This window comes from Anabaena sp. EIM26 (assembly GCF_057568715.1).
In genome coordinates this window covers 4,869,728-4,985,070 of the sequence record NZ_CM172472.1, presented here as the reverse complement: position 1 = coordinate 4,985,070, position 115,343 = coordinate 4,869,728, and the positions used below count along the sequence as shown (strand labels likewise).

The window sequence follows — 115,343 nt, the reverse complement described above, 5'->3', positions numbered from 1 at the left end:
GCTCCCTACTTCCGAACCCTATCACAGGCAGCTGGTAGAGATCATCATGCGGTAATGTTAAGCGATCGCCAAGGTATTCTACTAAATGTAGCCGGTGACAAGGAAACTATACAAGGTTCTGAATCATTTCCTCGTCAAGGTTCCCTGCTGTCCGAAGCGGTAGCTGGTGCTAATGGTATTGGTACTCCCTTGGCTGAAGAAAATTATGTAGAAATCGTGGCCGCAGAGCATTTTATTCAGGGATTTCATCCTTTTACTTGTCAAGGAATTCCGCTGCGGGACGAAAACCGAGAAATTCTTGGTGTATTAAGTATCTCCGTCCGTCGTCCTGATGCTGGACAAAGGTTAAAAGAGATCTTAATATGTGCATCTCACGGTATTGAAGCAGAATTATTGATAGGAAATTTAGAAAAACAGATTCACCGTGTGTTGGCATCGAATCCTGATGATTATCAGCCATTAGAAGAATTGCGTCAAGATATCATCCAAGGGCATCAAGCAGCACGATTAAAACTGGAAATTGGCTCTCGGATGGTAGCTGTTAACCGCTTAGATTATGCTATAAAATTATTGCAACAGGCAGAAAAATCAATCCAAATATTTCGTCATCGTGCTGCAATTTGGCGTAATCTAGCATCATTAGAGATCGGAGTAATTCAACATTTATCACTTACTGATATTTTGCAAGATTTGGTAGACATTTTAGCAACTGAGGCTGCGATCCGCAAGGTAGAAATTTTTACTGCCTGGACAGAGCAAATTATAGTAATGGCAGATATAATCATGCTGTCACGAAAATTACTGCGCTGTTTTTTAAACTCTTTTGAGAGAGCAGGTAAAAATGGCGCAGTAAAAGTTATAGTTGAGAAAATGCCATATTCTGAACTTGCACAAGTAAGTTTCACTTCTATTCCTGGGTTGAATACTTCTAAATTAGAACCAATAACTGAGATTTTTTCTCTACCCATAACTAAGCGAAATTGATGAATACTGAAAATTTTAAAAAGCGCAAAGTGCTGATTGCAGATGATGACAAAGATTGTCGAGAGATGCTTTCTTTTTTACTGGATGAAGAAGGCTGGGATGTATCAGAAGCAAAGGATGGTCAAGAAGCTTTAGAAAAAGTAGTTCAGTGTCAACCAGATTTATTAATCTTAGATAATAGAATGCCAGAACTCACAGGAATTGAGGTTTATCAACACCTTCAGATTCAGGGTATTAATTTAGCTATTGTATTCGCTACGGCTTATGGTTATCCAGAGGAATTAGTTTCAACTTTGGGTGTTTCCTATTGGGTAACTAAACCCTATGATATTCCCAAGTTACTGGACACTATAGAGTCAGCTTACAAAAACTCAATTACTTTAATGTAGGTACAGCAGATTGCAGATCAATAAGGTACAGAATCAAAATTTAAACCTAGACACCAAGCCAGTTTTACTCCTGACTCCTGACTCCTGACTCCTGACTCCTGACTCCTGAATTCTGCTGTATGTGAGCCAATGACACCTAAAACCCTTAAAATAGGTAAAGTGTATTAACTTCTGTAACAAATTCACAAACATTTATTATTTATGCCTCCTCGTTGGCCTCGCAAACCTGATCGCAAAGACCCCGATTTTCGCAAATTAGATGACCGGATGAATTTTGCTTTTCATGTAGCTGTTGCGGCTACAGTCAATTCTGGGTTGTGGTTTTTCCATATCTTGAAAGCCACATCCTGGGAGTGGTTAACACCTTTAACACTAGGCTGGGTAGGGGTAGTGCTGGTGCATCTAATTTATATTAGTGCGATCGCTAATTACAATCCAACACCACCCAAATCAACCTGAAGAGTTACTGCCCATGCTGGGGCAATTGTAACCTGTGGTAGTAGATATAGCCTAGCTAATTGCGCGATAATGGCAAATAAGCCGAGAGTTCGCGCTCTTTTTCCATCACGAGGTTATATTTATGGCTCCAACCAACACCACAGAACTACTAGAAGCCCTAGCATCAGAAATTGGTGAAAACGTCTACTTAGATATTGCTAAATGGCATCTTTATCTATCTAATGCCAAAATGCATACCATTCTTGCCGAACAATTGTATCCCTTAATCACTTCAAAAACCGTCAACGAAGACCGAGTTCTGCAACTATTAGCATCCATACCCGTAAAAATTGGCGGTGGTAGAAAAGAAGTACCATTAATTGATTTATTACCGCTGCAATGTCAAGTAACCCTAGTAGATATTCTCGAAAAATATCAGAGAGAAATCTAAACTCCCTCTTTACCTCTTCCTCTGTTTACCTCTGCGCTAACCTCCGCGTACCTCTGCGTTTAAAATTCACACATAATAATTAATGGAGAGTTTTGTATATGTTTTTACAACTCAAAAATAGCAGCGATTTAGTGAAAATAATGGATCTTCAAGAATTGATAGATCCCAATATTGACATTATTCATGCCAAAGACCAAGAAGGTGAAGAAGAACAAGAAACTGACACATATAAAAAGGAAAATTTAGTTTTTCCATCTGGTGAAGACCTACCACGTTGTTGGTTAGATGCCAACTTTAGAGTAGCCCACGCTGCATAATTGAATTAACTATAATCCTAAATATTGTAGGGGTTTAGCATTGCTAAACCCTGTTTTTGTGGAGTCTAGATTCCTCTCGTTCCCATAGAGAGTATGGGAATTGATTCTAGAAGGCTCTGCCTTCCATTAAAGTCGAGGCAGAACCTATGTGATAGAATTCCCAGTCAGAGACTAGGAACGAGATATAGTAACGATTTGAGTTTAATTTGACACTCATGAGCATTGCGCTTTACCCTTAAGGGATACTTAATGGTGAATTTAATTCACAGCAGCTTTTTCTTCTACTTTTACACCCTCAGAACCTTTATAAAAAGCTTTAGTAATCCAATAGGTGACAATATGAGAAAGCACACCTAAAGGGCCAGCAAATAAACACAAAGCCAAAGAGTGAATTGTCCAAATTCCAGTTTTTTGTCCTTCCCAATAAATCCATCTACCAACAAATAAATCCATTACTAAAAAGTGAATCCATCCTGTAGCAGCGGCTGTTTCACTACCGAAAAACTTAGCTATATCTGCTAATTGAGGATTTGATAAAGCTGCGGCGTTTTCTGGAGTAATGCTGACGACAAATAAATAGGAATATGTAGTAGCTAATACCACAAAAGGTAAATAAGATTCCATTACCTTGCGGGTGACATTCAAGTTGGGTAAAAGAATCATCAAAGCCCAAAAAGGCAAAACAAACAAATTGGCAACATTAAATAAATCAGTGATATTCATATTACAAAGCTACTAATTGAGATTCTATTTCTGAAGATTGTAAATTACGACCGATAAAAACTAAACTGGTTTGTTTAGCTTCTTCTAGTTTCCAAGGACGATCATAAAATTTATCAAATCTATTTCCTACACCTTGCATAACTAACCGCATGGGTTTATTAGCAACAGCCACAAAACCTTTAATGCGGTAAATTTCTTGTTCTTGTACCAGTTTTTCTAATCTTGCTTGTAGCTTTTCTGGGTCAAAAGTCCGGTCTAAAATGACGTGAGTTGAATTTATTTCATCATCATGATCATGATCTTCTTCTGTGTCATGATGACTAGGACGAGAATCTAAATTATCTTCTACTGCGGCTTCAAATCCTAATAATATAGATGGGTCTAATTTACCATAATCACTAAAGACAATTTTCACAACTCTAGGTAATTCATTTTTGACTAATTCTATTACTTGTGATTTTTGCTGATCATCAACTAAATCAGTTTTATTCAAAATTACTAAATCAGCACAAGCAAGTTGATCTTCAAACAATTCTTGCAATGGTGTTTCATGTTCTAGACTATCATCTTCTTGTCTTTGGGCGGCTATGGCTTCTAAATCACTAGCAAATGTTCCCGCAGCCACCGCAGCACAATCTACTACTGTAATTACTGCATCTACTGTAGCAGCGTTGCGGATTTCTTGCCAACGAAAGGCTTTAACTAAGGGTTTTGGTAATGCTAAACCAGAGGTTTCAATGATAATACAATCAATACTATCACGGCGTTTAATTAACTCCTGCATTGTGGGGTAAAATTCCTCTTGCACAGTGCAGCATAAACAGCCGTTTGTCAGTTCAAATATATTAGTTTCTGGATTTGCTTCTGTTTCATCTTCGGGGCAAATTTGGCAGGATTTTAATAATTCTCCATCTATCCCCAGTTCGCCAAATTCGTTGACTAATACTGCTATGCGTCGTCCTTGGTTGTTTTGCAGTAGGTGACGGATGAGGCTGGTTTTACCGCTTCCTAAAAAGCCGGTGATGACTGTAACGGGGATTTTTGTGGCCATGTTTTGTGTATTGTTTTGTTATTTGATTTTACACTATTTCTGTTATGATGGAAGAATTTCGATTAAATGAACTACGAAGAAGCGAAGTACACGAAGGAAGAAAGGAAGAAAAATTGATTTCAGAAGTCGGGGATCTTATGCCTTCCTCTAAAATATTACGCTTTTGGTCAAGTGTGAGAAATAAAGTGTACCCAGTTTAAAGATGATTTAACACTATTATATAAACGTTTATCTGCGGTGTAAAATTTCGCGTTTAATAACTGTGATAATGCTAAATAATGAGCATCATAAGCAGCAGATAATTTGAGAGTTTTGGCTAGAGTTAGTGCCATTTCGTGAAGTTGGGAAAATTGAGAACTTCCATAAAGAACTATTCCTAAATTTAACGCATCTTCCAAAGCCTTTTCTGTTTCTTCAATAGTTAATAAATTTGCTTTATTCATGCGATGTAAAGCATTAGTGATTTCATAATAAAATAATGTAGGAGCAATAATAGTAGCAAAATTTTGTTGCCAATTTTCCCATAGTTTGATAAATGATGAATCCATAGATTTACTATTAATTAAATTAATGGTAAAGCTGGCATCTACACAAATTAGATAATTATTCATGGATTTTGAATATATTGATTAATTCCTCACTTCTTTCTTCTCTCATTTCTGAGATCATGTTAGTGATTGTATCTTGTAAAGATTGATTGTTAAGTCTTTGATTAAGTATTTCTCCTCTTTGAAGGATGCTTTTTTTGATAATATTCCAGTCAGGTTTAATTTGTAATTCTGTTTCTAATAATTGTTTTTCTTCGGGGGATAAACAATGAATAATTTCAACTAATTTTTTGACTAATTCCCTGTTCATAGTTGTGGTTATTGGTAAGGAATGATTATTGATATTTATTTGATTATAACGTAAGTTGCTTTATTTATCCTACGTTACCCATAAAAGTTAGGGATATTAATGTTGATTGATTTTAAGAATATGGAGTAAATGAACCACGAAGCAGCGAAGTACACGAAGGAAGAAAGGAAGAAGTATTAAGAATATCCAATTTCTATCATTTTGAAAAATTCCTGCACTACTTCATCAGGATTGATATAACATCTTTCAGCATCAAATCTTTCTACTACTTTGATACCGTTTTTCTTGAAACTCTGGTCTCTTTCTTCGTCCTCAACTATATGTTCTGGGGTGTCGTGATGCGGTCCATCAACTTCCAAAATTCCCCATTGACCATTATAACAAATAAGAAAATCAGGTTCTTTATTTCCTCTTTTACCACTGAATGTATTAAGTCGGGCTAAACAATTGGGGAAAAATAAAACTCCACTCCGGTCTAATGCTTGAGCAATTTTAATTTCTGTTTTTGATTTGAATTTTAATCCTTGCCAATTGTAAATATTTTGGTTGAAAAATTGAACTCCTTGATTATTGATAGTATTATCGCCTTGGGGAATATTATATAAAATCGAATCATTTTGTTGGTATAATTTGGAAAACTCTCCAGGTTCAAAATCACGATTTTTAGGTATGCGCTTTTTAATTTTATCGTCATTAATAATATATATGTATTCACAAATTACTTTATCAATATCTATTAAACTTGGAAATTTCCAATCTTCTTGTATGCAAACACCTGTGAAATTTGCCTTATAACAACTGAAATAGATGTTTCGAATCAACATAAAACCGCGTGATAAATTAACCGATTCAAGGTTAGCACCACTCAGCGTTGTTCCTTCCAGTCCAGCCCATTCAAGGTTAGCACCACTTAGATTAGCACCACTTAGGTTAGCCGCTAGCAGTTCAGCGTAACGGAGGTTAGCCTCACTCAGGTTAGCGTTACTGAGGTTAGCAAATCTAAGGTCAGCGTCAAAGAGGTTAGCCTCACTCAGGTCAGCTTTACTGAGGTTAGCAAATCTAAGGTCAGCTTTACTCAGGTCAGCTTTACTGAGGTTAGCAAATCTAAGGTCAGCGTCACTCAGGTCAGCAAAGCCCAAATAAGCACCGCTCAGATCAGGTATTACCTCTGGATTTTCATTTCTCCACTTTTCCCAAGCGTATTTGTGTTCCCTCAGCATTGCCAAATGCTTATCATTTGCCATAATCTAGTTTTTATCCCTAAAATTGCCAATATTCGGATTTTAACCTAATTTCATTAATATCAAACTAAGCTCGTTAAAATTTACCGCCAAAAAATCAATTTCTGGCAAGCAATAGCTAAATATAGCTTTAACTGAATGTGGATTATATTATAATTGAAGGTAGTACCAATAATTTTAGTTTACTCCTATGAGTACCATTGCAAATCTTCGACAAGTAGTATTAGAAGAAATCAATCAAATTCCTGATGAACAACTTAGTCAGGTATTACAGTTTCTTCATGTTCTGATATCTAATTCTCAGACAAAGAAGGATGAAGACTTTATTAATGATCCACTAGCTGAGTTTATTGGTGCAGTTGAACATGGGAGTTTAGCGCAAAATATAGATCAAGAATTATATGAATAGTCAATTATTTATTGATACTTGGGGTTGGTTGACGCTTTATGATCGTCGAGAAACTTATCATCAAGAAGCAGTTGACTGTTATCAAAATATAATCAGTCAGCAAGGTTTTATTTATACAACTGATTATGTTCTGACCGAAACCTTTACTTTATTGTTTAAGCGATTAAATGTTTATCAAGCTAAGAAAGCAATGGAGTTATTATTAAAAAGTTTCGAGAATGAGCATTTTAAATTAATTTGGATGACTCCTGAAAGATTTACAGCAACCCAAAATCTGCGCTTAAAATATTTGGATAAGCCTTTAATTTCATTTACAGATTTATCATCAATGGCTGTAATGAAAGAATTAAAAATTAGTTTAATTCTAACTGGTGATGACCATTTTAATCAGGTTGGGATGGGATTTATTAAAGTTCCTAGTTTTTATACTTAAAATTACCAATATTCGGATTTTAACCTAATTTTATTATATTGTGTCTTTAGTGAGTGCTAAATAAAATTATGACTAAAGTAAACCTAGACTTACCCCCAGAAGTATTTTCTGCTCGTCGTCTTTCCCCAGATGATTTTGTCCGTGATATGCGCCTAGCAGCAGCTATATTTTGGTATCAAAAAAATGAAATTTCCCAGGAAAAAGCTGCACAAATAGCCGGGTTAAACCGACGTGATTTTATTGCTGCCCTTTCCCGTGAACAAATAGATGTGTTTTCTGTAGACTTTGATGATTTACAACAAGAGTTAAATCGTGTCTAACAAGTTACTAAATGAAGCTATTAAACCAGCAATAAATACCTCACCGTTGATATTTTTGTCAAAAGGCGGTTTCCTCAACTTGTTGCAAATAATCAGCCCTGAAATTATTGTTCCTCAAGCAGTGTCCAGTGAAATTCAAGCCTATGGAGAAACGGACATCACCGCCAACGCACTAGCTAACACCTCCTGGCTGGTAGTCACGGAAATACCACCTGTACCTGCAATTATTCAAAATTGGGATTTAGGCGCTGGAGAATCTGCGGTTTTGACGTGGGGTTATGTAAATTATGGTACTGAGGTAATTATTGATGATTTAGCAGGTCGTCGGTGTGCAGAGGCTTTGGGTATTCCTGTGAGGGGAACTTTGGGTATAGTTCTTACTGCTAAACAACGTGGCGTAATTCCATCTGCACGACCAATTTTAGAACAATTACGGCTCTCTGGAATGTATCTATCTCAAAAAGTTATCAATCAAGCACTGGCATTGGTAGGAGAATAAATAACAATATTATCTGTATGTCTGAGTTCAAGAAAGTTGGCGAACTTCTCGCACAATTTCACAAATTTCTTTTGTTGTTAAAGGATGAGTATCACTTAATTCTTCTCTTCTTTTCCTTAATTCCTACCAATCAAATTTAGGAGATTTTTTCTTGTTTGATAGCATCTGTAACGGTGTGGGTGGAAATAGTAAATTCTGCTTTAGTCATAAAATTATAATTCTTTGTAATTTTTCATTCTCAAAAAGCTTAATACTATTATAGGGCAGCGACTGTAGTTAATCACTGCCCCATAAATGTGTTCTCTATCTAAAGGCTTGCTTACGCAGGAATCAAGACTGTATCAATGACATGAATAACGCCGTTATCAGCAGCAACATCTGGTGTTGCAACATTAGCATCGTTTATTTTGACACCATGAGAAGCGTCAATTCTTACATCTGAACCCTCTACAGTAGTAGCTGACTTGAGTTTAACTACATCTGCTGCTAGAACCTTACCGGAAACAACATGATAAGTCAGGATTTTCTTGAGCTTGGGAATATCATTCAGTAAAGCATCTACCGTACCTGCTGGAAGTTTAGCAAATGCCTCATCAGTAGGTGCAAAAACTGTAAATGGTCCTGGACCTTTGAGAGTATCAACTAACCCAGCAGCTTGAACCGCAGTAACTAAGGTGTTAAAAGATCCAGCATTTGCAGCGGTATCAACAATGTCAGCCATGTTGTTTCACTAATTTCTTTACATTTCCAGACAAATCTAAACTTTTTTATAATGGATTGTATCTATCCTTAGATATGTGCCTAAACTCAATTTGTTGATGACTATACTAAGTTGATAAAATGTAACTTTTTATTCACCAAATAGTTGAGCTAAAAACTCAAAAAATAGTCTGTATCTGCTTTAGGAACACTTTAAATTCTAGCCGATGCGAAATTAACTAGGAGTTACGCAAGTGTCACGCTAAACATCTATTTTATGGTGCGTCAGTTATCAAATATCTGTTTATTTGCAGGCTTTATAAAGTCTGACGCACCCTACTGATATGCCAATTGCGTAAGTCCTGTTAACAATAAAAATGCATGAGAATATGTGATACTAAATACTTAGTAAAAATACTAAACATAGGACTCCTGCTAGTATCTTACAGTCAGAGTTTGGGATTTATTGAGAATAGATATAGCTTTTAGCTATGGTTAATAAAATCTATATGAGCAGCTACAAGCATCTGCGCTTGTCTTAAAACATTGCTAAATAAATAAGTGGGAATTTGCCAAGCTGCGACTGTTCTTTCTTTAGTAATATCCTGTACGCTAATTGCTATTAATTCATACTCTGATGGATCTTCTTCAACTGTACTAGACCAAGTAAAAGCTAATAAAAAATCGTCGTATCCAGGTAAGGACGCAACCAAGCACTCTTCTGGGGCTGCTTGACAATTAATCCCGTGTTCATTTGCAAGTGTTACTAATTCCTGGAACTTCTTTGAATTCATCATTTATTTTGTGCGTTGTATCAACAGCAGCTATAACAATCCAAATTCAGAGATGAGAAAATACGGAAGTTAAAAGTACTCATTTATAAGTGTTTCGCGTGTCTTCTCTCTTAAGAAGGATTTAAGATAAGCTATATTATCAAATTTTCTTGCGGAGTGTGCAAGAATTTCGTCTGCTGAATGACAAAATTTAGGGGTAACTTCCCTCCAGTTGCTTTCATGCACAGAAAACAATCACAGGGAAATTACCCCTATATAATTCGACAGTTTTTAATTAAAGCTGTGACAATGAAAGGCTTTTTATACTGTCACCTGTCACCTCATTACTCAGCAGTCACCAATTCAGTGCTACCTTTTGTGCGTTTGCGGGTTAAGGTGTTATAAACCATGATCCCGATCGCTTTAATTAAGTTACCTTCTAATTCCTGGAACATCTTCATGTTCACGCCAAAAGCGGCATTTGCTTCTTCTACAATGCGATCGCCTGTGGCATCATCAATAGGCATAGCATCCAAATTTTGACGATACTCAGCCTTAAATGCTTTTTCATCGGTAATATCTGCAAATTCATAAAAGGCAGTACCCTCGCCTTCACCCAACTTCATCGCTGTTTGGGCAATACCTTTGAGAATTTGTCCACCCGATAAATCACCTAAATAACGGGTATAAGAATGAGCAATTAATAACTCTGGTTCGGTAGCAGAAATTTCCCGAATCCGGTTTACATAAGCCTCACCTGCGGAGGATAATTTGATTTGCTCTCGCCAGTTGTAACCGTAGTAGTAAGTTAAGTCTTGCTCTAAAGTATGTTTGCGGTTGAGTTGGGGAAAATAAATTTTGCCGACAATGGGGTGATTGCGGTGCTTTTCCATCTCCTCTTCCATTGCCGAGTAGATGAAGTAAAAGTTAGCAACTAATTTGCGGTAGGAATTTTTCTCTACCACTCCTTTCAAAAAGCACTTGACAAAACCCACGTTTTCTGCCATTGTGTGGGCTTTTTTTGTACCTATACGTAATTTGCTGGCTAAATTGCTGCTCATACTAAAATTTATTAACCTTAATAAAGTCAACTGGCGAAGTTCTGATTTATCAATGGCTAAAAAATGCCATTAAAAGGTTACATTAAAACTATTTGATGAGAATTTACATTAAAATTCTTTAAGCTAGAAATATTTTGTGCTAAATAATACAGATATTCTTCGCATTCATAAACTTACAGCAGATTGCAGATTAATGAGGTACAGAATCAAAATTGAAACCTAGACACCAAGCTAGTTTTACTCCTGACTCCTGAATTCTGCTGTCAGCAACTATGATTTACGAAAGATTCATCATTAAACATCATAGCTTTATGTAAAATTACGCATAAAGAGAGTGTTATAATTAATTGTCATTAAGAAAACAATTACAGGCGTACTGTTTAAAAGCTATTTCGTCAGAATTGTTGAACAAAGTCTAACGTGTTATTCTCCGGTGTGATTGTGTGGAGTGTTTAAAAATATGGTTTCGTCTATAACTCGAACTCAAGGCTGGATTTCTGAGGGTTCTAATTCCAAATCAGAAGGATTAAGAACAGAAATTGAACAGAGTTGTGCGCTTAATTTAATTCCCCTACCTGCAAGTCCCCTATTTGGTACAGATGGTATTCGTGGCAAAGTTGGAGAATTACTAAATGGGCCTTTAGCGTTGCAAGTGGGTTTTTGGGCGGGTATTGTCTTGCATAATCATGCGGCTGAAGTTGGCCCTGTGATTGTGGGACAGGATTCTAGAAACTCTAGCGATATGTTAGCTATGGCTTTGAGTGCAGGTTTAACAGCAGCAGGGCTAGAAGTTTGGTATTTAGGGTTATGTCCTACTCCCTGTGTGGCCTATCTAGCCAGTATGAGTGATGCTATCGGTGGGATTATGATTTCTGCCAGCCACAACCCACCAGAAGATAATGGCATTAAAATTTTTGGTGCAAATGGTGCGAAGTTGTCTCCCAAATTACAGGCGGAAATTGAAAAAGGATTACGGGGGAAAATACCATCTGGGACGGTTGTGGATAAATGCGGACAGCATCATTCACGGAAAGAGTTAATAGGACAATATCGTCAGGCGTTGCAACAGCCTTTACAACCGACGATGAATCTTCAGGGGATGAAGATTGTTTTAGATTTGGCTTGGGGTGCGGCTGTTGGATTAGCACCATCTGTATTTGCGGAAATGGGTGCAGAGGTGATTTGTCTGCATAATGAAGCTGATGGCGATCGCATTAATGTTAATTGTGGCTCAACTCATTTAGATATTCTCCAAGCAACGGTTAAAGAACATCACGCCGATATAGGTTTTGCCTTTGATGGTGATGCAGACAGGGTTTTAGCTGTAGATAATACTGGTCGAGAAATTAATGGCGATTACATTCTCTATCTTTGGGGTCGCCACCTACAACAAAAGCAACAGTTACCAGATAATCTGATTATTTCTACTGTTATGGCTAACTTAGGCTTTGAAAAAGCTTGGCAGCAATTAGGTGGTAACTTAATTCGCACAGCCGTAGGTGATCAATATGTACAAGCCGAAATGCTGAAAACTGGGGGAATGCTAGGTGGTGAACAATCAGGCCACATTCTCTGTCGTCATTATGGTATTACTGGTGATGGCTTGTTAACAGCTTTGCATATAGCTGCTGTCGTCAAAGAAGCAGGTATTTCTCTGAGTGAAATGGTGGATCAAAGTTTTCAGACCTACCCCCAATTATTACGGAATGTGCGAGTATTAGATCGTGAGCGTCGTTTAGGATGGCAAGATTGTCAACCCGTACAAAATGCGATCGCTCAAGCCGAAGCCGCAATGGGTGATGATGGCAGAATTTTAGTCCGCGCATCCGGTACAGAACCAGTGATCCGCGTCATGGTTGAAGCAGCCAACGCTGAACTTGCCAACTATTGGACAAGTGAATTAGTCTCACAAGTCCAACAACATTTAGGATAAAGAGTACTGAGTGCGAAAGTACTGGGTACTCTCCTCGTTACTCGGTACTAAGTACTCGGTACTCGGTACTCAAATCTTATGGCAAAAACCAAAAAATCCCGCAAAGCAAAAAAGCAGTCGTCAGTTGACAAACCCCCTCTCAGTCTTAAAGAACAATTAGCCCAGAAACGACAAGCTACCCTAGCACGCAAAGAATTTATCAGCTTACTAACTACTGCTGGGGGTACTGGCTTATTCTTAGGATTAATGATTTTTTTTGTTGGGGGAATTAAACTAGCAATTCCCGCTGTATTAGGTATTTTAATACTGTCATTTTCTTATAAATACCCGCGTCACGCTCTATACGCCTTTATCATTTACTTACCTTTTGCAGGGACAATTATTTACTACATTGGCAATAATCCCGTCATGCAACTAGCTAAAGATGCTTTTTATGTTCCCGCTGCGATCGCACTTTGGCAAACTTGCCGCCGGAAAAAGCAACCCTTTATTGTTCCCCAAGCCATTAAAACCCCATTATGGATTCTTTTTGGCTGCTCTATGCTAACCCTGATATTCATCAATGGAGGAGAGCAGTTCAACCCACCTATCAGCAGTGGAGTTCTAAGCGCACCTTCTAGTGACATACCCCTAGGAGTGGGAATTCTCGGCTTAAAAGTATTTTTGGGCTATTTACCCTTAATTAGTTGTTCCTACTATTTAATTCGCGATCAAAAAGATTTTTTGCTGTTATCGCGGACTCAGATTGTGTTGATTCTAGTGTGCTGTCTCTTAGGAATCATGCAATATTTCCTACTCACAATAGGAGTATGCAAAGGGACTGTAGGGGTTGAAGGAGATGCCTTATTTAAAGCCACACTCGACGCTCGTTGTTATGTGGGTGGAGCATTATTATATACCCCTGAACAAGGGGTAATCCGATTACCAGGAACATTTGTAGCTCCTTGGCAGTGGGCATGGTTCTTAATTTCTAGTACATTTTTTACCTTTGCTACTAGTTTTAGCGATCGCTCTATTATTTGGCGGATCATTGGTTTAGTGACTCTCGCATTCGTCTTTATAAATGCGGTTGTTTCAGGGCAGAGAATTGCCTTAGCTTTAGTACCAGTCTGCTTCGTGCTTCTGTTATTCTTGACTGGTCAAATTGGCAACCTCAAACGATTTATCCCGATAGGAGGAGCGATCGTTTTAATTTTGGGAATTGCGATGGCAGCTAACCCCGTTATCGTCCAAGATAGAATAGACAGTTTTGTGGGGCGCTGGAATGCATCACCACCGCAGGCATTTATTGTAGATCAATTTGACGAGAATTGGAAAAGTGTCAAAACCCCTATTGGTTCTGGTTTAGGAAGAGCAACCAACTCTGCTCGCGCTTTGGGTTCAACCAAGTTGGTGGAAACTTACTACCCTAAAGTGTTGTATGAAGTGGGAATTGTGGGAGTACTAGCTTTTCTCGGTCTTGTTACCAGCATAACAATTGCTAGTTTTAAAACATATCGCTCAATAAAAGACCGTAACTTACGTACTTATGGTGCTAGTATGTGGGTATTTGTACTACTTATTAGCTATAATACTTATTACTATCCTCTAGATGTTGATCCAGTATGTGTTTATTATTGGTTGTGTGCGGGAATAGTATTCAAATTACCAGCACTCGATAAACAAGAAAGCCCAAACAATATGCTAGTTAATCAAAAAGGTCAGAAAAAACGCCCTTTTAAAAATAATCTGAATGGTCAACCATCTATCTAATCTAATATGAATACTCCAAATCAAACACAAAAAAATAGATTTCATTGGATTGATAGAACAAAAGGATTAGCAATATTAGGAATTATTTTATTCCATTTTTTTCAAAACTATCCAAAAGATATTCAAATTATTAATATTTTAGATAGAAATTTTGCCAGAGTGGGATATGCTGCTGTAGATATATTTTTTTTAATGGCAGGTTTCAACACTAGCTATGCCTTGATATCTCGGTCAATTACAGCAGGGAGCGATAAAATTGAAGTTAGATGGAAATCATGGTTAGGAACAAGATTATTTAGACTCTATCCGTCTTATTGGTTAGCTGTAATATTAACTTGTTTACTGTATTATTTTGCTGGAAAGTTTCAAATTGAATCTCTTCCAAACTTTATTTTATCAGTATTAGGTTTAGCAGGTGTACATCTACAGGTAATTAATCCAGGATTTTGGTTTTTCAAGGTGATTCTCGAAGTTTATATTTTGACACCTATAATATTTATACTTTGCAAAAATCGACCTAATAAGATTTTATGGTTAGGACTTATAGTAGCTGTTATTACCAAAATAGTTGCTTTTTATTTTTCATTAGAACATGATAGGTCTAACTACTTATTTTTTCTGCAAAATAATTTTTTTGGTAGTTATATATTTCAGTTTTGTTTAGGACTGTACTGGGGATTTATTTATGCTGAACATCAAAACTTTCGGAAAATAGATTTTCTCATATCCACTATTATTTTTACTCTAGGATTAGTTTTTTATGGACTGCTAGTATTGAAACGCATAAATATTGTATATATGCTAGGTTTTGATATCCTATTTACTCCTTTCTTCTTTTTAGCTATCAAAGCATTATTATTGCGATTAGAAAAAATGGTAATATTTAAATCGTTTCTCAGTTTTCTTTCAATCTTAGGAATTTATTCTTACCAAATTTATCTGATTCATCAACCTTTATACTTTGTAATCTTATCTCCGTTAACTAAAAATATCTCACTAAATATTAATTTAACAATATTGCTCTCTTTATTTATATCTCTGAGTTTATTAACGATATATGTTTTCATCTTTACTAAATTAGAAAAAATTGTTATAAAAAGATTAGAAAGTGTTTGGCAGTAATAATCAATTCTAATAAAAATTCTAATTTAGGATATGAAAAGGCTAAAAATATTCATAATAGGTCAATAAAACATCAGTACTCACAACTTACCCCGTAATTCTCGACATACTCTAATTTAGCCACAAACTTGGCAACCTTTACAATTTCAATAATCAAAACTTATGGATAATTACCCTTTAATTTCAGTTGTTATCCCTACCTATAGAAGGGAAAAACTTTTGCAAGACAGCATCGTTGATGTCTTAAGACAAGACTATCCGCATTTTGAAGTTTTAGTAGTAGACCAGACCCAAACTCACGAACCAGAAACGCAAGCTTTTTTGGAAGAAATGTCAGCAGCAGGTAAAATTAAATTGTTGCGTTTGGATTGGGCAAGTTTACCAGGGGCGCGAAATTATGCAGTCAGAAGATCACAGGGTGAAATCATCTTATTTATTGATGATGATGTAGAGTTAGAACCTGGATTTTTAAGCGCCCATGTCAAAAATTATGTGCAAAATCCAGAAATAGGGGCTGTTGCAGGGCGAGTATTTGACAGAATGAAATTAGGTGACTCTGGGGGAAAACTGGAGATTGAATATCTACCCCCAGAAGCAATGGACCCTGGAATTGCTTGGTATCACATTGATTTAGTTCATACTACTAAACCCCAACAGGTACTCACAGCACGGGGTTGTAATATGTCTTTTCGCAGCGAAATTTTTACTAAGTATGGGCTGAAGTTTGATGAAAGGTTTCGCGGTAGTGCGGTGCGGGAAGAGTCAGATTTCTGTTTGCGGGTGAGAAAGACTGGGTATAAAATTTGGTATGACCCGGAGGCGCATTTGGTGCATTTAGGAGAAGAGACGGGAGGCTGTCATGATATTAGTATGCGATCGCTCAATTATCAAGTCACTTTCTATCACAACCATTTTTTACTGGGTCTGAAAAACCTCACTTTTACCCAAGCTTTACGTCTCTACGGACGTTTGTTTGATTGTCACGTTCTGGGGAATCCACCTTGTTATAAAAGCGGTTCTCCGATTAAGGTTGCAACTCGCGGGGTTTTCTATGTTTTGGGTTTTCTGAAAGCTGTGGGTAGTATGATTCAATCAATCTGGAATGATGGGCAAGTTTACAGTCGTTTAGATCAACAAATTTAGATTTTTTATTCTGCAATTAGAATATCATTTTTTTGGGTGGGCATCTTGCCCGCCAGAAGAATATGGATTAAATGAACCGCAAAGGCGCGTTCGCGTAGCGTTCCGAAGGAAAGTGCGCGAAGGAAGAAAGGAAGAGGATGATGATGGGTTTTTATTAAGTTCAACAATGTAAATTATGTTCAGACATTATCATGAAAATCTTAGTTGCTAGTCATACCTATATTGTAGATTTGAATTGTGAGAAGTTACGCGCTTTATCAAAATTACAACCGGAAATTGAAGTTACTGTTGTAGTTCCTAAACTTTGGAAACCAGGAGGGGTACAAAATAAAATTATTGAATCTGAATATCGTGATGAAGGTGCATTTAAAATAGTACCCGTATCTAATTTTAGTCAAAATCATCAAGGGCTGCTGACTTTTGGTGCTGATTTAATAACTTTGTTGCGAAAATTCCGCCCCCAAATTATTCATGTAGAACAAGGTTCTAGGGGTTTGGCTTATACACAAATGATAATTTTAAATCAACTATTAGGACTTAAAGCTAAGAATATATTTTTCACTTGGTGGAATTTGCCTTATGAATTGAAGTTACCAATTGCTTTATTAGAAAAATTTAATCTGAATAATAGTGACGGAATTATTTCTGGTAATCAAGATGGTGCAGAAATTTTGCGCCAAAGAGGATATAACGGGAAAATTAAAGTTATGCCGCAATTAGGTGTAGATGAAACTCTTTTTACTCCTCAAATACAACCAGAATTAGCTGCTAAATTAGGCATTAATGAGGGCGATTTTGTTGTTGGTTTTGTCGGTCGATTTGTACCAGAAAAGGGATTATTAACTCTATTGCAAGCATTGATAACTTTGAAAAATAAATCTTGGAAATTATTACTATTAGGACGAGGAGAGTTAAAAGATGAATTAATTAAAATATCAGCAGAAAATAATATTCAAGATAGGCTAATTATGGTTGAAAGTGTTCCCCATGATGAAGTCGCTAAATATATCAATTTAATGAGTACTTTAGTTTTACCTTCCGAAACAACTTACAAGTTTAAAACCCTGACTGCTGTAGGTTGGAAGGAACAATTTGGCCATGTTTTAATTGAAGCTATGGCTTGCAAAGTTCCTGTAATTGGTTCTGACTCTGGAGAAATTCCTTATGTAATCGGTGATGCTGGTTTAATTTTTCCTGAAGGTGATATTCAAGCTTTAGCTAATTGTTTGTTGCAATTAATGGAAAAACCTGATTTAGCTGAAAATTTGGGTGAATTGGGTTATGAAAAAGCAATGTTTCAATATACAAATAAGGCTTTAGCACAGCAACAATTTAAATTTTATCAAGAATTAGTTAGATCTTAGTAAAAGATATTTTTTTCAAATGTAAGATTAGATATCTTCTTTCTTCTTTTCCTTCCTTCGCGCACTTTCCTTCGGAACGCTACGCGAACGCGTCTTCGCGGTTCATTTAATTGATAATATTTGATTTCAACTAACCACAGAGAAATAGAGGACGCAGAGAGAAGAAAAAAAGATTTGCACAAATAACTAGTATAGTGCGGCAGAAAATGAAAATATTACATATTGTTCCCTCGATTTCTTTAATTTATGGTGGCCCTAGTCAAATGGTATTGGGGTTAGCCCCAGCGTTAGTAAAGGCAGGTGAAGAGGTTACAATCATTACCACAGATAGTAATGGCGATTTTGGTCAAAAACCTCTTGATGTGCCTTTAAATTGTCCTATAAAGCAAGATGGTTATGAAATCATTTACTTTCGTTGTGCGCCATTTCGCAGATATAAGTTTTCTCTAGATTTATTAAAATGGTTAAAAACTCATTCTAAAGAGTTTGATATTGCCCATATTCATGCTTTATTTTCTCCTGTTAGTAGTGCCTCAGCATTAATTTGTCGGCAACAAAATTTACCTTATATTTTACGTCCTTTAGGAACTTTAGATCCGGCTGATTTACGGAAGAAGAAACTATTAAAACAGCTTTATGTAAAAATTTTAGAAGGTGGCAATTTAGCAGGTGCAGCAGCTATTCATTTTACTAGCGAACAAGAAGCGAAAATATCAGCAAGATTTGGCGTAAAAACAAAAGATTTAGTGATTCCTTTGGGTGTAATTCCCCCTGTGGAAGATGGAAAAAATTCAGTTATTAACCAATGGGGTATTCCTAGTGATAAACCTGTCGTTTTATTTATGTCCCGCATTGACCCTAAAAAGGGTTTAGATTTACTAATTCCCGCATTAGAAAAATTATTAAATGATGGTTTTAATTTTCACTTTATTTTAGCGGGAACAAATCCCCAAGATCCAGATTATGAACAAAAAATTAAATCTGAAATTGAAAATTCATCATTAAAATCTCACACAACAATTACTGGCTTTGTCACGGGTGAAGCGAAACGAAGTTTATTAAAAGCTGCTGATTTATTTGTGTTACCTTCTTATTACGAAAATTTTGGCATTGCGGTGGCTGAAGCAATGGTTGCAGGAAAACCAGTGGTTATTTCTGACCAAGTGCATATATATCAGCAGGTTGTAGATAGTGAGTCTGGTTGGGTGGGGAAAACTGATGTAAAATCACTGGTGGATTTATTAAAAGAGGCTTTGTCAAATCCCCAAGAATGCCAGCGACGGGGAGTAAATGCCGAAAAATATGCCTTAGAGAATTTTAGCTGGGATGCGATCGCACAACAAGTAATTCAAGCTTATCAGGAAATTGTGGCAGACCAAAAAGTTTAGAAATTTAAAATTTTGTTGCAACCTGTGGAATGTTGATGGGATAATTTACCGTTCTGTGTCATGATAACACAGTAAAAATATGCTTTCTTAATTACAGGGAATCTCGCATGACTCTCCGTCTTGGTGATACAGTACCCAACTTTACTCAAGCCTCAACACACGGTGATATTGATTTTTACGCATGGGCCGGTGATAGCTGGGTAGTGCTATTCTCCCACCCTGCTGACTTTACACCAGTTTGCACAACCGAATTAGGTACAGTAGCTAAACTGAAACCAGAATTTGATAAACGCAACGTAAAAGCGATCGCACTCAGCGTCGATGATGTAGACTCCCATAATGGCTGGGTCGGAGATATTGAAGAAACCCAAGGAACCGCCCTCAACTATCCCATTCTCGCAGACGCAGACAAAAAGGTTTCCGACCTTTATGACATGATTCACCCCAACGCAGCTGCAAACATCACAGTGCGTTCCGTCTTCGTTATCGACCCCAACAAAAAACTGCGTCTTAGCTTTACCTACCCCCCCAGCACAGGACGCAACTTTGATGAACTATTGCGAGTCATTGACTCTCTGCAATTAACTGATCATTACAGCGTTGCTACCCCCGCTGACTGGAAAGATGGAGAAGATTGCGTAATTGTTCCATCATTAAAAGATCCCGAAGTTCTCAAAGAGAAATTCCCCAAAGGTTACAAAGAAATCAAACCTTATTTACGCATGACACCCCAACCTAACAAGTAATTTCCAGTAACATAAATATTCTTCGTAGGGTGGGTTAGCGACAGCGTAACCCACCTTTTTTATATCTAATTGCAACCCTTTAATAGCGATATAATAAAATCATTTCGGTAGGCAAATATGGAGGAAATCACCATGCTATCATCCCCCTTAATGTTGCAAATGCCATCTTCAATGCCAATGACAGACGATCAATTTTTTGAATTCTGTCAGGTGAACCGTGATTTACGCATTGAAAGAAATAGATTTGGAGAAATATCAATCATATCCCCCGCAGGTTCAGAAACAGGAAATCGTAATTTCAACTTAGCTGTACAGCTAGGAGTTTGGACTGAAAAAGATGGTACAGGAATTGGTTTTGATTCCAGCACAGGTTTTAAACTTTCCACAGGTGCAGACCGTTCTCCTGATGCTTCCTGGATAAAATTAGAAAGATGGAACACCCTCACACCAGAACAACAGAAAAAATTCGCACCCATATGTCCTGATTTTGTTATCGAATTAAGGTCAGCTTCTGATAACCTGCAACCATTAAAAGACAAAATGACCGAATATATGCAGGAACCAGGCATACAATTAGGCTTATTAATTGACCGCAAAAATCGCCAAGTTTATATTTATCTTCCTGGAAAACCAGAAGAATGTTTAGAAAACCCTGATACTGTTAGCTGTGATCCTGTTTTACCTGGATTTGTTTTGAATATGAGTAAAATTTGGTAAGAGTAAGCCACAAAATAAATGATCCTGTTTTGTCATGCTGAGTGTAGCAAAGCGAAACGAAGCATCTCGGAGGATTCTTCACTACATTTCGTTCCGTATGGCTAACGTCACACTATGCCTACGGCACACTACGTGAACGTGAACAGAATGACATCGGGCATTTCTTTTTGTGGAGTTCTCTAAACAAAATAACTACAAGGAAATCACCATGCTTTCATCTCCCTTAATGTTACAAATGCCGTCATCAATGACAGACGATCAATTTTTTGAATTCTGTCAACTAAACCGTGACTTACGCATTGAAAGAAATAAATTTGGAGAAATATCAATTATGCCACCTACAGGTTCAGAAACAGGAAACCGAGAAGGTAATATATTTGGATAATTGTGGGTATGGTCGGAAAAAGATGGTACAGGTATCACATTTACTTCCAGCACAGGCTTTAAACTCTCCACAGGTGCAGACTGTTCTCCTGATGCTGCTTGGATAAAATTAGAAAGATGGAATACACTCACACTAGAACAACAGAAAAAATTTGCACCCATATGTCCTGATTTTGTCATCGAATTAAGGTCAGCTTCTGATAACCTGCAACCTTTAAAAGACAAAATGCAGGAATATATGCAAGAACCAGGAATACAATTAGGTTTATTAATTGACCGCAAAAATCGTCAAGTTTATATTTATCGTCCTGGACAAATAGAAGAATGTTTAGAAAATCCTAATACTGTTAATTGTGAACCTGTTTTACCGGGGTTTGTTTTGAATATGGAGAAAATTTGGTAGTTATAAACAGGAATATGCACGTTATTAGTTTTAAACTAATAAGAGAATATGCAGAAAATCATGCAGATTGTTAGGGAGCATCCCAAATGTGTAAGTTTACTGTCATGCTGAATGAAGCGAAGCGCAATGAAGCATCTCGCGAGATTCTAAAGCCTACGGCACGCTGCGCGAACGCTTCACTCCGTTCCGTATGGCTAACGCCACACTATGCCTACGGCACACTACGTGAACGTGAACAGAATGACAATTTGCAATGTTTTTGCAAAATTGGGATGCTCCCGATTGTTAGGAATCACTGAACAACTGGTATAAGATTTTTAGTAAAGCTAAATGGTCAAACTTCGTCGAAGTGCAGCAGGTTTTTCCGAAAGCTGAAGCTGTGGGGAATTTTACAGTTTTCAATATTAAGAGTAAGCCACAAAATAAATGATCCTGTCTTGTCATGCTGAGTGCAGCAAAGCGGAATGAAGCATCTCGGAGGATTCTTCACTACACACTTCGTGAACAGAATGACATTGGGCATTTCTTTCTGTGGAGTTCTCTAAAGGCAATAAATACCAATTAATTGTTAGCATAGATTACGAAGGTCAATTAATTTATATTAAATATATCCTCACTCACGCAGAATACGATAAGGATAATTGGAAAAATGACCCTTATTTTTAATCCAGAGAAATACAAGGAATTATTAACAGCTTATCTCCCCAAAATTATTAAAACTGAAGCAGAAAACGAACAAGCTTTAGCCATTGTGGAAGATTTAATGCACCGGGAACGCAGTCCTGAAGAAAATGAACTTTATCAATTGCTAATTACTTTAATAGAAAAATTTGAACAAGAACATTATCAGATTAATCAACAAAATAATCCTCAATCTATGTTATTATTCCTTTTGGATGAATCTGGTAAAAATAAAGTTGATTTACAAGTTTTTTTGGGTTCAGAAAGCTTGGTTGATGACATTTTAAATGGAACGCAGAAAATAACTTTAGAATTAGCAGAAAAGTTGGGAGATTTTTTTCATGTAGAAGCTAGTTTATTTCATGAGTAAAATTTATTCGTCCTGAATATCGGCAGTTTACAGATTTTTATGTAGCTTAACTTTGGATCTTCGCATTTTCAACTTTCTCAACTTGCTTGGGTGCTTCCATTTCGCTGAACAGTCGGATAGCTTCATCAAAATGGATGTGGCTTTTCTCGGTTTTACCCATTTTTTGATATGTTAGTGCAAGGTTATAAGCAGTATTAGCATGATAAAACTTAGCACCAATACTTTTATTTAATTGTATTGACGCATGATATAAACTAATAGCTTTTTCAAAATTATCATTTGTTTTAACAAGAAAGATTGCTTTAGTATTTAGTAATATTGTTTCTAGTTGAGGATCTAGAAACTTAACTTGCTTTGAAATTTTTTCAGCAGATTCTAAAGTTTCCCTTGCAAGATTATTCTTTCCGATGTACAAATAAAACTCGCAAAGCCAGCATCTGGCTATACATTCACTGATATAATCTTGAACTTCCTGGAATATTCTAACTGATTCATTGCAAAAATATATCGCTTCTTTATATTCACCAATCCCAGATTTACAGTAAGCTATATAAGCTAAAGCATCTCCTTTATGTCGTTTATAGAATGAATCTGAAAAATTAGATGCTTTTATAACATTTTCATGATTTTGTATAGCAATTTTATATTCTCCCAAATCAATATATATTGAGCCTATAGTATTTAATGTCATATATTTACATCCATCTTCTTCTCCATTCAAATTAATTAACTTTTCGCTGGTTGCTAATGCTTTTTTACAATAATCAATTGCTAAATCAAGTTTACCTAATTCTTGATGACTTTTTGCCAGCCACACCTGTGCATAACTACGATAATAATTTGAAATATTTTCATATAATTTCTCACATTTTTGAAGATATTTGATTGCTTTTTCATATTGGCTCATATAGTAAAAAGATACACCTATAGCTCCGACTCTTTGTCCTTCATCAGCAGGATTTAATAGTTTACCTTTTAGTTGATTTAAACTATCTATTAAATAGTGAGAGCAGCCATATCTACGGATTTGCTCTCTTAGTTTTACCCTACTTCCGCCTATATTTACTTGCTTCTCAAGAATTTTAAAGGCTTGATCCCAATCAAAAATACTACAGTAGTGATAAAAAGATTCAAAAGTTATAATGCAATTTTTAAATAAATCAATTTTTAATTTAGCTTCTAATTCATTTTTTATCCAAAATTCAGCAACTTTACGATTTACTTCTTCCCATTCTCCACTTGCTTTCAACTTTTCTATCCCCTGTTCCCTAATAATGGGATGTAACCAATATTCTCCTTTTTCAAACTCCACTAAACATCGATTTCGCAAAGACTTAATTACATCTCTCTGCTTATCTTCAGGAACATCCCACAGTAAAGCCAATAGTGCATCACAAGAAACTCTGGGTACATCTTGATAACGAAAACAACCCAACCGAAAAAGCAGTTTATAAACTTCAGTATCTAATGTTTGTAACCGATTAAATTGACTTTCAACTAAATTCTTTAATTCCGTTTCCACTAAAGTACAATTTTCTTGCCAATAAGCGGACATATCCCCATCATAATCTTCTCTCATTACCCCAAAGAGGATATCCATTGCTTTAGCATTACCCCCATAAATTTTGTACATTGCTTCCAGAGAGGGAGTATCAATCTTAATTTTGCGAGATGTAAAAAATTCTGCCCATGCGGTTACATCTAACACAGATAAAGGGTAATGAGAAATACCATTAACACGCTCATCACATAAACGTTCTCTACTGGTAATTAGGGTGACAGACTGCACATTTGAATCAGCTAAAATCCTCAACAATTCTACATAACAGCCATGTTTTTCAATAAACCTACCTTGTTTATCTAGTGCAGGTTCTAAGTTATCAATTAATATTCCTACTTTACGGGTTTGTAGTTGTCGTTGTAATCTTGTGAGGGTAATTCCAAATTCTCTTCCTGGTTCTTCTTGAAAGTATTGTTTCAGCCATTCTTCAACTACACTTTCAATAGCGGTGATGTTCTCTTTTTCCTTAGCCATTTCTAGCTGTAGCACCAACTCAAATCCTTGAGTTTTTAGATATTGCTTGGCTAAAGTTGACTTACCAACTCCCCCTGCTGCTTGAATAACAATGATTTTGTTAAGTTGACTAACGAGGGTTTTGATATCAGTAATGGCTGTGTCACGTCCGACAAAATTAGACTCGGATGAATAGCATAAAACATTCTCTACAGAAGATTCCGAAAGTTGTGGTGTCTGATTCTTTTCTCCCTCCGTCTCGTCAACCTTTGCTGTTACGGTGTCTGAAACTTTAGCTAATTCACGTTTTTGTAGTCTCTCTAGAACTACCTGTAGGTTTTTCACACCAACCTTTTTCTCTCCTGTTATTCTCTCCAATAACCTCCACAACTTGGGAGCATATTCACGCTGAATAGAACTATTTGCATAGCCTACAATTTCAATATCCTTCAGCTTCTTACCTTCCAATGTCTGTTGAATTATGGCCTTGTGGATATCTGAAAGGTTTTCTATTGTCTTCTCAGAAACCCAATTATCAACAAGTTCCAGCAGTTTCAATGCTTCTTCCGTAGTCATCTGTGAGTTAGGTATTAGTAATTACAGTTGCACCCAGAAATTTGATAATACTTGAATTTTATGAATTTTTAGGATATTTTCCTGAATTTTATGAAAAATTCATATTTATATCAACTTTTTTTTGTAAGTAAAAACACTGAATTTTATGAATTGCTATTAATTTGGATATGGATAAGAATTTATTTAGTTCAACTTTCAAAAGTTAGAGATTTATATAGGATGATTACTCATGAAAAACATAGTCAGCAAAATAACCTCAATTCTCTTCATAATAATTGGCTGCTTAATTACTAATAGTCAATCAGCTAAAGCATTAAATATCTATGGAACTGGACAGTATTTTGATGATTCACCTAATGATAGTCTTGATGGTAATGGAGGATCAACGAATGAGTTATATGGTATATATAGTATGGAGGATGCAAACTTCCTTTATATAGCATTTAATAGTCAATTTCCTTTAAATGGTCTTCCTAGCAATGGTGCTGCTGATGGTAATATTAATTATGGAGATATTTTTCTCAACTTTTCACCTGGGTTGAGCTTGAATGAAGCAGTTAATCAAGGTAGTGTGTATGGTATTCAATTTGCACCTGGAAATAATTCTGGTGTGTCTTCAGGTGTATGGGGTGATATAACTCTAGCCAGTGTAGCTGCACAAAATGATGGTTATTATCTGCAAGGTTACTATAATACCTTGAATAGTACACCTGGTAGAGATAAGGATGGAAGCCATATGTTTGGCTATATGTCCAAAGATGAATTTTCTAGTTATATGTCCTATGAACCTAAACCAGCAGGACAATATCAACCTACTCCCAATGTCATTGGTTCATCTAATAACAAGATAGCTGACGTTACTACTCTAAACAAACAGGAATTATTGGATCTTGGAGTTGATTTAAGTAAGTTTGCTGTGGTAGGTTCTGATCTAGTTGGTGTGAAGTTTGATAAAACAAAATTACCAATAGGTGATCTAATTATTAGCCTGTTACTAAACTGCAATAATGATGGAACCACAACTTATCACCAACGTTCTTATGAGCCTGTTGTAGAGGTTCCTGAACCTAGTACAATTTTAGGTTTGGTAGTTCTAATGGGTGCTGTATACTCTACGAAAAAAGGATCAAAAGTTAGTGTTAAAAGCCAAATAAGTTGAGGTATACAGAAAACATAATTAGTTCTTAGTCACGACTTAAATTATCAATAAAAATTGAATATTTACTTATAGCGATCGCCCTCTAGTCTCTAGCCACGTTGACTTCAAAAGAGCGATCGCTTTTCTTATTCATGGTATTTAGCGATTACTAGGTCGCGCTTCGCGATCGCTCTCTAGCATCTAGCCACGTTGATTATAATCTCTGAGATAGTTTGGATAGAAACTTTATATTACATTTTATCATATTTCCTGGAATTATTTTTACTGTATCATGTTATAATCAGATTAAAATTATATTCAAGTCCATTATTATGTCTTCCATAGAAATTACACAGGCAATTAACCAAATATCAGAATTATTTCACTTAGCATTAAATGGAGAAGAAATTATTATTACTGAAAACCAGCAACCTTTATTAAAATTAACAGCACTCAAATCTAAATCTAAACGTCCTCCTTTATTTGGTACAGATAAAGATATCATTTCTATTGCTGATAATTTTGATGACCCATTAGAAGAATTTGAAGATTAACCATGCAAGTTTTATTAGATACTCATACACTTTTGTGGTTTTTCTCAGGCAATGAAAATATTAGTATAACTGCTAGAGAATTAATTGAAGATACCAATAATATCAAATATATAAGTCTTGCTAGTATTTGGGAAATGGCAATTAAGCAAAGTAAAGGTAGGCTAAATTTATCTGTACCTATAGATGATTATATTCAGCAAAAAATCCAATTGGCTGATTTTAAAATCTTAGATATTCAACTGAGTCATTTACAAACAGTTTCCAGCTTACCTTTTCATCATAATGACCCCTTTGATAGATTATTAATAGCACAATCTATGGTCAAAAATATCCCTATTGTTAGTCGAGATTCTATGTTTGATTTATACAAAGTTGATCTTATATGGTGATCTCAATTATTAATGCGATCGCCCTCTAGCCACCTTCACATCAAAAGAGCGATACCTGCGGTAAGCTAATGCTAACGCTTTCCTGTATCTATGGAAAATAAAGGGCAATTACAGTATAATATAAATAGCTTTACACCTAATTTCTATGAAATTAACAGAAATTTTACCCTCACTGCAAAAATTATCTCATCAGGAAAAAATCAAAGCCATTCAATTTTTAGCTACAGAATTAGCTCAAGAAGAGCAAGATTTAGGAGCAGAATCACTTGATTATGGTCAAATAGATACAGAATTAAATTTTCAGTCTCTTAGTGAAAAAGACATGATTGAGCAAAGCAAATCTGCTTTAGAAAGCTACCTTAGTACAGGTTCAGGAGTCAAACATGAACAAGTTCAGAAATGGGCAAATAGTTTAATAGTTCAACAATAATAATGTCTGAGATAGTTTGGACAGAAACTGCTATTAGTGACTTAAATCGTCATTATTATTTTATAGCACTTAGTAATGCTGACGCAGCAGCCCGTGCAATACAAGCAATTGTTGCTTCTGGTGGAAGTCTACAACAAAATCCGCGTCGTGGTGCAATTCTAGATGAAATAGCAGGATTACGAAAACTTGTAGTTTCTTTTGGCAAGTATGGTTTTATAATTCACTACGTTATTATTGAGGATGATGTGATTATTTTACGTATATATTATGGACGAGAAAATAGACCTATTTAATAAGTAGCAAAATTGAAAGCGATTTTTATTTTAAAATCAAATTTATGTATTATAATTCTGCTAAAATATTATAAGCTTCATTTACCAACCGAATCTTTTCTTGTACCTGTTTTTGCATTTGTGGTTGATTCACAAATAAATCAGGATGCCATTTTTTCACCAATGACTTATAAGCTTGTTTCACTTCAGCAAAAGAAGCAGTAGGTTGTAAACCTAAAATTTTATAAGCGCGATCAATTTTCTCTTTCTCAGCTTGTGTTTTTGGTGGATTTTGTGATGTTTGATTTGCATTTGTTTGTTGCTGTTTCCTTGAAGATTTCATATTAGCTTTCATTTGCGCTATTTCTTGATCAAGTTCCCAAGCACGGAATTTCGCTTCTGTTTCTGCGGGATTTGGTGGAGGTGTATAAACCTGCTGACGTGGTGTTTCCACTTTGACTTGAGGAGTATTTGGTTCAGGTGGAGTATAAACCTGTTGAGGGGGTGGTTCTACTTTCTTTTCTGTGTATGTATACTTGGTACTATTTCCTTGAGGTGGTGTTTGAGTATTTACAGGTTTAGGAGTTTCTTTATAAGGTTGATATTTAGTTTGAATATTTACTTTCTCTAATTCTGTCAATAACTGATTAAATCCATTTTGTAATTGTTTTATCTCTTCACGTTTTTGACTAATTTCACGCGGTTCTTGACTAACTTGAAAGTTAATGACTTTCACAGCTTTTCGTTCATATTCAGCTAAAATAGATAAACCCTGACTACTAAAACTAGATAAATAATTTTCAGCCGCAGCTATACAAATTGTTGCTACCTGTTGATGATAAGATTCTTTAGCTGATTGTTCTTCAGCATTTTGAATATTTTGATTTAATAAATAAGAAATACTCCCAACCACCGCAGCACCTACAGGGCCACCTAATAGCCAACCAATACCACCACCTACAGCAATAGAACCAGGATCTGTTATATCATTGGTATTATTTTGTTTTGCAGGTAAGGTTATTTGGGGTGTATTGGGAAATGGTATTTTTAAATCTTCTGGTCTTTCTGATTTGAAGAATTCATAAGCTTGATATAGCCATTTTATCACCGCTAACTGCAATTCGGTTAAGTCTTTTTTTAAAGTTCCTGTTTGCCAAGATTGTAAATTGTTTTCTGCTAATGCAACAGCAATATCACTTTGGTATTTAGCCAATAAATTTGGTAAAGATAACCAATTACGTAATTCATAAACGCTAGCATTAAAACCTTGTTCAATTAGGTCTTTAGCTTTTTGTTTAATATCATTTTTAGCATTTTCTTTATCATCAAATGATTGAAGTTCACTAGCAATTTTATCAATTTTATCTGCTAATAAAGGTTGAATTTGCGAGGTAATACCCTCAATTCTTGGTAAACGTACACCACCAGTATTTTGCTGTAAAATTCCGACTATATTTTGTAAGGCTGTTTCAAAAGCTGCTAAACCACTACTATTCGCAAGCACAACATCACCTTTTAATCTAGCCCGTAAAGCTGGTAAAGCATCAACTCGATATAAATTACTAAAACCGGTAGGTAATTCGGAACGAAAACTTTCTGCTACAAATAACAAGCGATTTTGGACTTGTTTTTGTTCTTCTGGTTCTAGTAAATTAAGGAAATTAGCCACAAAAATAACTGTTTTAATTCCTCTATCTAATAACCAATCACGTAGGTTTTCTCTTTCACCCAAAGTCATTAGTTTACGCGCATCTAATAATTGTATAACTAAATCTGTACCTAATAACCTATCTCGGACTAAATCATCTTGCGCTTCTCTGTCATTTGTCCCCGGTAAATCAACAAATTCTACACCAGTTTCTAAGAAGGGATGAGGACAAAAAACTTCTACAGATGCAACATCTTTTCGCATCTGTCTATTACCATCAAGAATTGCAAATTTTTGTAAAATATCTGTACCACTGCGGTAGATTTCTGTACCATCTACTAACATTATCCGAGTTCTAACATCACTACCATATTTAACAGTAATTGCTGCACCTGTAGTCGGAATTAAATCAATTGGTAAAGTCCGATTTCCCAACATTGCATTTAACAAAGTTGATTTACCATGATTAAAGGGGCCAAATACCGCAATCTGAAAATTAGGATTAGCAAGATGATTGGAAATTGCAATGACATCTTGATAAAGTTTAGATTGATGATCTAAATTGATTAATTTACAGGTAGATTTAAGAGAATTTGTTATTTCTTGGTAACGTTCATATTGTTTTTGCATATTTGTCTAAAATAGTTCAATTCGCTTGGTGTGAAAATGAAAAATCTTTAGTTTTTGTGTAGGTTGGGTTAAGAGCATGTTTGAAAAGTTTAGGGACGTATAATTTGTCATTCTGAGTGGAGTCTTACGCAACGAAGAATCTGGAGTTTAGCCCACATACTGAGATGCTACGTTCCTCAGCATGACATGGAAGGAGACTTTTCAAATACCCTCTCAGCAACAGCGCAACAAAGTTTTAATCATGTTGGGTTTCCTTGCGTCAACCCAACCTACAATTGTCTATTTACTAGCTATAATAAGCTAACAAATTGCTGTATGCAGCTTCGATTTTTTGCAGTTGTTCTATGACACCTTCTTGTAGATTTTTCAGACGGTTGAACTCACTTTCACGGTTAATTTCTCGCGTTTCTTTTTGTTTGAGTAAATTATCTAATTCGGATTTGCGAGAAGTGATATCATCATTAATGCGTTGATTTACTTCTTTTTCGTAAGCATCAAAACACTCTTTAACTGCATCATAAACCAGTGGTGCTTGTTCTTGTGCTACTTGTGGTAAATATTTAACTAACTCTTTTTTGGCAGTTTTAACTAATTCTTTGCGTGCTTGATCTGCTTGTAAAATGCCTACTCCCAAACCTAATAATGCAAAGCCAATTGGCCCCAGAAAAATACCTGTGACTGCGGTAATTATTCCACCAACACCAATAACAGTGAAGTAGTTTAAAAGGATATTTTTCCAATCAAACCCTGCACCAGCTAAAGCTACACCAGCTAAGTTACCTCTCGATAAAGATAACAAACCCATTGCCCATTTTGCCCATCCAGGAGAGTTATCATCTTCTGTGGTACTATTGGGGTTTACTTTAACTGGTTGTCCTGTTAGTTTTTCAGTGATTTGATTGGTGACTTGACTGTAAGAAGCACCGTATTGAGCAGCAGAACGAGATAATTCTTTAAAGGCTGAATTCATGTCTTTTTCAGCAGTTAAAGTCCAAGCTGAAAACTTATCTGTGATGTATTGTTCAAATGCTTTTTGTAATGCGGTGTTGAAAGCATCTCGTTTACCACTACTCAAGAAATCAAACAAGTTTAATTCTGGTTGATAGCGCAGGAAATCATTTTCAAAGCTGTTACCTAAGTTTAAAACATAGCTACGAAATGACTCAGATACTGTTCTTGCTTGATTGTCTCTGGTGTTGATAATTTCTTTTTGAAATTGATCGCGGATATTGGTAAGTTTATTAAATTCAGGTTCAACTGAATCAATGCGGTTTTTCAATTCATCAACGTCTTTATCAAGTAAAGGAATACGTCGATCAATCGCTTCACGGGTATGGTTTACAGCTTGTCTAGCTAAGGTTCTGACTTGACGTAATTCTGCGATCGCTCTTTCTCTAGTCAAAAAGGTGTTCAACGCCCCCATGAACTCAGGAAAGCCAGTCTGACTTAAATCTGCTTGGGGGTTCTTTAACCTGCGTCTCAGTGCTTGAATGGATGAAATCTCAAACACCCTTTCATCATAGATATCCTGTCCATCTACAGAACAATATTCTGCTAAATTGGCCTTAAAAACCTGTCTGAGTCTATCTTCTGCTGATGTTAACTCTTCCACATCATCAGGATCAATTAATGATTCTTTCACCTGATCCCAAGCATTAACTAAGAAGAAAACCGATAAACCTCTACCTTTGATATAATTCTCTAAATAACGTCTTTCACCTAAAGTACAAGGCTGAGAAGCACGCATCACAAACAAGATCGCATGACAGTTATTTACATAGCCTAAAGATAACTCATTTCGTGCTTCCGTATCATTTAACCCTGGACTATCAACAATTTCAATACCTTTTTCTAACAAAGTTAAAGGATACTCAACAACAGCATAATCAACATCAGGAAAAGCTTGTTTTTGCTCCTGTTCTAACTTCTTTGCTTCAGCCGGATCAATAGTATATTTATATTTAAAACTTTGAAAATCTAGCTGTTGGGGACTTTTGCCATTATTAAAATGAATGGTAACTTTTTTTTCTGCCCCATAGCGTAGTATTGTTAATACTGCCGTACAAGGATTTACATCACTTGGTAATAGATTCTCACCAATTAAGGCATTAAGAAACGTGCTTTTTCCCCGTTTCATATCACCTAAAACTAAAAGCCGAAATACACCTTTATTGAGATTTTTACTAGCTACAGTAATATCTTCAATATCTCGTGATAAACTAAGTTTACCTGATGAACTATCTCCAGCTAATTCGGCTTGATTAATTGTATCGGCAATTTTGTTTAAACAAATAGCAATCTCTGAACGTACTTGAGCAACACGCTCTAAATCATTGATAAATTTGTCAGTTCCAACTTGATAATTCATGGTGATGACACCTTATTTAGAGTTTTTAATTTTGGATTCCAAAAAAAGCTTGTAAGTGAGAAAAGCCAAAGCACCAAACATAACAATTCCCGCCAAAGCAGAAGCAACTCGCACTGCAACCAAGGCTGCAACAGCAAATCCAAAAAGCTTTGCACCGAGAATTACTTTTCTCATCCAAGGCTTTTGAGAATTTTCGGGTTGATGTTTAACGGTTTGATAAACAGGTGCTTCATTAGGATTAATTTGATTGTCTATTTCCCGCAGTCGCATTTCAACTTTGCGTTGAAGTTCTCGATTATGTTCATCTTGAGATGCCATCTGTATCCACCTCTTTTAGTCAATTACCCTGTATTTTAGCTTACGCTCATAATTGCAACCAACTGTAAAATCACCGTGTCAGCTTCAATGACTTGAACAGACGACGCTGAAAGGTTTAAGAGTGCTGGGGAAATATCTCTTTTAGGGTGCATCTGACGCACTCTACTAAATATTACGAGTTATCTCATGAACTGAGATTCAATATTTTTTAGTGTCTTTTCGGAAATTGTGGGTAAATTTCTCACCTAAAGCATTATAAGGCATTGAGAATAGATTCACTTATGCGCCAAAATTTTGATAGAAAAGAATTCAAGTAAATTCAACATGGATATCAAACAAGGATTTGTCGGCACTATTGGTAACACACCACTGATTCGCTTAAATAGCTTCAGTGAAGAAACAGGCTGCGAAATCCTCGCCAAAGCTGAATTTCTCAATCCTGGTGGTTCCGTCAAAGACCGCGCTGCACTTTACATTATCGAAGACGCGGAAAAAAAAGGTCTACTCAAACCTGGTGGAACAGTAGTGGAAGGAACGGCAGGTAATACTGGCATTGGACTCGCGCATATTTGCAATGCCAAAGGTTACAAATGTCTAATTATTATTCCCAATACCCAATCCCAAGAAAAGATAGATGCAATGACCACCTTGGGTGCAGAAGTCCGTCCTGTTCCTGCTGTACCTTACAAAGACCCTAATAATTACGTCAAGCTATCTGGTAGAATTGCGGCGGAAATGGAAAACGCCATTTGGGCAAATCAGTTTGATAATTTAGCTAATCGTCTCGCCCATTATGAAACCACAGGCCGGGAAATTTGGGAACAGACAGACGGTAAAGTAGATGGTTGGGTAGCGGCAACTGGTACTGGTGGCACTTATGCTGGTGTGGCGATGTATCTGAAAGAAAAAAATTCAGCAGTAAAATGTGTTGTCGCCGATCCTTTAGGTAGTGGGTTATACAGTTATATCAAAACTGGCGAAATCAAGATGGAAGGCAATTCTATCACCGAAGGTATTGGGAATAGTCGCATTACAGGCAATATGGAAGGCGCACCTATTGATGATGCTATCCAAATTGACGATACAGAAGCGTTACGTGTTGTTTATCAATTACTACGTCAAGATGGGCTGTTAATGGGTGGTTCCACTGGGATTAATGTTGGTGCGGCTGTTGCTTTAGCGAAACAGTTGGGGCCAGGACATACTATTGTGACTATTTTATGTGACAGTGGTTCTCGCTATCAGTCCAGGATATTTAACCGTGAATGGTTAGCAAGTAAAGGGTTGGTTATTAGTTAGAAGTTTTCTTCTACTTGTCGCCCCTATTTATACTCAAAATGGCTTAATCGTGTGATTCTATAGATAGGGGTTTAGCAGTGCTAAACTCCTACACATATCGGTTTTTTCGTAATCTTACAAAAGTTAAAATCTCAGCCGTTTTGATTATGATAGGGTGGCGATGATAAAATTTAATTTTAATTGAGTTTGTCTGTAAGAAAAAATCAAAGATAAAATTATTCCTACCAAATTGATAAACGTCTCTTAGCTTAAAAAAATCATGGAGTTTGAATTTGATCCTCACAAAAGTGCAATTAATCAAACCAAGCATGGTATTGATTTTATTGAAGCACAAAAACTTTGGACAGATGTAAATCGTATTGAAATTCCAGCACGCACAGAAGATGAGGCTCGTTTTTTAGTCATCGCCAAGATTGCCGATAAATATTGGTCAGGAGTCATTACTTATCGTAATGATTGGGATATTTTCAGCGAATTAATATCAAAAAAATGTCAAACTTCCCAACTCAGAATCAATCTGACACTTCTAAGTGTGTGCAGGTGTGCCAAAACCGCACTTGTAGAAAACAAGGTGCAGCAGAAGTTTTAGCTGCTTTTCGGGCTTTACCAGTTTCTGATGTGACAGTTACAGCTAGTGGCTGTTTAGGACAATGTGGCAATGGACCGATGGTGCTAGTTTTACCAGATATGGTCTGGTATGGCAGAGTTCAACCTCGCGAAGTTACTCGAATAGTGGAACAACATTTGTTAGGTGGTCAAAAAGTTAAACATATGCTTTATTATCGTTTTCATTCCCAGGGATAAAACTAACTAAGCTGTTGTGCATTTAATTTGTATAAGTCTGGCGGGCAAGATGCCATTGGTGTCAAGTTAAGAAAAATGGATTTGTGTCAAGAGTGGGAAATAAATGGTAAAAGTCAACACAGGGGTGTTGAAAAGAGCCATGAGTAAACCAAGGAAAAAACAAGGGAATCCAGACTTTCGCCATCAAGTTAGCGTACCTGCTCCAGCTAGTGAAGAAATAGAATCACGGTTGATTGGGCTATTAAGTCCAGGGACATTTGCCAACCTCAAAGGGGTAAAAGACAAAGAGCGAAGCTTGCGCTCAAGAGTATTAACCCTACCAGTAATGGCAGCAATAATACTGAGTCTAGTATATCGACAAGTACAACACTTAACAGATGTATTGCGCTGCCTAGAAGTAGAAGGATTAATGTGGGTAGAGGCAACAAAAGTCAGCAAGCAAGCTCTGTCCCAAAGACTCAACAGTTTACCGGCGCATCTATTTGCCAAGATGTTTGAGCAAGTAGTAGAACGTCTAGCAGCAAAAAGGAATGCAAAAGAATTAGCTCCAGCCTGGGCATCAGTGGCGCAGAGATTTTCCGCCATTTGGATTTGTGATGCCTCAACACTCGAAGCCATGAAAAAGCACTTCGGACAATTGCAAGAAAAAACAGGTTCAGTGTTGGCAGGAAAAATGCTGATGGTAGTAGAAGCTTTCACTCATATTCCTGTAGCAGTTTGGTATGATGCTGATGCCAAGCGGAATGAGACTCGTTGGTGGCAAGCATTGTTAGAACTTTTACCTGATGGTGGTTTACTCATAGTAGACATGGGATTTTATGGTTTTGAGTGGTTTGATTCTCTAACTGCTGCCGGTAAGTATGTTCTCACCCGCCAAAAGGAAAAGGTCAGATATAAGGTAGTGCGTGTACTTTCTAGTAGCTCTCACTACAGGGATGAAATTATTCAAATGGGATTGCATCATACCAACCCATGTCGCTATCCCATGCGCCAAGTATCCGTATTATGGGGTAAGACTTGGTATCATTATTTGACTAATGTTCTTGACCCACAACAGCTTTCACCACAGGAGGTTTGTGATTTATACCGCCGACGTTGGCGAATTGAGGACGCATTTTTATTGACTAAGCGTTTATTGGGCTTGTCCTATTTGTGGGTTGGTGGCACTAATGGTGTACAGATGCAAATATATGCTACCTGGATTTTCTACGCTGTCCTCAATGACTTGTGTGCTGATGTGGCTATTGCTTTACAAAAACCTTTAGAACGCATTTCTGTGGAAATGGTTTTTCGCAGTTTGTATTTTTTCCACCGCGCACTTTTACTTGCTCCTGATTTACAACTTATTCCTTGGCTTGTCGAACATCATCGTTCTATGGGCTTAATCAAGACCGTCCGTCAACGTCACCGACGAACGGCTGCTCGCTCTCTTGACATTTGGGCTGATGCCTTAACTTGACACCAATGGCAAGATGCCCACCCCACAGGATTTAAGCATTTTAGGATTATCTAATTTAGATGCGTAACAGCTTAAAACTAATTAAAACTATACTAATTCTGCACTCTTTTCACTGATGTGAGGAAACTAATGGACATTCAGCAGCTACGTCAATCTTTAAAAATGAAGTGGCTAAATTACTGTGAGGAAAATCGTGCTTGGCTGGTTAAAATGCGAGTTTGGCACTCTTATGATGGTGTCAGACGACCTTCTTCTGGTTATATGTTGGCCACTCTGTCTGTTTTGGAACCTGAGTTAAACAAAATACTCCCTTTTATTCTGGATTTAAATAATGATCCTGATCAAATAGTTGCGGCTTTAGGTCTTCATTTTAATCCTGATGAGGAGTTGGGTTTATTAAAATCAGAGGGTTCTGTGGCTAAAAATGAGATTGTCAGTAAGCCTGCTGTGAAAACGCAGGTTGCAGATACACAAAAATCAAAGGAACACAAACAGGTGTTATTGAGAATTACTTCATCTGCTGAAGAAAAGCGCCAACCTGTTTCGGTGGGTGTAGTGGCTACGCAACTTAATCACCATTCGCCACCAAAAATGCCTTCGGAAATGAGACGGGAACAAACAGTTAAGCGATCGCTTACCATAACTACCGCAGTTCCTACTCAAACTAAAGCTGTGTCTTCTTTGTCCAGAGTTACCACACCCAATCACAATGCTAAATTTATCAGCATTCCAGTGAAACAAGTTTCCAGTATTTCATTTTCACCTCAGACTAATGCCCGTAGTTTACCTTCTTGGATAGATGAATCTTGTCAGGGTGTAAAATGGCAACAGGATGAAACAATTAACCGCAAATTGTAAATCGAGATTGTTTACTCAATTCCACTGAAAGGAACTCCAAAAAATAAATTATAACAACTTTCCTCACCCTGCACCCCTTCCCCCTACCTCTTACGGATATTCGTGAGAGACAAAGGGAATAGCAACTATTTCTCCTTCTGTTTCCCCAACTTGCACTTTTAAACCGACTCCACCGACTTTACTGCGAATATAACCTAGTCCAAAGTGACCATCAGGGGTTTCTGTATAGCTGGTGAGTTTACCGACTTTTTCATCTCCAATTGTCATCACAGTTCCTGGTTCAGCAGCAGCATTCAGGCGAATTCCCCACAGGTATTGTTTTACACCCTTATAAGTATTTAATCTGGCAATGGTTTCTTGGCCGATGTAACAACCTTTGTTAAAAGAAACTGTTTGCCATAACCCTACTTCTAGGGGATTATAATCTTCGGTTAGTTCTAAATCTGGTGCTGGACGACCTTGTAAGATTCGTAAAGTTTCCCAAGCGCGATCGCTCAATTCTACCGCACCTAATTCTAAAATTCGCTCCCACCACTTTTGTTTTTCAGCGATCGGTAAAATCAAGGTATATCCAGGTGCAGCCAAACCACTACCCACAGCAAATATCGCGCCATCAACTGAGATGTGGTTTCCATGAGGTTGACCAATCAGCGCCCCAGCACCAAGCTGTTCAATAATGTCGTTACTTTGAGTCCCAACTAAGCTCAGAATAGCTGTTTCTGCGGTGACATCGGTTAATACTACCTTGTCAGCAAAGAAGATATAACGATCTAACCATTGCATCAAAAACTCACGACGGTTAGCTGAAACTAGTAATAAAACAGCATCATCCAAAATGTAACCAGTCACCAAATCAATTGTGCGGGCTGTGGATGTTAAAAATACCGTATCACAGCCTTCTCCTGGTTTAAGGCGTTGGAAATCATTAGTACTTTGTCCGTGTAAAAAGCGGAGACGATCAGCGTCAGAAATACGGATGATTCCCAAATGAGAGCGATCGCATACAGCAACTCCTTCCTTCGCTGCGTGGATAGCGGCTGCGTCTTTACCGTCAATTGCAGATGTTGGCATAGCGATGAAAACTTGGCCTATTCTAATGTTTTTGCCTGAAAAATCTTAGCAAATAAGGGTTTGTTGCTTCAACTTATTTTGAGATAGTCATTTATTCACCGAAAAAATACAGAAAACACAAATTTATATACATTACATAATTTTTGTCATCTGTCAAATTTAAGATATACCATTTAAAGGTTTGTTGTGAAATCCCCAGGAAATAGGTCAAATTAAAGATGTAAAAATCGCTTTTTTGGTGTTAAATGTTGGGTATTGGTCAAATTTCTGGAATTAAATCAACAGAAATCATAATTCTGTTGTCGTCATGATTCGTGTAGGAGTGAATGTGAATACTATGTTTATGCGTAAAAATCTTTTTTGCTTACCAGGTTTAACTGCGATCGTAGTTTTAGGTAGTAGCCTATCCGCAACTGCTCAAACAACTCAACCATCTGCAACTGTAACCTCTGACACTCAGGTGAGCGCCGAATTCCAACCACAAACAAACTTTTCTACAGAGGTAATACCCACTACCGAAACTGGAGAAAACGTAATTTCTGACATCCAGTTGAGCGAAGTACAACAATTTCCCAACGCCACTACAGATAAAACAGCTAATCGGACAATCATCCCTGTTCCCGGAACAGTAGCCACCTCATCAATCATGTTGACGGCTGAAGAAACAGAACCTACTTCCGAACCATCTACGGCTCAAGTCGCACAGCCCAATCAAATAGCACAATCGGATATTGATGTAGGAAGACCTACCCGTGGTGGTAGCAGTTATATTGGACTTGCTGGAAACATTGGCTTAAGTGGAGGTACTTCATCCTTAGCCGATGGTAATTTCACCGTGATCAGCAAAATCGGTTTTACACGGTCTTTATCTGTCAGACCAGCAGTGATATTAGGGGATAACACCACATTTCTCATTCCCATCACTTACGATTTCTCATTCCAGCAAGTAGGAGATCCCTTCACCGAACGCCTACCCATTGCTCCTTATCTAGGAGTCGGTGCAGCCATTCAAACTGGAGATAACTCTGAAACGGCTGTCCTAGTAACTGGTGGTATTGATGTACCTCTAACTAATAGATTTACCGCCACAGCTGCTGTCAATGCAGGATTTTTCGATCAAACCGATATCGGCCTCTTGGTAGGAGTCGGTTACAACTTTGGTGGGTTTTAAATAGCAGGAGTCAGGAGTCAGGAGTCAGGAGGAATATCAATAAATCCTCCTCATCTCCCCCAAATTACTTGGGACTAACTTTGTCAATCACTTTGATTTTGCCATCATCTCCCACTGTCCAAACATCGTAGACTCCAACGACATCGCCATTAGCATCAACATCTACGTTGCCACTAGCTCCTTGATAGTTAATTTTTTTACCCTCTTTTAGTAACTTCAAACCTTCACAGACATCTGTTACTTCTGTACCTTCTCCAGCAGCTACTTCGCGGATTTTGCCAGCAATCCCAACACCTGTATTTTCTTTAGCCGCTTGTGCTGCCAATGTTAACAAAGCCGCAGCATCCCAAGCTTGAGGTGCGTATTCTCCTGGGGAACCGCCTTTTTTCTCTTGCCAAAGTTTTTTGAAAGCTGCTAACGCTTTACCATCAGAACCAGGGACTGTACCGATCGCACTGGATAGAAGATATTTTCCATCAGGACTTTTACCTACTTGCTCAGGAAAACTATCTGACTTCACTCCATCTGTCAGCATAATTTGTACTCCTTTGGCTAAACCTTGTTGATAGGCAGCTTTGAGGAATAAACTACCTGTTTCAGCATACATCACAGCCAATACTGCATCTGGTTTACCAGCAAAAGTAGCACCTGCTTCGGTATCAAATGTTTGGGCTTTGGGATCGTAGCGGACAGGTTTATCTTTATTAACTACGGTTCCACCTAATTTTTCAAAGGTTTGGACAAATGCTTTTTCAAAACCTACGCCATAATCGTTGTTGATAACGACTGTAGAAACTCTTTTAAAACCTTTTTTCTTCGCAAGTTGGGCTAAAGCCAGTGCTTGGTAGGTATCTGGGGGAGCAGTCCGCGCCCAATATCCTTTAAAGTCACCTTTTTGGGCTTTGTCTGTAAATACGGGGCTGGTGCTGCCAGGAGAAACCAGCATAACTTTATTAGGAGTGGCAACGGAAATAGCCGCAGTAGAAACGCTACTAGCAAAGGAACCAACTACACCAGCTACTTTATCCACAGTTGCTAATTTAGTCATACCGGCAGCACCGGCTTTGGGGTCGGTTTGGTCGTCTACTTCTACTAAGGTGACTTTTTCGCCATTGACTCCACCGCAAGCGTTGACTGTATCAACAAGCAAGGGAACGGAACCAACCATTTGCTGGCCTATGGAAGCTAAGTCACCAGTTGTGGGTAACAAGCTGCCAATTTTCAGCCCTTTGCTGCTGCCAGATGTGCTGGTTGAGTTAACTGCTGGGGTCGCGCTAGTTTCGTTGGGGGTGGGGTTGGTGGTGGTGGTATTTTCACAACCAGCCATGAAAAAGCCGCTGGCTATAGTAACTACACTTAAGGTCAGGGCAACACTAATTTTAGACATATATCACTTTCAATGTTAGTTATGTTTGGTGGAGATGTTCGGCGATTCGTCACCCACCCCATCACTCATCTGATTACAATCAAATATTGTTCAGAGGTAGCACTCTTCTCTTCCCTCACCTTTGGGTGAGTTAAAAGCTTGTTTTGGATCAAGCTAAATAATAACACCCCTCTGAAGGAGTATAATTGCCTAAAAAATATTAATATTTGTAAACTCACAAATAACTTGATCTGTGTTACTTAAAAACGGAGAGGGAGGGATTCGAACCCTCGGATGGACCTTACGATTCCATCAACAGATTAGCAATCTGCCGCTTTCGACCACTCAGCCACCTCTCCTGGTCATGGATACTAATAGTAGCAGATGTTTTGAGTCAAGTCAATATATTTTTTAGCATTAGGCAAAAACATATTTGCTCCTGTCCCGACTAGTAATTAACCATTGTACGGACGGAGTTACCGCCCGTATCAAGTGTTAAAGTACTTGCGATCGCATCCAAGCCGCTGGTAAAGTGCGGAATTTTTGCCATTGGGGGACGTAGGCACGCTGACTGAAAACTTCATAATCATTGCGCTCAATCACATCTAGAATTTGCCCATATAGCATAGATGCTGCCCAAACTGGCCAACGGGCATCGGGTGCTAGGTAAGAAATTCCCCTATCTGCCTGAATATAAAATTCACGGGCGCGAGCAATTTCAAAGCGCATGAGGGAACGCCAACGGTCATCTACGACACCTTTAAAAAAGTCTTCTTCGGTGTAGTTGAATTTGGCCAAGTCTTCTAGGGGGATGTAGATTCGCCCCCGTTTTGCGTCCTCACCGACATCCCGAAGAATATTAGTGAGTTGATTGGCAATTCCTAGAGCGATCGCTTCTGCTGTGGGCAGATACGGCTGTTGGTTTTGATGCCACGGTGCTGTATAGACACTTTGATCTATACCCATAATTGCCGTTGACATTAAGCCGACAGTACCAGCAACCCGGTAGCAATAGAGGTATAAATCCTCAAAGGTTTCATAACGACTACGATATAAATCCATGCGCTGACCAGCAATCATATCCCGGAAAGGTTGAATGTCTATGGCAAAGCGTTGGAGAGTATCCACTAAAGCTACATCGTAGTTATCCAAGGGGCAGCCCGCAAAAATCGAGTCCAGCTGCTTTTCCCATAGTTCTAGGGTTTCTGGGGTGGTAAGAGCAGATGCGGGCCCATCTACTAATTCATCTGTACGGCGACACCAAGCGTATATTGCCCAAACAGATTGACGCTTTGCCGGACTCATCAACAATGTACCCAGATAAAATGTCTTGGCGTACTTGGCAGTGAGTTCCTGACAAAGTTTATAGGAATCGTCTACAGAGACCAGCGTTTTCATGCGCGGGGGGGAATCAGGCAGTTGCAGCATTCGTTGCAGGCGGTCGAGTTAGCGTTTGCAGGTTTGAAGTATTTGCCTCTGGCAGCGATTCGCAAATCGCCTGCGCTGTTAGCTTACCAGAAAGTACGGCACCTTCCATACTGCCTAAATAGCGTTGCATGGTATAACTCCCACTTAGAAAGAAATTAGCAATGGGAGTTATTTGGGGCGGACGGTACTGTTGACGACCAGGGGTCGCTTTGTAAACTGAACGCGGCGTTTTTACCACGTGATATTTCAGCAATTTTGCCGGATTGTCTCCTTTCAAATCGTCGGGAAAGAGTTTTTCCAATTCGATCATCGTAGCAGAGACAATTTCCTCTTCGGTTTTGCTAATCCAGTCTTTGGCAGGTGCGAGAACTAATTCCAGCATTGAGCGGTCAGGGTTAGCATATTCACGGCAAGTGTTGCTCATATCAGCATAAACGCTGAGGAGGGGCGATCGTGAAAATAACAGGTGATCAATATCTGTTAATTTCCGATCAAACCATAAATGAAGGTTAATTACTGGCACGCCTTCCAAACCTTCTAGCTTCTGGAAAAACTCCATTTGCTGCCAAGGTTCTGGCAACATGACTTTCAATGGGTCAACCGACATGGCTGATACGTAAAAGTCTGCTGTAATAACTTCATCCGGTTCTCCATTTAACCCGCGTAGCAAGAACCCTTTTACTGTACCATCCGGGTTGAGCAAAATCTCTTTTAAGGGCGCATTGAGCCGGACTTCTCCGCCGCGTTCGGTGATGTAATCGACGATGGGTTGGCACAGCCGTTCTGTGGGAGAACCATCCAAAAACGCTATTTTGGAGCCATATCGCTCTTGCAAAAAGCGATTCAGGGCAGTTAATAAAATTGTTGCCGAGACTTCATCGGGATTGATAAAGGTCAGTGCCTTACAAGCAGCTATGAAAACGTCACTTGTGACCCGCTCATCAACACCCTGCCTTTTCAACCACTCTAAGAAGCTATACTGATCCATCTCCTCAACATACTTCTGTCCCCTCACTACGGCTGGAAGCAGTCCAATGGCGAAACGAATCTTCTGCTCCCATGTCAACATATCGTTATTGCGAAGAATTGCCGCAATGACGTTAAAAGGAGATGGAATATCGGGAACATCAAAACGTGAAAGTGTTCCGGGTTGATCGGGTTGATTAAAAATCAGTGTATGCTCTTTCCACTGAAGTCGGTCTTCAATACCCAATTCCTTGAACAATTGCAGCATATTGGGGTATGCCCCAAAGAAGGCGTGTAATCCGGTTTCGTACCAGTCGCCGTCAGAGTCTTTCCACGCTGCCACAAGGCCACCCAATACGTCTCGGCGTTCCAAGACAATGGGAGTATGGCCTAAATCTGTGAGATATTTGGCGCAGGAAAGTCCTGCTAAACCAGCACCCGCGATAGCTACGCTGCACTTCGTGTTCGCTACTCGCATTTAAACCTACTGCTTTTCAATATTTCTTAACTGTTTTCTCGTTCTCATTATATGTTGCAATCCGTTACATTTGGCATCACTTCCTGAAAAGGCTGAGGAATTAAAGACCAAAAGATAGAGTAGAGAGGATTTAATTTTCTTTTGGTCAGCCGATTATGCACACATCTCAGCAGTTGCACAGCTTTGGTAATCACTTGATTCTCGGTATTTCTGGTACAACCCTCAGCGATGATGATAAACGGGCGCTCAATGAGCTAAAACCAGTGGGAGTGATTTTTTTCGCCAAAAATTTTCTTGATGGTGTACCTTATCCGGTTTGGTTAGAAAGCTTCCGGCAGTTAATTGCCCAAGTGCGCCAATATACTGAACGTGACTTGATGTTTACTACATTAGACCATGAAGGCGGACGGGTTGTGCGGACACCTTTACCTATTACCCGTTTTCCTCATGCTTATTTATTACAAAAACACGCCCATAAAGTAGCAAAAGCCACAGCCATAGAACTTAAATCACTGGGAATTAATCTTTCTTGGTCTCCTGTTGCAGATATTTTCTCCAATCCTCACAACCCGATTATTGGATCTCGTGCTTTTGGGACTACTCCCGAAACTGCTAGTCAAGGTGCGCGGGAATATTACCGAGGACTGCGGGAAGAGGGCATTTTAGGTTCTGCTAAACACTTTCCTGGACATGGAGACACTAGTACAGATTCTCATCTAGAGTTACCCATATTAAATTTAAGTTTAGAAGATTTACAAAATCGGGAACTGATACCTTTTCAAACATTGATTCAGGAACAGATTCCGTTAATTATGACAGCCCATATTTTGTTTCCTCAGATAGATGCTGATGTGCCGGCAACATTATCCAAGACTATCTTAAATAATATTTTGCGGGATGAACTCGGCTTTCAAGGTGTGATTGTTTCTGATGATTTAGATATGAAGGCAGTTTCTGAGATGTTTATGCAGTCGGGAACCATAGCGCGTGCATTTAATGCTGGTTGTGATTTATTTATAGTTTCTCGAAATATTAATTCCTCCTCCTTAGCAAGAACATATAAAATAGCTGAAGATTTTACTAATTCGTTGTGTAATGGTAGCTTAGATGCAAAAGTAGTAGAAATTTCCCGGCAGCGAGTTGATAATTTATTAAAATCAACTCCACAATATCCAGGTTATCAGCTTAATCAAGAGACTTTAGTGAAGAATGCAGAGTTAGCAATTGCTTGCACTTTATAGCATCAAAAGTACAGGTTGGCAAAAATAAACCAACTATTTTATCTAAATTTCCAAAAAGCTTATGCTATCTTCGTTTTCGCTTCCACCCTGCGGTACTTACTAGTTGTACTTTTTCAGGCGAATAAAGCTGATTTCTGCAAGAAGAAATCAGCTTTATAAATTATGTTGGTACTTATGTTAACTGAATTAGATTAGTAGCTATATTCAGTATCAGTGGTTGAATATTGATGAAAAAAAGCTAGAATTTCACATGATTAACTCGCATCACTCTAGCTAGTCTTTCCAGGCTTGGTATTGAGCTAACAACGCTTCCTGATCAGTTATTTCATTTGTTCCTGGGGGAGCGAGATAAGAAAATCCCAATGCTTGGAGATATTTGCTGTGATCAAACTTACTTTTTTCACCTTGACTTTGTCCATTTCCACCTTGACCGCCTTGATCTTGACTACCTTGATCTTGACCACCTTTAATATTTGCAGATGCTTCTGCACTAAGGTCAGTCAATAATTCTTGATTTTCGATTTTTTGGGAAAATAACATCAATTTTTCTCCTAAATACACCTGGGAAATGACGTTAGTTGAGAACAGATTTGTAATTGCTCAACTAATCGCTTATTTTTATAGTAGAGTCCATTATTTTTGATTACCTCCGAATGCTCAGGATTAACTTAGGTAGTAATTGAGATGTTGTCTATCTGTTCCGAGTTATTGACAATAAAATCATAATTCCCTGACATACCTAACGCAAATAGCTAGTTTAGAGCAAACTCATACAAGCATATTTATCAATAAGCTAGTTAATTACAACTCAGTTGATAAATATAACTTAAAACTTTAAAACTATTGTGTAGCAATGCTTTGCACAATCGCACCCGATTAAGCCATTTTTAAAATCTACGTAATAATCGTAAAGAAAAAGTGATTTAATTAACAATTGAACACAAAAAATATATCTTTCGTAATAGAATTAAGGATTGGTACACAAAAAGAAATTTGACAAGGATTTTCAATATCTATAGTATTGTTTCTCAAATTTTTCTGAGCCTAAAGTATTACGTTTTAGGTTGTATTTACTCTGTTATACTTATTTAGTTACTAAAAATAAGACACAAAAGATGTTTGAACGTTATGAACAGCAAGAAAATATCATATTTCATGGTGATGCTGACAGCATTTTATCAAATCATATTCCTTCAGAATCAGTAGATTTAATTTTTGTCGATCCTCCCTATAACATAGGTAAGAAATTTGGTAATTTCCATGATAAATGGGAATCTGAAGAAGAATATGTCAATTGGTCGTACAAATGGCTGGATGATTGTATTCGCATTCTCAAACCAAATGGCACAATTTACGTGATGACAAGTACACAAGCAATGCCTTATTTTGATCTTTACTTGAGAAAAAAATTAACTATTCTCAGTCGGATAATATGGCATTATGATAGTTCTGGAGTTCAAGCCACAAAATACTTTGGTTCAATGTATGAACCCATCCTTTATTGTGTTAAAGATAAAAATAACTATATTTTTAATGCAGATGATATCAAAATAGAAGCCAAAACAGGCGCACAACGTAAATTAATTGATTACAGAAAATCAGTTCCAACTCCGTATAAAACTGAAAAAGTCCCTGGTAATGCTTGGTATTTTCCTCGTGTGAGATATCGTATGGAAGAATACGAAAATCATCCTTCACAAAAACCAGAATCATTGTTAGAAAGAATAATTTTAGCAAGTAGTCATGAAGGAAGTATCATACTTGATCCTTTTGCTGGAACTTTTACAACTGCTTCTGTAGCTAAACGATTAGGCAGAAAATCTATAAGTATTGAACTACAAGAAGAATATCTAAAAATTGGTTTAAAGCGGGTTTTAGGAATGCAAGAATATAAAGGAGAAAGACTTTTACAACCACAGAAAAAACATAATATCAAAAACAAAAATGGTAAAAAACTAGATTTAGAGTTTATATAGAGAAATATTTTTTTGATAAAGTCAAGACTTATACAAGATGTGACCGAAAACCTGATTCTTCCTCTCAGTTGTTCTGATAACATTGTCTAAAATGAGCCAAACTAGGCAATGTTTGAATGTTTGGAAGACATCAATACATAGCTACTTCACATATCTCTAAGAACCCCTCTCCAAACCTCTCCCCGTTCACGGGGAGAGGCTTTGAACTATCGAACTTTTTTGGAGATGTTTACTGTAAACAGAGATATTTCACTCCGCTGCATTCAACATGACATAGAAAAACCCTGTTAAAACATCCTCTAAAAATACTTCAAATTCCATGACTTTTGCCAATTACCCAATTACGCCGGAAAAATCTTGCTAATGCAGATTCTTCTAAGGATAAATAAATCGGTCTACCATGTGGACAGGTGCGAGGATTGCGTGTGCGTTGCCAATCATTTAGTAATGTTTGCATTTCTGTTAAACTCATGGGTGTGCCGTTACGAATAGCACTACGACAAGCAACTGCAACTTGGGCTGTTTGTAAATCACCTCCCCAACTTAGTTCTAAAAGTGCTTCGGCGCTGTCTTCACGTTGTTGTAACATTGCGGGAATGTTGCGAATTGCCCAAATTTGTTCTCCAAATGGTTCAATATCTAAATTGATACGTTGTAATTGGGAAACTTGTGCGGGGGATAATTGATAAAGAATTATTGGGGTTTCTACGGCTACGATTTGCCAATTTTCACATAGTTGTTCATATAAAACTCGTTCATGGGCAATGTGTTGTTCTACTAACCACATTCCTCCTGAATGTTCGGCGACAATATAAGTATTGCTAACTTGGGCAACTGCTTTTAAATAGTGCTGATTATTGTCTTGATTTTGACTTTTGGATTGAAAATTGTAATCGCCTTTTGTTTCTGCAACTTTGAGTAATTTACTAACTCGTGTGGTGTGAATAGATTCTTTGATATTAGCTTCAGAAATATGTAAGGCTTGATTGATGGCTTGGGTAATTTGTTCTTGCCAATAATTAAGTTCGTTGAGGTAAATTTCTGATTTAGCTGGGTTGCGGTTCCAGTTGATTTGGTCAGGGGAGATGGCCAGATGCAAAAAACAAACGGGATAGCGATCGCGCGGTAACGTCTTATGAAATGCTGAAAGTATGGTTTGCTCTAGTTCTGGTGACTTAATCAGTCTGCCATTAATCGCTACTTTTACCCAATCAGGACGATGACGATGACACCTATCTGGTAAACCAATTACTAATGTAGAGGCAGGGGAATTTTGACTGGGGAGAGGGAAATGAATTTCTTCTAAATCACCTTGTCGTACTTGGGGGAGAATTTGCGGTATTAATTTTCCTACGGTTGCCGCAGGACACAGAGTAAACCATTCCCGGTCATTTTGCCAGACTTGGTAAGTAATTTGAGGATGACAGAGGGCGATTTGTTGAATTACACTCTGTACGGCTTTCATTTGCTGTGCTGGGTTGGGTAAACCTTGACGACGGGGAAGACAGTTAGCGAATAAATTATCAACTGTCACCACTGTACCGGGTGCGATCGCAGTTACTTCTACTTTAACAACTTCTCCTCCATTCCCATAACTCACCCTCCAGCCTTCTGTTCCCCCCACAGGACGACTGAGAATTTCCAAATCTGCCAGAGTTGTTAAGCTATGTAACGCTTCACCACGAAACCCTAAACTAGTAATTTTCCACAAATCTGCCGGAGAAGATATCTTACTGGTGCTGTGGGCTGTTGCTGCTTGTTGCAAATCATCCAAGTTCATGCCCCAGCCATTATCTGCTACACGCACTCGCCATTGCTGTGGCCATAGAGAAACTACAATCCTTGTGGCACCAGCATCTAAGGAATTTTCCACCAATTCCCGCACCACAGAGGTTAAAGAGTCAATTACCTCTCCAGCCGTGATTAAATATACAACTTCTGTTGGTAAAGCTTGAATAGTAGATGCCATAAACTCTAGTTTAGCCCCGCAGTCAATCATTCAATAGATTAAAAGAATTTTGTTAATATCTCAAAAGAAATTTTGATTAATTGTAAAGAAAACCAATTATCAGCAAGATATTTGATAAATTGCTGATGAGGTGATAAGCGGAACCAGCTTATGAGTATTTTAGTTGCTGATGTTCATGATTTAAAGTCGCGTCTAGAATGGGGTCAACCTGGATTGACAATTATAGATGTGCGCGATCGCAAAACCTACAATCACGGCCATATTACTGGGGCAATATCAATACCCCTAGATGACTTGGCATCTCGTGCTAAATCTGCGCTACATACACAACGTCAAATCTATGTTTATGGCGAACATGACGCTCATGCAGCCCATGCAGCCCAAACATTACGAACCGCTGGCTTTACTGATGTATCTGAACTCCAAGGTGGTCTGACAGCTTGGATAACAGTTGGCGGCGCAACAGAAGGGGTGTAAAACTCAACTTAACACGCATAACAATAGACATCTGGTGAAAATTAAATATGCGTCTTCCAGAACCCTTGTCAAAAAATTCTATGGGTAGGGATTCTCATATCTACATCTTTTTCACCAGATGTCTAATTAGGGTTTGCTGTAAAGCCCTGCGGGCATAGCTATCAGGAAGAGTTGGAAGCAGGTAAGGAATAATCGAGCCTACATCTGAAAACTATTTACATACTGCTTCGAGTCAACCAAACTAGCAACCGCAGAAACTAACTCATCTAAATTAACTGGCTTGGAAAGATGCTTCTGAAAACCAGCCTTCAATGTATATTCTTGATCTTCGGCTGAAGCCCAACCTGTCATAGCAATAGCTGGAAACCACCTTCCTTGTAATGCCTCTAAATTTCTAACTTTAGGTAGTAAGGAATAGCCATCCTCATCTGGTAGAGAGATGTCGCTAATTAAGATATCAGGTTTAAATTTAGATATTATTTCTATAGCCTCACGAGCGGAAGCAACAGATATAATCTCTGCACCCTCCAATTCAAATAATAAAGTCAGTATTTGCCTGGTGTCACTGTCATCATCGACAATCAGTAATCTTAATTTATCAAGATGGATAGATTGGTTATACATGAATTTACCTGTATTTATTTTTAACAGCTTGATTTGTAAAAATAAAGAAACAAAAAAGTATTTACTCCTTTATATTATGCAAGCTAAATATTAGCTGTCTGTCCGGTTTTGTACATAGGACTTGCTGAAAATATTCAATCGCAATAATGTTGAGGTGAATTGCTTAATAACCTTACATATTCATTTTTAATTACTTGATAACACTCACAGGAACTTGCCTCTAAAGCTTCTCGATTGAGAATCTTAATATTACCGCGACGATAATTAATCAATCCTGCTTTACTGAGGGTATTCGCTGCCACTGTCACCCCAGAACGACGCACACCCAACATATGAGAAATAAATTCTTGAGTTAGAGGAAATTCATCTGAATTTAGACGATCAGAAACTGTCAATAACCATCGAGAAAGTCTCTCTTCTAAAATATGTAGTCGGTTACAAGCCGAACATTGTGCAACTTCAAGGTAGACAGTTTTTATATAGCGTAATAGCAGGTATTGAATCGCTCCTCCACGATCAAATTCAGTTTTAACTATATTTGCATCTATTCGTAATCCATTGCCTGGAACTTGCACAATTGCATTAAGATGTGTGATGTTATCTCCCAAAATTACGGGTATACCTACCATTCCTTCACTACTCACTAAACCTACTTCTACTGATGAGCCATTTTCCATTGTGCAGATTACAGAAATAATTGCTGTATCAGGAAAATAGATGTATTTAATTGATTCTTCTGCTGCGTAAATATTTTGTCCAGATGAAAGCGTAACAAGTTCTAAATGTGGAGCAAGACGATCAAAATCATAGGTAGGTAAAGCAGCAAGCAGTTTATTATTTGACCTTAGGGAATTATTATTTAATAACATGATAATTCTCCTTGTTTTAGCTGTCTTTAGAAAAGGCAACCCAAGGCATAAAGAGAGAAAATCCGTATTTAGCCCTAATGTCAAAAAAGTATTTTCTAAAGTGATCTTTTTAACGGAAATCTTTCACACCAATATATTACCTATCTTTATTATAGATAATCTAGTTAACAAATTACTGATTTAATCAAATATAGCTTTAATCAAAGAAATTTATAGCTTTAATGTTCAAAATTTCTATTTATGTCTAGCTGTTCTATTGCTAGATTTATTTAAATCAGGAATTATGTCTTTTTCAATTTCAAATTTCTGTTTTTGCAGCCAGGGAGCGATCCTTTTATTTCTCCGAGTTAATCAGGATCAGAATATATCAATTTTAACATCTACAACTAAGTCACTTATAAAGGATAAAACAGGCAAAAACAGTGAATATGCCCAAATAAAAATCCCCTGCATTCAAGAAGAGGATAATCAAAAGTTGTCATATTCAAATATAGTCTTACGTTGCCAACACTCTATCTGTTTCAGGTTTCAACAACCTATTCAATAAAGATGCCGGACGTTGAGTATAAGGCCAAGCAAAAGCATGACGGAACGCTGCATCTTGACAAGCTTGTAACTGACTAAAATTGATAATGTCGTAAGTCAGGAGATTTTCATACTCAAACGGTAGTCGCATATTGTGCAAACCAGCGTTATCCGTACATATCGCAATATCAACACCCGCTTCAAAACAACGGTCAAAAACTAACTTCAGTTGCCGGATATCCTGTAAAGTTCCGGTTTTCAGATATGTGGTGGGACAAATTTCTAAACACTGTCCCCGTTGAGCTACATCTTTAAGTAATTCTGGATATAGTAGGGGAATTTGGATACCGTGACCAATTCGCATTAAATAGGGTAAAAGTACTGGATAGCAACCATCTGTAGTTTCATAAAGATGTCCTGTGGTCTTGATATCCAGAGAATGGGCGTAATTATATAAACTAATCCATTCTTCCATGCGTTCAGCATAAAAGCGATCGCCCCCCGCGACATCTATCGCACAGACATATTCTCGATTTTGCGCTGCTAAATCCACAATTGCCTTATTCACTTCATAAGGTAAACGGGAGTGCATACAAAGAATTTGGCTAGTGACAATGGGATATTCAGGTAAATGGCTAGATTTGCCCACAATATCCACAATTTCTGTCATTTTATCAATTCTTGCCGCTTGATCTAGATGCTCAGGTGTCCGCAAATAGGGAGTATAACGCAGTTCTAAATAAGCCAAGTTTTCAAAGATATAAGCACCGCGCAGCAAGCGATAGATAAAGTAAGGTAAAGTCTCTACGGTTTGCACACTTTCTACCAAGGTGTGTAATTCGAGATATTCATCTAAAGTGTTGCGGGGACGGGTGTAAAATTCTTCAAATTCTGGATATTCAGCAAAACGAGAAATTAAATCTTTAGCATGGCGCTCAAAGTACCGCCACAACACACGGGGAACGACTGAACCCCCCAAGTGTCTATGTAACTCAGCGTATAAGGCCATAATGGTAATTTTTATCTAAAAATTTCATTAATTGTAACAAAAATTATAAATAAAAAAATTTATGTCTGAACCAGAAGCAACTATGTTTAACTGATAAATTAATAATTAGAGGAATAGCGATCGCGCCCCAGTTGTTTAGAATTGTATAAAGCTTTGTCTGCTAAAGCAATTAATGTATCCGGCTTCACTTCCACACTGGGTATAAGTGTAGCAATTCCTAAACTGACTGTAACAATATCCCTGGTGTCAGACTTGACATGAGGAATAGCCAGATCATGAATTATTTGCTGAATTCTAGCTGCTACTTTTATCCCACCCTCTAAATCCGTCTTCGGTAGAAGTATCGTAAATTCCTCTCCACCGTAACGAGCTACCAAATCTGAAGGACGACTTACATCAAGATGACGAACTAATTGATACACTGATTGGGCAATTTGGAACAAGCAATCATCACCTGCAAGATGCCCATAATAGTCATTGTAGTATTTGAAGTAATCAATATCGAAAATAATCAGGGAAAGTGGCTGCTTGAATCGTGCTAGTTCTTCCCATTCCTGTAACAAACGCTCATTGAAACAACGACGGTTAGCCACCTGAGTTAAAGCATCCAAATTTGCCAGTATTTCCAGTCTTTGATTTGCCTGTTGAAGAGCAAGTTCAATTTCTTTTCGCGTAGTAATATCACGAATAGTAATAGCAAAACCATCACCTAATTTTACAGCCACAAAGTGAAACCAAGAAGACTCACCAGATGGATAGTAAAAATCTCTTTCTAGAGGGTCTGCTGTTTCTACAATTTCCACAAATTGATCAAAAAGTTCTGGCTCAATATTCTTGAGAAATTTCCTTAATACCAATTTACCAATTAAATCTTCCCGACTACGTTCAAAGACTCTAGCAATCACAGGATTTACAACCAAACAACGAAAATCTTCAATATCTCCGGTAGCGGGATTCCGAACAGCTTGCATAGCTGCAATACCATCCAGAGAGCTATTTAAAATACTAGCTAATAAAGCCCTAGAATGATGAAGAACCTCTTCTGCTTCTCTGCGATTATTAACTTCTTTTTGTAGCAAGCGTTGCTGACGTTGAATAATCAATTGGTTTTCCAAACGTGCGACTACTTCTTCAATTTGAAAAGGTTTTGTAATGTAATCTATACCACCTGAATTAAAAGCAACAACTTTATCAAAAACATCATCTAAAGCACTAATAAAAATAACAGGAATATGTCGTAAATTTTCATCTGCCTTGAGAATTTGACATACTTGATAGCCATCCATTTCTGGCATCTTGATATCTAATAATATGACATCTGGTTGCTTTATTTTTACTGTCTTTAGTGCCATTCGCCCAGAAGTGACGCTGCGAACAGTATAGCCGAGTTTCACTAGTAAATCGCTGAGTAATTGTAAGTTTTCTGGAATGTCATCTACTAGGAGAATGTTACCTTTGTTTTCAGATTGAGAATCAAGAGTCATTGGTTATCATGGGTTCGGCTAAATCAACCAACTGTTCAAATTTAAATTAATGGGCAAGTTGTGTTAGTAATTGTGCTAACTGAACTTCTGGTTTATAATTTTTTCTACCAGTTGTAAAACTAAGTTAGTATTGGCCTCAAGTGCAGCTTCATATAGTTGGTTAATCCCTTTTCTAAGCATACAGGTTAAATTTTCCGATGTTAAGGGGCTTTCTATTAATATTCTGGATTAGCAAATAAAGTTTCTGCAAAGATGTATCTTACACTAAGATGTTTAGCAAAAGCGTCAAAAATTATATTTTCAGCAAAAGGTGTGGGAAGAAGTCATCTTTGTAGCTGTAAATCCATCCATATCTGGAATTTGCATATCCATTAAAAACTAAAGTAGGAAAGATAACCAACTAGCACCACTGCGCCCACAATTGTCAGCACAAAGAGGATAATCAAGACTAAGCGCCGGAGGAATTTGTCTAAATTTGTGATATTTACCTACGTCGCTATTCATGATTGATTAAAGGTTCAACTAAATCAACTAATTTTTCAAATTCAAATATCCGGGCAAGTTTTGTTAAAGATTGAATTAAAAAAGTTTCTGTTTTCGGAACTTCCTTGGTTAATTCTATGACATAATTGGTGTTTGCTTCTAAAACAGCTTCATAGAATTTATTGATCCATTCTTGATCCATACATCTAAGATGATCAGATGTTAAAGAATTTTCTTCTATATGTTCTGAATTTACAAAATTAGTTTCAGCAAAGATATATTTGACACCCAGATGTTTAGCAAGTGCGTCAAAAATTGTATGTTCTGTAAAAGGTTTACGCAGAAAATCATCACAACCAGCTGACAGCACTATGGCTTTCTCTTCTTCTAAAACACTGGCTGTAAGGGCAATTACAGCTGTTGCATTGCCTTTGGTAGTGGATTTGATGTGTTTTGTGGCTTCGTAACCATCCATAATTGGCATCCTCATATCCATCCAAATTAAATGAGGTTCCCATTCATCCCAAATTGCGATCGCTTCTTGTCCGTTACTAGCTTCTTTGATCTCAAAACCCAAAGGACTCAGAAGTTTAAACAACAGTTGCCGATTAATAACCTTATCATCAACTGTGAGAATCCTGTAGGTAGGCTGTCCAGGAGCAAGTTCTACCACACGCTGTCGCCCTTCTGTACTGTTATTGCTGATTGTTTCTTGACCCAATTTCGCCTGAATATAAAATTGGAAAGTTGTACCTTGTCCTAATTTACTGTCAACGGAAATATCCCCCCCCATCAGTTGTACAAATTTCCGACTGATTGCTAAACCTAAACCTGTTCCTTCTTGCATCTCTCGCCCTGCTTGTGCTTGAATAAAGGCATCAAATAGTTTTGGCAGTTCTGTCCGTGCAATACCTACTCCAGTATCACGCAGGCGGAAATTGAGAGTAATAACATCCTCTGTGTCTTCATCCTCTTTATCAACACTCAAGACAATCGATCCATGAAGTGTGAATTTGATTGCATTAGTAAGTAAATTAATTAAAACCTGACGTAGTTTGACTTCATCGGTGCAGATATACTGAGGGACATTTTGAGTCCGCTCGAATATTAGTTCTAATCCAGCATCGCTTGCCCGCAGATGCAACATATCTTCTAAATCATCGAGTAAGCGATAAAAGTTAAAGTCGTGTAAATTCAGGGTTGCTTTACCAGCTTCGATTTTGGATAAATCGAGAATATGATTAATGAGAGTTAGTAAGTAGTCACCGCTTCGATAAATAATACCTGCATTTTCATATTGGTCAGAGGGTAGATTATTAGCCCGTAACATCAATTGTGAAAACCCTATCACTGCATTGAGGGGTGTTCGTAATTCATGACTCATATTGGCAATAAATGCACTTTTGGCTTGATTAGCCGCTTCGGCTTTGGTAGCTAGTTCCTGTGCCTTAGCTTCACTTTCTTGTAGATCTCTAGTGCGTTCAAAAACTCGTTTTTCTAGATCGGAGTTGGCGTTTTGCAAGCGAATTTCTGCACAGCGGTTTTCTGCCACAATTGCCAGCACAGCCATGATAGTCATAGCAATTACGCCAATGAATATTTGTAGTAACAACAGAGAACTACTCTGTACAGCTACTTTGTAAAAAACGCCCATTTTATAGCCAGTAGTAATGGCAGCAATCATAGCGATGATTGCCACCAGGGAAGTGGTTATCTTTGCGCCAAAACGAAAGGCAGACCAAAGTAGTGGAGGTAAGAGGAGATATTCTACAGGTTGGCTTTTAACAAGGGCTAGATAGGCAACAATTATCAAGCTGGTTATGGCAATTAATACCTCCCGATATTGACAAAGTTTGATTTTCACATCTTGGAATGAGCGCCCCCAAGTCAACACTAGGGGAGTAAAGACCAAAATTCCTACTACATCGCCAATCCACCAATTAGAGAAAACTTGTAACCAATCGCTCCAAGTTTTGAACCCACCCAGACAAACGACGAATACACCCATCAGTGATTGAAAAATTGACCCGGTAAACAGAGTACAAACAGTGAAAATCACTACATGATTGACTTGTCTGAGGGGATAGTTTGTACCCGTCAAGCGCAGGATCAGTGTTACGGTGATCAGTGAGCCAATAGTTGTACCAATCGCCGAGCAGGGAGACAGTAAGTTGAAATTAACATTGATATAGTTACTACATAATGCCCCTAAAAATATACCTAACCAGCGCGATCGCCCCCAAATTAACAAAAATCCAACGGCTAATCCCGCAGCAGGCCATACGGGCGAACCGTACAGAGACATAGGTATCTTGTTAATTACCATCCAAGAACTTAGATGATAGGCAATTGCAATGACCAAAACCTGAGCCATCCAACGGGTACTTTTAATGTCAAGTCCCAGATAATTAAGAGTTTGGGATAACCTTACAGACATTTTGATAATTCGTAAATTGGAAATAGTAGGCAGACAATAATTAATTTTTCCCATCTTCCCATCACCAATTACCTAATTACCAATTTCTTGACAAAGGGCATCAAATTTGTTAACAATTATAGTTTGTGGAAACTTTACCATTTAATATAATCTCTTGGCTAACGTCATTGTCATAGGCGCTCAATGGGGCGACGAAGGAAAAGGTAAAATAACTGACTTACTCAGCCGCTCCGCAGATGTGGTGGTACGTTACCAAGGGGGAGTTAACGCTGGACACACAATAGTAGTCCAAGGTCAGACTTTTAAGCTGCACTTAATTCCCTCTGGTATTCTGTATCCAGATACTGAGTGTATTATCGGCTGTGGGACAGTCATAGATCCACAGGTGCTGATAAAGGAACTCGAACAACTAGAAAAACTCAATATTTCCACTGCTAATCTGCTGATATCTCAGACTGCTCACGTTACCATGCCTTACCATCGGTTGATTGACCAGGCATCAGAGGAGCAACGGGGAACTCATAAAATCGGCACCACTGGTAGAGGAATTGGGCCAACCTACGCTGATAAATCTGAGCGTACAGGTATCAGGGTTTTGGATTTGATGAACCCAGATGAACTCCGTGAGCAGTTGGAGTGGACGATCAATTATAAAAACGTCATTTTAGAAAAGTTGTATAATCTGCCACCTTTAGATCCTCAAGCAGTAATTGCGGATTATTTAGGGTATGCAGAACGCTTGCGTCCTTATGTTGTCGATACTTCGCTGAAAATATACGATGCGATTCTTCGACGACGCAATATTTTGTTTGAAGGCGCACAAGGTACACTGCTCGATTTAGATCATGGAACTTATCCTTATGTCACTTCCTCTAATCCCGTAGCGGGGGGAGCCTGTGTTGGTACAGGCGTAGGGCCAACGATGATAGATCGGGTAATTGGGGTGTCTAAAGCCTATACAACAAGAGTTGGTGAAGGGCCTTTTCCCACCGAACTTCACGGAGCAGTGGGAGAATTGTTGTGCGATCGCGGTGCGGAATTTGGGACAACAACAGGCAGAAAGCGCCGCTGTGGTTGGTTTGATGCAGTCATTGGTCGCTATGCAGTCCGTATTAATGGTATGGATTGTATCGCTATTACCAAACTTGATGTTCTCGATGAATTAGAGGAAATTAACGTTTGTGTTGCCTATGATATAGATGGTGAACGGTGTGAACACTTCCCCACCAGCGCTCGTCAGTTTGCCCGTTGTCGTCCCATCTACAAAACTTTACCAGGATGGCAAGTGTCAACAACTGAGTGCCGTTCTTTGGAAGAATTGCCAAAGCAAGCACTAGACTATCTTAAATTCTTAGCAGAATTAATGGAAGTCCCCATTGCGATCGTCTCCTTAGGAGCCAGCCGCGATCAAACCATAATTGTAGAAGACCCAATCCACGGGCCAAAACGCGCTCTATTGCAACCAGACGGAACACCAGTTTCTTTACTGAGTACTGAGTATTGAGTACTGAGTTGACAACTAACCACTAACAACTAACCACCAACAACTACTATGGCTATTACAGTTGAATCTCAAAAGCGTCCAGAAGGCAGCAAACCAAAAGCTTTGCGTCGTTCTGGGTTAATACCAGCTAATTTGTACGGTCACAACGGTATTGAATCAATTTCTCTAGTACTTGATGCTAAGGTCGTTGAACGCCTGCTTAAACAAGCTGCTCCTAATAAAACCGAAATTGAACTCAGCATCCCAGAATTGGAGTGGAATGGTAAAACTGTGCTTCGTGAAGTTCAGATTCACCCAGCTAAGGGTACACCATACCACTTGAGTTTTTTTGCTGCTAAAAACTAAAGTTTAAGTATCAATTATTGCTTTTATAGCACTGATTTTTTTTAATAATTGCTGATTAAACCAGGTTAACCCCTGGTTTTTTTGTTAAGCTATCAGCGTCACCTGAGGTCGGTGTTAGGAGTTTCTCCTATGCCTACGGCACGGCTTCGCCGAACGGAGACGCTACGCGAACGGAGTTATGATTTTTAAGAGCGAGAGAATAAGGGTTTGAGACTCCTACTGGGGGCGAGTCTTCCACAAATTATCTTATGTCGAACTCAGGTAAGTCCAAAATTACCACTGCGAATGCTTGTATGCATTTAGCTAGATTCGTCTGCGGTTAAAAATTAAACATCATGTTATGCAAATGAAGATAGGTTGTATTATTTACAGTAAATTAAATAGCCTCATACCAATTTTGGATTGGAGATTTTGGCTGAACCTAGATTTTAACAGCCCTTAACCTTTACTGTTCCCGGAATCTCATCCAACTTAAGTTGGTATAATTATTCGTCCCAATTCAAGATCCAACATCTAACACTGATATCAATCCTATGACAGAAGCCACTCTGCCAGCTTTAATTCAACAAATGTTACAACCAGGATTTTATCCCCATGCGGTGACAGAACCCATTCAACTGATTCAAACTCATGTTTCTTATGTGTTGCTAACTGGTGATTATGCCTACAAGCTCAAGAAGCCAGTGAATTTTGGTTTTTTAGATTATTCGACCTTAGAAAAGCGATCGCATTTTTGTCAGGAAGAATTGCGGTTAAATCAGCGGGGAGCCGGTGAATTATATTTAGAAGTTGTACCTGTGGCTTTGGTAGGTGAGCAATATCAGCTGGGAAATACAGGAGAAACTGTGGAATATGCCCTCAAAATGCGTCAGTTTCCCCAAGAATCTCTGTTTAGTGAACTTTTTGCCCAAGGTAAGTTAAATGAAATGCACTTGGAAGAATTGGGACGGGTAGTAGCCCAATACCATTCTCAAGCTCAAACGAATGATTACATTCGCAGTTTTGGAGAAGTCTCACAAGTGCAGTTATCTATTAATGAGAATTACACACAAACTCAAAATTATATTGGTGGCCCTCAAACCCAAGAACAGTTTGCACAAACAAAAGCATATACTGATAACTTTTTTGCCCAAAGACCAGAATTATTTACTAGCAGAATTGCTGATAACTACATACGCGAATGTCATGGTGATTTGCATCTGAGAAATATTGCTTTGTGGCATGACAAAATTATGCTGTTTGACTGCATTGAGTTTAATGAGCCGTTTCGCTTCGTTGATGTCATGTATGATGTGGCGTTTACGGTCATGGATATAGAAGCACGAGGACGTAAAGATTTAGGTAATGCTTTTTTGAATGCTTATGCTGAACAAACTGGAGATTGGGAAGGTTTGCAAGTATTACCTCTATATTTAAGCCGTCAAGCTTATGTCCGGGCTAAGGTGACATCTTTTTTATTAGATGATTCAAGTGTACCTGCGACTGTGAAAGAAGAAGCTGCCAATACAGCATCTGCATATTATCGGCAAGCGTGGGAATATACTAAACCTAAGCAGGGAAAAGTAATTTTGATGTCGGGGTTATCAGGTTCTGGCAAAAGTACGACAGCTAGACATTTAGCCCGGCAACTGGGGGCAGTTCACCTGCGTTCTGACGCTGTACGCAAACATTTGGCAGGAATTCCTCTGTTAGAACGTGGTGGTGATGAAATATATACACCCGAAATGACTGATCAGACTTATGGCAGATTGTTGAGACTAGGGATTATATTGGCTAAACAAGGTTGGAGTGTAATTTTAGATGCCAAGTATGACCGCCAGCATTTACGAGAAAATGCGATCGCTCAAACCCAACAATATCAATTACCTCTACAAATTATTCACTGCACAGCACCTCTAGAAGTATTACAAGAGCGTCTTGTTAACCGCACGGGTGATATAGCTGATGCCACTGCTGATTTATTGGTATCCCAACTTAACCAGGCTGAACCCTTTACAGACAAAGAACAACCCTATATTAAAATATTGGATACAACTCAATCTCAAGAGGCACAATTACAAGAAATAATTCGTAATTCGTAATTATCTCGTTCCTAGTCTCTGACTAGGAATGCTATCACAGAGACTCTGCCTCTACTCTCATTGATAGCGACGTTATCAGCAAACCCTAAGAGGTTGTTTTAAAAGTTTTTGGCTGTGATTTTAGGAACTTATTTATCCCTCCTAACCCCCTTTTTAAGGGGAATTTAGGAGGATTTAAAATTCTTTGCTACATCACTAATGACTTTTCAAGTATCCTCTAAGTTGACACCAATGAGCATTGCGCTTTCCTGACTTCTTCTGTATCAATTACTTTGACACTTTAAGTTTTGAGTTTTTAATTTTTGCGCTATGGCACCTAACAAAAATATCCTCAGTGAAATATTATCATCTTCGCCAAATTTCTTTTCTCAACTGGTATTCGGTTTCATTTTAACCATTATTGCCAATTTTGCAGGAGCCTCTCTCATCCTGAGTTTGTTCATAGGGATTATGGGTGGCGTTACTTTAGGATGGTTCACAACAGTAAACGAAAATAACCCTCAGATACCAGATGTAGCTTCTAATGATGGCATAGATGCAGCTTTAAAATACTGGTTATTTTTTATGTTTAGCTGTTTATTTTTGGGTTATCCCGCGCCAATCAGTATCTTATTTGGAGGAATTGCTGCTTTAGGTGGCGGTTGGATTATTGCTTGGTGGAGAAGTAAGGAAACAACTAGAACTCAGCTATTAGATGATATTTTAGAAGCCAAAGTAGAAGATATTGAACAACCTAGCCAGAGGACAATTAAAAGGAATAAAAGATTATCTACTCGCCGTTATCGTCGCACTAGTGGAAATTTCAATTTTCGGTTTTGGCAAAGAAAGTAATTGGTAGCAGGGAGGATGAGGAAGATGGAGAGGTTAATAACCAATTACCCAATTACGAATTATGAATTATGTTTTTATATCTTTCTAAACTACTGCCACTGTTTTTTTATCCTTTAGGATTAGCTAGTATAAGCTTGATAGTGGCTTTGGTGACGTTGTGGAAACGTCCACGTATTGCAGCGATCGCAATTTCTCTATCTTTAATTTTATTACTCCTGTGCAGTAATGCCTGGGTGGCTAAGTTTTTGGTGCGATCGCTAGAATGGCAAAATATCCCCCTTACTCAAATACCCAATGCCCAAGCTATCGTGGTCTTAGGTGGTGCGACTAAATCAGGTGGGTGGCCTCGTCCGACTGTTGATTTAAGTGAATCTGGAGATAGGGTTATTTATGCGGCTCAACTCTATCGGCAACAAAAAGCGCCTACAATCATCTTAAGTGGTGGTCGCATTGATTGGCGTGGTAGTGGTTCTCCAGAGTCAACAGATATGGCCAGCATTCTCACATCTATTGGCATACCAGCCGAAGTAATAATTGAAGAACCAGATTCTTTAAATACCTATGAAAATGCTGTAAATGTCCGTAAAATTCTGGAAGCTAGGGGTATAAAGAAGATATTATTAATAACTTCTGCCATGCATATGCCGCGATCGCTCAAAATCTTTCAACGTCAAGGCATTGATGTCATTCCTGCACCAACCGACTTTTTAGTTAGCAGAGGCGAATTTCAAGAAATCACCAACACTCCCAAAGCTGCCATACTAAATTTATTACCTGATACTAATAATTTGCACCAATTTACCAACGCCTTAAAAGAATATATTGGTAGTTTTATCTACCGTTTACGCGGCTGGTTATAATTCCTTACCTATTACCTATTACCTATTACCAATGAGTAAAGAATTACCATTTATTGTCCCATCACCTCAATCAGAAGTTGACGAAACCTTTAGCAGCTACCAAACAACCCACCAGTTTTATCATGAAGTTCAAACACGTTCTGAATTTGAGCGTCATTGCCAGTGGTATTACACAACAGCAGCCCAGAATCGCCGAGACTTAGAAAAAATGCGCGGCGAACTGAATATTATGCAGTGGTTTTGTCGCCGCTAATGAATTACAGCATATTGCCAATAAAGGAGGTAAAAACTGAAAATCAAAAGCCAAACATCAAGCGGATTTCACTCCTGACTCCTGACTCCTGATTCCTCCCGTATTTAAATAACCTCTAATTCATCCTCGCGTAAATGAGCTTTAAATTTTTTACTAAACTGAACTAAAAGCGGAAAGTTAGCACTCACCGGTCTACCTTGCCATTGAGTGACAATAGCAGCAATTTCGCCTTCTGTACCTTTGAGATCAAAAGCCTGGCTGCGATGCTCAGGGTGATGATAAACTATAACCGACTCTTTAACGCGGACGCGATCGCCAACTTTCATAACATTATTTATACCTAGCTTTTGCTCTTCCACAACTATCTCCACAGCCATGACTCATTGTATCTATTGAAGGTAGACGATTACTGTTACCAAGAGTCAGATGGCCATCTTCAGCGCCAAGCGGACTCAATGACTAAAATTGCCTCGCCTGGTTGATTTTACCATATCTCGGCAATGGCGAAATATTTAGCTTATTTGCGTTCAGGGCAGATTGTTTGTACATTTTGGGGAAGTTGCCGACAAATCTGCCCAAAAGATTGGGGATGTAGTTGCAACCAAGCAAATAAACCTAGACCTGTACCCCCTACCAGTAAAGCCAACAATCCTCCCAACATCACCAGACGCTTACCCAAATTTGTTTGTTTGACTGGAGTGGGTGTTGATTCTTCACTCAGATCCAAATTCAACAAAGCTTGTGAACTGTCTGCTAATTCTATTTCTGGAACTTCTATTTCTGAAGTTTCAATTTCTGGTGCGGTTATTTCTGATTCCTTGGTTTCAACAGGTTCTAAAACCATTGGTGCAGGTTTTATAGGCACTAAATATGCTTGGGAGATCCGGCAAAGAGTCAGCACAACTGATGTATTATCTTGACCATTTTTTTCATTTGCCAGCTTTACCAATTTTTGGGCAGCATCTTCCACAGACAGCCTACCAGTTAATACTGGAATAGCGTAATCACGCCAAGATTTTTCTACCCAATTATGATCACTTAAACCATCGGAACAAAGTAACAAAATTCCATCTTCTTCTAAAATAAATCGCTGGATGGAAAAGTGCAGAGATTCGGCTTCTTTAGTTCCTAATGCTTGGGTAAGGGCATTAGCATTGGGTGTTTGCATTGCTTGACGATATAAACTCTGTCCCAGTTGGACTTCCCGCGTTGCTAAATCATCATCTATTGTTAATAATTGGCAATAGTTGGGAGTTATCCAATAAGCGCGACTATCACCAACATTAGCTAAATAAAGTTCATGGGTATTGTCTGATTCCCACCCAGCATTTGTAACAATTCGTTGCGGTAATTGTACAGCCATGACTAAAGTCGTCGCCATGCGTTCTCTACCTTGGCGGTTTTGTTCGTCATTGCGTGACCAAATCATATTATTCACTACCCTCAAGCTGGCTTCTAGTTGTTGCTGTAACAAATCAGGTGAAATTACTTCTTTTTGTTCTGCTACATCTTTTAACCAAGCACGGATTTGTAACTTCAGCGATTGCACTGCCAATTGACTAGCAACTTCGCCACCTTCATGTCCGTCAATGCCATCACAAACGATTGATAATTTGGCCTGTAAATATTTATCTACATCACTAGAACTACTAGGGTAGCAGGCATCCTCATTATGTTTCAGAATAGGGCCTGTATTTGTCACTCCTGCAATTGTCTGCATTAATGGCAATTCTGCTGCTGATGCTAACAATAGTTGATTGAGTTGATCGCTAATTGTGGCTAAATCTACCTGACTGTGGCACATTTTCTGGATGATGTTGCCTAAGCCTGTAGCAATTTCTGCCTTTGCCACTAATACCCACGACAGCCAAGATTCACCCAAATCTTGTAAAGTTAGTTTTTCTGATGTTTGGTGCAGTTCTAAAAGGCGTACACACCAACCTTGAACAAGTAAGTTCTTTGGTGACAGCAAGCTTGCGGCTACTCCCAATTCTGATAAAGGTGTCCACAGTTGGAGAATTTGCCATAGCCAGTAAAGTTGTCTAACTGCCTTTGCTTCTTCCCAGACTGAGGTAATAATGGGGTAGAGATTTCCTGTTTCATCTATGGGTGCATTTTCTAACAACAAAATATTATGGGTTTCTTCTGTTGAAGAACTAGTAAATCCGTAGGGTTGAGGAATGTGTAAGCGTTCTGAATATAATTTTAGGTAGGGAATAACTTCTGGAGGTAATTCTGAGGGTGTTTCCGGTGGTAGTGCTGGTTGAGTATCTAGCCAAATCTGCTGTGTAATTACTTCATATCTGTCTGCAATCTTGGTTTGAGGGAGTATTTTTGCGGCTACTGGGCCAGTTGCCCAAACATAGCGGTAAGTTAGAGGAGTTCGACAACTGGCACAAACTTTATCTCCAATTGAGTTAATCGGTTGATTACAGTCTGGATTTGGACAATGAATGATTTGTTGAGTAGAAAGCATAATGTATAAATTATTAAGAATAAATTTACGTTAAATTAATGTATCAATGAACGGAACGCTAGAATAGACTATATTTTTATAACGTTGGCGATGACTTGTTACTTAAATTTAATCAAAAATTTGGTTGTTCGAGATAGCAAGTTTTGATTTCGGTAAATTATCAGTGTCTGATTGTATCTAACTTTAGATATGGATTTGTTAATTAAATGAGGTGTCTAGGATGACGCTATGCCAACTTTTACTGTAATTTGGCTACTGGCAGGATCGGTTCTGTGCTTAATGGAACTTTTTCTACCAACGGCTTTTGTGGAATTCATGATGGGAATTAGTGCCTTTGTCGTGGCGCTATTGTCTTACTTGGGTTTGGGGAATGTATGGCTGCAAGTTGTTATTTGGCTGTTGTTTTCTAGTCTGCTGGTTGTTTTTTCCCGCAGGTTTCTGCAACCACAGAGACTCAAGTCAAAAATTACTGATGCAGTGATAGGAGAAACTCTAACAGAAATTCCGGTGGGACAAACAGGTCGGGTACTATACGAGGGAAATTCTTGGCGAGCAAGATGTGATGATGACAAACTCAGCGTACCACCATATCAAAGAGTTTATGTTGTTAGACGAGAAGGAACTACGTTGATTGTGATGCCAGAAAATATTTTGCATTCGTAGTTCTGAATTTACTTACTACTCAGGAGAGTTATCAAAATGAATGAGTTTTTATTGTTACTTGCTTTAACGTTTGGTGGCGGGACTGTTATATTCAAGTCGGTAAGGGTGATTAATCAGGGTGATGAAGTCTTGGTGCAAAGTTTGGGTCGTTATAAGGAGAAACTGGGGCCTGGCTTAAAATTTATTAATCCTTTTTTAGATAGCATTGTTTACAAACAAACTATTAGAGAAAAGGTTTTAGATATTCCACCACAACAATGTATTACTCGTGACAATGTTTCTATCAGTGTTGATGCGGTAGTTTACTGGAGAATTGTTGATTTGGAGAAAGCTTACTATAAGGTAGAGAATCTCCAGGCGGCAATGGTGAACTTGGTGCTGACGCAAATTCGCTCGGAAATGGGACAATTAGAGTTGGATCAAACTTTTACTGCCCGCACCCAAATTAATGAACTGCTGTTAAGGGAATTAGATATTTCTACTGATCCTTGGGGTGTGAAAGTTACGCGGGTGGAATTGAGAGATATTGTTCCATCTAAGGCAGTGCAAGAATCAATGGAGATGCAAATGACGGCGGAGAGGCGGAAACGAGCCTTAATTTTAACTTCTGAGGGCGATCGCGAATCTGCTGTTAATAGTGCCAGAGGTAAGGCTGATGCCCAACTTTTAGATGCAGAAGCCCGTCAAAAATCGGTGGTTTTGCAAGCGGAAGCAGAACAGAAGGCAATTGTATTAAAGGCGCAAGCGGAACGCCAGCAACAGGTTCTCAGGGCGCAAGCGATCGCAGAATCAGCAGAAATAATTTCCCAGAAAATCAAAAATAATCCAGATGCATACAAAGCAGTAGAAGTGATGTTTGCTTTAGGTTATCTGGATATGGGCGCAACAATTGGTAAGAGCGATAGTAGCAAGGTGATGTTTATTGATCCGCGCACTATTCCCGCTGCCTTCGAGGGTATGCGCTCTATTGTCTCCGATGTACCCACCGATGCCAATCCCCTATTTGGTAGAGAAATTCCCAGAGATAATAACCGCGCTAGTTAGGGCTTGCTGAAAAAGTCTTTCCGTTAGGGCTAGGAGTCAGGAGTCAGGAGTCAGGAGTCAGGAAGAAGAATTAGAAGGAGATCAGAATATTCTCATTACGAATTATCAATTTCTTGATTTGTCTGGCATTGGTTACATAAGCCAAAAAATTCTAGGGTGTGGTAGAACACTTTAAATTTATGGCTGGACTGTAACTCGATTTCTAGTTCATGGACGGGACATTGATGAATTGGTATGGAGATGCCGCATTGTAGACAAGTTAGGTGATGTTTATCTTGCTGGGTTAGGCTGTAGAGGGCTTCACCGTTACCCAAAGTCCGTACTTGTACTTTACCTTCAAGTTTGAGGGCTTCCAGTGAACGGTATACCGTTGCTAAACCCATATTTTGACTACGGTTACGTAATTCTATGTACATATCTTGTGCAGAAATACCTTGTTTAATGTTTTTTAACAGGGTTAAAATCCGATCTTGACTGCGGGTGCGTATGGATCTCATACCAATTTTAGATTTTAGATAGATAATTACTGGTATCATAGACAACCCTTAAAGATTGGCATCTGTGATATCAGTTTTTTTATTGACTAACTGATAGATTAACTCTAGCTGCTGTGTGATTATATTTTCACTCAGTGGAAGCAAAAAGTTATAGTATAGCGATCGCAGCATTCAGCGAAAAGCCTCATGCAAAGAAAGTATTTAGCTAAAATTTTCGTGACGCTTCGTCCTTCGGTTTTAGATCCTGCTGGTGTGGCTGTACAATCTGGCCTGAAGCAAATGGGATTCGATAACGTTGAACAGGTGCGTATTGGCAAGTACATGGAAGTTACTATCATCTCACCTGATGAACCGAAAGCACGTCAAGATATGAATCAAATGTGTGAGCAAATGTTAGCAAATCCGGTGATAGAAAATTATCGCTTTGATTTGATTGAAGTTGAATCACAAACCGGAGTGTTCTGAAGTTGGTAATGGGTAATAGGTAATAGGTAATTGGTAAAAACTTTTGCCTTCCCTAATTTCCTATTCCCTGTTCCCTGTTCCCTGTTCCCTGTTCCCTTGTAACCAATGAAATTCGGTGTTTTAGTTTTTCCAGGGTCTAATTGCGATCGCGACGTTGCTTATGTCACTAGAGACTTGCTAGGACAGCCAACGCGCATGATTTGGCATCAAGATACTGATATTAGTGATATAGATGTGGTGATTGTCCCTGGTGGCTTTAGCTATGGGGATTATTTGCGTTGTGGTGCGATCGCTCGTTTTTCGCCTGTGATGCAACAAGTGATTGAACACGCGCAAAAAGGTAAGTTTGTCTTGGGTATTTGCAACGGTTTTCAGGTATTAACTGAGGCTGGATTATTACCTGGGGCATTAGCTAGAAATCAAGATTTACATTTTATCTGCGATCGTTCTCCCCTCAAAGTTGAGCGTAATAATTTACCTTGGACTCAAGGTTATGCAGAGGGTGAAATTATCACTTTACCCATTGCTCACGGAGAAGGGCGATTTTATGCTGATAAAAAGACTTTAGCAGAAATTGAAGATAACGGACAAGTTCTATTTCGCTACCAAGGGGAAAACCCCAATGGTTCATTAAACAGCATTGCCGGGATTTGTAATCTGCAAGGTAATGTTTTAGGAATGATGCCACATCCAGAAAGAGCAGCAGATAAAGCGTTAGGAAATAGCGATGGTTTGCGGTTGTTTCAGGGTTTATTGGAGAAAGTCGCAGCTTTGGTGTAAAAGATACCCGGCTTCTTAATGGAGTCGGGTATCTTTATTTTTATTCTGTATTGACTTGTCAAGACGCAAAACCTTATTATTTTTACAATGTAATTTTAAAAATAACTACTAAAGGTGCAGATGAACAGAATAGCAATAAATCCAGACTTAGCCAATGTGGATTATACTGATTTATTAACGAAAATCTTACAAGTTTTAAAAGAAAAGCAAATATTTAAAATTTCCGAAGACAATAAAAGGGTATTAATTAACATCAACGAAGTGGTCAATGAAGTTATTAATTTAAACCCATATAATCCTTTAGGAAATGAAAGATCAGTACGTGCTGCTACCCTGAATTTCAGTGCTAATTCGCAAGAGTTATTTATTGCACAAATTAAAGAAATTGCAATTTATATTCAACATCAACTAACAGCAGCTATTCAGAAAAACCCCGGAAATCAATCAATAGATAAAGCTGCATTTATCAAAAAAATAATGATGGATTTGCAGACATTTAAAGGAGAATATACAAAAGACGAGAAAACGAAAATACCCCTTTTAGATTTTACCTATCCATTTCCTGCGGCGATAAATCTAAAAAAGCAGAAATTAACCGTCAATAAAACTGAAAATAGCAAACAGAAACAACTCTTAAAAGCGTATAAAGTCAAAATTTCTGTAGACAAACCCCGTGATTTCCAATCATCCTTATTAACAGGAATTAATAAATATATTGATGTAAACTTCGCTGATATAAATTCTCAGGATAAAGAAGATTTGGAAGATATTATTGAGAATTTAGCAAAAAATACCAACTCTGATATTTACAGTCTACAAAACCTAGTTAACCAAGAAACATTAGGAAAGCTGAAAAAATTAGCCAAGATTAAATATTTAGAATTTCTCCTCGAAAACATTGATGAAAATGTTCAAGGTAGAATATATTTAGAAGACTTAATCAGAAGATTGAAATTATTAGAAGATTATATTAACGATAGTAATAAAGCAGATGGAGATTATCAAGTAAACTATGGGGGAATATCCGTTAATTATCAAACGATATTTTCCCGCAGTGAAGCTTATGATATGTTACCTATTATTCCCAATATCGAAGGTTATTTAGGAGAAACAGAAGATCCAAATAGAGAGAAAATAGAATTTACCTTTGGGGTAAAAATGAAATTTGACGGAAAAGTACAAGCGTATGGAGGTAAAACAGTTTTTGATTATAATCTAAATCTTTTAGATCCTGATAGTAAAGAACATCAAATCGAAATTGCAGATGATTCTAAAAAATTCACCTTTGTGAATAAAATATTGAAGATTGCATTTTTGTATTATTTCATATTTGCATCTCGTCAAAACCCGAAAGCAGAAAATTACCATCCCCAAACTGAGTTAGAATACAATCCGATTGAGAAATTTGAAAAAGATGTATTACCAATATTAAAAAGTAGTGATGATGAAGCAAAAAGTAAACTATTTAGAACTTGGATAGTTGGGTTTAAGACATTGAACGTGAGGGAAAAAATCAAAACTCTCAAAAAAGTCTTAACAAATTTAATTAAACGTGAAACTCCATTTCCTAGCAGACATTATCCTGTACACATTTCCGTCAAGAACAGTATTTTAGAAAATGATATTGATACCATAAACGAGAGAGAAACAATATTTAAAGATGCGTTGCGAAGAAACTTTAAAGACTGCTTGAAATACATCAATTTAGGAAACGCAACCACACAGAAAAACCTACTGATCACTCTTCCAGCACAAATAAGTATTAGTGAACTTCATTTTTTAGAGACAGAAGATCAAGAAAGCTTTGATATGGAATATGATATTCCTCAAGGTATTGGGTTTTTACCTGTAATATTTTTAGCGATGAAAGAAGGGGGTGAATTTTACAAGAAAAACTTACAACATCGTCAACTGCTAATTTTTACCCATCGTTCAGAAACAGAAAAACTAGAATCTCACCAAGAAATTATTTACAAAATTGCATATAGCTTACTTGCGTATATTTGTCTTCACATCATCTTAGAAAAACAAACTAAGATATTTATTCCTCTTTTAAGGATACATCTGAAAGAAAAAACCGATAACGCACCAATAGAAAAATTCATAGTTTCCTTAACTAAGGTATTATCACACTTATTTAATGATGGATATCGCAGTAATGAACAGGGAATAGTTATTACTAACCCTAACAAAATAAAATTTAAAATTCCTAATGTTCTTAGTTCGTTGTATTCCGTTGTTCCCAAAAAATTCATTTTATCTAAAACTGATAAGTTTGAATTTCAGGAACTTGATAAACTTGCGATCATCGTAGTTTCTAGTCGAGAAAGTGATAGTTGTTGGGTAACAAAAGCGAAAAAATCTAACCTGATGGGTGAAATTATTACCTTACAGATGGAAGCTAACAGTGCAAGATTTCAACTTTTCAAAACCTTCTCAGAGAACTTTGATGATCATGAAAAAATGTTTGAATATCCGACCGTAGTAGTTGATAATGTAGACAAACTTTATGAAAAAGGGTATAGACACTTTATTTATATAGCAAAAGTTCCCTACAGCAGCACATTACATATTACCCAAACCGCAAAAGATGAAGAATTGTTTTTCATGTCTAAAAATGTCATTACCGCATTAAAAAAAGAAAGACATGATATCAAAATTTATCCAATGTTTTTTGAGAAATACTACGCAGTCAAAGTTTCAGGGATTGAATCTACATCATTATATATTCAGGATACCCTAGAACTTACTAATTTAGCAGAAGATAATAACAAACAGGCTGTGATTTTTTTCAACTTATTTAATGGTTTAAAAGTTGCGGATGAAGTTAATTATCATGGAGTCATGTCTTATGCGACATTATTAAACATCTACGATGGAATTTTAGATGATGAAGATATTAGGAAAGGACTGATGTATGATCACAGTCAATTAAAAAATGAAATTTTGCAATGTTTAACCTTATTTCATTTTTCCCGCTATGAAAAATCAAGAGATATTCAATTAAAATTAGATCCCTATCAAAATTTAATTGGGGATGAGTCAGTGAGTCAAGTTGCGTTATTTCCCCATAGTCGTATGAAAGGGAATTTTAACTCTCTCGCTTTTTTAACCCACATCAAACAAATACTCAATAAAAAAGAATAGTTCGTAGTGAGGACTTCATTCCTCCTTCTTGATGAAACCCAGGACTCAAGTCCTTACTACAAATAGGGAAAAAGATGACAGCAAAAATTGCGGATGACTTGGGAAGGTTATTTGAGGTAGGTTTCAATATTGGAATCTTATCTTATATTCATAAAAATAATCTCAAAAATCGGTTTGGTAATTTATATCGTCATGAATTAGAAAATATCAAATTTGCTAAAATTAAAAAACGCATCATTGATAAAGTTGTGAATGAGGTACATCAAAAAATAGCTAAAACTTGGTGTCAATTTTTTGTTCAAAAGGGGTTTTTATGCGGTTTAAACTTTTTTCGAGAATATCTTAAATCTCTTGGATGTGATGAAAAATCAAATCTGCAAAATTTAGAACTTCTATATTATCAATGTTGTTTTAACGGAAATAACAGCATGGGTACTCATAATATTGATGATAAACAATGGTTTAAAAAACTTCTTTCCCAGTTTGAGGAATTAGAATATAGTTCAGATTATATTGATAGATATAAAGGTACGGGTGATTTTCTCAATGCTGATACTTTGATATTGTTGAAATATAAACGCAAATATCGGGTTTTGTGTCTTGATTTGTCGGTATTTTCTATCCACACTGATGAAGAGATGGAAGATATTGACTATGTGGAAATTATACGAAGTTTATTATTACGAGATATCAATTATTTACGTTCTAAAAGTGTGTTTTCTAATTTACGTATTGATACCGAGTCTTTAGGTTTAGATTTTTCCCCAGGTTTAAAGGAATATTTTACAGCTTTTAAATATCAGGATAAGGAAAGTGCAAAATTAATTCAAGCTGCTGGTTATATTTATAGTTTCTGTCAGTTTCTCCAACAAACTGCGGTTATTCCAGATATTTCTAAATTAATTTGTAATGCGGTAGGATATAGCGATCGCTCATTTAATACTATCTCTATTCAAGCAGATAATCTCGAAATTTTCCACACTTGTTATCAAATATATAAAACCGATGCTTCTAAAAAAGAACAGAAAGAAGAAATTAGTCAAGCACGTCATCGGGTTTTAGATCAAATCAAACGTAACGCATACAGAAGTTTTAATCAAGGAAAAGAATTTGTTAACTCACTTTTTAAAATAACTCCCGATACCATCAATATCTTACCACGTCACACAGAAACAATTAGCGATTTTTATAACTCCGTCGCAACAGTACCACCAGAGTTAATTTCTAGTTTAAACTTAACGGGAAATCATAATTTTCGACAAGCGCATAATGAACTAATTAAAAAATATCTCCTTTCTGAAAATACCTACATTTTCTTAACTGGAAATCCCGGAATTGGAAAAACTACCGCTATCGTTGATTTTCTCCAAACATATCAAGATGATGGGTTCCTTTTATTATACGTTAGTCCCCGCAAACAAGTCAATCTTGACATCATTGAAAAATTCAAAGTTCGGGAAACTGGGAAATTAGTTGATGACAGAATTTTCGCTATCAATACCAACAGTAACTTAATTCAAGATAACTCCGGTAAACTCTCCGTTGCATATACATCAAACCAACATCAAAATGATTTCATTTTAGGAGATGTTCATTTTCTCAACAGCGAAAATGTAGATAGAAAAGCCAGACGTAAAGATAGACTTGAACATATTACTGATGATACCTTTCAAGATATTGGACAAAAAACTAAAGGAGTTTTGAACAGTATTTGTGAAGCTTTGTATAACCTCATCAGTTGTGAACAATATAATCAAATTATTGCTACTGCTTCCACACAATCATTGAAAAAAACAGACTATGGTGATACTTTAAAACATTTAGAAAGAATCTTTCGTGATGCATATAGTACCCCAGAGAATAAAGTCTTTCCAGCCAAAATGCGAAATATCTCCCGTCGTATTAAACATCTATTTATTATGATAGATGAAATTACTGGAGATGAAGGAGGGGTAGAATTTTTAGATGGAATTCAAAAAATTGTTAAGCGTTTCCAGTTAACAAACCCAGAAAATGGTTTTAATACTAAAATCATCGTTGCTGATGCTTCCATCGTTGATAAAAATGTCATTTGTCAACATTTAGAAGACATTTCACCCGAACCAAATAAAATTTACTTCCGCAAAGCAGAGTCAAATATTCAACCTCTATCTGTAGAAAGTTTCACTTTTAAAGGTTCACCTGCTATCATTATTAATACTAACACCTATCCTGCAAAAAGTTTAACAATTAATTATCAAATTATTATTGAATCTTGTCGATTTAGCGATAGAGTTAAATTAAAAGATAAATCTGATTTAGAAAAAATATCTCAGGAAGAAATTTTTAAAGATATTCAAAATCTAATCCAAAATTCTGATGTTGAACAATTTATAGTTTACATCCAGAGTAAACCCAAATTATCAGAACTGATTGATAAAATTCAAGAAAAATTAGGAACAGAGAACTTTAGTAAAAATATCCATTATCTAGAAATACACGCGAACATCTCAGAAGCGGAAAAACAAGAACTCAAAAAATATCAAGAAAGTGTCAAAGTTGTTTTCATGACTGCTTCAGGAAGTCGCGGTTTATCCTTCCCCAAAGCAAAACATATCTTGGTGGAAATTCCCAAATTTGAGATTGAAAAAAACCTGATGGAAATTATTCAGGTAATTTACCGAGGAAGGGGAAATGATATTATAGATAATCAAGATAAATACCTGACCTTCTATTTAGCTGAACGTTCTATTTATTATCAAGATGAACCGCAAATTTCTGTACAGGAAAGCGTTTTAAGTTTATTAAATCTCCTCTTAATTCTCAAAGCTTCTATCATGACAAGAATACAAGGTCATGGTAAAATAGGAAGAAAAAATTATCTGCTTATACCCATTGGTGGAAAATCGGTTTTTGCTGCGGGAGAAAGTTTTTCTAGCAAAATCGAAAATCTCATTAAGCAATTGAAAAAAGAATACAATATCCACAAAAGTCACACATCATTAAAACAAGCTTATACCAATTTAGAATTATTGATGGGAGAAGGTGATTTTCTAGTTTCTAAAAATACAGAAGAAAGTTATTTAGCTATTCGAGAAAATTTCAACAGCAAATTTTTAGAAGTTGCGAAAAACTTTGATAAATTACTGGATTTTAAACCTCTGGAATTAGGGTATATTAGTGGTGGTTTATTAATAGTACCTAGTCAAAACATCCAAGAATCTTATCAAATGCGATTATTAGATATTCAAAAATATGCAAATGCAGAATTATGGAATAATTTAAAAAGCATTAGTAGAAATCAAACCTACCCCGAAAGTTTGACTTATGCGGTAAAAGACGCTATGGAATTAGTACAAAGACTCAGAAACTCAGCACCAAAAACCCAGAACTATATTCAAGAAAGTCATCATCCTGATCAATATTACGCTTTACCATTATTTGCATTTATTAGTGGTGAAGTGATGAAAGAATATTTTGAAAGTAAAATAGAAGAATCGGAAGATCAGCGATTTAAAGATATTTTATCTATCTATATTCGGTCATTATATCCCGTCGATAATGTTTTACCTATAGGTCATAATTATAAAGAATTTCCCTTTGTGGTGTTTAGAAGTTATAGCTTAGAAGAAATTAGAAACAAATTGTTTACAGAAAAATATTTGTTAAACTCCCAGGAACTAAATGTACTAAATTTAATTCTGTCTCAATAAAACTGAGACAGCTAACAGTTTCAAGATTACCTATCTTATTCTTTCTTCGCGCTCTTTCCTTCTCTTCGAGACGCTACGCGAACGCTTCTTCGCGGTTCATTTAATCCGTATTCTTTTCATGGGGAGAGAGTAAAAAACCAGTATTTGAGTTTACAAGCGTAGGTACTGAAAGTATACCGCAAACCCAGAGGCAGAGAAACTGATATACGATCGCTCTCTAGGCTAATATATAAGAAACGTCTTAATTTTTCATAAACTTTAATAATCTATCACTGGCAAAACAAACGATGGCAGCAGACTATCCAAACATTGATATTGCGCCATTTATTGATCACTCGCTCCTGTTACCGATTACTACCCCAGAACAGATTGAGCAATGGTGTGAAGAAGCATACAGGTTTAACTTTGCAACAGTTTGCATACAACCCTGTTATGTCAGGCAAGCAGTTGAACTCCTCCACAACAAAAACCCCAAAGTCTGTACAGTCATAGGCTTTCCCACAGGTTCCACAACTTCAGCAGTCAAGTTCTATGAAACTCAAGAAGCATTGGAAAATGGTGCATCTGAGTTAGATGTCATGATTAACTTAGGCTGGTTGAAAGCTGGCAAAACCGAGGAAGTTCACCGGGAAATTGCTACAATTTGTGAAGTAGCTGGGCAGTGTGTCAAGGTAATTTTAGAAACTAGCCTACTCACAGAACCAGAGAAAAGAATAGCAGCAGAACTAGCTATGGATGCGGGTGCAGCTTTCTTAAAAACTAGTACAGGTTGGAACGGTGGTGCAACGGTGGCTGATGTGAAACTGTTGAAAGAAATCGCCAAGGATAGGGTAGGAATTAAAGCATCAGGGGGCATTCGCACCCACAACGATGCCCTCGACTTAATCATGGCAGGTGCTACAAGATTAGGCACATCTCGCGGTATGGATTTGCTCCGGCAGCGCAATCACGTAGAAAAGGAAAAAAGTGAGTAGTCAGACAATTTTGGATTTTAGATTTTGGATTTTGGATTAATTCCACAGATAAATCCGCAGGCTTGTACCATCAAGTAATCACTGGTCATTAGAATTGTCCGTTGTCATTTATTTTGCTAATGACTAATAAATAATGAGTAGAACCTACAAAGCAACTGGCATTAATCTCAAAACCCAAGCACTAGGAGAGTCAGATAAGATAGTGACAATTTTAACCAAAGAATTCGGGTTAATTCGGGCGGTTGCTCCTGGGGCGCGTAAACATAACTCCAGCTTGGGTGGGAGAAGTGGGATTTTTGTAGTTAATGAATTATTGATTTCCCAAGGAAAAATCTTAGGAAATGCTACACCAACACTCGATAAAATTACTCAAGCGCAAACTATAAAAACTTATCCAGGTCTAACCAAAGACTTGGGAAAATTAGCTGCTAGTCAATATTTAGCTGAAATAGTCCTCTGTCAAGCTTTAAGCGAACTACCCCAAGCAGAACTTTATGAGTTACTAGATGAACACCTCCAGCGGTTAGAAGCCTTACCCAAGAGTCAAGGATTCGCTGTTGTCGCACATTTGGCGCATGGAGTCTTTCAATTTTTAGCTTTAGCAGGACTCACACCCCAAGTCCAAATCTGTGGCTTAACCCAGCTTCCTGTCACCCCAGATTGGACAAATCCCAACTGGCAAGTAGGATTTAGTGTGCCGACAGGAGGGATAATTAACTTAGAGGCTTGGAAAAGCTTACGCTCAGAAAGGGAGAAAGGAAAACGGGAAGATGGCGAGATCAGGAAAAAAAGTTCTCCCAATCCCCAATCCCCAAGCTATGAAACGGTTATCCATCAGCAAGACCTCCCCACAATTTCTAATCGTCTGAATGCAAAAGAACTGTTTATGCTTCAATATTTGTCGCAAACAGAGATAATGCAAATAGAGGCAGCCTCAGATTATGGCTGGTTATCTATTGAGCAGATTTTGCGACAGTACACTCAGTATCATTTGGGTCGTCCTATTCGCTCTGCTACCTTGATTGATTCTTATTTTGCCGCCAACCATGATGCAATCGTCTGATTTGGATAAAAAAATCCTGCCTCTGTCACCCAGTCAAGCTAAAAACAATAGGGTATCAGAGAAGACAACACCCCATCAGCCCAGTGCTGTTTCCCAACCTGACCTTAATTCAATCAATAACCAAGAAATATCCCGAACAGATATTTCTCAGGACAAAAATGGAAATGTAGAAGTTTCATCTACTAATGTACCTACACCATTAGAACCACAATTTCAAACTAATGGCAAAGGTAATTCTACTCAAGAAATTCTAAAAGTAGTAACCCAACCAGAAACGACACAATTAAATGGATCTGGTGTAGGTGGGGGGAATACATCAAGTAATATTCAAAAACAAGGGTTTTTACCTGTATTAAAAAACCCGAATTTCCTCGCACTTTGGGGTGGGCAAGTTTTTTGTCAGCTGGCTGATAAAGTATATCTGGTGCTGATGATTGCTTTGATTAATACCCAGTTTCAAAAGGGTGATCAGAGTATCAGTGGTTGGGTATCGGCTTTAATGATGGTTTTTACCATTCCCGCAGTCCTGTTTGGTTCTGTGGCTGGTGTGTTTGTAGACCGCTGGTCAAAGAAAGTTGTCTTGGTAGCAACTAATGTTTGGCGGGGTATTCTCGTGTTGGTAATTCCCTTGCTGTTGTGGTTAACCCATGATTGGCAACCTGTGGGAGTTTTGCCAGTGGGTTTTTTGATTATCTTGGGTGTGACTTTTTTAGTTTCTACGTTGACACAGTTTTTTGCACCAGCAGAACAAGCAGCAATTCCTTTGATTGTGGAAGAACAGCATTTACTTTCGGCTAATTCTCTGTACACAACCACGATGATGGCATCGCTAATTATCGGGTTTGCTGTGGGGGAACCACTGTTGGCATTAGCTGATGGACTGTGGCTAAAACTGGTAGGTAGTGGTGGACTGGGTAAAGAGGTTTTAGTGGGTGGTAGTTATGCGATCGCAGGATTAATTTTACTCCTACTCAACACTAAAGAAATACCCCATCCTCCAGAAACTGAATTTCCTCACGTTTTCTCTGACTTGCGAGACGGTCTCCTTTACCTCAAAGAAAATCATCGCATCCGCAATGCTCTCGTACAACTCGTGATCCTCTTTTCTGTCTTTGCCGCTTTAACAGTTATCGCTGTTCGCATGGCAGAAATTATCCCCAACTTGAAAGCCTCACAATTCGGCTTTTTACTCGCATCAGGGGGAGTTGGCATTGCTGCTGGGGCAACAATTATCGGTCAATTTGGCCAACGCTTTTCCTATCGGCAACTTAGCTTTTGCGGTTGTCTAGGCATGGCAGCATCTTTGATAGGTCTGGGAATATTCACAACCCAGCTATGGATAGTGATGTTGTTATTGTCTCTTGTTGGTCTATTTGGCGCTTTAGTAGGTATCCCCATGCAAACCGCTATTCAAACAGAAACCCCCCCAGAAATGCGTGGCAAAGTGTTTGGTCTGCAAAATAATGTTATTAACATTGCCCTTTCTCTACCCTTAGCATTAGCTGGTGTAGCTGAAACCTTTTTTGGCTTACAGGTAGTCTTTTTGGGATTAGCTGTAATTGTCTTTTCAGGAGGTATATTAACTTGGTATAACTCTCGTGATTAGTTATTAGGCTGAAAATCATCTATAACTTAGTGAAACCTTTGGTTTTCGTGCTAAACTTAATCCAGCGAAAACTCATGTAATACTTGCTGGGAATCACCCAAGATTATCCTGTTTAAGTTGTTATCAATTTAGCTAATTCACAACTTGCAAGCAAGATTGAATAAAACCATAAAATCAGTTGTTTGTTGGCTTGAATATAAGCTTTTAAACTATGATATGGCTGCTATTCATCATGATAAAATATCCAGCAAGAATTACAGCATAAAAACAGCTAAGTATAAAATACAAATAATCTAAAACCGCTTTTATTCACAGCTAATCAAAGAATGCGTATAGCCTGGATTGGAAAAAAAACGCCCTTTTGCGGCAATGTCACTTACAGTCGAGAAATTACCAATGCTTTGCTAGACAGGGGACATCAAGTTAGCTTTCTTCACTTTGCCCAAGAAGAATCTCAACCCCAAAACTGGCCTAATTGTCAAGAAGTTTCCTTACCATTTATTTACAAGTCTCAAGTTTATACTATTCCCACTTTTAAAGCGACTAAGGTTTTAACTGAGTCGTTGCGAGAAATCAAGCCAGATATAGTTCATGCTTCTTTAACTCTATCGACGCTAGATTTTGTTTTACCAGAAATTTGCCAAGAATTAAACTTGCCTCTAGTGGCTACTTTCCACACTCCATTTGCTGGTAAAGGGGCAAAATTAATATCCGGCACACAAATTTTAGCTTATCAGCTATACGCGCCTTTTTTAGATCACTATGATCGGGTAATTATTTTTTCCCAAATTCAAAGGGAATTATTAGCACGTATGGGAGTCAGGGAAGAAAAACTGGCTGTGATTCCCAACGGTGTTGATACTGTTAAGTATTCTCCAGGTATTTCTAAAATCAAAGCAGAGTTTGGTGCCGAACGTTTATTTGTGTATCAAGGACGTATCGCACCAGAAAAAAATGTTGAACCCCTGCTACGTGCTTGGAAGCAGTCGGATATGGGAGTCAATAGTAAATTATTGATTGTGGGTGATGGCCCGTTAAAACCTTCCTTAGAGCCATTTTATGGGCAGGAAGATGGCATCATCTGGTTAGGATTTATCGCAGATGAAAATCGGCGTATTGAAATTTTAAGGGGTGCTGATGTATTTGTTTTGCCCTCTTTGGTAGAGGGTTTGTCTTTATCTCTGTTGGAGGCTATGTCCTGTGGTCTAGCTTGTTTAGCTACAGATGTAGGCGCAGATGGGGAAGTACTGGAAAAGGGTGCAGGTGTCATTATTAGCACGAAAACAGTGCGATCGCAACTCAGAACTCTTTTACCACTGTTCCAAGATCATCCAGAGTTAACAACTTTATTAGGACAAAAAGCGAGAAATAGAGTATTGGAGCGTTATACCCTCAGCGATAATATTACCCGTTTAGAAGAACTTTATACTAAAATCTTAGCACAGCAACCTTTAACAATCAGTTGGGGTACTTAAAAAGAAAAACTTTTCAATCTCTTCCTTCCTAAAAACTGAAGGCATTTCAATTAATTACCCTGCTAAATAGATTAGTAAGTGCATTTACTCTAAATTAGACTAATAGCAAGACGGTGTAATATCATAACTGGTTAAATACTGATTATCAAGGCAGCAAAGGGAGAAAATTTTCCGATTGTTGCACAGACAACATAATCATAACTAATCAGCCGTAGTGTACTCGTGACATTTTTACAAAAATGAATTATAAAGTTAATGAATTATGCTGATACAAATATTCATTAAGTAGGTCATACTGCATCATGAAAATAATGCTAATGGGATATTATGGTTATAGAAATATAGGTGATGATCTATTCGTCAAACATTTAACTAATTTTTTTAGCAAAAGAGAAGCAGTTGAAAAAGTATTTTTAATTTGCAATGACAACTATTATCAAATCAGCAGCAAAAAGATTGCTCTATTTAGTCATTTCCAATTATCAAAAATCAAAAGATTATTTCTTTTATAGCAAAGTGACTGTGTAGCTTGGGGAGGAGGAACCTTAGACTTAAAAAGTGTACCCAAGAATTTATCAACTCTGCAAACTTTAGCTAAATTATTAGGTAAGCGTTTTTGTTTTCTAGGCATAGGCTTAGAAAGTATGAATGCAGGAGAAAAGCAGGATGTAACTAATTTTTTCAAACAAGCAGATTTGTTATATGTTAGAGACAATAATTCCTATGAATTGGTAAACGAAAAGCTGAAATTTACTAATTCTTTTTGTCTTGGTGGTGACTTAGCATTCTTAGATTTAAGTTATTATGAAGAATTTATTCAGCTAAATAAAACTGCAAATTCTTTAAAGAATATATCTTTCTCTGGTAAACATTGGTGGGGTGATAGTAGAGCCGAATTTTATGCCCAGCAGTTAATACCACTAATTGAAAAATACAATTCTGTAATCCATTTACTACCCGGACATATGGGTAGTGAACAGAATGATAATAAATTCCATGAATTACTGAAAAAATATGGCTCTTCATTACCTATTATGCCAAATTATTAGCAGTAGGCATAAAATACTATTAAAAAACATATTAAAAACTGACTAAAAGTCTTACAGGTATTGACATATGAACAATATATATTGTTAAGTATAAATACAATTAACCGTATTTTTAGATAAAGTTAGAGTTATGACTGGCAAAAGAGATATTAAAATTCTCACAGAGCTTCTTGATTTAGATGATGTAAAAGTCATATCACATCGTCTTCATAGTGGGATTGGAATGATTTTACAAACCGAATCAAAAAAGTCATATGGTACTTGCCCCAACTGTGGCACAAAAAGCCATAAATTACATCAAAACCATCACCACATTATTAAAGACTTACCTTTTGGAGAAAAGCCAGTATTTTTAGAAATTAATAGACGACAGTTCAAATGTGCTGTATGTAAAAAACCGTTTAGCGAAGACCTAGATTTTGTCAGAAAAAAAAGGACTTTTACAAAGCGACTGGCACATAAGACAATACAAGAAGTTTTAGAGAATGATATTCATAGTGTAGCGTCAAAAGGTATAGTGACAACGGAAGAAATAGAACGGATGCTAAAAGATGCATCCGAAACATTACCCAATTTAAAACCTCTGAACTTAAAAAGACTTGGACTTGATGAAATAGCTCTGATTAAAGGCAAAGGTAATTACTGTGCAGTCTTAATAGATTTAGATACATCTCAACTAATTACTATATTAAATGGACGTACGCAAGAAATAATCAAGAAAACTCTTATGGAATGGGGATTTGAGGTTTTAGAACAAATAGAAGAAGTCAGTATAGATTTGTGGCAAGGCTATAAAAATTTAGTCATAGAATTAATGCCAAATGCCCAGGTAGTAGCAGATAGATTTCATGTAATGGCACAGATAAATAAAGAACTAGATACACAAAGAAAAAAAGAAAAACGCAGCGTAGAAGAGTTAATTAAAAAAGCAAATTCAGCAGAAGAAAAATCTAAATATGAACAAATATTATCAGGTCTGAAAAATAGTAAATATCCCTTACTTAAGAATGAAGAGAATTTAAATGAGGAGCAATTACACAAACTTATTCAAGTTCAAAATGTATCCCCTGTATTGAAAGTAATGCATGAACTGAAAGAGAAAATTAGAACGATTTTTAATAATACTCGTGATTGGTATACGGGAGTCTTTAAACTGGGTATGTGGCTATCAAAAGCTAAAAAATATTTCCCAAATAGTAACAATACTATTATTCGTTGGTTTGATGAAATTATTGCTTACTTTGATAACCGAACAACTAGTGGTACTGTAGAAGGAATTAATAACAAACTTAAGCTGATCAAACGTTCTAGTTATGGGTTTAGAAACTTTGACAATTTCCGAGTTAGATGTTTACTTAATTGGCATCTATATTATTAGTTTAGCATAGCAACTACTGAAGAGCCAAAAATATTTACCTGTCGGAAATTGCCAAATACATTCATGGGATAAACCAGAAGATTTTTTGCAAATTCTGAGTCAAATGGATTTTCACTTTGGCAATCGTCTTCATTCCATAATACTAGCAGATATATTAGGAGTTCCTAATATAGGAATCTCCCCGTATCCTTCCAAAATCAGTAACTATATTAATAAAACAGAAATGTTATCTAGAGAAAGAATAGCAGATTTTATGGAGCTATTAACTATAGAACGTATCGAAAAAATATTTCAAGAATACAAAAGACCAGAAGACTTTATTATCAACGAATCAAAAACATCTCAAGAAGGTCTAGAAAGAATTTTTCATATATAAGAGCAAATACCCCGCTGATCATGAGTGAGGTATTTGTCATTTCTAGACCCTAGCCATTAGTTGATAGGTTCATTTGTGTCTTCCCCTTGCACCTATAAACCTATTTCCGTTTTCCAGACGCTTTCGCGGCTTTCGCAGCTTTTTTTGCAGCTTTTTCAGCTTCTATAGCTGCTAACTTAGCTTGTTCTTTCTCTTCAGCAATTTTGTTGAGATAGTAATGGTAATCTCCCAAATAAACGCGGAATTCACCATCACGAATTTCGACAATTTTGTTAGCTACCTGAGAGATAAAATAACGGTCATGAGATACTACAATCGCTGTCCCATCATAGTTTTGCAGGGCTTCTTCCATCATTTCCTTTGCAGGAATATCTAAGTGGTTTGTTGGCTCATCTAGAATAAGTAAATTTGCTGGACGTAATAGCATTTTTGCTAATGCTAACCGAGCTTTTTCTCCTCCACTTAATGCCCCAACTTTCTTAAATACGGTATCACCAGTAAATAAAAATCTTCCCAACAGCGTGCGAACTTCTTCGTTTGTCCAGTCGGGAACTTCATCATGGATAGTTTCCATGACGGTTTTATTTAAATCTAATGCTTCAGCTTGGTTTTGTTCAAAGTAACCAGGAATAACGTTGTGATCACCTAATTTAACGATTCCTTCTGTGGGTGGTTCTGCACCCATAATAAGTTTTAACAGCGTGGATTTTCCTGCACCGTTGGGGCCGAGAAAGGCAATTCTATCTCCTCTTTCAATTAGAAGATTTGCTGCCAAAAATAAAATTTTATCCCCATAAACATGGGTTAAATCTTTAATCTCTACTACTTCCCGTCCGCTGCGAGGTGCGGGAGGAAATCGGAAATGTAAAGTTCTCACACCGGCAATAGGTGCTTCGATGCGTTCAATTTTATCTAGTTGTTTTTCCCTACTTTTGGCTTGGGTACTGCGGGTTGCACTAGCGCGGAATCTATCTACAAAGGTTTGCTGTTTTTCTATTTCTTTCTGCTGACGTTCAAAGGCACTCAGTTGTGCTGATTGATTTTCAGCTTTTTGTTGCAGGTAAGAAGAGTAATTACCGAGATAAGTGGAAGAAACACCGCGTTCAGTTTCCACTATTTGGGTGCAGAGACGATCAAGGAACTCCCGGTCATGGGAAACTATGACCATTGGTGTAATCAGCCCTCTGAGGTAATTTTCTAACCATTCGATGGTTTCTAAGTCTAGGTGGTTTGTCGGTTCATCCAGCAGTAATAAGTCTGGCTTTTGCAACAGGATTTTACCTAAACTCATTCGCATTTGCCAACCACCAGAGAAAGCGCTCACTAAGCGATCGCTATCTTCAACCTGAAAACCCATTTCTGGTAAGATTTTACCAATGCGTGCATCTAAGTTATAACCATCCAACGCTTCAAACTGTCTCTGCAAGCGATCCAACTTGTGGATTAGTTCATCCAATTCCTCTGGATTAGCTGTTTCCATCTCTTGCGGTACATGAGCTAAAGCCATCTGGACATTGTTGGCTTCTTGGAACACAGTCCAAAATTCTTCTCTAACTGTACGGGTAGGATCTACCTCAAATTCTTGATTAAGATAAGCTATGTGTAAGCTGTTAGGACGAATGATTTCGCCGCTAGTGGGTTCCATTTCCCCAGAGATGATTTTCAGTTGAGTCGATTTTCCCGCACCATTAACGCCTACTAAGCCAATGCGATCGCCTGGTTTGACTTCCCAGTTGATATCTTTAAGAACTTCGCCTGTAGGATAAATTTTACTAATATGTTCAAGTCGCAGCATGAAATGTCTCTCTAGTAGGGGATAGGTGGTTGGGGGAAAGCTAAGGCCGTATTGTATTTAATCTTAACAAAATTTAACTACAAATTTACATACCAGATTCCTCTTAATTCCTGAAAATCGAGAGAAAATTTTTGGTTGTTATTAATCATACAGCAGAATTCAGCAGTTCAAAAATCAAACAAGCTGTTTCTCAGACGTTTAACCCAGATTCTGTATTCCATAATATTGTCAGCATTCAGCATATAGCAGTCAGAAACCGGAGAAAACTCGATGAGTCGGTAACAATGGACGCTCTTATTCAGGCTTATGGTTTATTAAAATTAATTATCCTCAATATTGAACTTTAACAAAACATAATTTATCCTATTTTATGATTGATTCTTGTGAGTTTAGCAATTATTACTACCCTCATGTCATAACAATTATTAGCTATTTTTTACAGGATAAAACTATGCATAAATACTTGGTTCTGTAAAAAAATAGAATATCAAATTATTACTCAATTAAATTATTGACTATTTTCACCAGTTACTACATTCACAACCTAAGTTTAATTGAAATTTAACTTTTATTCGTGATATTCAAGGGTAATTTACCTTAAAATCCTATAAAAAGACTCACAAACAGTTTAACTTAAAATAGCTAACGTATAAGTTATTTTTCGATTAAAAATGCAATTAAACACCAGAATTCTTTGGTGTTGATATAAGGTTAGCAACAATAATTAACATGACAAATGAAGAGAAATACACCTGTATTGTCTCTAACAAGGTTGACATTTTGTCGCCATTTAAAGAATCATCTTAGGGAACCCGGATAGTCTGTTGAGAGGAAACTATGCACACAGTTATTCTAGTCCTGGTTGAGGTGCTAATTGTGATTGGAATGTCACGGTTAGTAGGATTGGCATTTCGATCAATTAAGCAGCCATTGGTAATTGGTGAGATTGTGGCCGGAATTATGCTCGGCCCATCTTTATTCGGTTTAATTGCTCCCCATGCAGCAGCTACCCTGTTTCCACCAGAAACCATTCCTTTTCTGAATGTTTTATCTCAGATAGGACTGATATTTTTTATGTTTTTGATTGGTTTGGAGCTAAATCCAAAATATCTCAGGGGTAACTTAAAAGCTGCTGTTCTGATTTCCAATATCAGCATTATTGTTCCTTTTTCTCTGGCAGCGATTTTATCGTTGCTGCTTTATCCTCTAGTCGCCAACGGATCTGTTTCATTTGCTGCTTTTGCTTTATTTTTAGGGGCAGCTATGTCGATTACAGCTTTTCCTGTATTGGCACGAATTATTACTGAAAACAATTTACAGCAAACACGTTTGGGGACATTAGCCTTAACTTGTGCCGCAGTTGATGATGTGACAGCCTGGTGTATTTTGGCAGTAGCGATCGCAGTTGCTCGTAATGGTAGCATCGATCAAAAAGCTATTCTCACTATTCTGACCAGCTTAATCTACATAGTCTTCATGTTCACGGTTGGGCGTTGGTTTCTTAAACGCCTTAGTACCCATTACAGCCGTGTTAGACGTTTGAGCCAATTTATTGTGGCTTTAATTTATATGGGAGTTGTAGCTTCTGCTCTCATTACTGAATTTATCGGTATTCACCTAATTTTTGGGGCATTTTTATTAGGAGCAGTAATGCCCAAAAATGCAGAATTAGTGAGAGAATTAGCGATCAAAACTGAAGATTTTGTCTTAATATTTCTGCTACCTGTGTTTTTTGCATACAGCGGTTTACGGACACAAATAGGTTTAATCAACCGTCCTGAATTGTGGCTATTATGCGGATTAATTTTAGGAGTAGCAATTTTAGGTAAATATAGTGGTACTTATATAGCTGCTCGCCTCAGTGGTATTAATAAACGAGAAGCATCAGCCCTCGGTTGGTTAATGAATACTCGCGGTTTAACAGAATTAATTGTTTTGAATATTGGTTTAGAGTTGGGTGTAATTTCGCCATTGCTATTTACCATGCTGGTAGTGATGGCTTTGGTAACAACATTTATGACATCCCCGTTACTAGAATGGACATATCCAAAACGCTTAATCAAATTAGACGTAGTAGAACCAAAACTAGAACAGAAAATACAAACAGAAGTGACAGAAAGTATTGAATCTTTCGTTACCCCCTACCGCATTTTAGTACCCGTAGCTAACCCTACAACTCAAAAAGGTTTAGTACAGTTAGCAGTAGCATTAGCTCTCAATTATCGACAGCCAGCGGTGATCAATCCTCTCAGCCTCATTGAGTTAGAAGAAAATTATGGTTTTGAAAGTACCCCAACTGAAGCTAACCGATTAATTTCCGAGCGTCGTCATCAGTTAGAAGAATTAATTGATACTTTAGAACCGCCAATCATCAGAGCATATATACATCCCATTGTTCGCATATCGAGCAACGTTGCTAGAGAAACAGCACAAATAGCCAAAATTGAACAACTTGATTTAATTCTTGTCGGATGGCATCGTCCTGCTTTTAGTAACAATCGTTTAGGTGGTAGAGTTGGGCAAATTCTGACTAGCGCACCAGTAGATGTAGCTGTATTTATAGATCGGGGAAGCGATCGCTTAGAAAGTTTGCTAGTTCCCTACTCTGCAAATATCCACGATGATTTAGCCCTCATACTAGCCCTCAGACTGCTAATTAACCGTGATACTTGCATATTGCAGATTTTACAAGTTTTAACCGGAAATCAAAGCCAAGATGAATTGAGTTATGAACTGCACTCGATGATTGAGCAATTACCAGCTAGTGTAAGCGATCGCATAGAAATAAAAACCGTTGCCTCTCCTGAACCAATGCAAGCTGTAGTTGCAGCTTCAGAAAATGTTGATTTAACTATTGCTGGCACTAGTCGCGCTTGGGGAATTGAAAAACAAACTCTAGGACGCTACACAGATGAACTAGCAATAAAATGCCGTTCTTCACTACTCATCACCCGTCGCTATAGTCAAGTTACCTCTCATCTCAGTTCCCTAATACCAGAAGTTAACACCAAAGAAATAATTCGTAATTAAGTTAAGTCGGCACGATCAAACATTTTACATCTGACGCACTCTACTAATATGCTGTTCCAAAAGCCTGAACTAAGTAATTATCGTTGATTCATATCATCTTCAATTTGTATAGTGTGCAATTTCTAAAATTTACCGCTTTACCCCAAACAGATCAAATACCAAGTTAAATAGCCACTAAAACATGAAAAATCAACTCAGAACTCCATCATATCTTTTCAGAATTAGCTTATTTAGCCTATCCGCAGCAACTATCCTAAATACTGGCATTAGCCTCGCTGCATCACTAGCCAAACTAAATAAATGGCAATTGAACCCCAAAACACAGCAACTAGAAATCATACTTTCATCAGCCACAACACCTGAGTATTTCTATCTTCCTCAACCCCCGCGTTTAGTAGTAGATTTGCCTAATACCCAATTAGGCAATGTTGACAACCAAAAAAACTATACTGGTGGAAAAATTCAAAAAATTCGCGTTTCCCAATTCAGCCCTAATATCACACGCATAGTCATAGATTTAGAACCAGGAAGTTTTGTCGATACCAACCAAGTAAAACTTCAGTCTAATTCCCCAAAAAACCCCACTCGCTGGGTATTAAGCCCCACTATCCTTCATAATAGCACTTCTTCACAATCACCCTTTCCACTTTTCCCAACTAATCAGCTATCTCCTCCCCCTTTAAACACTCTCCCACCACCATCTACCAACTTACCCCTAAACCAGCAACCCTTTGTAATTGTACCGCCCCCCAATTCTCGCCAATCCAACTTAATTATTCTCCCAGCTAATTCTTCCGAGAATAACAACATCATTACAGTCCCTAATTCTTTACCCAATATTCCTAATCCAGAAAACTATTTAGATCAAGTTCCCAATATTCCCATAATTGAGTTTGGTCAACCACTTCCTATACAAAAATAATAGATTCATGATTGCACTGGGTAATGGGGAATGGGAAACATAGCCACCCATTCCCCAAAAACTAAAACTAAAATCTTTCTGTATCCTGAGGTTGGCCAACTGCCCCTGGTTGAGATAAGAAGAAATTTTGAGCAGATTCATTTTGGTATATACACCTAATATCAGGCTTTTCACTGTCTAAGCTACCTGTAAAGCCAAAAGTATTGAGGCGATTTTTACATTCCCTTACCTGATCTGATGATACGAGTTTTTTATTTTCTAAAATTGCCCAGTTATTTTGGCGGATCACGCATCCAGGACGTATATTCGGCTGGGCTACATAGACATTAAAGGGATTAAGAGTTACAAATAATCTGGCATCCATCACCATCGCACTGGCTCCATACTGCACACAAATTTCAGGGTTTGGTGCTTTAGTATCAATAAACTCACGAGAAGCCACATTAGATGGACTCAACGTGCTTGTAGAACTAAAAGCAATCCCAATACCAATTCCCAAAATCAACACCCCTCCCAAAATTGCAATAGTAGTGAAGTTAAATAAAGGGGATTGGAAAGCAGGGGGTTTAGAAGTAGTAGCTGATCTACCAGTAGATTTACGTCTCATTTTTGCTTGTTCACCTTCACTCAAAATTGGCAGAGAGTGGATTTTTCTCTACCTCATTCAGTATGACGATTTTTAAGATAAATAGTCTCCTTTTTACAATCTAATTCTGATAACTCTTGTCGAGTGAGTATTTTGCCCGCCCAAATTAATGGTTCCAGAAACAAAGTTTTCCAAAGTTTATCTCCCACCTAGTCAACAAAACGATAATCTGACTGCATAGTGGAGAAAAATTCAGTAATGACCCAGCCTTCTAATATTCGTCAACTTTTAACTGATGCCAAACTAGGACTACTACCTTATCTAGACAACCGCCTCAATGAGATAGAACAGTCTTGGCAGCAACTAGAAAATCTGCATTTAGAGCCTTATGATATTGAACTGGGAGAATGCAACACCATAGCAGCAAACGAACCCAGACCTTTAATTACCCAGTCAGTTTCCCTTAGATGCTTTATCACTGGTAGTCGTCAAGATAAATTAGAACTTTTACTTTTAGCATCCGAATTACAAAATTCCCTAGACGCAACCATATTTGAATGGAGTAACCGTGAGTGGTATCAGTTTGAAAAACCGTTGAGGCGACCAGTAACACAGATTACAGGTGGTTTAGATTACGAAGTGATAGAAAACCCTACTCACTCTTGCCGTTTGGCTATCTATCGAGAATTTGACTTAATTTACACTATCAGCTTTTGAAGCATGGACGGGCGGGGTTGCCCCGCCCCTAGTGATTAACTAGCTAACAGAGTTTTTTCCAGAGGTGTCCAACGGAAATAGCGATCGCCACCCCGTTCAATCACCACCTTAACCCGTGGTTCCAACTTAGGCAAATTAGCTAAATACTCCACTTCCTGATTAGAAAGAATATGTCCCTCAATAATCCACAGCAATAGACCCTTAGATTTAGGTGGAAGCTGTTCTAACTGATAGCTAATCATTGGCGGTAAATAATAAACCTCACCCACAGCTGCACCACTACCAGTGCTTTTTTTACCTAGATGGGGAGGTCTAACTCCATGAACTCTCGTCAAATAAGCCGCAACATCCCCTAGTCCCCTCGCAGTAATGTGAAGGTTCATATAGCCAGCTGCCCGCAATCGACGGCGATACCGACCTTCATAGCCCCCTTCCAAAGGAACATACACACCCAGAGCGCCAAATTTCTCCAAATCGCGCATTAAACCGTTGCCAGTGGTAATTAGTGCCATAGATTTTCGTCTTATCCCACTCAGATATCTCTATTATTGACCCTTTGATGGTAGATTAAGTTAGATTAAGTCACATAATTCAGCATTCAGCAAAATTTGGTCATCAAGGGTAGACAAGTTTTTACTTTCTCGCCTTTATTCATCCCTCAAAGAAAATCTACCTGTAGATTGCTGGACAAAAATAAATCAATGATTTATATTATTAGATTGTGACCAAACAGTAAAATTAGATAGTTTTTCTATTTAGCACTTTTAGACTAGTATAAGCATCAAAATTTGATGACTTTGATTTCCCAGAGAATAATCTAGTGTAAATGCATAAGAGACTGCTAAACTAAAAAAGCTTTGAGGTCAAACTTAGGAGCGATCGGCTAAAAAACCAAAGCCAAATCAAAGCTCCAGACCACTTTCACTCCCGCAGCCCCTAAAACAAGGCAAATCCTCAAACAATAGTTTAAGGTATTTAAAGAAGTAGAACCTGAGCAATAATGTTGGTTTTATGGCATTATATTAAGTCTGAGGAAACGGATACTGAGTGGAAAAACCCGCTTAAGTCCTACTACAAACGGAGAGTGCCAGAGCAATTGCTTGGACGAAAGCATTGCTGCACAAAGCGCAAAGCCATCACGTCTTGCATTGATTCCAGAAGTAATGCCTTCCCATTGGGAAAGTAATTATGGCTGTTCTGGAGAACAAGTGAGTGAATATAAACCTATTCACTAAAACAGTAGAGACACAATTTATTGCGTCAAAAAAACTTGGACTGGCGCTTAGACAGTGCAAATTGTGGAGGCTAACTTCCTCCTAAAAAAAACGACGTTTACGAATCTTGTCTCAAGCAAATCCGATTTTAAGGTCAGCAACTAGAAAGGAGAACCAGTTACTGTGTCTGTAGGTATTCTCGGCACCAAGCTGGGCATGACCCAAATATTTGACGATGCAGGAAGAGCTATTCCTGTAACCGTCATTCAAGCCGGGCCATGCACTGTCACGCAAGTTAAAACGAAACAGACCGACGGTTACGCTGCCATTCAAGTTGGTTATGGCGAAGTGAAACCCAAGGCGTTAAATAGACCACTGCTAGGCCACCTAGCTAAATCATCCGCCCCAGCATTGCGGCACTTGAACGAGTATCGCACTGATGCCTCCGGCGATTATGCTTTAGGTCAAGAACTTAAAGCAGATATTTTTAGTGCAGGTCAAATTGTAGATGTGATCGGTACAAGTATCGGTCGCGGTTTTGCAGGCAACCAGAAGCGTAATAACTTCGGTCGCGGTCCCATGTCCCATGGTTCCAAAAACCACAGAGCGCCAGGTTCCATCGGTGCTGGTACAACTCCTGGTCGTGTTTATCCCGGTAAACGGATGGCAGGGCGTTTAGGCGGCACTCGTGTCACAATTCGCAAACTAACCGTAGTGCGAGTAGATGCAGAACGCAACTTAATTCTCATCAAAGGTGCTATTCCTGGTAAACCAGGAGCCTTAGTGAATGTTGTACCTACAAATAAAGTTGGTAATAAATAGTTTTAGTTGTGAGTTGACAACTGACAACTGACAAAGGACACAAAGATGGTTGAGAGTGTAGTAAAAAATTGGCAAGGAGAGCAAGTTGGGGAAACAACCTTTGACTTGCGAGTTGCCAAAGCAGAAACAGCGGCTCATATAGTACACCGCGCATTGGTCAGACAAATGACCAATTCTCGCCAAGGAACTGCCAGCACCAAAACTCGTTCTGAAGTCAGAGGTGGTGGTCGCAAACCTTGGAGACAGAAAGGCACAGGTCGCGCTCGTGCAGGTTCTATTCGTTCACCCCTATGGCGTGGTGGTGGTGTAATCTTTGGACCTAAACCCAGAGATTTCAACCTGAAACTGAACCGTAAAGAACGGCGTTTGGCACTGCGGACTGCCTTCGTAAGTCGCGCCGAAGATTTGATAGTTGTAGAAGAATTTAGCAACGAACTACAACGCCCCAAAACCAAAGAATTGGTAGCAGCATTAGCTCGTTGGGGAGCATTACCAGAACAAAAGTCATTGTTGATTTTGTCTGAGATAGCAGAAAACGTACTTTTGTCAGCCCGCAATATAGAGAATTTAAAGCTAATTGCTGCTGACCAACTAAATGTTTACGATTTACTGCACGCTGACAAAATTATCTTAACATCAGCAGCTTTAGAAAAAATTCAGGAGGTCTACAGTGCCTAACTTTGACCCCCGTAACCTTGCCGACTTAGTACGTCGTCCAATTCTCACCGAAAAGGCGACCATCATGATGGAGCAAAACAAATACACTTTTGAAGTAACTCCAAAATCGAGCAAGCCAGAAATTAAAGCGGCAATCGAAGACTTATTTCAAGTCAAGGTTGTTAAAGTTAACACCGCATTGCCACCACGCAAACAGCGCCGCGTTGGTAAATTTATCGGTTACAGACCTCAATACAAAAGAGCTGTTGTCACCATTGCATCTGGGGATGTAGAGAAAATTAGACAAGTTCTATTCCCAGAAGTTTAAGAATTTTAGGTTTTAGATTTTAGATTTTAAATTGGGCTAGTCAATAAATTGCCAAAAAACAATTAAAAATCGAAAATCGAAATCAAACAAATTCTGAATCAAAAATCGAAAATCCGAAATCCAAAATTACTTATGGGTACTCGTTCTTATCGCCCTTATACCCCTAGTACTCGCCAAGTTATAGTTTCTGACTTCGCGGAAATTACTAAAACTGAGCCAGAAAAATCATTAACTGAATCAGTACACCGTCCCAAAGGTCGGAATAATCAAGGGCGGATAACCAGCCGTCGTCGGGGAGGCGGCCACAAACAACTTTATCGGATTATTGACTTTAAGCGAGATAAACGGGATATTCCCGCTACAGTCACAGCAATTGAATACGATCCTAACCGGAATGCGCGAATAGCCCTGTTGCTATATGAAGATGGCGAAAAGCGTTATATTCTGCATCCCAATGGATTAAAAGTTGGAACAACAATTATTGCTGGTATTGATGCTCCCTTTGAAGATGGTAATGCCTTACCTCTATTCAAAATTCCCTTGGGTACTAGTGTTCACAACGTTGAAATGACCCCAGGTAAAGGCGGTCAAATCGTTCGTGCTGCTGGTGCAGAAGCGCAAGTTGTAGCAAAAGAAGGTAATTATGTAACTCTCAAGTTGCCTTCCGGTGAAGTTCGCCTAATTCGTCGTGACTGCTATGCCACCATTGGTAAAGTAGGCAACACCGATGCAAGAAACCTGAGTGCTGGTAAAGCAGGACGTAATCGTTGGAAGGGTCGCCGTCCAAAGGTTAGAGGTAGCGTCATGAACCCGGTTGACCACCCACATGGTGGTGGTGAAGGTAGAGCGCCCATTGGTAGAGCCGGTCCTGTAACACCTTGGGGTAAACCTACTCTAGGTGCAAAGACACGGAAACGTAAAAAAGCAAGTAGCAAGCTAATTGTACGTCGCCGTCGGAAATCTTCTAAACGCGGTCGTGGTGGTCGCCAGTCCTAGAATTTTAGATTTTAAATTTTGGATTTTAGATTAGCTCTACTTGTAGGCATCCTTCTGAAATTGGGGAAACCTAATGAGAAACTTAATTATCCAAAATCCGAAATTCTAAATCCAAAATCAAAAATTCAAAATCAAAAATCGAACTATGGGTCGTTCTCTAAAAAAAGGTCCTTTCGTTGCGGATCACTTACTCAGCAAAATTGAAAAGCTGAACGCTAAAAACGAAAAGCAAGTCATTAAAACTTGGTCGAGAGCATCGACAATTTTGCCCATGATGGTAGGTCATACCATAGCTGTTCATAACGGTAGACAGCACGTTCCCGTATTTGTCAATGAGCAAATGGTAGGTCACAAATTGGGAGAATTTGCCCCCACACGTACCTACAGGGGTCATGGAAAAAGTGACAAAAAATCAGGGAGATAGCCAGTAGTCATGAGTCAGTAGTCATTAGTCATTAACAACTGACAACTGACAACTAACAACTGACAAATGACAAAGATGGAGAAAATTATGGCAACTGATACTACAGAAGTTAAAGCGATCGCCCGGTTTATACGCATTTCTCCCTTTAAAGTGCGTCGTGTACTCGATCAAATTCGGGGGCGTTCATATCGAGAAGCCCTGATTATCCTAGAATTCATGCCCTATCGAGCTTGTGAACCAGTATTAAAGGTGCTAAGAAGTGCCGCTGCAAATGCTGAACATAACGAAGGTTTAGATCGGGCAGAACTAGTAATCACTCAGGCATACGCCGATCAAGGCCCAGTTCTGAAACGGTTCCAACCCAGAGCGCAGGGTCGAGCTTACCAAATTCGCAAGCCAACGTGTCATATAACTGTCGCTGTTGGTGCTGGTACCACAGGCAAATAAGCAAAAGAAAGACACAACTAATTGCGTACAGTAAGAAATTTTAGAGGAAGCATTTGTGGGACAGAAAATTCATCCAGTCGGTTTTCGTCTGGGTATTACTCAAGAACATCAATCCCGGTGGTTTGCCGTTCCTGACCGTTATCCAGAACTATTACAAGAAGACCACAAACTTCGGAAATACATAGAACAAAAACTGGGTAGATACGCTCAAAACAATGCCGGCATTTCCGAAGTACGCATTGAGCGCAAAGCTGATCAAATCGACCTAGAGGTACGGACAGCCAGACCAGGTGTGGTAGTAGGTCGGGGTGGACAAGGTATTGAATCACTGCGTACCGGACTCCAAGACCTATTGGGTAGCAACCGTCAAATTCGCATTAACGTAGTTGAAGTTCAAAGAGTTGATGCCGATGCCTACTTGATAGCCGAATATATCGCTCAACAATTAGAACGCCGTGTTTCCTTCCGTCGGGTAGTTCGCCAAGCTATTCAACGCGCTCAAAGAGCAGGTGTTCAAGGTATTAAGGTTCAAGTTGGTGGTCGGCTCAACGGTGCAGAAATTGCCCGGACAGAGTGGACACGTGAAGGTAGAGTACCTCTACATACACTACGGGCTGACATTGACTATTCTTACTGCACAGCGCAAACGATTTACGGCATTTTGGGGATCAAAGTTTGGGTATTTAAGGGAGAAATTATTCCTGGACAGGAAGAAACCCCAGCCGCGCCCACAACACGCGAACCCCGTCGCCGTCAACAACAACGTCGTCGCCAGCAATTTGAAGACAGATCAAATGAAGGGTAAGAGGTCATGGGTGATAGGTAGTAGGAAATACAAAACTAATTACCAATTACCAATTACCGATTACTGATTACCAGTTACCAATTAGTAAGTCATGTTAAGTCCTAGAAGAACTAAATTCCGCAAACAACAACGCGGACGCATGGAGGGGCTGGCTACCCGTGGTAGTACTCTCAACTTTGGGGATTTCGCCCTCCAGGCTCAAGAACCTGCTTGGATAACCTCTCGGCAAATTGAAGCTTCTCGTCGAGCAATGACTCGTTATATCCGCCGGGGTGGCAAAATCTGGATTCGGATTTTTCCAGATAAACCTGTCACCATGCGTCCTGCTGAAACCCGGATGGGTTCTGGTAAAGGTAACCCAGAGTTTTGGGTAGCCGTAGTCAAACCAGGACGGATTTTATTTGAAATCGCTGGTGTTACCGAAGAAATAGCTCGTGAAGCTATGCGATTGGCTGCATATAAGTTGCCAATCAAAACTAAGTTTATTGTTCGCTCTCAACCACAGGAGCAGGAGTAGGTTATGCCTCTTCCCAAAATTTCAGAAGCTAGAGAATTAAGTGACGAGAAACTGGCTGAGGAAGTTCTCTCTACTAAAAGACAACTATTTCAGTTGCGCTTGCAAAAAGCTACTAGACAACTAGAAAAACCTCACCAGTTCAGACACGCCCGCCATCGCCTAGCCCAACTGTTGACAGTAGAGGGAGAACGCAAACGGGCCATAAGTCAATCGTCCCAGCAAGAAAAGTAAGAGATTATGGCAGTCAAAGAACGAGTTGGCTTGGTAGTGAGCGATAAAATGCAAAAAACTGTCGTAGTAGCCGTAGAGAACCGCGCTCCTCACCCCAAGTACGGCAAAATCGTAGTTAGAACCCAGCGCTATAAGGTTCACGATGAAGATAATCATTGTAAAGTGGGCGATCGCGTTCGCATTCAGGAAACTAGACCCCTGAGTAAAACCAAGCGCTGGCAGGTCACAGAAGTCCTCAATACCAAAGCTACAACTTAAATAGTTGTTATAAAACTAACAACTTCACAAGGGAGACCAATTGTGATTCAACCCCAGACTTATCTGAATGTCGCAGATAATAGCGGTGCCAAAAAACTAATGTGCATCCGCGTATTAGGTGCAGGTAATCGCCGTTACGGTGGCGTGGGCGATAAAATTATCGCTGTTGTTAAAGAGTCAACACCCAACATGGCTGTCAAAAAGTCTGATGTTGTGGAAGCTGTAATTGTGCGTACTCGTAAAGCTATAAATCGCGATAGCGGTATGTGTATTCGTTTTGACGATAATGCTGCTGTAATCATCAACAAAGATGGTAATCCAAGAGGTACACGGGTTTTTGGCCCAGTAGCACGGGAATTACGCGACAAAAACTTTACCAAAATCGTTTCTTTGGCTCCGGAGGTGCTGTAATGGCAAAGCCACAACCCAAAGTATTTCATAAAATGCACGTCAAAACCGGGGACACTGTACAGGTGATCGCTGGTAAAGACAAAGGTAAAGTTGGTGAGGTGATCAAAGCACTACCCCAACTGAGCAAAGTCCTTGTCAAAGGTGTGAATATTAAAACTAAGCACGTTAAACCTCAGCAAGAAGGAGAATCCGGGCAGATTATCACCCAGGAATTTCCCATTCATAGCTCTAACGTGATGCTCTATTCCACTAAGCAAAACGTTGCTAGTCGCGTTTGCTACACTTTCACCTCTGAGGGCAAGAAAGTGAGAATGCTCAAGAAAACAGGTGAAATACTTGATAAATAACCTGTAATAAGGGTTAGATTTTAGATTTGATATAGATTTAGAAGTTTTTTTTTAATTCAAAATCCAAAATCTAAAATCCAAAATCTCCAATTCCCTGACCAAGACCAGGGATAATAAGGACAAAAAATATGGCGACAACCAGACTCAAAAACTTATACCAAGAGACAATTGTTCCCAAACTCATTAATCAGTTTCAATACACCAACGTACATCAAGTACCGAAGGTAGTAAAAATAACTATTAACCGAGGTTTGGGAGAAGCTGCCCAAAATGCTAAGTCATTAGAAGCTTCTTTAAACGAAATTGCACTGATCACTGGTCAAAAACCAGTGGTAACAAGGGCAAAAAAGGCGATCGCTGGCTTCAAAATTCGTCAAGGTATGCCCGTTGGCATTATGGTGACTCTGAGAGGCGAACGGATGTATGCCTTTTTAGATCGACTTGTTAGTCTCTCACTGCCTAGAATTCGCGACTTTCGTGGTATTAGCCCCAAAAGCTTTGACGGACGGGGTAACTACACTCTAGGTGTCAGAGAACAACTAATTTTTCCAGAAGTCGAGTACGACAGCATCGATCAAATCCGTGGTCTTGATATTTCTATCATCACCACAGCCAAAAATGACGAAGAGGGACGTGCCTTACTTAAAGAAATGGGAATGCCCTTTCGCGATCAATAAGTTCATAAGACAGAGGGAACGATGGCGGCTAACGACACAATTGCAGATATGCTGACGCGCATCCGCAATGCTAATCTGGCAAGGCATCAAACTACACAAGTGCCAGCTACGAAAATGACTCGCAATATTGCCAAAGTGCTACGGGACGAAGGTTTTATTGCTGAATTTTCAGAATCAGGTGAAGGGGTACAACAAAATCTGGTGATTGCCCTGAAATATAAGGGTAAAAACCGTCAGCCTCTAATCACTGCATTGAAACGAGTAAGTAAACCAGGTTTGCGTGTTTACTCCAATCGCAAAGAATTACCAAGGGTACTAGGCGGGATCGGGATCGCCGTAATTTCTACATCCAGTGGGATTATGACCGACCGTGAAGCACGTCGTCAGAACTTGGGTGGTGAAGTACTTTGCTACGTTTGGTAAGAAAGTAAGAGTATGGCCTACGCCACGCTGTGCTATCAGAATTTTGAGGAGTTATTGTTAATAACTCGTATCTGATCAAAGGACAAAATTAAGTCATGTCTCGTATTGGTAAACGTCCAATTACTGTTCCCGCCAAAGTACAAGTGGCGATTGATGGCACTAAAGTAGTCGTGAAAGGACCAAAAGGCGAACTTTCTCGCGTTCTACCCGCTAATGTCATCGTCTCCCAAGAAGGGGAAACATTACTAGTAACACGTCGGGATGAAACCCGTACATCTAGGCAACTACACGGTTTAAGCCGTACCCTAGTCGCCAACATGGTTGAGGGAGTATCCCTTGGTTTTCAACGTCGTTTGGAAATTCAAGGTGTGGGCTACCGGGCCCAAGTTCAAGGACGTAACCTAGTTTTGAATATGGGTTACAGCCATCAGGTACAAATTGAGCCACCAGAAGGCATTCAGTTTGCAGTGGAAGGTACTACTAATGTCATAGTCAGTGGCTATGACAAAGAAATTGTAGGTAACACAGCAGCTAAAGTCCGTGGCGTTCGTCCACCAGAACCCTACAAAGGTAAAGGCATTCGCTATGCCGGTGAAGTGGTGAGACGGAAAGCTGGTAAGACTGGTAAGAGTGGTAAGAAGTAAACATGAAACTTACTCGTAGAGAATCAAAACAGCGTCGTCATCGACGCGTCCGTGGCAAAGTTAGTGGTTCACCAGAACGTCCGAGACTAGCTGTCTTTCGATCTAATGAACATATTTATGTTCAAGTGATTGATGATACTCAGCATCAAACTTTGGTGGCAGCATCAACAGTAGAACCGGAATTGAAATCTAGTTTAGCTTCTGGGGCAAACTGTAACGCATCAGCGCAAGTTGGTAAGTTAATCGCAGTGCGATCGCTAGAAAAAGGCATCACCAAAGTCGTCTTCGATCGCGGTGGCAACCTCTATCATGGTCGCATCAAAGCACTAGCTGAAGCAGCACGCGAAGCAGGTTTAGACTTCTAAATGGTCTTTTGTCATTTGTCCTTTGTCCCTTGTATAAGAGCAAATGGCTAATGACTAATGACTAATGACTAATGACTAACAGAGGCATTGATTATGGCAACGGGTCGTCGTAAAACAAACCGAGCAAAAAAAGAAGAAACTAACTGGCAAGAGCGGGTAATTCAAATCCGTCGTGTTAGTAAAGTTGTTAAAGGTGGTAAAAAACTTAGCTTCCGGGCGATTGTGGTAGTTGGTAACGAGCGCGGTCAAGTCGGCGTGGGAGTAGGTAAAGCCTCTGATGTCATTGGCGCTGTTAAAAAAGGTGTCGCCGATGGCAAAAAGCATCTAATTGACATCCCAATTACCAAATCCAATTCTATCCCCCATCCCATTGATGGTATAGGTGGCGGAGCAAAGGTGATGATGCGACCAGCAGCACCGGGTACTGGGGTAATTGCAGGTGGTGCAGTCAGAACTGTATTAGAGTTGGCAGGAGTTCGTAATGTTCTCGCCAAACAACTTGGCTCCAACAATCCTCTCAACAATGCTAGAGCCGCAGTTAATGCCCTATCAACACTGCGTACATTTGCTGAAGTTGCTGAAGACAGGGGTATTCCTATTGAGAGCCTCTACATCTAGTAGAGGAGATTTTTACTAAGTATTAGTGTAAAAAACTACTAATCATAACATGAGACTCAACGATGTTAAGCCTCAAAAAGGCTCAAAAAAACGCCGTAAGCGCGTAGGTAGAGGTATTTCTGCTGGTCAAGGCGCAAGTGCTGGTCTGGGGATGCGGGGTCAAAAGTCTCGCTCTGGTAGCGGTACTAGACCTGGTTTTGAAGGTGGTCAACAGCCATTGTACCGCCGCTTACCTAAGCTAAAAGGCTTTCCAATTGTTAATCGTAAAATTTACACTACGATTAATGTAGAGAAGCTGGCATCCCTCCCTGCTAATACAGAAGTAACTTTAGCTTCTTTAAAAGAAGCTGGTATTCTGACTGCTTCTAAAGGCCCATTGAAAATTTTGGGGAATGGGGAATTGAGCATTCCGCTCAAGGTGCAAGCAGCAGCTTTCACAGGGCAAGCTCGTAGCAAAATTGAGGCCGCTGGTGGGAGTTGTGAAGTTTTAAACTGAGTCATAACCAGCCCACTTCTATGCCAGCCAATTCGCTTCCAGCGCCTGGTTCATTCTAAAGGTAGCACTCTATGATCAGTCGAGACAAAGCCCCAACGGCTCAAGAAACTTTTATGCAGATGGCGCAAGCAGCTGGACTAAGAGGTAGGCTGCTTGTCACTGTCGGTATTTTAATTTTGGTTCGCCTGGGAATCTTTTTGCCCATACCAGGAATTAATAGAGTTAGGTTTGCTGAGGCCATTTCGGGCAATAATTCCGTATTTGGTTTATTGGATATATTTTCTGGGCGGGGATTGTCTACTTTAGGTATCTTTGCCTTAGGGATTTTACCCTTTATTAATGCGTCCATTATCATCCAATTGCTCACCGCAGCAATTCCTTCTTTAGAAAATTTACAGAAAAATGAAGGTGAGGCAGGTAGGCGGAAAATATCTCAAATTACCCGCTATGTAACTGTCGGTTGGGCAATTATACAAAGTGTGGCTTTTTCGGCATTATTCCTCCAACAATTTGCCTTAAACCCAGGACCCATATTTGTAGCGGAAACAGCGATCGCACTCACAGCAGGTTCTATGTTTGTGATGTGGGCATCAGAACTGATTACCGAACGAGGCATTGGTAATGGTGCATCATTGTTGATTTTTGTCAACATTGTTGCTTCCCTACCCAAATCTTTGGGCGATACTATCGACTTGGTGCAAGTTGGCGGACGAGAAATCGTTGGTCGCGTTATCGTTTTAGTATTAGTATTCCTGCTGACAATTGTGGGTATTGTCTTTGTGCAGGAAGGTCTACGTCGTATACCTATTATTTCGGCTCGTCGTCAAGTAGGTAGAAGAGTTTTAGCGGAACAGCGCAGTTATTTACCCCTGCGTTTAAATTCCGGTGGTGTCATGCCGATTATTTTTGCGGCTGCTATTTTGAGTTTGCCACTTTTAATCGCCAATTTCACCAAAAACCCAGACTTAGCCAATATTGTTAACACTTACCTGAGTCCTAGCGGTTCTGCACCTTGGGTATACGCTCTAGTTTACCTAACTTCCATTGTTTTCTTCAGTTACTTTTATTCTTCGCTGATTCTTAACCCAGTAGATGTAGCGCAAAACTTGAAGAAAATGGGTTCTAGTATTCCTGGTATTCGTCCAGGAAAGGCTACAAGCGAGTATATCGAGCGTGTCGCTAACCGACTGACTTTTTTGGGAGCGATCTTTTTAGGCTTGGTGGCGATTATTCCCACCGCTGTAGAAAGTGCTTTGAAAGTGCCAACCTTTAAAGGATTGGGTGCTACATCATTGTTAATTCTAGTTGGTGTGGCAATTGATACTGCCAAACAAATCCAAACTTACGTTATATCTCAGCGCTATGAAGGGATGGTGAAACAATAGTGACGCGATTAATCTTCTTGGGACCACCTGGAGCTGGTAAGGGAACTCAGGCTAAAAACTTGGCTGAATTTTTGCATATTCCCCATATTTCTACAGGTGACATTTTACGTCAAGCCATTACAGACCAAACACCTTTGGGCATAAAAGCACAAAGTTACATGGATAGGGGAGAGTTAGTTCCTGATCAACTCGTGGAAGATCTGATCAAAGAACGTCTTCATCAACCAGATGCCCAAAATGGTTGGATTCTAGATGGCTTTCCCCGCAAAGTAACACAAGCAGCTTTTTTGGAGGAATTACTGGCAAAAATAGGCCAGGCTGGCGAAAAGGTAGTTAACTTGGATGCACCTGATGAAATTGTGATTACTCGTTTACTTGGACGAGGACGCAAAGACGATAACGAAGAAGTAATTCGTCGTCGTTTAGAAGTGTATCGAGAAGAAACTGCGCCTTTAATTGACTATTATAGCGATCGCCAAAAACTCCTAACAGTTAACGGTAATCAATCCCCAGAAGAAGTCACCACTGCATTAGAAAATGTCATAGCTGCCTAGATCACTAAAATTAGGAGGGGAGAGTAAAAACAAGGATTTTCTTGCTTTCCTACTCCCCTGTTTTGATCCAGGGTGTACGTCGATTTTAGCTAAGATATATTAATAAACTGTTGATATATTTCTCAAACTGTGTTCTTGTGCAGATGAATATGCGGCAGGTTCACATGAGATTGTTGAGTTGAGGAAAAAACAAATTGTCTAAACAAGATTTGATTGAAATGGAAGGCACAGTCACCGAATCATTGCCCAATGCAATGTTTCGTGTTGACTTGGACAACGGTTTTAATGTCCTAGCACACATTTCCGGCAAAATTCGCCGCAATTACATCAAAATTTTACCTGGTGATCGCGTCAAAGTGGAATTGACTCCTTATGACCTGACAAAAGGTAGAATTACCTATAGACTACGGAAAAAGTAAAACTATGTAGAAAATCCTACCATAAATCAGCTTTTTTGGGGATTACCCACTTACTTAACTGAATTATTTTCTCTAGAAATGCTATAATTTACTATTTGGAGTCAAGTAAAAAGGCATGAAAGTCAGAGCCTCAGTCAAGAAAATTTGTGAAAAGTGTAACGTGATTAAACGCCGTGGTCGCGTCATGGTGATTTGTGTTAATCCAAAGCATAAGCAACGTCAAGGATAAATCTCTGACTAAGAAAGCTTAGTGCAGCATAATATCACCATAGAAACGAAAAGACGCGATTAATCACGTTTTATCAACTGCGATTACGAACAAAAGAGGGAGAGATTAATTGTGGCACGGATTTCCGGAGTAGACCTTCCACGCGATAAGCGCGTCGAGATTGGTCTGACTTATATTTACGGAATTGGGTTATCAAGGTCGCAAGAAATCCTAGCGGCGACCGGTGTGAACCCAGACACCCGCGTTAAAGACTTAAGTGATGCTGATGTTGCAGCTCTACGCGGCGAAATAGAAAGCAACTATCAAGTCGAAGGTGACTTGCGGCGCTTAGAGGCAATGAATATCAAACGCTTAGTTGATATTGGCAGTTACAGAGGTCGTCGTCATCGCATGGGCTTACCCGTTAGAGGACAAAGAACTCGCACTAATGCCAGAACCCGACGTGGAAGAAGGCAGACAGTGGCTGGTAAGAAAAAAGCCCCTGGCAAATAAAGTTTTTTGGCTTGCTAATAACAGCAAGATTCACCTTAAATTCACTAAACAAATATGGCGAGACAACCAACTAAAAAATCCGGGAGCAAAAAGCAGAAACGGAACGTACCTAATGGTATGGCCTACATTCAGTCTACTTTCAACAATAGCATTGTCACAATTACCGATCAAAATGGAGATGTCATCTCCTGGGCAAGCGCTGGTTCTAGTGGATTTAAAGGGGCAAAAAAAGGTACACCATTTGCAGCGCAAACCGCCGCTGAAAGCGCAGGCCGTCGAGCGATCGATCAAGGAATGCGCCAAATTGAAGTCATGGTCAGCGGGCCAGGTGCGGGAAGAGAAACTGCTATCCGAGCATTGCAAGGAGCAGGACTAGAAATTACCCTGATTCGGGATATTACCCCAATTCCTCACAATGGCTGTCGTCCTCCCAAGCGCCGTCGCGTTTAGATAAAACCTGTTGAGCGATGAAAGCTAGAAGTTAAAGCTCAGAAAAAACATCTGCAATGCCTTCTAGGGCGTATAGAGTATCAACTTTGCAGAGTTTGATGCTTCTCAACTTTAGACCCATTGCGTGGCTATAAAGCACGTCAGCCCTTCCCACAGGAAAGGCTGCTCAACTTTTGAAAATCCACAAGATTATCATCGCCTGCAACTTAAATTGGGGCATCTAAACTTTACCAAATTTCAATAATCTTGGCAGTTTGATACACCTCAAGTACAGGTCAGGAAATAAAGTAAATTCGAGAGGCAATTGATTTGTCTTCTAGCAGCACCTTAAAAAGGGAGGCTACTCCGTGGCGCAGTTTCAAATTGAATGTGTAGAGTCAAATACTGAGGAAAGTCGAAGTCATTACAGTAAATTTGTTCTGGAACCTCTAGAGCGCGGTCAAGGAACAACGGTAGGCAACGCGCTGCGGCGGGTTTTACTTTCTAATCTAGAAGGTACAGCAGTTACAGCAGTACGTATTGCCGGAGTTAGTCACGAGTTTGCCACAGTTCCAGGCGTAAGAGAAGACGTGCTGGAAATCCTTATGAAAATGAAGGAAGTCATCCTCAAAAACTATTCCTCCCAACCTCAGATTGGTCGGTTACTCGTTAACGGTCCAGTAACAGTTACTGCGGCGCATTTTGATTTACCCAGTGAAGTAGAAGTAATTGATCCGACCCAGTATGTAGCCACCTTAGCAGATGGTGGAAAACTGGAAATGGAATTTCGGATTGAGAGAGGCAAAGGATATCGCACTGTAGAGCGAGGACGGGAAGAAGCCACATCGTTGGACTTTCTGCAAATTGATTCAGTGTTTATGCCAGTGCGGAAAGTCAACTATAGTGTTGAAGAAGCTCGTGGGGATGGATCGCTTAAAGACCGATTGCTATTAGAAGTTTGGACAAATGGCAGCCTCTCTCCTCAAGAAGCTCTATCTTCAGCAGCCGGAATTTTGGTAGATTTATTCAACCCGTTGAAAGATATCTCCCTGGAACCAACAGATACAGGTTCAGATATTCCAGACGATCCAACTGCTCAGATTCCTATTGAAGAGTTGCAACTTTCTGTCCGGGCTTATAACTGTCTCAAACGAGCGCAAGTTAACTCAGTGGCAGATTTGTTGGATTACACCCAAGAAGACCTCCTAGAAATCAAAAACTTTGGTCAAAAGTCAGCGGAAGAGGTAGTGGAAGCTTTACAGCGACGTTTAGGCATTACCTTACCGCAAGAAAGAGGTTCTAAGCAAACCTAACTACAATCCTTAATAATTCATAGTGCCTTATTATGCGTCACCGTTGTCGAGTCAAAAAACTCAGTAAACCAGCTGACCAGCGCCGCGCTTTATTGCGATCGCTAACCACCGAGCTAATCCGTCATGGTCGAATTACCACCACCTTAATCCGCGCTAAAGTCCTGCGGAGTGAAGTAGATAAGATGATTACCCTAGCTAAAAATGGCTCCTTGTCAGCACGTCGGGAAGCCCTAGGCTACATCTTCGACAAAACACTGGTTCATGCTTTGTTTGAGCAAGCTCCCACCCGGTATGCTAACCGTCAAGGAGGTTATACTCGCATTCTGCATACAATCCCCCGTCGGGGCGATAATGCTGAAATGGCGATTATTGAACTAGTTTAAAACCATTGGTCATAGGGAAAGGGAATAGGAGATAGGGGATAGGGAATTAGGGAAAAATAAATTAAATATCTAAAAACTCTTGCCTCTTGCCTCTTGCCTCTTGCCTCTTGCCACTGACAAAAACCAGTATGTTAGAAAGCCGCCAGCCTACCCCAACCCACAGAGTATCCTTAGTCATTCAGTACTTAGGCACTCGCTTTCATGGCTGGCAAAGGCAAAAGGCGCAGCGAACTGTCCAGGAAGAGATAGAAACAGCTATAGCTACTGTTCTGGGGTATCATGTGACACTCCACGGCGCAGGGCGAACCGATGCCGGAGTTCACGCAGCTGCTCAAGTAGCTCATTTTGATGCCACGGGTTTAATTCCGGCTCACAAATGGGCAACAATTCTGAACAGCTATCTGCCCCCGGATATATTAATCAGGGCTTCGGCCAGTGTAAGTGACAGTTGGCACGCTCGGTTTAGTGCAGTATCTCGACGATATCGCTACACCATCTATACTGAAGCACTACCGAACTTGTTCGTAACCCCCTTCAGTTGGCATTATTATTATGCTCCCTTGGATGAATCTTTAATTCAAGCTGCCCTTGAACCTCTGCTGGGAAAACATCATTTAGCTGCTTTTCACCGTGCAGGATCTGCGCGATCGCATTCCTGGGTAGAAGTACAAGTAGCCGAATGTCATCGTAGTGGGCCATTTATCCATATTGAAATTCAAGCCAATGGATTTTTATATGGCATGGTGCGCCTATTGGTAGGGATGCTGGTAGAAGTAGGTTCTGGACAAAGGACGCTGAATAATTTTACAGAAATCTGGCAAGAAGAACGCCGGCAAGAAGTGAAATATGCCGCACCTCCCCAGGGCTTATGTTTGTTGAGAGTCGGTTATCCCGATTTTCCCTTTCCCAGCGAAATTTGGTACGACACCCTGCCATATTTAGTGTTTAGTCATTAGTCATTAGCACAACTGACTAAGAACAAAAAACAAAGGACAAATAACAATGAGTAGTAAAACATACCTTCCTCCTCAAGCAACCCTTGAGCGTGACTGGTACGTAGTAGATGCCACCGATAAACGCCTTGGCCGTCTGGCCAGCGAAATCGCCATGATCCTCAGAGGGAAAAAGAAAGCTGAATATACCCCCCACATGGACACAGGTGATTTTGTAGTTGTCATCAATGCCGAAAAAGTGGCAGTTACAGGCAAAAAACGTACCCAAAAAATCTACCGTCGCCATTCTGGTCGTCCCGGTGGAATGAAAACAGAAACCTTTGCCAAGCTACAACAGCGTCTACCCGAAAGGATTTTAGAACACGCCGTTAAAGGGATGCTGCCTAAAAATAGCTTGGGTAAGCAATTATTCACCAAATTGAAAGTATACGCTGGGCCTACTCATCCCCACGCTGCTCAACAACCCAAAGAACTAGTAATTAATACAATTCCTGGAGAAAATTAATGCAAGTAGCAGAAGCTAATAGCGGTCGCGCCGTTTATTGGGGTACAGGCCGCCGTAAGTCCGCAGTAGCGCGGGTACGTCTAGTTCCAGGCGAAGGCAAGTTTGTTGTCAATGGCAAAGATGGAGAATTGTATTTCCAATTTAATGCCAACTATCTAGGAGCTATCAAAGCGCCCTTAGAAACCTTGGGACTAGAAAGCGAATATGACATTTTAGTCAAAGCAGAAGGTGGCGGCTTAACAGGACAAGCAGATTCCATTCGCTTGGGAGTAGCCCGTGCCTTGTGCCAACTAGACCCAGATAATCGCCCACCTTTGAAAACCGAAGGCTACCTAACTCGTGACCCACGAGCTAAAGAACGGAAGAAATACGGTTTACACAAAGCGCGGAAAGCTCCTCAGTACTCCAAACGGTAATCAATTTTGGATTTTGGATTTTAGATTTTGGATTGACTCAGAAATTCTAAAATCTGAAGTTATACCAGCCTGCCCAGGCTAAAAGTTATAATTTATATAGATTCACCACAAAAGGAACAATGGCTAAATCTGATATTCATCCCAAGTGGTATCCAGACGCTAAAGTCTACTGCAACGGTCAAGTTGTTATGACCATAGGTTCAACCAAACCCGAACTGCACGTAGATGTTTGGTCTGGAAATCACCCTTTTTACACTGGTACTCAGAAGATGATTGACGCTGAGGGTCGAGTTGAACGTTTCCTCCGCAAGTACGGTATGAGCAGTACTCAAGAAACTGGCGATACTACAAAGTAGCGGATTGGCTGTAGCTGTTAACGACGACCCTGCATCTGCTGGGTCGATTGTCATTTAATGCTTGGGCCAATTTGTTATTGTAAGGAATCGTACTCATGGCTGAATCATACCTGCTGGAGAAACTTAAATCTGTTGAACAAACTTTTCATGAATTAACACGTCGGTTAGGCGACCCTGATACGACTAAAAATCCTGATGAGTATCAAAAAATTGCCAAGTCTCGTTCTTCCTTGGAAGAAGTAGTAAATACTTATGAAACTTGGAAGACGGCGCAGGAAGACTTGACAGGCGCACGTCAAGTACTTAAAGAAGCAAATAATGATCCTGAGTTGCAAGAAATGGCAGCTTTGGAAGTTAGTGAATTAGTAGAAAAGCTAGAATACCTAGAAAGTCGCTTGAAGGTTTTGCTGCTACCCCGTGACCCCAATGATGATAAAAACATCATGTTGGAAATTCGCGCTGGGACTGGTGGAGATGAAGCGAGTATCTGGGCTGGTGATTTGTTGCGGATGTATTCCCGTTATGCTGATACTCAGAGTTGGAAAGTGAAGCTAGTCAGCGAGTCTCTAGGTGAGATGGGTGGCTTCAAAGAGGTGATTCTGGAAATTCAAGGCGATAGCGTTTATAGCAAGCTGAAGTTTGAAGCAGGAGTACATCGTGTACAACGTGTCCCAGCAACAGAAGCTGGGGGAAGAGTTCACACTTCTACAGCCACGATCGCTATTATGCCAGAAGTGGATGATGTAGAAATTCATATTGACCCGAAAGATATTGAAATGAGTACTGCTCGTTCTGGTGGTGCTGGTGGACAAAACGTCAACAAAGTGGAAACAGCCGCTGACTTGTTCCACAAACCGACAGGAATCAGAATTTTCTGTACAGAAGAACGTAGCCAGTTGCAAAACAAAGAACGGGCGATGCAAATTCTGCGGGCGAAACTCTATGAGATCAAGTTACGGGAACAACAAGATGCTGTCACTTCTATGAGGCGATCGCAAGTTGGTACAGGTTCCCGTTCCGAAAAAATTCGTACCTACAATTATAAAGATAGTCGGGTTACTGACCACCGATTAGGTCAAAATTTTACCCTTAATCCTGTATTGGAAGGCGATTTAGAAACAGTAATCCAATCTTGTATTTCTCAAGACCAGCAAGAACGTTTAGCTGAATTAGCTACCTCTGGCAGCTAATCTTCAACATTAAATATCCAGAAAAACCGCTTGTTCTTCTGTTACATTTAACACTAACAGGCGGTTTTCTAATGACTGATGGAGTACATCTTCAACCGCACTCAGATAATGGTAATAGACAAACTCATAACCCATGACATGGTTTAATCTCGTCCATTCCTTGAGATTTTGGCAATTGTCAATTAACTTTTCTACTTCTTTGTGCCAACGGGCAAAAATTCGATAGCTGAAAAAACTGCTGCAAATATTACCTTGATGATCCCAATAAGAAATAGACACCTGATGCTTGAGGCAGTGGATTTTTTTGATCTGCTTTACATTGTAGCCTTTGGCTTGTAGCGCTTTTTGGGCTTCTGCTTCCGAAATGTCCCACTGTTGTGGTCTAATTTTATTAGAGCTAATAAGGTTTTTACCTTTGCGGCGATATTTATTAATTTCGCGTGAATGGCGAGACATGATGCACCTATTATGGGATTTGCAGAAATTCTGAGTTGGTAGCTAAATTCTTCTCAATAAACGATATTATTTGAGTCCAACCTAGTTTAGATAATTTACCATACTTGTGGTTCTTATAGTTAATATATAAAAACTTTAGTTATAGTTTAATTCCAAAAGAGGTAGATGTCAATATAAAACTAAAAAAGTTGTAGTATTAAAAATAAAGTTGTCAATTGTAGGACTTACGCAACTAGCATATTAGTAGGGTGCTTCATACTTATAAATTGGTTAGTATCAACAGATTTTCGGCATCTGACGCACTCTACAACAGACATTGAGTGTGAACAGCAGCTTTAGTCCTAAATAGAACAGACTAATTACCTATACAAGCAGTGAATATTGAAAGCAGAGAAAAACTGATTGAGATTATCAAATTAGCTCGTGGTGAAATGAGTAAGCGAGCTTTTGGCAAGCTTTTGGGTGTTTCTGCTACCTCTGTTCAGATGTGGGAAAAAGGCGTAAAAGTACCAGATACAGAGAATTTGGCGAAAATCGCAGCAAGGGCGGGTTACACACTGGAAGAATTACTCAGTTGCTTAGAAGGCAAGCCAATACAAGAAACCTCTGATTTGATTTTGATTTTGAGGCAAATTCAACATATGCCTCTGAGTCAAGTGGCGCAAATTGTGCAAGCGGCAGCGGATAGGTTGGCTGCTGTGGCTGAAGCTTCTAGTGATGAAGCAAAAGCGGGTTAAATTAACTCAATTTACTAGTTACTAATTTAACTGCTATATCCTTTAATTAACTGTGCTATCCCTTAGTGTAAATATTTAACTCTATGGATATGGACAAACCTTTTTTGTATGAACAAGATTTCTATGCTTGGACACAACAACAAGCTACAGCTTTGGAACAGAAGCTAGTTCAGGAGCTAGACTGGGAACACTTGCAAGAGGAAATTCAATCTTTGGGACGACAGGAGTATCGGGAATTGGTTAGTCGTCTTAGTGTATTAATTGGTCATATTTTAAAGTGGGAGTATCAACCTGAACAACGCTCTCGGAGTTGGTTTTTAACGATTCGAGAACAGCGTCGCGCTATTCACAGGCATTTGCGACAGAATCCCAGCTTAAAGTCTCGCACAGAGGAGGCTTTGTTAGATGGCTTTGAGGCAGGAGTTGATTTGGCTTTAAGAGAAACTAATTTACCATTAAGAACTTTTCCTGAGCATTGTTCCTATTTATTCGATGATATCATTTCAGATAATTTTCTGTGTGATACTCGTCAGGATTGGGAAGGTTGATTCCTAAAATTTTGGTTGATTGTTTCTCGTTCCTTATTAGCAGAGTCTAGGAATATTCTACTAGGAGGCAGAGCCTCTGAGTTGGCATTCCCAGCCGGAGTCTGGGAACGAGTTTGGGTATTGTTAGGAGTATTTCTGAAAATGCTTCTACTATTTTGGTTGATTAATTTGTAACATGGAGATTGTTGAAGGTACTTAAGATAATTCCCCAGCGAAAATGGTAGCAGCGACACCGGAAAGTTTGGCAAAGTTTGTGAGTTTTTGTCAGCAGCACATTACGGGACAGGAATGGAAGGAAGCACAGACGTTTTTAGACAGATTTTTTCGGGCGTTTGGACATGAGGGGGCGCTGGAAGCGGGGGCAACTTACGAGGAAGCGATTAAAAAAAGTAGCAAACAGGGGAAAACTGGTTTTGCTGATTTGGTTTGGAAACCTCGCGTTTTGATTGAGATGAAAAAGCGGGGAGAAGATTTAAGTAAACATTATTCTCAGGCTTTTGATTATTGGACGCGGTTGGTTCCGAATCGTCCTAAATATGTAATTTTGTGCAATTTTGATGAGTTTTGGATATTTGATTTTGATATTCAGTTAGATACACCTGTAGATAAAATTACGCTGGAGGAACTGCCAGAACGGGCAGGAGCTTTGGTATTTATGGAATTAGGGCAAAAAACTCCTGTATTCCAAAATAATCAGGTTGAGGTGACAGAACGCGCTGCACGGCGGATGGGAGAATTATTATTAGAGTTGGAAAAACGGGGGATTGAGAAGTTAACAGCACAGCGTTTTATTTTGCAATGTGTGTTAGCGATGTTTGCAGAAGATAGACAACTTTTACCTCGTGATATGTTTGTTTCTTGTGTGCAAGATTGCAAAAATGGGGCGAGTTCTTATGATATTTTGGGTGGTTTGTTTCGGGAAATGAATCTTTCGGGAAAAACTCCTGCGGGACGTTATCAAGGAGTGGATTATTTCAACGGTGGGTTGTTTTCACAAATTCATGGAATTGAGTTAACGAGAGAAGAATTAAATTTTTTAGATGTCTCTGCGCGGGAGGATTGGAGTAAGGTACGTCCGGCTATTTTCGGAAATTTGTTTGAAGGCACGATGGATAAAAAAGAGCGTCATGCTAGAGGTATTCATTATACTTCCGAAGCGGATATTATGAAAATTGTCCGTCCAACTATTAGCCGTTTTTGGGAAGAAAGAATTGAGTCAGCAAATACAATTAAGGATCTTTCTGGATTGCAATTAGAGTTGCAAAGTTATCGTGTTCTTGATCCTGCTTGTGGTTCGGGTAATTTTCTCTATATGGCTTATCAGGAGTTGAAGAGAATTGAAACTTTGCTGTTAGAGAAAATGCAACAAAAACGAAAATCTGAAGATAAGCAAATGCAAATGGGTTTGGTGACACCTTTGCAATTTTATGGAATGGATACAAATCCTTTTGCGGTGGAATTAGCGCGGGTGACTTTGATGATTGCAAGGAAGATTGCAATTGATAATTTTAATTTAACTGAACCGGCTTTACCGTTGGATACTTTAGATAATAATATTGTTTGTCAAGATGCTTTGTTTAGTGAATGGGTAAGTGCTGATGCTATTATTGGAAATCCGCCTTTTTTGGGTGGAAAACATATAAGAATAACTTTGAACGATAAATATGTAAATAAAATTTTTAAACGTTTTCCTAAGGTAAAAGATTCAGTTGATTTTTGCAGTTATTGGTTTAGAATAGCGCATGATAATCTAGGTGAAAAAGGTAGAGTAGGTTTAGTTGCAACTAATTCGATTAGTCAAGGTAAAAGCCGAATTGCTGCTTTAGATTATATTACTCAAAATGGTGGTTATATTCATGAAGCAATTTCTACTCAACCTTGGTCAGGTGCTGCTAAAGTTCATGTAAGTATTGTCAATTGGTGTAAGGATAAACCTGGAAACTATTATTTAGATAATCAACTAGTTTCGCAAATCAATTCTTCTCTAAAATCTAGTATTGATGTTTCTCAAGCTGTGCGTTTACAAGCAAACCTTAATAAATGCTTTCAGGGTGTAATTCCGGTGGGTGAAGGATTTATTGTAACTGAACAACAGGTAACGGATTGGATAAAAGCAGATGCAAACAACAAAGAAGTGTTAAAACTATTTTCAATGGGTGCAAACTTAGCTAAAAATCCTCATGGTAAACCAGAAAGATGGATTATTGATTTTAATGATATGAGTATTGAGGATGCTAGTGATTACCAATTATTATTTGAACATATTAAAACCACTGTTAAACCAAAAAGAGATAGCAACCGTAGAGATGTTACCAGAATTAATTGGTGGAAATATGGTGAAAAAAGACCAGCAATGAGGGAAGCTATTTCAAAAGTATCATTATATTTCACCGTTCCTAGAGTTTCTAAATGGGCTATATTTATTCCAGCACCTTTAAATTGGCTACCAGGTGATAAATCTGTTGTTGTAAGTTCTGATGATTTTTATATTTTTGGTATTCTTGCATCTAATGTACATCGTGAATGGATGAATATTCAAAAATCAACATTAAAAGCTGATATTGCTTACACTCACAACACCTGTTTTGAAACATTCCCCTTTCCTCAAACAGCAAATGTTAAAATAGTTGAACAAATTCGTGCTAAAGCTGAAGAAGTTCATCAATATCGCACAGAACAAATGGAGTTAAAACAGTGGGGAATTACGACACTTTATAATAAATTCTTTCACGAACCAACTAGCCAACTTTATAAACTACATCAACAACTAGATAAACTAGTAATGCAAGCTTATGATTTTCACCCTAACGATGATATTCTAGAAAAACTACTCAACTTAAACACAGAACTTGCAGAAAAAGAAAAACAAGGAATAAAAATCATCGGGCCTTGGTCGCCAAATTAAAAAACTCTCTGCTTACCTTTGCGTTTACCTCCTCATACCTCTGCGTTTTAAAACCACTCTCCACCCCGAAAACGCCAACGGGGAAAAATAATCCTCATTAAACTTTGCGAAGTGATAAAAACCGCGAACCAAACAATACCGTAATGGAGAAAAAATACTTCTACTGGTAATTCTTCTTTAGGCATAGGTATGGGCAAAAATCCAAAAATCTTCACTCCACAAAAGACAAAAACCATTTCCCAAATACCTGCAAAAAGTTGATAAGCTGCTGGCCAGTCCCTATCCCAACGTAATTTTTGCAGATAGTTATAAACGACATCCCAAGCTAAACCAAAGATGGCAACATAGGCAATAATCCAAAAATAAACTGTGTGAGGACGGTTGCCAATTAAACCAATTGCAAAAGGTATGGATACTAATATGCCGACAGTTAGTAATAATAATAATCGAGTTTGCCAACGACCAAATAAAGTTGGAGTCATAAATAAATACCGTGTGGTTAAGAATTAAAATTAATATTTATAGCGTTTCTAATAACCCCTCCCCGCAAGCGAGGAGGGGGCTATAATATTAATTAGGAAATGCTCTATGTCTTGGATTAGTAGCGGGCAAGATGCCCGCACCACAAGAATTTTTTGGATATTTCTTAATTGAAAATACCTAATTGCAAATTAAAAACTATGAATTTCCTAATTGAAGTTGGTAATCTACTTGGCAATGATATTTTGCTAATTCTGACCAGTTAAGAACAGCTTCTAATAGGTCTTGATAACCGAGAGTATTGGGGTGGAGTCCATCTGCCGT

General features: G+C 38.6%; 121 protein-coding genes, 1 tRNA gene and 4 pseudogenes (2 of these 126 running past the window's edge). 93 read left to right on the top strand and 33 right to left on the bottom strand.

The window, feature by feature from the left end; genetic code table 11:
- The 5 genes from AC012T_RS21720 to AC012T_RS21700 form a co-directional block, all read left to right on the top strand.
- Positions 1–984: the 3' portion of a GAF domain-containing protein gene (locus AC012T_RS21720; protein WP_487060756.1), read on the top strand. Its footprint begins 213 nt before the window's first position; only the last 984 of its 1,197 coding nucleotides appear in the window; its start codon lies off the left edge, out of view; it ends in the stop codon at positions 982–984.
- Positions 984–1,373: a response regulator gene (locus AC012T_RS21715; protein WP_487060755.1), complete on the top strand. Its 390-nt coding sequence runs from the start codon at positions 984–986 to the stop codon at positions 1,371–1,373. The genes AC012T_RS21720 and AC012T_RS21715 overlap by 1 nt, the downstream gene beginning before the upstream one ends.
- Positions 1,374–1,574: 201 nt before the next feature.
- Positions 1,575–1,832 carry a hypothetical protein gene (locus AC012T_RS21710; RefSeq protein WP_487060754.1) on the top strand — a complete coding sequence of 86 codons (258 nt, stop codon included), beginning with the start codon at positions 1,575–1,577 and terminating at the stop codon, positions 1,830–1,832.
- Positions 1,833–1,953: 121 nt separating this feature from the next.
- Positions 1,954–2,262: a DUF3181 family protein gene (locus AC012T_RS21705; RefSeq protein WP_487060753.1), complete on the top strand. Its 309-nt coding sequence runs from the start codon at positions 1,954–1,956 to the stop codon at positions 2,260–2,262.
- Positions 2,263–2,360: 98 nt separating this feature from the next.
- Positions 2,361–2,579, top strand: coding sequence for an acetyltransferase (locus tag AC012T_RS21700; RefSeq protein WP_487060752.1), 219 nt, complete (start codon positions 2,361–2,363; stop codon positions 2,577–2,579).
- Between the two features lie 258 nt (positions 2,580–2,837).
- Here the strand turns inward: AC012T_RS21700 and AC012T_RS21695 are convergent, their stop codons facing one another.
- From AC012T_RS21695 to AC012T_RS21675, 5 genes are all read right to left on the bottom strand, one after another.
- Positions 2,838–3,302, bottom strand: a complete 465-nt coding sequence (locus AC012T_RS21695; protein WP_487060751.1) for an ABA4-like family protein — start codon at positions 3,300–3,302, stop codon at positions 2,838–2,840.
- Between the two features lies 1 nt (position 3,303).
- Positions 3,304–4,353, bottom strand: coding sequence for a cobalamin biosynthesis protein CobW (gene cobW, locus AC012T_RS21690; protein WP_487060750.1), 1,050 nt, complete (start codon positions 4,351–4,353; stop codon positions 3,304–3,306).
- 167 nt (positions 4,354–4,520) lie between these two features.
- The gene (locus AC012T_RS21685) at positions 4,521–4,964 is read right to left on the bottom strand and encodes a type II toxin-antitoxin system VapC family toxin (protein WP_487060749.1); all 444 of its coding nucleotides are present in this window, start codon (positions 4,962–4,964) and stop codon (positions 4,521–4,523) included.
- Positions 4,957–5,211, bottom strand: coding sequence for a hypothetical protein (locus tag AC012T_RS21680; RefSeq protein ID WP_487060748.1), 255 nt, complete (start codon positions 5,209–5,211; stop codon positions 4,957–4,959). Before AC012T_RS21680 ends, AC012T_RS21685 begins: the two co-directional genes overlap by 8 nt.
- Positions 5,212–5,387: 176 nt before the next feature.
- Positions 5,388–6,455 carry a pentapeptide repeat-containing protein gene (locus tag AC012T_RS21675; protein ID WP_487060747.1) on the bottom strand — a complete coding sequence of 356 codons (1,068 nt, stop codon included), beginning with the start codon at positions 6,453–6,455 and terminating at the stop codon, positions 5,388–5,390.
- Positions 6,456–6,642: 187 nt separating this feature from the next.
- On the opposite strand from AC012T_RS21675, the gene AC012T_RS21670 reads away from it, so the two are divergent.
- The 4 genes from AC012T_RS21670 to AC012T_RS21655 all read left to right on the top strand — a co-directional run bounded on the left by AC012T_RS21670 (position 6,643) and on the right by AC012T_RS21655 (position 8,113).
- Positions 6,643–6,861 (top strand): hypothetical protein, encoded by a 219-nt coding sequence (locus AC012T_RS21670; RefSeq protein WP_487060746.1) that lies wholly within the window; start codon positions 6,643–6,645, stop codon positions 6,859–6,861.
- Complete coding sequence (locus AC012T_RS21665; RefSeq protein WP_487060745.1) at positions 6,854–7,294, top strand: type II toxin-antitoxin system VapC family toxin; 441 nt, start codon at positions 6,854–6,856, stop codon at positions 7,292–7,294. The genes AC012T_RS21670 and AC012T_RS21665 overlap by 8 nt, the downstream gene beginning before the upstream one ends.
- A 68-nt stretch (positions 7,295–7,362) precedes the next feature.
- The gene (locus tag AC012T_RS21660) at positions 7,363–7,614 is read left to right on the top strand and encodes a UPF0175 family protein (RefSeq protein WP_487060744.1); all 252 of its coding nucleotides are present in this window, start codon (positions 7,363–7,365) and stop codon (positions 7,612–7,614) included.
- Entirely contained in the window at positions 7,607–8,113 is a 507-nt protein-coding gene (locus AC012T_RS21655; RefSeq protein ID WP_487060743.1) for a PIN domain-containing protein, read from the top strand. Before AC012T_RS21660 ends, AC012T_RS21655 begins: the two co-directional genes overlap by 8 nt.
- Positions 8,114–8,432: 319 nt before the next feature.
- On the opposite strand, the gene AC012T_RS21650 is transcribed toward AC012T_RS21655, so the two are convergent.
- From AC012T_RS21650 to AC012T_RS21640, 3 genes are all read right to left on the bottom strand, one after another.
- Positions 8,433–8,834 (bottom strand): fasciclin domain-containing protein, encoded by a 402-nt coding sequence (locus tag AC012T_RS21650; RefSeq protein WP_487060742.1) that lies wholly within the window; start codon positions 8,832–8,834, stop codon positions 8,433–8,435.
- 463 nt (positions 8,835–9,297) lie between these two features.
- Positions 9,298–9,609 carry a hypothetical protein gene (locus AC012T_RS21645; RefSeq protein ID WP_487060741.1) on the bottom strand — a complete coding sequence of 104 codons (312 nt, stop codon included), beginning with the start codon at positions 9,607–9,609 and terminating at the stop codon, positions 9,298–9,300.
- A 320-nt stretch (positions 9,610–9,929) separates the two neighbouring features.
- Positions 9,930–10,646 (bottom strand): biliverdin-producing heme oxygenase, encoded by a 717-nt coding sequence (locus AC012T_RS21640; RefSeq protein ID WP_487060740.1) that lies wholly within the window; start codon positions 10,644–10,646, stop codon positions 9,930–9,932.
- Positions 10,647–11,106: 460 nt separating this feature from the next.
- Here AC012T_RS21640 and glmM point away from each other — a divergent pair, with 460 nt between their 5' ends.
- From glmM to AC012T_RS21580, 12 genes and pseudogenes are all read left to right on the top strand, one after another.
- Positions 11,107–12,579, top strand: a complete 1,473-nt coding sequence (gene glmM / locus AC012T_RS21635) for a phosphoglucosamine mutase (RefSeq protein WP_487060739.1) — start codon at positions 11,107–11,109, stop codon at positions 12,577–12,579.
- Between the two features lie 78 nt (positions 12,580–12,657).
- Positions 12,658–14,331 carry a hormogonium polysaccharide biosynthesis protein HpsL gene (gene hpsL / locus AC012T_RS21630; RefSeq protein ID WP_487060738.1) on the top strand — a complete coding sequence of 558 codons (1,674 nt, stop codon included), beginning with the start codon at positions 12,658–12,660 and terminating at the stop codon, positions 14,329–14,331.
- Positions 14,332–14,337: 6 nt separating this feature from the next.
- Positions 14,338–15,453 (top strand): acyltransferase family protein, encoded by a 1,116-nt coding sequence (locus AC012T_RS21625; protein ID WP_487060737.1) that lies wholly within the window; start codon positions 14,338–14,340, stop codon positions 15,451–15,453.
- 162 nt (positions 15,454–15,615) lie between these two features.
- Entirely contained in the window at positions 15,616–16,596 is a 981-nt protein-coding gene (gene hpsN / locus AC012T_RS21620) for a hormogonium polysaccharide biosynthesis glycosyltransferase HpsN (RefSeq protein ID WP_487060736.1), read from the top strand.
- A gap of 191 nt (positions 16,597–16,787) precedes the next feature.
- Positions 16,788–17,960: a hormogonium polysaccharide biosynthesis glycosyltransferase HpsO gene (hpsO, locus tag AC012T_RS21615; RefSeq protein WP_487060735.1), complete on the top strand. Its 1,173-nt coding sequence runs from the start codon at positions 16,788–16,790 to the stop codon at positions 17,958–17,960.
- 206 nt (positions 17,961–18,166) lie between these two features.
- Complete coding sequence (hpsP, locus tag AC012T_RS21610) at positions 18,167–19,348, top strand: hormogonium polysaccharide biosynthesis glycosyltransferase HpsP (RefSeq protein ID WP_487060734.1); 1,182 nt, start codon at positions 18,167–18,169, stop codon at positions 19,346–19,348.
- 107 nt (positions 19,349–19,455) lie between these two features.
- Positions 19,456–20,094 carry a peroxiredoxin gene (locus AC012T_RS21605; RefSeq protein WP_015215850.1) on the top strand — a complete coding sequence of 213 codons (639 nt, stop codon included), beginning with the start codon at positions 19,456–19,458 and terminating at the stop codon, positions 20,092–20,094.
- A gap of 132 nt (positions 20,095–20,226) precedes the next feature.
- Entirely contained in the window at positions 20,227–20,811 is a 585-nt protein-coding gene (locus AC012T_RS21600) for a Uma2 family endonuclease (protein ID WP_487060733.1), read from the top strand.
- A gap of 208 nt (positions 20,812–21,019) precedes the next feature.
- Positions 21,020–21,598, top strand: a pseudogene (locus tag AC012T_RS21595) (Uma2 family endonuclease).
- A gap of 289 nt (positions 21,599–21,887) precedes the next feature.
- Positions 21,888–22,004: pseudogene (locus AC012T_RS21590) on the top strand (type II toxin-antitoxin system HigB family toxin); the annotation flags it as partial.
- Positions 22,005–22,141: 137 nt separating this feature from the next.
- A pseudogene (locus AC012T_RS21585) lies at positions 22,142–22,264 on the top strand (type II toxin-antitoxin system HigB family toxin); the annotation flags it as partial.
- A complete protein-coding gene (locus tag AC012T_RS21580) occupies positions 22,248–22,649 on the top strand; it encodes a helix-turn-helix domain-containing protein (RefSeq protein ID WP_487060732.1) in 402 nt (133 codons plus the stop codon). The pseudogene AC012T_RS21585 and the gene AC012T_RS21580, both read left to right, overlap by 17 nt.
- A 46-nt stretch (positions 22,650–22,695) precedes the next feature.
- Here AC012T_RS21580 and AC012T_RS21575 read toward each other — a convergent pair whose 3' ends face one another.
- Entirely contained in the window at positions 22,696–25,239 is a 2,544-nt protein-coding gene (locus tag AC012T_RS21575; RefSeq protein WP_487060731.1) for a tetratricopeptide repeat protein, read from the bottom strand.
- Positions 25,240–25,468: 229 nt separating this feature from the next.
- Between AC012T_RS21575 and AC012T_RS21570 the strand changes: the two genes are divergently transcribed.
- From AC012T_RS21570 to AC012T_RS21550, 5 genes are all read left to right on the top strand, one after another.
- Positions 25,469–26,398 (top strand): XDD3 family exosortase-dependent surface protein, encoded by a 930-nt coding sequence (locus AC012T_RS21570; protein WP_487060730.1) that lies wholly within the window; start codon positions 25,469–25,471, stop codon positions 26,396–26,398.
- Between the two features lie 311 nt (positions 26,399–26,709).
- Positions 26,710–26,931: a type II toxin-antitoxin system Phd/YefM family antitoxin gene (locus AC012T_RS21565; protein WP_487060729.1), complete on the top strand. Its 222-nt coding sequence runs from the start codon at positions 26,710–26,712 to the stop codon at positions 26,929–26,931.
- A gap of 2 nt (positions 26,932–26,933) precedes the next feature.
- Positions 26,934–27,320 carry a type II toxin-antitoxin system VapC family toxin gene (locus AC012T_RS21560; protein WP_487060728.1) on the top strand — a complete coding sequence of 129 codons (387 nt, stop codon included), beginning with the start codon at positions 26,934–26,936 and terminating at the stop codon, positions 27,318–27,320.
- 145 nt (positions 27,321–27,465) lie between these two features.
- Entirely contained in the window at positions 27,466–27,750 is a 285-nt protein-coding gene (locus AC012T_RS21555) for a hypothetical protein (protein ID WP_487060727.1), read from the top strand.
- Positions 27,751–27,752: 2 nt separating this feature from the next.
- Positions 27,753–28,043: a type II toxin-antitoxin system RelE/ParE family toxin gene (locus AC012T_RS21550; RefSeq protein WP_487060726.1), complete on the top strand. Its 291-nt coding sequence runs from the start codon at positions 27,753–27,755 to the stop codon at positions 28,041–28,043.
- Between the two features lie 49 nt (positions 28,044–28,092).
- Here AC012T_RS21550 and AC012T_RS21545 read toward each other — a convergent pair whose 3' ends face one another.
- The 3 genes from AC012T_RS21545 to AC012T_RS21535 all read right to left on the bottom strand — a co-directional run bounded on the left by AC012T_RS21545 (position 28,093) and on the right by AC012T_RS21535 (position 32,986).
- A complete protein-coding gene (locus tag AC012T_RS21545) occupies positions 28,093–30,300 on the bottom strand; it encodes a dynamin family protein (RefSeq protein ID WP_487060725.1) in 2,208 nt (735 codons plus the stop codon).
- Positions 30,301–30,586: 286 nt separating this feature from the next.
- Positions 30,587–32,668: a dynamin family protein gene (locus tag AC012T_RS21540; protein ID WP_487060724.1), complete on the bottom strand. Its 2,082-nt coding sequence runs from the start codon at positions 32,666–32,668 to the stop codon at positions 30,587–30,589.
- A gap of 12 nt (positions 32,669–32,680) precedes the next feature.
- Positions 32,681–32,986, bottom strand: a complete 306-nt coding sequence (locus AC012T_RS21535; RefSeq protein ID WP_487060723.1) for a hypothetical protein — start codon at positions 32,984–32,986, stop codon at positions 32,681–32,683.
- A 324-nt stretch (positions 32,987–33,310) separates the two neighbouring features.
- Between AC012T_RS21535 and AC012T_RS21530 the strand changes: the two genes are divergently transcribed.
- From AC012T_RS21530 to AC012T_RS21510, 5 genes are all read left to right on the top strand, one after another.
- Entirely contained in the window at positions 33,311–34,285 is a 975-nt protein-coding gene (locus tag AC012T_RS21530) for a cysteine synthase A (protein ID WP_487060722.1), read from the top strand.
- 259 nt (positions 34,286–34,544) lie between these two features.
- On the top strand, positions 34,545–34,874 hold the full coding sequence (locus AC012T_RS21525) for a BrnT family toxin (RefSeq protein ID WP_487060721.1): 330 nt from the start codon (positions 34,545–34,547) through the stop codon (positions 34,872–34,874).
- Positions 34,775–35,089, top strand: coding sequence for a (2Fe-2S) ferredoxin domain-containing protein (locus AC012T_RS21520; protein WP_487060720.1), 315 nt, complete (start codon positions 34,775–34,777; stop codon positions 35,087–35,089). The genes AC012T_RS21525 and AC012T_RS21520 overlap by 100 nt, the downstream gene beginning before the upstream one ends.
- 139 nt (positions 35,090–35,228) lie before the next feature.
- On the top strand, positions 35,229–36,548 hold the full coding sequence (locus AC012T_RS21515; RefSeq protein ID WP_487066694.1) for an IS4 family transposase: 1,320 nt from the start codon (positions 35,229–35,231) through the stop codon (positions 36,546–36,548).
- A 129-nt stretch (positions 36,549–36,677) separates the two neighbouring features.
- On the top strand, positions 36,678–37,406 hold the full coding sequence (locus AC012T_RS21510; RefSeq protein WP_487060719.1) for a DUF5331 domain-containing protein: 729 nt from the start codon (positions 36,678–36,680) through the stop codon (positions 37,404–37,406).
- 90 nt (positions 37,407–37,496) lie between these two features.
- On the opposite strand, the gene ygfZ is transcribed toward AC012T_RS21510, so the two are convergent.
- Positions 37,497–38,477 (bottom strand): CAF17-like 4Fe-4S cluster assembly/insertion protein YgfZ, encoded by a 981-nt coding sequence (ygfZ, locus tag AC012T_RS21505; RefSeq protein ID WP_487060718.1) that lies wholly within the window; start codon positions 38,475–38,477, stop codon positions 37,497–37,499.
- 337 nt (positions 38,478–38,814) lie between these two features.
- Here ygfZ and AC012T_RS21500 point away from each other — a divergent pair, with 337 nt between their 5' ends.
- Positions 38,815–39,648: a hypothetical protein gene (locus AC012T_RS21500; protein WP_487060717.1), complete on the top strand. Its 834-nt coding sequence runs from the start codon at positions 38,815–38,817 to the stop codon at positions 39,646–39,648.
- Between the two features lie 64 nt (positions 39,649–39,712).
- On the opposite strand, the gene AC012T_RS21495 is transcribed toward AC012T_RS21500, so the two are convergent.
- The 4 genes from AC012T_RS21495 to pds form a co-directional block, all read right to left on the bottom strand.
- Positions 39,713–41,035 (bottom strand): ABC transporter substrate-binding protein, encoded by a 1,323-nt coding sequence (locus AC012T_RS21495; RefSeq protein ID WP_487060716.1) that lies wholly within the window; start codon positions 41,033–41,035, stop codon positions 39,713–39,715.
- 246 nt (positions 41,036–41,281) lie between these two features.
- Positions 41,282–41,373 (bottom strand) — tRNA-Ser (locus AC012T_RS21490).
- A 136-nt stretch (positions 41,374–41,509) separates the two neighbouring features.
- Positions 41,510–42,442, bottom strand: coding sequence for a 15-cis-phytoene synthase CrtB (gene crtB, locus AC012T_RS21485; protein WP_487060715.1), 933 nt, complete (start codon positions 42,440–42,442; stop codon positions 41,510–41,512).
- The gene (gene pds, locus AC012T_RS21480; protein WP_487060714.1) at positions 42,426–43,886 is read right to left on the bottom strand and encodes a 15-cis-phytoene desaturase; all 1,461 of its coding nucleotides are present in this window, start codon (positions 43,884–43,886) and stop codon (positions 42,426–42,428) included. Before pds ends, crtB begins: the two co-directional genes overlap by 17 nt.
- A 155-nt stretch (positions 43,887–44,041) precedes the next feature.
- On the opposite strand from pds, the gene nagZ reads away from it, so the two are divergent.
- Positions 44,042–45,127: a beta-N-acetylhexosaminidase gene (nagZ, locus tag AC012T_RS21475; RefSeq protein ID WP_487060713.1), complete on the top strand. Its 1,086-nt coding sequence runs from the start codon at positions 44,042–44,044 to the stop codon at positions 45,125–45,127.
- A gap of 273 nt (positions 45,128–45,400) precedes the next feature.
- Here the strand turns inward: nagZ and AC012T_RS21470 are convergent, their stop codons facing one another.
- Positions 45,401–45,667: a hypothetical protein gene (locus AC012T_RS21470; RefSeq protein ID WP_487060712.1), complete on the bottom strand. Its 267-nt coding sequence runs from the start codon at positions 45,665–45,667 to the stop codon at positions 45,401–45,403.
- Positions 45,668–46,242: 575 nt separating this feature from the next.
- On the opposite strand from AC012T_RS21470, the gene yhdJ reads away from it, so the two are divergent.
- On the top strand, positions 46,243–47,103 hold the full coding sequence (gene yhdJ / locus AC012T_RS21465) for an adenine-specific DNA-methyltransferase (RefSeq protein ID WP_487060711.1): 861 nt from the start codon (positions 46,243–46,245) through the stop codon (positions 47,101–47,103).
- A gap of 310 nt (positions 47,104–47,413) precedes the next feature.
- On the opposite strand, the gene mutL is transcribed toward yhdJ, so the two are convergent.
- The gene (gene mutL / locus AC012T_RS21460; protein WP_487060710.1) at positions 47,414–49,072 is read right to left on the bottom strand and encodes a DNA mismatch repair endonuclease MutL; all 1,659 of its coding nucleotides are present in this window, start codon (positions 49,070–49,072) and stop codon (positions 47,414–47,416) included.
- 150 nt (positions 49,073–49,222) lie between these two features.
- On the opposite strand from mutL, the gene AC012T_RS21455 reads away from it, so the two are divergent.
- Positions 49,223–49,549, top strand: a complete 327-nt coding sequence (locus tag AC012T_RS21455; protein WP_487060709.1) for a rhodanese-like domain-containing protein — start codon at positions 49,223–49,225, stop codon at positions 49,547–49,549.
- A 198-nt stretch (positions 49,550–49,747) separates the two neighbouring features.
- Here AC012T_RS21455 and AC012T_RS21450 read toward each other — a convergent pair whose 3' ends face one another.
- The 5 genes from AC012T_RS21450 to AC012T_RS21430 form a co-directional block, all read right to left on the bottom strand.
- A complete protein-coding gene (locus AC012T_RS21450; protein WP_487060708.1) occupies positions 49,748–50,173 on the bottom strand; it encodes a response regulator in 426 nt (141 codons plus the stop codon).
- Positions 50,174–50,307: 134 nt separating this feature from the next.
- Entirely contained in the window at positions 50,308–51,042 is a 735-nt protein-coding gene (locus tag AC012T_RS21445; RefSeq protein ID WP_487060707.1) for a Crp/Fnr family transcriptional regulator, read from the bottom strand.
- Positions 51,043–51,538: 496 nt separating this feature from the next.
- Positions 51,539–52,576: an adenosine deaminase gene (locus tag AC012T_RS21440; protein WP_487060706.1), complete on the bottom strand. Its 1,038-nt coding sequence runs from the start codon at positions 52,574–52,576 to the stop codon at positions 51,539–51,541.
- Between the two features lie 98 nt (positions 52,577–52,674).
- Positions 52,675–54,060: a diguanylate cyclase domain-containing protein gene (locus AC012T_RS21435; RefSeq protein ID WP_487060705.1), complete on the bottom strand. Its 1,386-nt coding sequence runs from the start codon at positions 54,058–54,060 to the stop codon at positions 52,675–52,677.
- A 496-nt stretch (positions 54,061–54,556) separates the two neighbouring features.
- Entirely contained in the window at positions 54,557–56,980 is a 2,424-nt protein-coding gene (locus AC012T_RS21430) for an MASE1 domain-containing protein (protein ID WP_487060704.1), read from the bottom strand.
- Between the two features lie 154 nt (positions 56,981–57,134).
- Between AC012T_RS21430 and AC012T_RS21425 the strand changes: the two genes are divergently transcribed.
- The 6 genes from AC012T_RS21425 (at position 57,135) to AC012T_RS21400 (ending at position 62,854) form a co-directional block, all read left to right on the top strand.
- Positions 57,135–58,484, top strand: coding sequence for an adenylosuccinate synthase (locus AC012T_RS21425; protein ID WP_487060703.1), 1,350 nt, complete (start codon positions 57,135–57,137; stop codon positions 58,482–58,484).
- 48 nt (positions 58,485–58,532) lie between these two features.
- A complete protein-coding gene (gene rplY, locus AC012T_RS21420) occupies positions 58,533–58,829 on the top strand; it encodes a 50S ribosomal protein L25 (RefSeq protein WP_487060702.1) in 297 nt (98 codons plus the stop codon).
- A gap of 533 nt (positions 58,830–59,362) precedes the next feature.
- Positions 59,363–60,910, top strand: coding sequence for a bifunctional aminoglycoside phosphotransferase/ATP-binding protein (locus tag AC012T_RS21415; RefSeq protein ID WP_487060701.1), 1,548 nt, complete (start codon positions 59,363–59,365; stop codon positions 60,908–60,910).
- Positions 60,911–61,219: 309 nt separating this feature from the next.
- Positions 61,220–61,741 carry a hypothetical protein gene (locus tag AC012T_RS21410; RefSeq protein ID WP_487060700.1) on the top strand — a complete coding sequence of 174 codons (522 nt, stop codon included), beginning with the start codon at positions 61,220–61,222 and terminating at the stop codon, positions 61,739–61,741.
- Between the two features lie 68 nt (positions 61,742–61,809).
- Entirely contained in the window at positions 61,810–62,601 is a 792-nt protein-coding gene (locus AC012T_RS21405) for a YdcF family protein (RefSeq protein WP_487060699.1), read from the top strand.
- A 31-nt stretch (positions 62,602–62,632) separates the two neighbouring features.
- On the top strand, positions 62,633–62,854 hold the full coding sequence (locus AC012T_RS21400; RefSeq protein ID WP_487060698.1) for a hypothetical protein: 222 nt from the start codon (positions 62,633–62,635) through the stop codon (positions 62,852–62,854).
- A gap of 104 nt (positions 62,855–62,958) precedes the next feature.
- Here AC012T_RS21400 and AC012T_RS21395 read toward each other — a convergent pair whose 3' ends face one another.
- Entirely contained in the window at positions 62,959–63,231 is a 273-nt protein-coding gene (locus tag AC012T_RS21395; protein WP_015215888.1) for a ferredoxin-thioredoxin reductase variable chain, read from the bottom strand.
- A gap of 140 nt (positions 63,232–63,371) precedes the next feature.
- Positions 63,372–65,330: a PP2C family protein-serine/threonine phosphatase gene (locus tag AC012T_RS21390; protein ID WP_487060697.1), complete on the bottom strand. Its 1,959-nt coding sequence runs from the start codon at positions 65,328–65,330 to the stop codon at positions 63,372–63,374.
- Positions 65,331–65,558: 228 nt separating this feature from the next.
- Between AC012T_RS21390 and AC012T_RS21385 the strand changes: the two genes are divergently transcribed.
- Together AC012T_RS21385 and AC012T_RS21380 are read left to right on the top strand one after the other, a co-directional pair.
- Positions 65,559–65,993, top strand: a complete 435-nt coding sequence (locus AC012T_RS21385; protein WP_015215890.1) for an NfeD family protein — start codon at positions 65,559–65,561, stop codon at positions 65,991–65,993.
- 36 nt (positions 65,994–66,029) lie between these two features.
- Positions 66,030–67,037: an SPFH domain-containing protein gene (locus AC012T_RS21380; protein WP_487060696.1), complete on the top strand. Its 1,008-nt coding sequence runs from the start codon at positions 66,030–66,032 to the stop codon at positions 67,035–67,037.
- A 95-nt stretch (positions 67,038–67,132) separates the two neighbouring features.
- On the opposite strand, the gene AC012T_RS21375 is transcribed toward AC012T_RS21380, so the two are convergent.
- Positions 67,133–67,534: a Fur family transcriptional regulator gene (locus tag AC012T_RS21375; RefSeq protein ID WP_487060695.1), complete on the bottom strand. Its 402-nt coding sequence runs from the start codon at positions 67,532–67,534 to the stop codon at positions 67,133–67,135.
- A 186-nt stretch (positions 67,535–67,720) separates the two neighbouring features.
- On the opposite strand from AC012T_RS21375, the gene purS reads away from it, so the two are divergent.
- The 11 genes and pseudogenes from purS to AC012T_RS21320 all read left to right on the top strand — a co-directional run bounded on the left by purS (position 67,721) and on the right by AC012T_RS21320 (position 83,539).
- Complete coding sequence (gene purS / locus AC012T_RS21370) at positions 67,721–67,999, top strand: phosphoribosylformylglycinamidine synthase subunit PurS (protein ID WP_487060694.1); 279 nt, start codon at positions 67,721–67,723, stop codon at positions 67,997–67,999.
- A gap of 105 nt (positions 68,000–68,104) precedes the next feature.
- Positions 68,105–68,779, top strand: coding sequence for a phosphoribosylformylglycinamidine synthase subunit PurQ (purQ, locus tag AC012T_RS21365; RefSeq protein ID WP_487060693.1), 675 nt, complete (start codon positions 68,105–68,107; stop codon positions 68,777–68,779).
- A 120-nt stretch (positions 68,780–68,899) separates the two neighbouring features.
- Positions 68,900–71,926 carry a hypothetical protein gene (locus AC012T_RS21360; RefSeq protein ID WP_487060692.1) on the top strand — a complete coding sequence of 1,009 codons (3,027 nt, stop codon included), beginning with the start codon at positions 68,900–68,902 and terminating at the stop codon, positions 71,924–71,926.
- 74 nt (positions 71,927–72,000) lie between these two features.
- Positions 72,001–75,618: a helicase-related protein gene (locus AC012T_RS21355; RefSeq protein ID WP_487060691.1), complete on the top strand. Its 3,618-nt coding sequence runs from the start codon at positions 72,001–72,003 to the stop codon at positions 75,616–75,618.
- 287 nt (positions 75,619–75,905) lie between these two features.
- On the top strand, positions 75,906–76,592 hold the full coding sequence (gene deoC, locus AC012T_RS21350; RefSeq protein ID WP_487060690.1) for a deoxyribose-phosphate aldolase: 687 nt from the start codon (positions 75,906–75,908) through the stop codon (positions 76,590–76,592).
- Between the two features lie 133 nt (positions 76,593–76,725).
- On the top strand, positions 76,726–77,655 hold the full coding sequence (recO, locus tag AC012T_RS21345) for a DNA repair protein RecO (protein WP_487060689.1): 930 nt from the start codon (positions 76,726–76,728) through the stop codon (positions 77,653–77,655).
- Positions 77,642–79,261: an MFS transporter gene (locus AC012T_RS21340; protein ID WP_487066692.1), complete on the top strand. Its 1,620-nt coding sequence runs from the start codon at positions 77,642–77,644 to the stop codon at positions 79,259–79,261. The genes recO and AC012T_RS21340 overlap by 14 nt, the downstream gene beginning before the upstream one ends.
- Before the next feature lie 326 nt (positions 79,262–79,587).
- Positions 79,588–80,736, top strand: coding sequence for a glycosyltransferase family 4 protein (locus AC012T_RS21335; RefSeq protein ID WP_487060688.1), 1,149 nt, complete (start codon positions 79,588–79,590; stop codon positions 80,734–80,736).
- A gap of 578 nt (positions 80,737–81,314) precedes the next feature.
- A pseudogene (locus AC012T_RS21330) lies at positions 81,315–81,785 on the top strand (polysaccharide pyruvyl transferase family protein); the annotation flags it as partial.
- A gap of 130 nt (positions 81,786–81,915) precedes the next feature.
- Positions 81,916–83,163 (top strand): ISL3 family transposase, encoded by a 1,248-nt coding sequence (locus AC012T_RS21325; protein ID WP_487059515.1) that lies wholly within the window; start codon positions 81,916–81,918, stop codon positions 83,161–83,163.
- A gap of 103 nt (positions 83,164–83,266) precedes the next feature.
- Positions 83,267–83,539, top strand: coding sequence for a hypothetical protein (locus AC012T_RS21320; protein ID WP_487060687.1), 273 nt, complete (start codon positions 83,267–83,269; stop codon positions 83,537–83,539).
- Positions 83,540–83,639: 100 nt separating this feature from the next.
- Here AC012T_RS21320 and AC012T_RS21315 read toward each other — a convergent pair whose 3' ends face one another.
- A complete protein-coding gene (locus tag AC012T_RS21315; RefSeq protein ID WP_487060686.1) occupies positions 83,640–85,334 on the bottom strand; it encodes an ABC-F family ATP-binding cassette domain-containing protein in 1,695 nt (564 codons plus the stop codon).
- 131 nt (positions 85,335–85,465) lie between these two features.
- Between AC012T_RS21315 and AC012T_RS21310 the strand changes: the two genes are divergently transcribed.
- From AC012T_RS21310 to AC012T_RS21300, 3 genes are all read left to right on the top strand, one after another.
- Positions 85,466–85,681, top strand: a complete 216-nt coding sequence (locus tag AC012T_RS21310; protein ID WP_487060685.1) for a hypothetical protein — start codon at positions 85,466–85,468, stop codon at positions 85,679–85,681.
- A gap of 490 nt (positions 85,682–86,171) precedes the next feature.
- Positions 86,172–88,364 carry a cation:proton antiporter gene (locus tag AC012T_RS21305; RefSeq protein ID WP_487060684.1) on the top strand — a complete coding sequence of 731 codons (2,193 nt, stop codon included), beginning with the start codon at positions 86,172–86,174 and terminating at the stop codon, positions 88,362–88,364.
- Positions 88,365–88,545: 181 nt separating this feature from the next.
- Entirely contained in the window at positions 88,546–89,286 is a 741-nt protein-coding gene (locus AC012T_RS21300; RefSeq protein WP_487060683.1) for an AMIN domain-containing protein, read from the top strand.
- Positions 89,287–89,353: 67 nt separating this feature from the next.
- Here AC012T_RS21300 and AC012T_RS21295 read toward each other — a convergent pair whose 3' ends face one another.
- The gene (locus tag AC012T_RS21295; protein WP_487060682.1) at positions 89,354–89,893 is read right to left on the bottom strand and encodes a DUF3172 domain-containing protein; all 540 of its coding nucleotides are present in this window, start codon (positions 89,891–89,893) and stop codon (positions 89,354–89,356) included.
- 237 nt (positions 89,894–90,130) lie between these two features.
- Here AC012T_RS21295 and AC012T_RS21290 point away from each other — a divergent pair, with 237 nt between their 5' ends.
- The gene (locus tag AC012T_RS21290) at positions 90,131–90,589 is read left to right on the top strand and encodes a hypothetical protein (protein ID WP_487060681.1); all 459 of its coding nucleotides are present in this window, start codon (positions 90,131–90,133) and stop codon (positions 90,587–90,589) included.
- 35 nt (positions 90,590–90,624) lie between these two features.
- On the opposite strand, the gene ndhN is transcribed toward AC012T_RS21290, so the two are convergent.
- On the bottom strand, positions 90,625–91,101 hold the full coding sequence (gene ndhN / locus AC012T_RS21285; RefSeq protein ID WP_487060680.1) for an NAD(P)H-quinone oxidoreductase subunit N: 477 nt from the start codon (positions 91,099–91,101) through the stop codon (positions 90,625–90,627).
- A 588-nt stretch (positions 91,102–91,689) separates the two neighbouring features.
- On the opposite strand from ndhN, the gene AC012T_RS21280 reads away from it, so the two are divergent.
- The 32 genes from AC012T_RS21280 to prfA all read left to right on the top strand — a co-directional run bounded on the left by AC012T_RS21280 (position 91,690) and on the right by prfA (position 109,893).
- Positions 91,690–91,824, top strand: coding sequence for a hypothetical protein (locus AC012T_RS21280; protein WP_487060679.1), 135 nt, complete (start codon positions 91,690–91,692; stop codon positions 91,822–91,824).
- Positions 91,825–91,986: 162 nt separating this feature from the next.
- On the top strand, positions 91,987–92,625 hold the full coding sequence (rplC, locus tag AC012T_RS21275; protein WP_487060678.1) for a 50S ribosomal protein L3: 639 nt from the start codon (positions 91,987–91,989) through the stop codon (positions 92,623–92,625).
- 45 nt (positions 92,626–92,670) lie between these two features.
- Positions 92,671–93,303, top strand: coding sequence for a 50S ribosomal protein L4 (gene rplD / locus AC012T_RS21270; RefSeq protein WP_438892634.1), 633 nt, complete (start codon positions 92,671–92,673; stop codon positions 93,301–93,303).
- Entirely contained in the window at positions 93,296–93,610 is a 315-nt protein-coding gene (locus tag AC012T_RS21265) for a 50S ribosomal protein L23 (RefSeq protein WP_487060677.1), read from the top strand. The genes rplD and AC012T_RS21265 overlap by 8 nt, the downstream gene beginning before the upstream one ends.
- 132 nt (positions 93,611–93,742) lie before the next feature.
- Positions 93,743–94,606 (top strand): 50S ribosomal protein L2, encoded by an 864-nt coding sequence (gene rplB / locus AC012T_RS21260; protein WP_487060676.1) that lies wholly within the window; start codon positions 93,743–93,745, stop codon positions 94,604–94,606.
- A gap of 145 nt (positions 94,607–94,751) precedes the next feature.
- Positions 94,752–95,030, top strand: a complete 279-nt coding sequence (rpsS, locus tag AC012T_RS21255; protein ID WP_200323506.1) for a 30S ribosomal protein S19 — start codon at positions 94,752–94,754, stop codon at positions 95,028–95,030.
- An 87-nt stretch (positions 95,031–95,117) separates the two neighbouring features.
- Entirely contained in the window at positions 95,118–95,477 is a 360-nt protein-coding gene (gene rplV, locus AC012T_RS21250; RefSeq protein WP_015215916.1) for a 50S ribosomal protein L22, read from the top strand.
- 55 nt (positions 95,478–95,532) lie between these two features.
- Positions 95,533–96,282: a 30S ribosomal protein S3 gene (gene rpsC / locus AC012T_RS21245; RefSeq protein ID WP_438892631.1), complete on the top strand. Its 750-nt coding sequence runs from the start codon at positions 95,533–95,535 to the stop codon at positions 96,280–96,282.
- 91 nt (positions 96,283–96,373) lie between these two features.
- Positions 96,374–96,799, top strand: a complete 426-nt coding sequence (gene rplP, locus AC012T_RS21240; RefSeq protein ID WP_323312347.1) for a 50S ribosomal protein L16 — start codon at positions 96,374–96,376, stop codon at positions 96,797–96,799.
- Positions 96,800–96,802: 3 nt separating this feature from the next.
- Positions 96,803–97,030, top strand: a complete 228-nt coding sequence (rpmC, locus tag AC012T_RS21235; RefSeq protein WP_015215919.1) for a 50S ribosomal protein L29 — start codon at positions 96,803–96,805, stop codon at positions 97,028–97,030.
- Positions 97,031–97,036: 6 nt separating this feature from the next.
- On the top strand, positions 97,037–97,288 hold the full coding sequence (gene rpsQ / locus AC012T_RS21230; RefSeq protein ID WP_015215920.1) for a 30S ribosomal protein S17: 252 nt from the start codon (positions 97,037–97,039) through the stop codon (positions 97,286–97,288).
- A gap of 42 nt (positions 97,289–97,330) precedes the next feature.
- Positions 97,331–97,699 carry a 50S ribosomal protein L14 gene (gene rplN / locus AC012T_RS21225; RefSeq protein ID WP_015215921.1) on the top strand — a complete coding sequence of 123 codons (369 nt, stop codon included), beginning with the start codon at positions 97,331–97,333 and terminating at the stop codon, positions 97,697–97,699.
- Entirely contained in the window at positions 97,699–98,046 is a 348-nt protein-coding gene (gene rplX, locus AC012T_RS21220; RefSeq protein ID WP_323312345.1) for a 50S ribosomal protein L24, read from the top strand. Before rplN ends, rplX begins: the two co-directional genes overlap by 1 nt.
- Positions 98,047–98,174: 128 nt before the next feature.
- On the top strand, positions 98,175–98,723 hold the full coding sequence (gene rplE / locus AC012T_RS21215; RefSeq protein WP_487060675.1) for a 50S ribosomal protein L5: 549 nt from the start codon (positions 98,175–98,177) through the stop codon (positions 98,721–98,723).
- A gap of 21 nt (positions 98,724–98,744) precedes the next feature.
- A complete protein-coding gene (rpsH, locus tag AC012T_RS21210; RefSeq protein ID WP_015215924.1) occupies positions 98,745–99,146 on the top strand; it encodes a 30S ribosomal protein S8 in 402 nt (133 codons plus the stop codon).
- Between the two features lie 95 nt (positions 99,147–99,241).
- Positions 99,242–99,790, top strand: coding sequence for a 50S ribosomal protein L6 (gene rplF, locus AC012T_RS21205; protein ID WP_487060674.1), 549 nt, complete (start codon positions 99,242–99,244; stop codon positions 99,788–99,790).
- A gap of 2 nt (positions 99,791–99,792) precedes the next feature.
- On the top strand, positions 99,793–100,155 hold the full coding sequence (gene rplR / locus AC012T_RS21200) for a 50S ribosomal protein L18 (RefSeq protein ID WP_323312342.1): 363 nt from the start codon (positions 99,793–99,795) through the stop codon (positions 100,153–100,155).
- Between the two features lie 93 nt (positions 100,156–100,248).
- The gene (gene rpsE / locus AC012T_RS21195) at positions 100,249–100,773 is read left to right on the top strand and encodes a 30S ribosomal protein S5 (RefSeq protein WP_015215927.1); all 525 of its coding nucleotides are present in this window, start codon (positions 100,249–100,251) and stop codon (positions 100,771–100,773) included.
- A gap of 49 nt (positions 100,774–100,822) precedes the next feature.
- The gene (rplO, locus tag AC012T_RS21190) at positions 100,823–101,269 is read left to right on the top strand and encodes a 50S ribosomal protein L15 (protein WP_487060673.1); all 447 of its coding nucleotides are present in this window, start codon (positions 100,823–100,825) and stop codon (positions 101,267–101,269) included.
- A gap of 71 nt (positions 101,270–101,340) precedes the next feature.
- Positions 101,341–102,654 carry a preprotein translocase subunit SecY gene (gene secY, locus AC012T_RS21185; RefSeq protein ID WP_015215929.1) on the top strand — a complete coding sequence of 438 codons (1,314 nt, stop codon included), beginning with the start codon at positions 101,341–101,343 and terminating at the stop codon, positions 102,652–102,654.
- The gene (locus tag AC012T_RS21180) at positions 102,654–103,208 is read left to right on the top strand and encodes an adenylate kinase (protein WP_487060672.1); all 555 of its coding nucleotides are present in this window, start codon (positions 102,654–102,656) and stop codon (positions 103,206–103,208) included. Before secY ends, AC012T_RS21180 begins: the two co-directional genes overlap by 1 nt.
- 194 nt (positions 103,209–103,402) lie before the next feature.
- Complete coding sequence (gene infA / locus AC012T_RS21175; protein ID WP_006276978.1) at positions 103,403–103,627, top strand: translation initiation factor IF-1; 225 nt, start codon at positions 103,403–103,405, stop codon at positions 103,625–103,627.
- Between the two features lie 115 nt (positions 103,628–103,742).
- Positions 103,743–103,856 (top strand): 50S ribosomal protein L36, encoded by a 114-nt coding sequence (gene rpmJ, locus AC012T_RS21170; RefSeq protein WP_015129703.1) that lies wholly within the window; start codon positions 103,743–103,745, stop codon positions 103,854–103,856.
- Positions 103,857–103,967: 111 nt separating this feature from the next.
- Positions 103,968–104,348 carry a 30S ribosomal protein S13 gene (gene rpsM, locus AC012T_RS21165; RefSeq protein WP_015215931.1) on the top strand — a complete coding sequence of 127 codons (381 nt, stop codon included), beginning with the start codon at positions 103,968–103,970 and terminating at the stop codon, positions 104,346–104,348.
- A 54-nt stretch (positions 104,349–104,402) separates the two neighbouring features.
- Positions 104,403–104,798, top strand: coding sequence for a 30S ribosomal protein S11 (rpsK, locus tag AC012T_RS21160; protein WP_015215932.1), 396 nt, complete (start codon positions 104,403–104,405; stop codon positions 104,796–104,798).
- Positions 104,799–105,145: 347 nt separating this feature from the next.
- A complete protein-coding gene (locus AC012T_RS21155; RefSeq protein ID WP_015215933.1) occupies positions 105,146–106,090 on the top strand; it encodes a DNA-directed RNA polymerase subunit alpha in 945 nt (314 codons plus the stop codon).
- A gap of 32 nt (positions 106,091–106,122) precedes the next feature.
- Entirely contained in the window at positions 106,123–106,473 is a 351-nt protein-coding gene (gene rplQ / locus AC012T_RS21150; protein ID WP_015215934.1) for a 50S ribosomal protein L17, read from the top strand.
- A 128-nt stretch (positions 106,474–106,601) separates the two neighbouring features.
- The gene (truA, locus tag AC012T_RS21145; RefSeq protein WP_487060671.1) at positions 106,602–107,429 is read left to right on the top strand and encodes a tRNA pseudouridine(38-40) synthase TruA; all 828 of its coding nucleotides are present in this window, start codon (positions 106,602–106,604) and stop codon (positions 107,427–107,429) included.
- Between the two features lie 46 nt (positions 107,430–107,475).
- Positions 107,476–107,931: a 50S ribosomal protein L13 gene (gene rplM, locus AC012T_RS21140; protein ID WP_438892625.1), complete on the top strand. Its 456-nt coding sequence runs from the start codon at positions 107,476–107,478 to the stop codon at positions 107,929–107,931.
- Positions 107,931–108,347 (top strand): 30S ribosomal protein S9, encoded by a 417-nt coding sequence (gene rpsI / locus AC012T_RS21135; RefSeq protein WP_015215937.1) that lies wholly within the window; start codon positions 107,931–107,933, stop codon positions 108,345–108,347. Before rplM ends, rpsI begins: the two co-directional genes overlap by 1 nt.
- Positions 108,348–108,466: 119 nt before the next feature.
- Positions 108,467–108,703, top strand: a complete 237-nt coding sequence (gene rpmE / locus AC012T_RS21130) for a 50S ribosomal protein L31 (RefSeq protein WP_015215938.1) — start codon at positions 108,467–108,469, stop codon at positions 108,701–108,703.
- 95 nt (positions 108,704–108,798) lie between these two features.
- Positions 108,799–109,893, top strand: a complete 1,095-nt coding sequence (prfA, locus tag AC012T_RS21125) for a peptide chain release factor 1 (RefSeq protein WP_487060670.1) — start codon at positions 108,799–108,801, stop codon at positions 109,891–109,893.
- Positions 109,894–109,902: 9 nt separating this feature from the next.
- On the opposite strand, the gene AC012T_RS21120 is transcribed toward prfA, so the two are convergent.
- Positions 109,903–110,349: a hypothetical protein gene (locus tag AC012T_RS21120; protein WP_487060669.1), complete on the bottom strand. Its 447-nt coding sequence runs from the start codon at positions 110,347–110,349 to the stop codon at positions 109,903–109,905.
- Between the two features lie 374 nt (positions 110,350–110,723).
- Here AC012T_RS21120 and AC012T_RS21115 point away from each other — a divergent pair, with 374 nt between their 5' ends.
- The 3 genes from AC012T_RS21115 (at position 110,724) to AC012T_RS21105 (ending at position 114,539) form a co-directional block, all read left to right on the top strand.
- The gene (locus AC012T_RS21115) at positions 110,724–111,086 is read left to right on the top strand and encodes a helix-turn-helix domain-containing protein (protein ID WP_438892622.1); all 363 of its coding nucleotides are present in this window, start codon (positions 110,724–110,726) and stop codon (positions 111,084–111,086) included.
- Between the two features lie 89 nt (positions 111,087–111,175).
- Positions 111,176–111,634, top strand: coding sequence for a DUF29 domain-containing protein (locus AC012T_RS21110; protein WP_487066690.1), 459 nt, complete (start codon positions 111,176–111,178; stop codon positions 111,632–111,634).
- A 217-nt stretch (positions 111,635–111,851) separates the two neighbouring features.
- A complete protein-coding gene (locus AC012T_RS21105; protein WP_487060668.1) occupies positions 111,852–114,539 on the top strand; it encodes a DNA methyltransferase in 2,688 nt (895 codons plus the stop codon).
- 47 nt (positions 114,540–114,586) lie between these two features.
- Here AC012T_RS21105 and AC012T_RS21100 read toward each other — a convergent pair whose 3' ends face one another.
- Entirely contained in the window at positions 114,587–115,021 is a 435-nt protein-coding gene (locus AC012T_RS21100; protein WP_487060667.1) for a hypothetical protein, read from the bottom strand.
- 196 nt (positions 115,022–115,217) lie between these two features.
- Positions 115,218–115,343: the 3' portion of a GDSL-type esterase/lipase family protein gene (locus AC012T_RS21095; protein WP_487060666.1), read on the bottom strand. Its footprint extends 603 nt past the window's final position; the window shows 126 of its 729 coding nt (coding positions 604–729); its start codon lies beyond the right edge, outside the window; it ends in the stop codon at positions 115,218–115,220.

Coding starts and splice junctions, on each gene's coding strand:
- AC012T_RS21715 (WP_487060755.1), top strand. CDS start 984: ATGAATACTGAAAATTTTAAAAAGCGCAAAGTGCTGATTGCAGATGAT.
- AC012T_RS21710 (WP_487060754.1), top strand. CDS start 1,575: ATGCCTCCTCGTTGGCCTCGCAAACCTGATCGCAAAGACCCCGATTTT.
- AC012T_RS21705 (WP_487060753.1), top strand. CDS start 1,954: ATGGCTCCAACCAACACCACAGAACTACTAGAAGCCCTAGCATCAGAA.
- AC012T_RS21700 (WP_487060752.1), top strand. CDS start 2,361: ATGTTTTTACAACTCAAAAATAGCAGCGATTTAGTGAAAATAATGGAT.
- AC012T_RS21695 (WP_487060751.1), bottom strand. CDS start 3,302: ATGAATATCACTGATTTATTTAATGTTGCCAATTTGTTTGTTTTGCCT.
- cobW (WP_487060750.1), bottom strand. CDS start 4,353: ATGGCCACAAAAATCCCCGTTACAGTCATCACCGGCTTTTTAGGAAGC.
- AC012T_RS21685 (WP_487060749.1), bottom strand. CDS start 4,964: ATGAATAATTATCTAATTTGTGTAGATGCCAGCTTTACCATTAATTTA.
- AC012T_RS21680 (WP_487060748.1), bottom strand. CDS start 5,211: ATGAACAGGGAATTAGTCAAAAAATTAGTTGAAATTATTCATTGTTTA.
- AC012T_RS21675 (WP_487060747.1), bottom strand. CDS start 6,455: ATGGCAAATGATAAGCATTTGGCAATGCTGAGGGAACACAAATACGCT.
- AC012T_RS21670 (WP_487060746.1), top strand. CDS start 6,643: ATGAGTACCATTGCAAATCTTCGACAAGTAGTATTAGAAGAAATCAAT.
- AC012T_RS21665 (WP_487060745.1), top strand. CDS start 6,854: ATGAATAGTCAATTATTTATTGATACTTGGGGTTGGTTGACGCTTTAT.
- AC012T_RS21660 (WP_487060744.1), top strand. CDS start 7,363: ATGACTAAAGTAAACCTAGACTTACCCCCAGAAGTATTTTCTGCTCGT.
- AC012T_RS21650 (WP_487060742.1), bottom strand. CDS start 8,834: ATGGCTGACATTGTTGATACCGCTGCAAATGCTGGATCTTTTAACACC.
- AC012T_RS21645 (WP_487060741.1), bottom strand. CDS start 9,609: ATGATGAATTCAAAGAAGTTCCAGGAATTAGTAACACTTGCAAATGAA.
- AC012T_RS21640 (WP_487060740.1), bottom strand. CDS start 10,646: ATGAGCAGCAATTTAGCCAGCAAATTACGTATAGGTACAAAAAAAGCC.
- glmM (WP_487060739.1), top strand. CDS start 11,107: ATGGTTTCGTCTATAACTCGAACTCAAGGCTGGATTTCTGAGGGTTCT.
- hpsL (WP_487060738.1), top strand. CDS start 12,658: ATGGCAAAAACCAAAAAATCCCGCAAAGCAAAAAAGCAGTCGTCAGTT.
- AC012T_RS21625 (WP_487060737.1), top strand. CDS start 14,338: ATGAATACTCCAAATCAAACACAAAAAAATAGATTTCATTGGATTGAT.
- hpsN (WP_487060736.1), top strand. CDS start 15,616: ATGGATAATTACCCTTTAATTTCAGTTGTTATCCCTACCTATAGAAGG.
- hpsO (WP_487060735.1), top strand. CDS start 16,788: ATGAAAATCTTAGTTGCTAGTCATACCTATATTGTAGATTTGAATTGT.
- hpsP (WP_487060734.1), top strand. CDS start 18,167: ATGAAAATATTACATATTGTTCCCTCGATTTCTTTAATTTATGGTGGC.
- AC012T_RS21605 (WP_015215850.1), top strand. CDS start 19,456: ATGACTCTCCGTCTTGGTGATACAGTACCCAACTTTACTCAAGCCTCA.
- AC012T_RS21600 (WP_487060733.1), top strand. CDS start 20,227: ATGCTATCATCCCCCTTAATGTTGCAAATGCCATCTTCAATGCCAATG.
- AC012T_RS21580 (WP_487060732.1), top strand. CDS start 22,248: ATGACCCTTATTTTTAATCCAGAGAAATACAAGGAATTATTAACAGCT.
- AC012T_RS21575 (WP_487060731.1), bottom strand. CDS start 25,239: ATGACTACGGAAGAAGCATTGAAACTGCTGGAACTTGTTGATAATTGG.
- AC012T_RS21570 (WP_487060730.1), top strand. CDS start 25,469: ATGAAAAACATAGTCAGCAAAATAACCTCAATTCTCTTCATAATAATT.
- AC012T_RS21565 (WP_487060729.1), top strand. CDS start 26,710: ATGTCTTCCATAGAAATTACACAGGCAATTAACCAAATATCAGAATTA.
- AC012T_RS21560 (WP_487060728.1), top strand. CDS start 26,934: ATGCAAGTTTTATTAGATACTCATACACTTTTGTGGTTTTTCTCAGGC.
- AC012T_RS21555 (WP_487060727.1), top strand. CDS start 27,466: ATGAAATTAACAGAAATTTTACCCTCACTGCAAAAATTATCTCATCAG.
- AC012T_RS21550 (WP_487060726.1), top strand. CDS start 27,753: ATGTCTGAGATAGTTTGGACAGAAACTGCTATTAGTGACTTAAATCGT.
- AC012T_RS21545 (WP_487060725.1), bottom strand. CDS start 30,300: ATGCAAAAACAATATGAACGTTACCAAGAAATAACAAATTCTCTTAAA.
- AC012T_RS21540 (WP_487060724.1), bottom strand. CDS start 32,668: ATGAATTATCAAGTTGGAACTGACAAATTTATCAATGATTTAGAGCGT.
- AC012T_RS21535 (WP_487060723.1), bottom strand. CDS start 32,986: ATGGCATCTCAAGATGAACATAATCGAGAACTTCAACGCAAAGTTGAA.
- AC012T_RS21530 (WP_487060722.1), top strand. CDS start 33,311: ATGGATATCAAACAAGGATTTGTCGGCACTATTGGTAACACACCACTG.
- AC012T_RS21525 (WP_487060721.1), top strand. CDS start 34,545: ATGGAGTTTGAATTTGATCCTCACAAAAGTGCAATTAATCAAACCAAG.
- AC012T_RS21520 (WP_487060720.1), top strand. CDS start 34,775: ATGTCAAACTTCCCAACTCAGAATCAATCTGACACTTCTAAGTGTGTG.
- AC012T_RS21515 (WP_487066694.1), top strand. CDS start 35,229: ATGAGTAAACCAAGGAAAAAACAAGGGAATCCAGACTTTCGCCATCAA.
- AC012T_RS21510 (WP_487060719.1), top strand. CDS start 36,678: ATGGACATTCAGCAGCTACGTCAATCTTTAAAAATGAAGTGGCTAAAT.
- ygfZ (WP_487060718.1), bottom strand. CDS start 38,477: ATGCCAACATCTGCAATTGACGGTAAAGACGCAGCCGCTATCCACGCA.
- AC012T_RS21500 (WP_487060717.1), top strand. CDS start 38,815: ATGTTTATGCGTAAAAATCTTTTTTGCTTACCAGGTTTAACTGCGATC.
- AC012T_RS21495 (WP_487060716.1), bottom strand. CDS start 41,035: ATGTCTAAAATTAGTGTTGCCCTGACCTTAAGTGTAGTTACTATAGCC.
- crtB (WP_487060715.1), bottom strand. CDS start 42,442: ATGCTGCAACTGCCTGATTCCCCCCCGCGCATGAAAACGCTGGTCTCT.
- pds (WP_487060714.1), bottom strand. CDS start 43,886: ATGCGAGTAGCGAACACGAAGTGCAGCGTAGCTATCGCGGGTGCTGGT.
- nagZ (WP_487060713.1), top strand. CDS start 44,042: ATGCACACATCTCAGCAGTTGCACAGCTTTGGTAATCACTTGATTCTC.
- AC012T_RS21470 (WP_487060712.1), bottom strand. CDS start 45,667: ATGTTATTTTCCCAAAAAATCGAAAATCAAGAATTATTGACTGACCTT.
- yhdJ (WP_487060711.1), top strand. CDS start 46,243: ATGTTTGAACGTTATGAACAGCAAGAAAATATCATATTTCATGGTGAT.
- mutL (WP_487060710.1), bottom strand. CDS start 49,072: ATGGCATCTACTATTCAAGCTTTACCAACAGAAGTTGTATATTTAATC.
- AC012T_RS21455 (WP_487060709.1), top strand. CDS start 49,223: ATGAGTATTTTAGTTGCTGATGTTCATGATTTAAAGTCGCGTCTAGAA.
- AC012T_RS21450 (WP_487060708.1), bottom strand. CDS start 50,173: ATGTATAACCAATCTATCCATCTTGATAAATTAAGATTACTGATTGTC.
- AC012T_RS21445 (WP_487060707.1), bottom strand. CDS start 51,042: ATGTTATTAAATAATAATTCCCTAAGGTCAAATAATAAACTGCTTGCT.
- AC012T_RS21440 (WP_487060706.1), bottom strand. CDS start 52,576: ATGGCCTTATACGCTGAGTTACATAGACACTTGGGGGGTTCAGTCGTT.
- AC012T_RS21435 (WP_487060705.1), bottom strand. CDS start 54,060: ATGACTCTTGATTCTCAATCTGAAAACAAAGGTAACATTCTCCTAGTA.
- AC012T_RS21430 (WP_487060704.1), bottom strand. CDS start 56,980: ATGTCTGTAAGGTTATCCCAAACTCTTAATTATCTGGGACTTGACATT.
- rplY (WP_487060702.1), top strand. CDS start 58,533: ATGGCTATTACAGTTGAATCTCAAAAGCGTCCAGAAGGCAGCAAACCA.
- AC012T_RS21415 (WP_487060701.1), top strand. CDS start 59,363: ATGACAGAAGCCACTCTGCCAGCTTTAATTCAACAAATGTTACAACCA.
- AC012T_RS21410 (WP_487060700.1), top strand. CDS start 61,220: ATGGCACCTAACAAAAATATCCTCAGTGAAATATTATCATCTTCGCCA.
- AC012T_RS21405 (WP_487060699.1), top strand. CDS start 61,810: ATGTTTTTATATCTTTCTAAACTACTGCCACTGTTTTTTTATCCTTTA.
- AC012T_RS21400 (WP_487060698.1), top strand. CDS start 62,633: ATGAGTAAAGAATTACCATTTATTGTCCCATCACCTCAATCAGAAGTT.
- AC012T_RS21395 (WP_015215888.1), bottom strand. CDS start 63,231: ATGGCTGTGGAGATAGTTGTGGAAGAGCAAAAGCTAGGTATAAATAAT.
- AC012T_RS21390 (WP_487060697.1), bottom strand. CDS start 65,330: ATGCTTTCTACTCAACAAATCATTCATTGTCCAAATCCAGACTGTAAT.
- AC012T_RS21385 (WP_015215890.1), top strand. CDS start 65,559: ATGCCAACTTTTACTGTAATTTGGCTACTGGCAGGATCGGTTCTGTGC.
- AC012T_RS21380 (WP_487060696.1), top strand. CDS start 66,030: ATGAATGAGTTTTTATTGTTACTTGCTTTAACGTTTGGTGGCGGGACT.
- AC012T_RS21375 (WP_487060695.1), bottom strand. CDS start 67,534: ATGAGATCCATACGCACCCGCAGTCAAGATCGGATTTTAACCCTGTTA.
- purS (WP_487060694.1), top strand. CDS start 67,721: ATGCAAAGAAAGTATTTAGCTAAAATTTTCGTGACGCTTCGTCCTTCG.
- purQ (WP_487060693.1), top strand. CDS start 68,105: ATGAAATTCGGTGTTTTAGTTTTTCCAGGGTCTAATTGCGATCGCGAC.
- AC012T_RS21360 (WP_487060692.1), top strand. CDS start 68,900: ATGAACAGAATAGCAATAAATCCAGACTTAGCCAATGTGGATTATACT.
- AC012T_RS21355 (WP_487060691.1), top strand. CDS start 72,001: ATGACAGCAAAAATTGCGGATGACTTGGGAAGGTTATTTGAGGTAGGT.
- deoC (WP_487060690.1), top strand. CDS start 75,906: ATGGCAGCAGACTATCCAAACATTGATATTGCGCCATTTATTGATCAC.
- recO (WP_487060689.1), top strand. CDS start 76,726: ATGAGTAGAACCTACAAAGCAACTGGCATTAATCTCAAAACCCAAGCA.
- AC012T_RS21340 (WP_487066692.1), top strand. CDS start 77,642: ATGCAATCGTCTGATTTGGATAAAAAAATCCTGCCTCTGTCACCCAGT.
- AC012T_RS21335 (WP_487060688.1), top strand. CDS start 79,588: ATGCGTATAGCCTGGATTGGAAAAAAAACGCCCTTTTGCGGCAATGTC.
- AC012T_RS21325 (WP_487059515.1), top strand. CDS start 81,916: ATGACTGGCAAAAGAGATATTAAAATTCTCACAGAGCTTCTTGATTTA.
- AC012T_RS21320 (WP_487060687.1), top strand. CDS start 83,267: ATGGATTTTCACTTTGGCAATCGTCTTCATTCCATAATACTAGCAGAT.
- AC012T_RS21315 (WP_487060686.1), bottom strand. CDS start 85,334: ATGCTGCGACTTGAACATATTAGTAAAATTTATCCTACAGGCGAAGTT.
- AC012T_RS21305 (WP_487060684.1), top strand. CDS start 86,172: ATGCACACAGTTATTCTAGTCCTGGTTGAGGTGCTAATTGTGATTGGA.
- AC012T_RS21300 (WP_487060683.1), top strand. CDS start 88,546: ATGAAAAATCAACTCAGAACTCCATCATATCTTTTCAGAATTAGCTTA.
- AC012T_RS21295 (WP_487060682.1), bottom strand. CDS start 89,893: ATGAGACGTAAATCTACTGGTAGATCAGCTACTACTTCTAAACCCCCT.
- AC012T_RS21290 (WP_487060681.1), top strand. CDS start 90,131: ATGACCCAGCCTTCTAATATTCGTCAACTTTTAACTGATGCCAAACTA.
- ndhN (WP_487060680.1), bottom strand. CDS start 91,101: ATGGCACTAATTACCACTGGCAACGGTTTAATGCGCGATTTGGAGAAA.
- rplD (WP_438892634.1), top strand. CDS start 92,671: ATGGTTGAGAGTGTAGTAAAAAATTGGCAAGGAGAGCAAGTTGGGGAA.
- rplB (WP_487060676.1), top strand. CDS start 93,743: ATGGGTACTCGTTCTTATCGCCCTTATACCCCTAGTACTCGCCAAGTT.
- rpsS (WP_200323506.1), top strand. CDS start 94,752: ATGGGTCGTTCTCTAAAAAAAGGTCCTTTCGTTGCGGATCACTTACTC.
- rplV (WP_015215916.1), top strand. CDS start 95,118: ATGGCAACTGATACTACAGAAGTTAAAGCGATCGCCCGGTTTATACGC.
- rplP (WP_323312347.1), top strand. CDS start 96,374: ATGTTAAGTCCTAGAAGAACTAAATTCCGCAAACAACAACGCGGACGC.
- rpmC (WP_015215919.1), top strand. CDS start 96,803: ATGCCTCTTCCCAAAATTTCAGAAGCTAGAGAATTAAGTGACGAGAAA.
- rpsQ (WP_015215920.1), top strand. CDS start 97,037: ATGGCAGTCAAAGAACGAGTTGGCTTGGTAGTGAGCGATAAAATGCAA.
- rplX (WP_323312345.1), top strand. CDS start 97,699: ATGGCAAAGCCACAACCCAAAGTATTTCATAAAATGCACGTCAAAACC.
- rplE (WP_487060675.1), top strand. CDS start 98,175: ATGGCGACAACCAGACTCAAAAACTTATACCAAGAGACAATTGTTCCC.
- rpsH (WP_015215924.1), top strand. CDS start 98,745: ATGGCGGCTAACGACACAATTGCAGATATGCTGACGCGCATCCGCAAT.
- rplF (WP_487060674.1), top strand. CDS start 99,242: ATGTCTCGTATTGGTAAACGTCCAATTACTGTTCCCGCCAAAGTACAA.
- rplR (WP_323312342.1), top strand. CDS start 99,793: ATGAAACTTACTCGTAGAGAATCAAAACAGCGTCGTCATCGACGCGTC.
- rpsE (WP_015215927.1), top strand. CDS start 100,249: ATGGCAACGGGTCGTCGTAAAACAAACCGAGCAAAAAAAGAAGAAACT.
- rplO (WP_487060673.1), top strand. CDS start 100,823: ATGAGACTCAACGATGTTAAGCCTCAAAAAGGCTCAAAAAAACGCCGT.
- secY (WP_015215929.1), top strand. CDS start 101,341: ATGATCAGTCGAGACAAAGCCCCAACGGCTCAAGAAACTTTTATGCAG.
- rpmJ (WP_015129703.1), top strand. CDS start 103,743: ATGAAAGTCAGAGCCTCAGTCAAGAAAATTTGTGAAAAGTGTAACGTG.
- rpsK (WP_015215932.1), top strand. CDS start 104,403: ATGGCGAGACAACCAACTAAAAAATCCGGGAGCAAAAAGCAGAAACGG.
- rplQ (WP_015215934.1), top strand. CDS start 106,123: ATGCGTCACCGTTGTCGAGTCAAAAAACTCAGTAAACCAGCTGACCAG.
- truA (WP_487060671.1), top strand. CDS start 106,602: ATGTTAGAAAGCCGCCAGCCTACCCCAACCCACAGAGTATCCTTAGTC.
- rplM (WP_438892625.1), top strand. CDS start 107,476: ATGAGTAGTAAAACATACCTTCCTCCTCAAGCAACCCTTGAGCGTGAC.
- rpsI (WP_015215937.1), top strand. CDS start 107,931: ATGCAAGTAGCAGAAGCTAATAGCGGTCGCGCCGTTTATTGGGGTACA.
- rpmE (WP_015215938.1), top strand. CDS start 108,467: ATGGCTAAATCTGATATTCATCCCAAGTGGTATCCAGACGCTAAAGTC.
- prfA (WP_487060670.1), top strand. CDS start 108,799: ATGGCTGAATCATACCTGCTGGAGAAACTTAAATCTGTTGAACAAACT.
- AC012T_RS21120 (WP_487060669.1), bottom strand. CDS start 110,349: ATGTCTCGCCATTCACGCGAAATTAATAAATATCGCCGCAAAGGTAAA.
- AC012T_RS21110 (WP_487066690.1), top strand. CDS start 111,176: ATGGACAAACCTTTTTTGTATGAACAAGATTTCTATGCTTGGACACAA.
- AC012T_RS21105 (WP_487060668.1), top strand. CDS start 111,852: ATGGTAGCAGCGACACCGGAAAGTTTGGCAAAGTTTGTGAGTTTTTGT.
- AC012T_RS21100 (WP_487060667.1), bottom strand. CDS start 115,021: ATGACTCCAACTTTATTTGGTCGTTGGCAAACTCGATTATTATTATTA.